This window comes from Streptomyces virginiae (assembly GCF_040638905.1).
GTDB lineage: Bacteria > Actinomycetota > Actinomycetes > Streptomycetales > Streptomycetaceae > Streptomyces > Streptomyces virginiae_B.
Genome location: NZ_JBEZYV010000011.1, coordinates 136,421 through 250,950, shown reverse-complemented (window position 1 = coordinate 250,950; position 114,530 = coordinate 136,421). Strand labels below are relative to the sequence as shown.

104 protein-coding genes, 2 tRNA genes and 1 pseudogene (2 of these 107 running past the window's edge) are annotated in these 114,530 nt (G+C 70.1%); 44 read left to right on the top strand and 63 right to left on the bottom strand.

Translation table 11 applies throughout. The features are described 5' to 3' along the window. Positions 1-378 carry the 3' portion of an FAD-dependent monooxygenase gene (locus tag AB0F82_RS18665; RefSeq protein WP_362628800.1) on the top strand. Its footprint begins 1,134 nt before the window's first position, so the window shows 378 of its 1,512 coding nt (coding positions 1,135-1,512); its start codon lies off the left edge, out of view; it ends in the stop codon at positions 376-378. A gap of 76 nt (positions 379-454) precedes the next feature. Here the strand turns inward: AB0F82_RS18665 and AB0F82_RS18660 are convergent, their stop codons facing one another. From AB0F82_RS18660 to AB0F82_RS18645, 4 genes are all read right to left on the bottom strand, one after another. Beyond that, positions 455-1,663, bottom strand: coding sequence for a cytochrome P450 (locus AB0F82_RS18660; protein WP_362628797.1), 1,209 nt, complete (start codon positions 1,661-1,663; stop codon positions 455-457). Positions 1,664-1,690: 27 nt separating this feature from the next. Continuing rightward, positions 1,691-2,347, bottom strand: a complete 657-nt coding sequence (locus tag AB0F82_RS18655; RefSeq protein ID WP_362628794.1) for an HAD family hydrolase — start codon at positions 2,345-2,347, stop codon at positions 1,691-1,693. A 49-nt stretch (positions 2,348-2,396) separates the two neighbouring features. Beyond that, entirely contained in the window at positions 2,397-3,410 is a 1,014-nt protein-coding gene (locus tag AB0F82_RS18650; protein ID WP_362628791.1) for a ScbA/BarX family gamma-butyrolactone biosynthesis protein, read from the bottom strand. A 425-nt stretch (positions 3,411-3,835) separates the two neighbouring features. Beyond that, positions 3,836-3,908: transfer RNA gene (locus AB0F82_RS18645), tRNA-Ala, on the bottom strand. A gap of 162 nt (positions 3,909-4,070) precedes the next feature. Here AB0F82_RS18645 and AB0F82_RS18640 point away from each other — a divergent pair. After that, complete coding sequence (locus tag AB0F82_RS18640; protein WP_030028004.1) at positions 4,071-4,619, top strand: helix-turn-helix domain-containing protein; 549 nt, start codon at positions 4,071-4,073, stop codon at positions 4,617-4,619. A 44-nt stretch (positions 4,620-4,663) separates the two neighbouring features. After that, positions 4,664-5,986, top strand: coding sequence for a serine/threonine-protein kinase (locus tag AB0F82_RS18635; RefSeq protein ID WP_362628788.1), 1,323 nt, complete (start codon positions 4,664-4,666; stop codon positions 5,984-5,986). Here the strand turns inward: AB0F82_RS18635 and AB0F82_RS18630 are convergent. The 11 genes from AB0F82_RS18630 to dnaA form a co-directional block, all read right to left on the bottom strand. Continuing rightward, positions 5,973-7,283, bottom strand: a complete 1,311-nt coding sequence (locus AB0F82_RS18630; protein ID WP_362628785.1) for a hypothetical protein — start codon at positions 7,281-7,283, stop codon at positions 5,973-5,975. The genes AB0F82_RS18635 and AB0F82_RS18630 overlap by 14 nt on opposite strands. A gap of 120 nt (positions 7,284-7,403) precedes the next feature. Then, on the bottom strand, positions 7,404-7,538 hold the full coding sequence (locus AB0F82_RS18625) for a DLW-39 family protein (protein ID WP_208809277.1): 135 nt from the start codon (positions 7,536-7,538) through the stop codon (positions 7,404-7,406). A gap of 144 nt (positions 7,539-7,682) precedes the next feature. After that, positions 7,683-7,756: transfer RNA gene (locus AB0F82_RS18620), tRNA-Ile, on the bottom strand. Positions 7,757-7,874: 118 nt separating this feature from the next. Further along, positions 7,875-8,429, bottom strand: coding sequence for a DUF3566 domain-containing protein (locus AB0F82_RS18615; protein WP_436842109.1), 555 nt, complete (start codon positions 8,427-8,429; stop codon positions 7,875-7,877). Between the two features lie 87 nt (positions 8,430-8,516). Next, a complete protein-coding gene (gene gyrA / locus AB0F82_RS18610; protein ID WP_362628779.1) occupies positions 8,517-11,123 on the bottom strand; it encodes a DNA gyrase subunit A in 2,607 nt (868 codons plus the stop codon). 43 nt (positions 11,124-11,166) lie between these two features. Further along, positions 11,167-13,188 carry a DNA topoisomerase (ATP-hydrolyzing) subunit B gene (gene gyrB, locus AB0F82_RS18605; RefSeq protein ID WP_356811327.1) on the bottom strand — a complete coding sequence of 674 codons (2,022 nt, stop codon included), beginning with the start codon at positions 13,186-13,188 and terminating at the stop codon, positions 11,167-11,169. A gap of 305 nt (positions 13,189-13,493) precedes the next feature. Continuing rightward, the gene (locus AB0F82_RS18600) at positions 13,494-14,030 is read right to left on the bottom strand and encodes a DUF721 domain-containing protein (RefSeq protein ID WP_356811274.1); all 537 of its coding nucleotides are present in this window, start codon (positions 14,028-14,030) and stop codon (positions 13,494-13,496) included. Further along, positions 14,027-15,163 carry a DNA replication/repair protein RecF gene (gene recF / locus AB0F82_RS18595; RefSeq protein WP_362628776.1) on the bottom strand — a complete coding sequence of 379 codons (1,137 nt, stop codon included), beginning with the start codon at positions 15,161-15,163 and terminating at the stop codon, positions 14,027-14,029. Before recF ends, AB0F82_RS18600 begins: the two co-directional genes overlap by 4 nt. A gap of 56 nt (positions 15,164-15,219) precedes the next feature. After that, positions 15,220-16,095: a phosphogluconate dehydrogenase (NAD(+)-dependent, decarboxylating) gene (gene gnd / locus AB0F82_RS18590; RefSeq protein ID WP_436842108.1), complete on the bottom strand. Its 876-nt coding sequence runs from the start codon at positions 16,093-16,095 to the stop codon at positions 15,220-15,222. Between the two features lie 243 nt (positions 16,096-16,338). After that, positions 16,339-17,469, bottom strand: coding sequence for a DNA polymerase III subunit beta (gene dnaN / locus AB0F82_RS18585; protein ID WP_053611653.1), 1,131 nt, complete (start codon positions 17,467-17,469; stop codon positions 16,339-16,341). An 841-nt stretch (positions 17,470-18,310) separates the two neighbouring features. Next, a complete protein-coding gene (dnaA, locus tag AB0F82_RS18580) occupies positions 18,311-20,353 on the bottom strand; it encodes a chromosomal replication initiator protein DnaA (RefSeq protein ID WP_436842107.1) in 2,043 nt (680 codons plus the stop codon). Positions 20,354-20,453: 100 nt separating this feature from the next. Between dnaA and rpmH the strand changes: the two genes are divergently transcribed. The 9 genes from rpmH (at position 20,454) to AB0F82_RS18535 (ending at position 26,921) form a co-directional block, all read left to right on the top strand. Continuing rightward, positions 20,454-20,591 (top strand): 50S ribosomal protein L34, encoded by a 138-nt coding sequence (rpmH, locus tag AB0F82_RS18575; protein ID WP_018547628.1) that lies wholly within the window; start codon positions 20,454-20,456, stop codon positions 20,589-20,591. A 21-nt stretch (positions 20,592-20,612) separates the two neighbouring features. Then, positions 20,613-20,987 (top strand): ribonuclease P protein component, encoded by a 375-nt coding sequence (rnpA, locus tag AB0F82_RS18570; RefSeq protein ID WP_356811278.1) that lies wholly within the window; start codon positions 20,613-20,615, stop codon positions 20,985-20,987. Then, a complete protein-coding gene (gene yidD, locus AB0F82_RS18565) occupies positions 20,984-21,265 on the top strand; it encodes a membrane protein insertion efficiency factor YidD (protein ID WP_076043740.1) in 282 nt (93 codons plus the stop codon). Before rnpA ends, yidD begins: the two co-directional genes overlap by 4 nt. A 3-nt stretch (positions 21,266-21,268) precedes the next feature. Further along, entirely contained in the window at positions 21,269-22,372 is a 1,104-nt protein-coding gene (gene yidC / locus AB0F82_RS18560) for a membrane protein insertase YidC (RefSeq protein WP_356811279.1), read from the top strand. Positions 22,373-22,387: 15 nt separating this feature from the next. Continuing rightward, positions 22,388-22,900, top strand: coding sequence for a protein jag (locus tag AB0F82_RS18555; protein WP_030025736.1), 513 nt, complete (start codon positions 22,388-22,390; stop codon positions 22,898-22,900). 128 nt (positions 22,901-23,028) lie between these two features. Beyond that, on the top strand, positions 23,029-23,745 hold the full coding sequence (rsmG, locus tag AB0F82_RS18550) for a 16S rRNA (guanine(527)-N(7))-methyltransferase RsmG (RefSeq protein WP_030817076.1): 717 nt from the start codon (positions 23,029-23,031) through the stop codon (positions 23,743-23,745). Between the two features lie 265 nt (positions 23,746-24,010). Then, on the top strand, positions 24,011-25,099 hold the full coding sequence (locus AB0F82_RS18545) for a ParA family protein (RefSeq protein ID WP_362628764.1): 1,089 nt from the start codon (positions 24,011-24,013) through the stop codon (positions 25,097-25,099). Next, positions 25,096-26,202 (top strand): ParB/RepB/Spo0J family partition protein, encoded by a 1,107-nt coding sequence (locus AB0F82_RS18540; RefSeq protein WP_362628761.1) that lies wholly within the window; start codon positions 25,096-25,098, stop codon positions 26,200-26,202. The genes AB0F82_RS18545 and AB0F82_RS18540 overlap by 4 nt, the downstream gene beginning before the upstream one ends. 101 nt (positions 26,203-26,303) lie before the next feature. Next, positions 26,304-26,921 carry a GNAT family N-acetyltransferase gene (locus tag AB0F82_RS18535; RefSeq protein WP_356811282.1) on the top strand — a complete coding sequence of 206 codons (618 nt, stop codon included), beginning with the start codon at positions 26,304-26,306 and terminating at the stop codon, positions 26,919-26,921. Between the two features lie 69 nt (positions 26,922-26,990). Here AB0F82_RS18535 and trxA read toward each other — a convergent pair whose 3' ends face one another. The 7 genes from trxA to AB0F82_RS18500 form a co-directional block, all read right to left on the bottom strand. After that, entirely contained in the window at positions 26,991-27,332 is a 342-nt protein-coding gene (gene trxA / locus AB0F82_RS18530) for a thioredoxin (protein ID WP_356811283.1), read from the bottom strand. A gap of 57 nt (positions 27,333-27,389) precedes the next feature. Continuing rightward, positions 27,390-28,352, bottom strand: a complete 963-nt coding sequence (gene trxB, locus AB0F82_RS18525; RefSeq protein ID WP_356811284.1) for a thioredoxin-disulfide reductase — start codon at positions 28,350-28,352, stop codon at positions 27,390-27,392. A gap of 124 nt (positions 28,353-28,476) precedes the next feature. Further along, positions 28,477-29,400, bottom strand: a complete 924-nt coding sequence (locus AB0F82_RS18520) for a hypothetical protein (protein ID WP_362628756.1) — start codon at positions 29,398-29,400, stop codon at positions 28,477-28,479. Further along, positions 29,397-30,092: an RNA polymerase sigma factor SigM gene (gene sigM, locus AB0F82_RS18515; RefSeq protein ID WP_362628753.1), complete on the bottom strand. Its 696-nt coding sequence runs from the start codon at positions 30,090-30,092 to the stop codon at positions 29,397-29,399. Before sigM ends, AB0F82_RS18520 begins: the two co-directional genes overlap by 4 nt. Before the next feature lie 25 nt (positions 30,093-30,117). After that, complete coding sequence (locus AB0F82_RS18510; RefSeq protein WP_362628750.1) at positions 30,118-31,842, bottom strand: protein kinase family protein; 1,725 nt, start codon at positions 31,840-31,842, stop codon at positions 30,118-30,120. A 117-nt stretch (positions 31,843-31,959) separates the two neighbouring features. Beyond that, positions 31,960-34,134 (bottom strand): murein biosynthesis integral membrane protein MurJ, encoded by a 2,175-nt coding sequence (gene murJ, locus AB0F82_RS18505; RefSeq protein ID WP_362628748.1) that lies wholly within the window; start codon positions 34,132-34,134, stop codon positions 31,960-31,962. Positions 34,135-34,180: 46 nt separating this feature from the next. Then, positions 34,181-36,445: a DUF6049 family protein gene (locus AB0F82_RS18500; protein WP_356811289.1), complete on the bottom strand. Its 2,265-nt coding sequence runs from the start codon at positions 36,443-36,445 to the stop codon at positions 34,181-34,183. A gap of 186 nt (positions 36,446-36,631) precedes the next feature. Here AB0F82_RS18500 and AB0F82_RS18495 point away from each other — a divergent pair, with 186 nt between their 5' ends. Then, positions 36,632-38,098: a CCA tRNA nucleotidyltransferase gene (locus AB0F82_RS18495; RefSeq protein WP_362628744.1), complete on the top strand. Its 1,467-nt coding sequence runs from the start codon at positions 36,632-36,634 to the stop codon at positions 38,096-38,098. Positions 38,099-38,166: 68 nt separating this feature from the next. Here AB0F82_RS18495 and AB0F82_RS18490 read toward each other — a convergent pair whose 3' ends face one another. From AB0F82_RS18490 to AB0F82_RS18480, 3 genes are all read right to left on the bottom strand, one after another. Further along, positions 38,167-39,435, bottom strand: coding sequence for an MFS transporter (locus AB0F82_RS18490; protein WP_362628741.1), 1,269 nt, complete (start codon positions 39,433-39,435; stop codon positions 38,167-38,169). Between the two features lie 105 nt (positions 39,436-39,540). Next, positions 39,541-40,623, bottom strand: coding sequence for an inositol-3-phosphate synthase (locus tag AB0F82_RS18485; protein WP_356811292.1), 1,083 nt, complete (start codon positions 40,621-40,623; stop codon positions 39,541-39,543). 49 nt (positions 40,624-40,672) lie between these two features. Continuing rightward, complete coding sequence (locus AB0F82_RS18480) at positions 40,673-41,275, bottom strand: PadR family transcriptional regulator (protein ID WP_030025751.1); 603 nt, start codon at positions 41,273-41,275, stop codon at positions 40,673-40,675. Between the two features lie 276 nt (positions 41,276-41,551). On the opposite strand from AB0F82_RS18480, the gene AB0F82_RS18475 reads away from it, so the two are divergent. Together AB0F82_RS18475 and AB0F82_RS18470 are read left to right on the top strand one after the other, a co-directional pair. Next, positions 41,552-44,143, top strand: a complete 2,592-nt coding sequence (locus AB0F82_RS18475) for a transglycosylase domain-containing protein (protein ID WP_362628737.1) — start codon at positions 41,552-41,554, stop codon at positions 44,141-44,143. Between the two features lie 94 nt (positions 44,144-44,237). Continuing rightward, the gene (locus tag AB0F82_RS18470; RefSeq protein ID WP_362628734.1) at positions 44,238-45,698 is read left to right on the top strand and encodes a glycosyltransferase family 87 protein; all 1,461 of its coding nucleotides are present in this window, start codon (positions 44,238-44,240) and stop codon (positions 45,696-45,698) included. 10 nt (positions 45,699-45,708) lie between these two features. Here AB0F82_RS18470 and AB0F82_RS18465 read toward each other — a convergent pair whose 3' ends face one another. The 3 genes from AB0F82_RS18465 to AB0F82_RS18455 form a co-directional block, all read right to left on the bottom strand. Continuing rightward, positions 45,709-46,740, bottom strand: a complete 1,032-nt coding sequence (locus AB0F82_RS18465) for an alanine racemase (RefSeq protein WP_362628731.1) — start codon at positions 46,738-46,740, stop codon at positions 45,709-45,711. Positions 46,741-46,813: 73 nt separating this feature from the next. After that, complete coding sequence (locus AB0F82_RS18460; protein ID WP_030025757.1) at positions 46,814-47,932, bottom strand: lipid II:glycine glycyltransferase FemX; 1,119 nt, start codon at positions 47,930-47,932, stop codon at positions 46,814-46,816. A 141-nt stretch (positions 47,933-48,073) separates the two neighbouring features. After that, on the bottom strand, positions 48,074-48,376 hold the full coding sequence (locus AB0F82_RS18455; protein WP_356811296.1) for a hypothetical protein: 303 nt from the start codon (positions 48,374-48,376) through the stop codon (positions 48,074-48,076). A gap of 249 nt (positions 48,377-48,625) precedes the next feature. Between AB0F82_RS18455 and rpsF the strand changes: the two genes are divergently transcribed. The 4 genes from rpsF to rplI all read left to right on the top strand — a co-directional run bounded on the left by rpsF (position 48,626) and on the right by rplI (position 50,329). After that, positions 48,626-48,916 carry a 30S ribosomal protein S6 gene (gene rpsF / locus AB0F82_RS18450; RefSeq protein WP_004950685.1) on the top strand — a complete coding sequence of 97 codons (291 nt, stop codon included), beginning with the start codon at positions 48,626-48,628 and terminating at the stop codon, positions 48,914-48,916. Between the two features lie 72 nt (positions 48,917-48,988). After that, complete coding sequence (locus AB0F82_RS18445; RefSeq protein ID WP_362628726.1) at positions 48,989-49,585, top strand: single-stranded DNA-binding protein; 597 nt, start codon at positions 48,989-48,991, stop codon at positions 49,583-49,585. 42 nt (positions 49,586-49,627) lie between these two features. Further along, positions 49,628-49,864: a 30S ribosomal protein S18 gene (gene rpsR / locus AB0F82_RS18440; protein ID WP_005315025.1), complete on the top strand. Its 237-nt coding sequence runs from the start codon at positions 49,628-49,630 to the stop codon at positions 49,862-49,864. A gap of 18 nt (positions 49,865-49,882) precedes the next feature. Beyond that, positions 49,883-50,329 carry a 50S ribosomal protein L9 gene (rplI, locus tag AB0F82_RS18435; protein ID WP_356811298.1) on the top strand — a complete coding sequence of 149 codons (447 nt, stop codon included), beginning with the start codon at positions 49,883-49,885 and terminating at the stop codon, positions 50,327-50,329. A 128-nt stretch (positions 50,330-50,457) separates the two neighbouring features. On the opposite strand, the gene AB0F82_RS18430 is transcribed toward rplI, so the two are convergent. Next, entirely contained in the window at positions 50,458-51,795 is a 1,338-nt protein-coding gene (locus tag AB0F82_RS18430; RefSeq protein ID WP_362628722.1) for an MATE family efflux transporter, read from the bottom strand. 452 nt (positions 51,796-52,247) lie between these two features. Here AB0F82_RS18430 and dnaB point away from each other — a divergent pair, with 452 nt between their 5' ends. Together dnaB and AB0F82_RS18420 are read left to right on the top strand one after the other, a co-directional pair. Next, complete coding sequence (dnaB, locus tag AB0F82_RS18425) at positions 52,248-53,711, top strand: replicative DNA helicase (RefSeq protein WP_362628847.1); 1,464 nt, start codon at positions 52,248-52,250, stop codon at positions 53,709-53,711. A gap of 9 nt (positions 53,712-53,720) precedes the next feature. Continuing rightward, the gene (locus tag AB0F82_RS18420; RefSeq protein ID WP_362628719.1) at positions 53,721-55,106 is read left to right on the top strand and encodes a serine hydrolase domain-containing protein; all 1,386 of its coding nucleotides are present in this window, start codon (positions 53,721-53,723) and stop codon (positions 55,104-55,106) included. A 15-nt stretch (positions 55,107-55,121) separates the two neighbouring features. Here AB0F82_RS18420 and AB0F82_RS18415 read toward each other — a convergent pair whose 3' ends face one another. Genes AB0F82_RS18415 through AB0F82_RS18405 form a run of 3 tightly spaced genes read right to left on the bottom strand, consistent with a single transcriptional unit; the run spans position 55,122 to position 57,725 of the window. Continuing rightward, positions 55,122-56,297 carry a winged helix DNA-binding domain-containing protein gene (locus AB0F82_RS18415; protein ID WP_362628716.1) on the bottom strand — a complete coding sequence of 392 codons (1,176 nt, stop codon included), beginning with the start codon at positions 56,295-56,297 and terminating at the stop codon, positions 55,122-55,124. A gap of 58 nt (positions 56,298-56,355) precedes the next feature. Further along, a complete protein-coding gene (locus tag AB0F82_RS18410; protein ID WP_362628713.1) occupies positions 56,356-56,817 on the bottom strand; it encodes a GNAT family N-acetyltransferase in 462 nt (153 codons plus the stop codon). Between the two features lie 14 nt (positions 56,818-56,831). Then, positions 56,832-57,725 (bottom strand): GNAT family N-acetyltransferase, encoded by an 894-nt coding sequence (locus tag AB0F82_RS18405; protein WP_362628711.1) that lies wholly within the window; start codon positions 57,723-57,725, stop codon positions 56,832-56,834. A 175-nt stretch (positions 57,726-57,900) separates the two neighbouring features. On the opposite strand from AB0F82_RS18405, the gene AB0F82_RS18400 reads away from it, so the two are divergent. Together AB0F82_RS18400 and AB0F82_RS18395 are read left to right on the top strand one after the other, a co-directional pair. Continuing rightward, positions 57,901-58,551 (top strand): HAD family hydrolase, encoded by a 651-nt coding sequence (locus AB0F82_RS18400; protein WP_362628708.1) that lies wholly within the window; start codon positions 57,901-57,903, stop codon positions 58,549-58,551. 121 nt (positions 58,552-58,672) lie between these two features. Beyond that, on the top strand, positions 58,673-59,881 hold the full coding sequence (locus tag AB0F82_RS18395; protein ID WP_436842106.1) for a globin domain-containing protein: 1,209 nt from the start codon (positions 58,673-58,675) through the stop codon (positions 59,879-59,881). A 57-nt stretch (positions 59,882-59,938) separates the two neighbouring features. Here AB0F82_RS18395 and AB0F82_RS18390 read toward each other — a convergent pair whose 3' ends face one another. The 5 genes from AB0F82_RS18390 to AB0F82_RS18370 form a co-directional block, all read right to left on the bottom strand. Further along, complete coding sequence (locus tag AB0F82_RS18390; RefSeq protein WP_362628702.1) at positions 59,939-60,418, bottom strand: NUDIX hydrolase; 480 nt, start codon at positions 60,416-60,418, stop codon at positions 59,939-59,941. Between the two features lie 60 nt (positions 60,419-60,478). After that, positions 60,479-61,384 carry a LysR family transcriptional regulator gene (locus tag AB0F82_RS18385; protein ID WP_362628699.1) on the bottom strand — a complete coding sequence of 302 codons (906 nt, stop codon included), beginning with the start codon at positions 61,382-61,384 and terminating at the stop codon, positions 60,479-60,481. Positions 61,385-61,560: 176 nt separating this feature from the next. Next, a complete protein-coding gene (locus tag AB0F82_RS18380) occupies positions 61,561-62,730 on the bottom strand; it encodes a cystathionine gamma-lyase (RefSeq protein WP_362628696.1) in 1,170 nt (389 codons plus the stop codon). Beyond that, complete coding sequence (locus AB0F82_RS18375) at positions 62,727-63,218, bottom strand: low molecular weight protein-tyrosine-phosphatase (RefSeq protein WP_362628693.1); 492 nt, start codon at positions 63,216-63,218, stop codon at positions 62,727-62,729. Before AB0F82_RS18375 ends, AB0F82_RS18380 begins: the two co-directional genes overlap by 4 nt. 11 nt (positions 63,219-63,229) lie before the next feature. Continuing rightward, entirely contained in the window at positions 63,230-63,610 is a 381-nt protein-coding gene (locus AB0F82_RS18370) for a phage holin family protein (RefSeq protein ID WP_030025779.1), read from the bottom strand. An 89-nt stretch (positions 63,611-63,699) separates the two neighbouring features. Here AB0F82_RS18370 and AB0F82_RS18365 point away from each other — a divergent pair, with 89 nt between their 5' ends. From AB0F82_RS18365 to AB0F82_RS18350, 4 genes are all read left to right on the top strand, one after another. Next, positions 63,700-64,017 (top strand): cupin domain-containing protein, encoded by a 318-nt coding sequence (locus AB0F82_RS18365; RefSeq protein ID WP_362628690.1) that lies wholly within the window; start codon positions 63,700-63,702, stop codon positions 64,015-64,017. Between the two features lie 150 nt (positions 64,018-64,167). Then, positions 64,168-64,395, top strand: coding sequence for a DUF5326 family protein (locus tag AB0F82_RS18360; protein ID WP_356811311.1), 228 nt, complete (start codon positions 64,168-64,170; stop codon positions 64,393-64,395). 285 nt (positions 64,396-64,680) lie between these two features. Next, positions 64,681-65,418, top strand: coding sequence for an IclR family transcriptional regulator (locus AB0F82_RS18355; RefSeq protein WP_436842113.1), 738 nt, complete (start codon positions 64,681-64,683; stop codon positions 65,416-65,418). Between the two features lie 97 nt (positions 65,419-65,515). Further along, positions 65,516-65,965 carry an SsgA family sporulation/cell division regulator gene (locus tag AB0F82_RS18350; protein WP_362628685.1) on the top strand — a complete coding sequence of 150 codons (450 nt, stop codon included), beginning with the start codon at positions 65,516-65,518 and terminating at the stop codon, positions 65,963-65,965. Positions 65,966-66,041: 76 nt separating this feature from the next. On the opposite strand, the gene AB0F82_RS18345 is transcribed toward AB0F82_RS18350, so the two are convergent. After that, a complete protein-coding gene (locus AB0F82_RS18345) occupies positions 66,042-67,421 on the bottom strand; it encodes a YibE/F family protein (RefSeq protein ID WP_362628682.1) in 1,380 nt (459 codons plus the stop codon). 211 nt (positions 67,422-67,632) lie between these two features. Between AB0F82_RS18345 and thiC the strand changes: the two genes are divergently transcribed. After that, entirely contained in the window at positions 67,633-69,420 is a 1,788-nt protein-coding gene (gene thiC / locus AB0F82_RS18340) for a phosphomethylpyrimidine synthase ThiC (protein ID WP_356811315.1), read from the top strand. A 253-nt stretch (positions 69,421-69,673) separates the two neighbouring features. Continuing rightward, positions 69,674-70,849: a hypothetical protein gene (locus tag AB0F82_RS18335; RefSeq protein ID WP_362628678.1), complete on the top strand. Its 1,176-nt coding sequence runs from the start codon at positions 69,674-69,676 to the stop codon at positions 70,847-70,849. 83 nt (positions 70,850-70,932) lie between these two features. On the opposite strand, the gene AB0F82_RS18330 is transcribed toward AB0F82_RS18335, so the two are convergent. Beyond that, on the bottom strand, positions 70,933-72,021 hold the full coding sequence (locus AB0F82_RS18330) for a glycosyltransferase (protein ID WP_362628675.1): 1,089 nt from the start codon (positions 72,019-72,021) through the stop codon (positions 70,933-70,935). 322 nt (positions 72,022-72,343) lie between these two features. On the opposite strand from AB0F82_RS18330, the gene AB0F82_RS18325 reads away from it, so the two are divergent. Beyond that, positions 72,344-73,111 carry a hypothetical protein gene (locus tag AB0F82_RS18325; protein ID WP_362628672.1) on the top strand — a complete coding sequence of 256 codons (768 nt, stop codon included), beginning with the start codon at positions 72,344-72,346 and terminating at the stop codon, positions 73,109-73,111. Positions 73,112-73,133: 22 nt separating this feature from the next. Here the strand turns inward: AB0F82_RS18325 and AB0F82_RS18320 are convergent, their stop codons facing one another. From AB0F82_RS18320 to AB0F82_RS18310, 3 genes are all read right to left on the bottom strand, one after another. Then, the gene (locus AB0F82_RS18320) at positions 73,134-73,952 is read right to left on the bottom strand and encodes a hypothetical protein (protein ID WP_356811319.1); all 819 of its coding nucleotides are present in this window, start codon (positions 73,950-73,952) and stop codon (positions 73,134-73,136) included. 149 nt (positions 73,953-74,101) lie between these two features. Continuing rightward, positions 74,102-75,406: a metallophosphoesterase gene (locus AB0F82_RS18315; protein WP_436842105.1), complete on the bottom strand. Its 1,305-nt coding sequence runs from the start codon at positions 75,404-75,406 to the stop codon at positions 74,102-74,104. 260 nt (positions 75,407-75,666) lie between these two features. Next, positions 75,667-76,782: a LacI family DNA-binding transcriptional regulator gene (locus AB0F82_RS18310; protein WP_362628669.1), complete on the bottom strand. Its 1,116-nt coding sequence runs from the start codon at positions 76,780-76,782 to the stop codon at positions 75,667-75,669. Positions 76,783-77,143: 361 nt separating this feature from the next. On the opposite strand from AB0F82_RS18310, the gene hisC reads away from it, so the two are divergent. Continuing rightward, positions 77,144-78,223 carry a histidinol-phosphate transaminase gene (gene hisC / locus AB0F82_RS18305; RefSeq protein ID WP_356811321.1) on the top strand — a complete coding sequence of 360 codons (1,080 nt, stop codon included), beginning with the start codon at positions 77,144-77,146 and terminating at the stop codon, positions 78,221-78,223. A gap of 89 nt (positions 78,224-78,312) precedes the next feature. Here the strand turns inward: hisC and AB0F82_RS18300 are convergent, their stop codons facing one another. Then, entirely contained in the window at positions 78,313-78,681 is a 369-nt protein-coding gene (locus AB0F82_RS18300) for a cyclophilin-like fold protein (RefSeq protein WP_362628666.1), read from the bottom strand. A gap of 187 nt (positions 78,682-78,868) precedes the next feature. Between AB0F82_RS18300 and AB0F82_RS18295 the strand changes: the two genes are divergently transcribed. From AB0F82_RS18295 to AB0F82_RS18280, 4 genes are read left to right on the top strand one after another with little or no spacing between them, the layout of a single operon-like run. Next, positions 78,869-80,374 (top strand): cytochrome ubiquinol oxidase subunit I, encoded by a 1,506-nt coding sequence (locus AB0F82_RS18295; protein WP_362628663.1) that lies wholly within the window; start codon positions 78,869-78,871, stop codon positions 80,372-80,374. An 18-nt stretch (positions 80,375-80,392) separates the two neighbouring features. Further along, positions 80,393-81,394, top strand: coding sequence for a cytochrome d ubiquinol oxidase subunit II (gene cydB, locus AB0F82_RS18290; RefSeq protein ID WP_362628660.1), 1,002 nt, complete (start codon positions 80,393-80,395; stop codon positions 81,392-81,394). 19 nt (positions 81,395-81,413) lie between these two features. After that, positions 81,414-85,007, top strand: a complete 3,594-nt coding sequence (cydD, locus tag AB0F82_RS18285; RefSeq protein ID WP_362628841.1) for a thiol reductant ABC exporter subunit CydD — start codon at positions 81,414-81,416, stop codon at positions 85,005-85,007. A gap of 10 nt (positions 85,008-85,017) precedes the next feature. Further along, a complete protein-coding gene (locus AB0F82_RS18280; protein ID WP_362628658.1) occupies positions 85,018-86,769 on the top strand; it encodes a GAF domain-containing sensor histidine kinase in 1,752 nt (583 codons plus the stop codon). 9 nt (positions 86,770-86,778) lie between these two features. Here the strand turns inward: AB0F82_RS18280 and AB0F82_RS18275 are convergent, their stop codons facing one another. Continuing rightward, positions 86,779-87,666: a Cof-type HAD-IIB family hydrolase gene (locus AB0F82_RS18275; protein WP_362628655.1), complete on the bottom strand. Its 888-nt coding sequence runs from the start codon at positions 87,664-87,666 to the stop codon at positions 86,779-86,781. A gap of 105 nt (positions 87,667-87,771) precedes the next feature. Between AB0F82_RS18275 and AB0F82_RS18270 the strand changes: the two genes are divergently transcribed. Then, positions 87,772-88,677 (top strand): LLM class flavin-dependent oxidoreductase, encoded by a 906-nt coding sequence (locus AB0F82_RS18270; protein ID WP_356815333.1) that lies wholly within the window; start codon positions 87,772-87,774, stop codon positions 88,675-88,677. A gap of 332 nt (positions 88,678-89,009) precedes the next feature. Here AB0F82_RS18270 and AB0F82_RS18265 read toward each other — a convergent pair whose 3' ends face one another. Continuing rightward, the gene (locus tag AB0F82_RS18265; protein WP_362628652.1) at positions 89,010-89,339 is read right to left on the bottom strand and encodes a hypothetical protein; all 330 of its coding nucleotides are present in this window, start codon (positions 89,337-89,339) and stop codon (positions 89,010-89,012) included. A 94-nt stretch (positions 89,340-89,433) separates the two neighbouring features. After that, positions 89,434-89,973: an RNA 2'-phosphotransferase gene (locus AB0F82_RS18260; RefSeq protein ID WP_356815335.1), complete on the bottom strand. Its 540-nt coding sequence runs from the start codon at positions 89,971-89,973 to the stop codon at positions 89,434-89,436. Between the two features lie 132 nt (positions 89,974-90,105). On the opposite strand from AB0F82_RS18260, the gene AB0F82_RS18255 reads away from it, so the two are divergent. After that, a complete protein-coding gene (locus AB0F82_RS18255; RefSeq protein WP_362628648.1) occupies positions 90,106-90,939 on the top strand; it encodes an aquaporin in 834 nt (277 codons plus the stop codon). A 116-nt stretch (positions 90,940-91,055) separates the two neighbouring features. Here AB0F82_RS18255 and AB0F82_RS18250 read toward each other — a convergent pair whose 3' ends face one another. The 4 genes and pseudogenes from AB0F82_RS18250 to AB0F82_RS18235 form a co-directional block, all read right to left on the bottom strand. Next, entirely contained in the window at positions 91,056-91,970 is a 915-nt protein-coding gene (locus tag AB0F82_RS18250) for a MerR family transcriptional regulator (protein ID WP_356815337.1), read from the bottom strand. Positions 91,971-91,980: 10 nt separating this feature from the next. Beyond that, positions 91,981-92,139: pseudogene (locus tag AB0F82_RS18245) on the bottom strand (metal-dependent hydrolase); the annotation flags it as partial. Between the two features lie 23 nt (positions 92,140-92,162). Further along, on the bottom strand, positions 92,163-93,953 hold the full coding sequence (locus AB0F82_RS18240) for an SDR family oxidoreductase (protein ID WP_362628646.1): 1,791 nt from the start codon (positions 93,951-93,953) through the stop codon (positions 92,163-92,165). Further along, a complete protein-coding gene (locus AB0F82_RS18235; RefSeq protein ID WP_362628643.1) occupies positions 93,950-94,834 on the bottom strand; it encodes a M24 family metallopeptidase in 885 nt (294 codons plus the stop codon). Before AB0F82_RS18235 ends, AB0F82_RS18240 begins: the two co-directional genes overlap by 4 nt. Positions 94,835-95,050: 216 nt before the next feature. Here AB0F82_RS18235 and AB0F82_RS18230 point away from each other — a divergent pair, with 216 nt between their 5' ends. The 5 genes from AB0F82_RS18230 to AB0F82_RS18210 all read left to right on the top strand — a co-directional run bounded on the left by AB0F82_RS18230 (position 95,051) and on the right by AB0F82_RS18210 (position 99,321). Next, positions 95,051-96,040 (top strand): ABC transporter ATP-binding protein, encoded by a 990-nt coding sequence (locus AB0F82_RS18230; protein WP_362628640.1) that lies wholly within the window; start codon positions 95,051-95,053, stop codon positions 96,038-96,040. Further along, the gene (locus AB0F82_RS18225) at positions 96,030-96,917 is read left to right on the top strand and encodes an ABC transporter permease subunit (RefSeq protein WP_356815341.1); all 888 of its coding nucleotides are present in this window, start codon (positions 96,030-96,032) and stop codon (positions 96,915-96,917) included. Before AB0F82_RS18230 ends, AB0F82_RS18225 begins: the two co-directional genes overlap by 11 nt. Beyond that, positions 96,914-97,825 (top strand): ABC transporter ATP-binding protein, encoded by a 912-nt coding sequence (locus tag AB0F82_RS18220; RefSeq protein ID WP_362628637.1) that lies wholly within the window; start codon positions 96,914-96,916, stop codon positions 97,823-97,825. The genes AB0F82_RS18225 and AB0F82_RS18220 overlap by 4 nt, the downstream gene beginning before the upstream one ends. A 15-nt stretch (positions 97,826-97,840) precedes the next feature. Further along, on the top strand, positions 97,841-98,560 hold the full coding sequence (locus AB0F82_RS18215; protein WP_356815343.1) for an ABC transporter permease: 720 nt from the start codon (positions 97,841-97,843) through the stop codon (positions 98,558-98,560). 83 nt (positions 98,561-98,643) lie between these two features. Next, complete coding sequence (locus AB0F82_RS18210) at positions 98,644-99,321, top strand: rhomboid-like protein (RefSeq protein WP_362628634.1); 678 nt, start codon at positions 98,644-98,646, stop codon at positions 99,319-99,321. Here AB0F82_RS18210 and AB0F82_RS18205 read toward each other — a convergent pair whose 3' ends face one another. Continuing rightward, positions 99,322-99,966, bottom strand: coding sequence for a response regulator transcription factor (locus AB0F82_RS18205; RefSeq protein WP_362628631.1), 645 nt, complete (start codon positions 99,964-99,966; stop codon positions 99,322-99,324). It abuts the gene before it with no gap. Positions 99,967-99,976: 10 nt separating this feature from the next. Next, complete coding sequence (locus tag AB0F82_RS18200) at positions 99,977-100,966, bottom strand: sensor histidine kinase (protein WP_356815346.1); 990 nt, start codon at positions 100,964-100,966, stop codon at positions 99,977-99,979. 163 nt (positions 100,967-101,129) lie between these two features. On the opposite strand from AB0F82_RS18200, the gene AB0F82_RS18195 reads away from it, so the two are divergent. Beyond that, entirely contained in the window at positions 101,130-101,678 is a 549-nt protein-coding gene (locus AB0F82_RS18195; protein ID WP_362628628.1) for a hypothetical protein, read from the top strand. A gap of 138 nt (positions 101,679-101,816) precedes the next feature. On the opposite strand, the gene AB0F82_RS18190 is transcribed toward AB0F82_RS18195, so the two are convergent. From AB0F82_RS18190 to AB0F82_RS18150, 9 genes are all read right to left on the bottom strand, one after another. Then, the gene (locus tag AB0F82_RS18190) at positions 101,817-102,629 is read right to left on the bottom strand and encodes an HAD family hydrolase (protein WP_362628625.1); all 813 of its coding nucleotides are present in this window, start codon (positions 102,627-102,629) and stop codon (positions 101,817-101,819) included. Further along, positions 102,626-103,903 (bottom strand): serine--tRNA ligase, encoded by a 1,278-nt coding sequence (gene serS / locus AB0F82_RS18185; protein ID WP_362628622.1) that lies wholly within the window; start codon positions 103,901-103,903, stop codon positions 102,626-102,628. The genes AB0F82_RS18190 and serS overlap by 4 nt, the downstream gene beginning before the upstream one ends. Positions 103,904-104,425: 522 nt before the next feature. Next, entirely contained in the window at positions 104,426-105,361 is a 936-nt protein-coding gene (gene pheA / locus AB0F82_RS18180; protein ID WP_030026448.1) for a prephenate dehydratase, read from the bottom strand. 42 nt (positions 105,362-105,403) lie between these two features. Beyond that, the gene (efeB, locus tag AB0F82_RS18175; RefSeq protein WP_436842112.1) at positions 105,404-106,690 is read right to left on the bottom strand and encodes an iron uptake transporter deferrochelatase/peroxidase subunit; all 1,287 of its coding nucleotides are present in this window, start codon (positions 106,688-106,690) and stop codon (positions 105,404-105,406) included. After that, positions 106,687-108,648, bottom strand: coding sequence for a copper resistance CopC/CopD family protein (locus AB0F82_RS18170; protein WP_362628616.1), 1,962 nt, complete (start codon positions 108,646-108,648; stop codon positions 106,687-106,689). The genes efeB and AB0F82_RS18170 overlap by 4 nt, the downstream gene beginning before the upstream one ends. A gap of 21 nt (positions 108,649-108,669) precedes the next feature. Further along, positions 108,670-109,149 carry a copper chaperone PCu(A)C gene (locus tag AB0F82_RS18165; protein WP_362628613.1) on the bottom strand — a complete coding sequence of 160 codons (480 nt, stop codon included), beginning with the start codon at positions 109,147-109,149 and terminating at the stop codon, positions 108,670-108,672. Continuing rightward, the gene (locus AB0F82_RS18160) at positions 109,146-109,802 is read right to left on the bottom strand and encodes an SCO family protein (RefSeq protein ID WP_362628610.1); all 657 of its coding nucleotides are present in this window, start codon (positions 109,800-109,802) and stop codon (positions 109,146-109,148) included. The genes AB0F82_RS18165 and AB0F82_RS18160 overlap by 4 nt, the downstream gene beginning before the upstream one ends. A gap of 74 nt (positions 109,803-109,876) precedes the next feature. Then, positions 109,877-110,617: a YcnI family copper-binding membrane protein gene (locus tag AB0F82_RS18155; protein WP_362628608.1), complete on the bottom strand. Its 741-nt coding sequence runs from the start codon at positions 110,615-110,617 to the stop codon at positions 109,877-109,879. A 110-nt stretch (positions 110,618-110,727) separates the two neighbouring features. Further along, positions 110,728-111,552, bottom strand: a complete 825-nt coding sequence (locus AB0F82_RS18150; protein WP_362628605.1) for a hypothetical protein — start codon at positions 111,550-111,552, stop codon at positions 110,728-110,730. 260 nt (positions 111,553-111,812) lie between these two features. Between AB0F82_RS18150 and AB0F82_RS18145 the strand changes: the two genes are divergently transcribed. Continuing rightward, positions 111,813-112,256 (top strand): ATP-binding protein, encoded by a 444-nt coding sequence (locus AB0F82_RS18145; RefSeq protein ID WP_356811092.1) that lies wholly within the window; start codon positions 111,813-111,815, stop codon positions 112,254-112,256. A gap of 92 nt (positions 112,257-112,348) precedes the next feature. On the opposite strand, the gene AB0F82_RS18140 is transcribed toward AB0F82_RS18145, so the two are convergent. Both AB0F82_RS18140 and AB0F82_RS18135 read right to left on the bottom strand, forming a co-directional pair. Beyond that, positions 112,349-113,815, bottom strand: coding sequence for an aminopeptidase P family protein (locus tag AB0F82_RS18140; protein WP_356811091.1), 1,467 nt, complete (start codon positions 113,813-113,815; stop codon positions 112,349-112,351). A gap of 118 nt (positions 113,816-113,933) precedes the next feature. After that, positions 113,934-114,530, bottom strand: partial view of a PP2C family protein-serine/threonine phosphatase gene (locus tag AB0F82_RS18135; RefSeq protein ID WP_362628601.1) — the 3' portion only. It continues 957 nt past the right edge of the window; 597 of the gene's 1,554 nt are visible here — the last part of the coding sequence; its start codon lies beyond the right edge, outside the window; its stop codon occupies positions 113,934-113,936.

Genomic DNA, 114,530 nt, shown 5'->3' with positions numbered 1-114,530 from the left:
CTCGACGAGGTGAAGGACCGCCTCGGACACATGATCAGTGCCCAGGAGACGGCGTACCCCCCGTCGGGCGGGCTCGGCTCCCGCTGGGAGGGCCGCTTCCTGCCGAACCTGCCCCTCACCACGGACGACGGCCCCACCGACCTGACCCGGCTGCTGCTGCCCGGCCGCCCCGTGCTGATCCTGCTCGGCGAGGACGGCCGGGTCCACCTCGAACAGGCCGGGCGCTGGGCCCACGTACTGCGCACGGTCCCCGCGACAACCGCCGTCCCGATGCCCTGGGACGCCGTCCTCGTCCGGCCCGACGGCTACGTCGCCTGGGCCCCGGACGGCGGCCCGCTGGCCGACACCCTGCGCCAGTGGTTCGGCGAACCCCGCTGACGGGCGCGCCGAAGGGCGGGCACGAAACCCGTGCCCGCCCCCGTCCCGGTGCCGCGGCGTCAGCCGCTACCCCGGCTCACCACCGCACCGGCAGCGATGTCGGCCGACGCAGCACCGTTCCGTTGTCCCAGGGCACCTCTGCCGGGTCGACGGCCAGGGCCAGGTCCGGGAACTCCTGGGCCAGACGCGTCAGTACGGTCACGATCTCCATGCGGGCGAGCGCGGCGCCCATGCAGTGGTGCATTCCGTAGCCGAACTGCAGGTGCCGCTTGGCCGGCACGCGGTCGGGGTCGATCGTCAGCGGGTCCGGGAACGCCTCGGGGTCCCGGTTGGCGGCGAAGGCGTCCGGGTAGACCACGGTGCCCTGCGCCACGACCCCCGAGCCGGTCTCCAGGTCGCGGCCGGCGATGCGCGGGAACGCGGAGATGGCCCCCAGCGGGATCAGACGGATCAGCTCCTCCGCGAGGCGCGGGGCGATCGCGGGATCGTCGGCGAGCCGGCGCCACAGCGCGGGCGCCGCGAGCAGCGCGTACAGCGACTTGGTCAGCACGGACACCACGTTCTGGTCGCCGCCCAGCAGCGAGCCGAAGAAGATGCCGGTGAGCTCGGCGTCGTCCAGCGGCGGCTCGGCCCGGTCCCGGTCGGCGCGGAAGCGGTCGATCAGGCCGCCGGGCACCACCGGCCGGACCCCGGTCACCAGATCCTCGACGTAGCCGTACACCCGGTAGAAGTGCTGCACCAGGTCCGGCACGTCCTCGTGCGAGGCGATCTGCACGATCCGCGACGACGGCCGGAAGTAGGGCACGTCCTCGATCGGGAAACCGAGGAAGTGGGCGTTGACGGTGACCGGGACCCTGTCGAGGAGGTCGGTGAAGAGGTCGGGGGACGCGGCCGAGCGCAGTCGCCGGATGCCCTCGTCCACCACCTCGCCGATCACCGGGCGCAGGCGCTCGGTGCCCGCGGCGCTGTAGTCGGCGGCGACGAACCCGCGGATCCGGGCGTGGTGCGGGGCGTCCAGGTTGAGCAGCAGCTCCTTGGGCATCACGGTCGGCAGGAAGCTCGGCCCGTCCTCGACGTTGGTCTCGGTGCGACCGGACGCCGGGTCGGTGAGCACCTTGTGCACGTCGGCGTAACGGGTCAGGTGGGCGACCTTGTGGCCGCTCGGCAGCTGGATCAGCGGGACGCCGCCCGGGCCGCGCTCGTCGAGCACGGTGAACGCCGGGACGGGGTCGAGGTGGGGTATGTCCGTGACGGTGACGGCCGCGGACGTGACGGTACTGGTCATGTGTGCTCCGTGGGGAAGAGTGGTGCGTCAGACGAGCGCGGGCAGGCCGGTGAGGCCCGCCAGCTCGCGTACGGTCCGGGCGTTGTTGCGGAAGTGCACCGCGCGCCAGCCGACCGAGCGGGCCGCGGCGCAGTTCTCGGCGAGGTCGTCGATCAGCACGCACTCCGCGGCCGGCACGCCCGCCTCCTTCTCGGCCCGCCGGAAGATCTCCGGGTCGGGCTTGCGGACGCCCACCGCGCAGGAGTCGACGATGCAGTCGACCTCGCCGACGGGTGCGACGATCGCGCGCCAGTAGGGCTCCCACTCGACGACGTTGTTGCTGAGGATCCCGACCCGGTAGCCGTGCTCCTTGGCGTGCCGGGCCGTGGCCACCATCACCGGGTTGGCGCGGACCCCCTCGAACCACTGCCGGCCGAACTCCTCGAAGCGCGCACGCGACAGGTCGATGCCGGGGTCGGCCTCCTGGAGGACGCGGACCATCGACCGTCCCCATTCGGCCTCGGTGAGCAGGCCCAGTTCGAGGGGGGCCAGGGGCTCGACGCCCAGCTCGGCCGCGACCGCGGCCAGCGCGGTCTTCACCTGACGTGGCGTGATGCCCGTACGCGCGTGGTACGAGTCGAAGAGCTCCTCCAGCGGTGGCGAGAGCACGCCGCCGAAGTCGAACCAGATCATGGGCTGGGGCACTGCTGTGTCTCCTAGTGTCGCCCGGATACGGGATACGGGATACGGGCTCTCAGGCGCCGGCGGTGGCGTCGGAGAACCGGTTCAGCAGCGCCCCGCCGATGGGGCTGGTCAGGGCGAGGTGCACCCGGGCCCGGGCGATCTGGTCCTCCTGGGTCATGGTGATCTCGAAGGCCACCGTGTCCGGGGTCGGTGATTCCACCACCCGCACCAGGCAGTCCGTGGGCAGCTCGAACTCGCCGAAGCGGGTGAAGTCCGTCTCCACCCGCGTGAGCAGCAGCCCCTGCGGCGAGAGGCCGAACAGCTCGTGCGCGGCGTGCACCGCGGACTGGCGGAAGCCCTCGAAGATCAGCGCACCCGGGATGTGGTCGAGCGGGTGGTCGAAGAGGGCCGGGTTGGCCTGGTCGACGATGACCTGGGTGAGCACCTCGTGCTCGCGGACCTCGGTCTCGGACAGCACGACGTTGTGCGGGGAGACACGGCCCACGGCCGCCGGAGGTACGCGGCGTCCGGTGTGGTGCGGCCGGGCGGTGGTGAGCGGGAGCGAGGCCCGGCCCTTCTCCCGCATCCGGTCCCAGGCCCGGCCCGGCATCCACTGGCAGGTGGTGCGCATCGTCGCGGCCTCACGCCCGTCCACCGTGAGGACCATGTCGAGCGTGCTGCCGGTGACGACGCCGTCGCGGTGCTTCAGCCCCGCCTGCCGGGCGTGGATCCGCGCGTGACCGGGCCGCGTGCCGATGTGCAGGGCGGTGAGGTCGGTGACGACCATCTCGCCGCCGTTGAAGATGAACTTCTCGTCGATCGCGGCGTCGAGGAAGGTGTGGGCCGCGTAGATCGACGCCTGGCGGAAGACCTCGACGAGGAGCAGCGGGTCGTAGACGGCGGGCGAGGTGAGCTGGTCGCTGTAGTAGCTGTGCACGCGCGGAAGTTGCGCGGCGATGAGGTATTCGTCCTCGGCCACCCGGACCGAGTCCGTGAGGAACACCTCGCAGACGGCCGCTCGGTGCACAAGGGCCCGCGTCACGGTGCTCGCGTAACTGAGTTCGGTGGCCAGGGTCGTGGACATGGCTGAGTTCCCCCTCTTGCGTGCAGGTACGTCTCCAAACGGAGGTACGTGTGCGACCGTACCTCGATCGACGGCCCGCCCACCGTGGCGTACGCCACTCCGACGCCTGTGCGGCCCACCGCTTTAGCGAGACTTCAGCCGCCCCAACACCTCCGGGTCGCGGTCGAGTTGCCCGCGCGCGCGATCCCGGCCGATAGATGTACCCACCATACTTTCGGACGGCCGCCGACCCGGCAACGACATATGTCCCCCTGCACCGCGGGCCCGCGCCCGGCCCTGCGGGGGCAGCGAGGGGAGGTACGGCCGGGCAGACCTTCGCGCCCCGGGAGCCACCGCACACCGCACGGCCGGGAACGCGGCCGCTGACCGGCATGAAAAAAATGCCCACCGACCCACGTTTCCGCAGGTCGGAGAGCATTTGAATGTGGAGCCTAGGAGATTCGAACTCCTGACATCTGCCTTGCAAAGGCAGCGCTCTACCAACTGAGCTAAGGCCCCATGGAACTGGACGCACCGGTCCCGCGTGCGGGATGTGGTCGTTCCGCAGAACAGAGTACCGGGTCTACCCCCTCATCTCGCAAAATGATAGGGACTCCCGCCCTGCGACCACTCTCCGTAAGATGCTCGCGAGGTTCGCACCAGCGAAGGGGAGTAGTAAGAGTGGACGCAGTGCAGCAAGAGGCCACGGCCAGAGCCAGAGAGCTTCAGCGCAGTTGGTACGGAGAGCCGCTGGGAGCGCTCTTCCGCCGCCTCATAGACGACCTCGGCCTGAACCAGGCCCGTCTCGCTGCCGTACTCGGGCTGTCGGCTCCCATGCTGTCCCAGCTGATGAGCGGCCAGCGCGCCAAGATCGGCAATCCTGCCGTGGTCCAGCGTGTCCAGGCCCTCCAGGACCTCGCCGGACAGGTGGCCGACGGCAGCGTCAGCGCGGCGGAGGCGACCGACCGGATGGACGAGATCAAGAAGACCCAGGGGGGATCCGTCCTCAGCAGCAGCGGCCAGACCGCCACCGGCTCCGGCGCACCCACCGTCAAGCGCGTGGTCCGCGAGATCCAGTCGCTGCTGCGCTCGGTCTCCGCGGCCGGCGACATCATCGACGCGGCGAACAGCCTCGCCCCCAGCCACCCGGAACTGGCAGAGTTCCTCCGGGTGTACGGAGCGGGCCGCACCGCCGACGCGGTCGCCCACTACGAGGCGCACCAGAACTGACACGCACGACGGCGGACAACGGGTGACGGGGGACGGGCGCAGCGATGGGTGAGGTCTTCGCCGGCCGGTACGAGCTGATCGATCCGATCGGGCGCGGTGGCGCGGGTGCCGTGTGGCGGGCCTGGGACCACCGCCGCCGCCGCTACGTCGCCGCGAAGGTGCTCCTGCAGAGCGACGCCCACACGCTGCTGCGGTTCGTCCGGGAGCAGGCGCTGCGGATCGACCACCCGCACGTACTGGCTCCCGCCAGCTGGGCGGCCGACGACGACAAGGTCCTCTTCACCATGGACCTGGTCGGCGGCGGCTCCCTCGGCCACGTGATCGGGGACTACGGCGCCCTCCCGCCCCGCTTCGTGTGCACGCTGCTCGACCAGCTCCTGTCTGGCTTGGCGGCGGTGCACGCGGAAGGCGTGGTGCACCGCGACATCAAACCGGCCAACATCCTGCTGGAGGCCACCGGAAGCGGGCGGCCGCACCTGCGGCTGTCCGACTTCGGCATCTCCATGCGCAAGGGCGAGCCCCGCCTGACCGAGACGAACTACGTGGTCGGCACGCCGGGCTATTTCGCACCCGAGCAACTGATGGGCGCGGAGCCCGACTTCGCCGCGGACCTCTTCGCCGTGGGACTGGTCGCCCTCTACCTCCTCCAGGGGAGCAAACCCGACTCCCAGGCCCTGGTGGACCACTTCCTCGCCCACGGGACCCCGGACGCCCCGCGAGGCGTCCCCACCGCGCTCTGGGCCGTCATCGCGAACCTCCTGCAGCCCGACCCCCAGAACCGCTTCAGGACGGCCACAGGGGCACGCAAAGCCCTTGCCGAGGCCGTGGAACTGCTGCCCCCGCCCGCCCCGGACGATGATCCGGTGGAGGTGTTCGACCAACTCGGCCCGCTCCCGCCCGGTTTCGGCCCCGACGGCCCGACGGGCACGGGCCCCTCCTCGCCCGCCACCGGGTCCGCGTCCGCGGCGGCGCCACCCCCGCAGGCCCCCACCGCCGGCGCTTCCGCGCCGGGCGGATCCGCCGCCGTGACGGTGGCCCCGGAGCCCACCGGTACCGACCCCCGCGGTGCTTCCGCCACGGCGCCCACCGTTCCGCGGCAGGCCGCCACCGAGGTCCACTCGCCCTCGTACGGGCCCTCGTACGGGCCTTCGTACGGGCCTTCGGAGACGGGCAGCTTCCACCTGCCCCCGCCGACCGCCCCCGGCACCCCGGGCATGCCCACCGCGGCGGTCCCGGCCGTCCCCGCGTCCGCGCCGGTCCGTACGCACGGGGGCATCGCCCCGCCCCCGCCGAGGGCGGTGGCCTCGCTGCTCGCCGCGGCGCTGCTGTGCTTCGCGGTCGGCGTCTGGGCCCTCATCCAGATGTAGCGCCGCGCCCCCGCCGGCCGAGCCAGACCCATCCGCCCAGCACCGCCAGCAGCAGCGCACCGGTGCCGAAGCCGGCGCTCGCCACGACGCGCATCAGCGACCGGGTCCCGGCCGCCTCGGCGGCCTCAGGGGCCGTGAGCCCGTCCTGCGCCGCCGCACGGTCGTCCGCCCCGACCGCGAAGCCGCCCGCGGCCGGATCCCCCTGGTACGCGGGCGCCTTGGCCGGCGTCCCGGTGACCTCCAGCCGCAGCGTCAGCGGGACGGGTACCGCGTCCTCGGTGAAGTCGGCGACCTTCCCTCCCATCGTCACGGCGACGTAGTACCAGCCCGCGACGCTCACCGGCTGGACCTCGCGGTCACTGGAGAAGCGGTTCGCGTAGCCGACGGGCGGGGTCTTCGCCAGGGTGACCCCGGCCTGCACCCCGTCGTAGGAGGTGTTCTTGTCCGCGACCTGGCCCCGGTAGGGGTTGTAGAGGGTGACGGCCAGTCCGCCCGAGGCGGAGGTGAACTTCTTGGTGACCTGGGCCGCGGACAGCTCGGCCCCCAGGCCCAGCCGCTGCCCCCAGTCCAGCGGGACGCGGTACCAGCGGGTCTGCCCGGGCCGCATCTCGTCGCGCCACACACCCGCGCCCAGGGCCCGCGCGTCGTTGAAGCCGGTGCCGCCGGTACGGGCCACCGCCTCGGTGCCGGGCAGCGACGGGGCTCCGGTGGGCAGGGGGCTCGGCGCGGTGGTGGGAACGCCCGCTCCGCGCCCGGGTTCGCGCTGGACCTTGAGCTCCAGCGGCCAGGGGCTCTGGTCGGAGTCCTTGGCCGCAGTCCGGGTGACCTTCGCGTAGTACACGCCGCCGGGCGCGCAGTCGGCGTCCTCGGCCCCCCAGCGGACCCCGGCGGCGGCCAGGGGCACCGCGTCGTAGTTGAAGGTCGCCCGGCCCGTGCTCGCCGGGCAGGAGCGCCCGGCGGTGGTCATGATCTCCACCTCGATGCCGTCGCTGCCGGAGACCTTGGCCCCCGCCGGCGGCCGGACCACGGCGGAGACGTAGGCGTTGGAGCCGTCCTGCTCCAGGACGAGCCGGTAGACGCGATCCCCGGGACCGATGGTGTCCTCGTAGGTCTTCCCCGCCTCGATGAGCGGGGCGTCCGCCGTGGAGGGCCTGCCCTCGACCTGCCGGGCGCCGTCGGCGGCGCGGTAGGCGGGCAGGGGCCGGGGTGCGCTCCCCTCGGCGTACGCGGTCACGGGCACACCGGCCGCCGCCATGCCGAGGGCCGCCGCCCACACCGCCGTCCGTACCCGACCCATCACGCCCACCCCGAATTGCTACCGCAAGCCAAATCTTTGCAAAACGCAAGTTTTCGTCACAGAACAGCACAAAGCCCCGGCCGCAGCGGCAGCCGGGGCTTCATGACTCAGCCTTCGGACTCACACACCGGAACCAGAGGGCACGGAGTCGGTTGCCTCCGTCCACAGGTCCTGCTCGGCGCGGTCCGCCTGGATCTGGCGGTACACGAGGAGCCCGCCGATGGCGGCCAGTGCGACCAGGAGCAGCTTCTTCACCGCGCGACCTCGTCTTTCGTTGACGTAGGGGACTTCTGGCGCCCAACAATACACACCGACCGATACCGATCGGTGACCTGGCGGTCCACCAACTGGCCCAAAGACGAAGACCCCCAGGCCGTGGCCTGGGGGTCTTCGACACTGTGGGGCTAACAGGATTTGAACCTGTGGCCTCATCCTTATCAGGGATGCGCTCTAACCAACTGAGCTATAGCCCCATCCGCGCTGCGCGCTGACTCCTGAAGATTAGCGCACAGACCCGGTCAGGCCAAAATCCGTTCCCGGGGGGCGTCTGCGCAGGTCATCCGACCCCTCGCAGGCGCTCCGCCGGGAGGCCTACTCGTCCTCGGCGAGGGTGAGCTCGACACCGCCGACGAAGCCCGCCGACAGGTTGTAGATGAACGCGCCCAGCGTCGCCAGCGCCGTCGCCAGCACCACGTCGATCACCGCGATCACCGACGTGAAGATCAGCACGCGCGGCAGCGACATGAACGCCTGCAGGTCGAAGCCGTTGCCCTCGTTCGATCCGGTCGCCTCGCTGATGGTGCCGCCGACGGTCGAGAAGACGCCCATGGCGTCCATGACCATCCACAGCACCGCCGCCGCCACGATCGTGCAGATGCCCAGCGCGATCGACAGCAGGAAGCTGACCTTCATCACCGACCACGGGTCGGCCTTGGCCACCCGCAGCCGCGCCTTGCGCGTCCTGGGGGTCGTACGGACCGGCGTACGCGGCTTGCGCTGGGTGGCGGGCGCACCGCCGCCGCGCGGCGCACCCGGGCCCGCGGGCGCCGTGTAGGCCTGCGGCGGCTGGTACGGCTGCGCGGGCTTGTCCGCGCCGGCAGCGGCCCCGGTCTCCTCCGGCGCCGTCGGTCCTCGGGTGTCCGTCACGGTTCCCCCCTGGGAGTCCGCGGCCGGGCCACGGGCACCGTTCGCTCCAGTCTTGGCCGGTCCGGCGCCCGTGGCTCCACTCACGACTTACTCCTCGTGCTCCCCGGCCGAAGGCTGCGTGCCCTCGGCGGCCTCGGCGGCCGGTGCGTCGGCCGCCTCGGTCTCGTTCTCGTCGACCTCGACCTCGTCAGCTTCCTGACCGGCCTCGGCGTTACGGGCGATGCCCACCACGGCATCGCGCTTGCCCAGGTTGATCAGCTGGACGCCCATGGTGTCACGGCCGGTCTCCCTGACTTCATTGACGCGCGTACGAATCACACCACCGCTGAGCGTGATGGCGAGAATCTCGTCCGTTTCGTCCACCACGAGCGCTCCGACGAGCGACCCGCGGTCCTCCACGATCTTCGCGGCCTTGATGCCCAGACCGCCACGGCCCTGGACGCGGTACTCGTCGACCGGCGTCCGCTTGGCGTAGCCGCCGTCGGTCGCGGTGAAGACGAACGTACCGGGCCGGACCACGCTCATCGAGAGCAGTTCGTCTCCTTCTCGGAAACTCATGCCCTTCACGCCCGACGTCGCACGGCCCATCGGGCGCAGCGCGTCGTCGGTCGCCGTGAAGCGGATCGACTGCGCCTTCTTGCTGATCAGCAGCAGGTCGTCCTCGGCGGACACCAGCTCGGCGCCGATCAGCTCGTCGTCGCTGCCGTCCGCGGTCTCCCGGAGGTTGATCGCGATCACGCCACCCGAACGGGGGGAGTCGTAGTCCTTCAGCGCCGTCTTCTTCACCAGGCCGCCCTTGGTGGCCAGGATCAGGTAGGGCGCCGCCTCGTAGTCGCGGATCGCAAGGATCTGGGCGATCTTCTCGTCCGGCTGGAAGGCCAGCAGGTTCGCCACGTGCTGCCCGCGGGCGTCGCGGCCGGCGTCCGGCAGCTCGTACGCCTTGGACCGGTAGACACGGCCCTTGTTCGTGAAGAAGAGAAGCCAGTGGTGCGTGGTGGAGACGAAGAAGTGGTCGACCAGGTCGTCCTGCTTCAGCTTCGTGCCGCGCACGCCCTTGCCGCCGCGCTTCTGCGAGCGGTAGTCCTCGGTCTTGGTGCGCTTGACGTAGCCGCCGTGGGTGATCGTGACGACGATGTCCTCTTCGGCGATCAGGTCCTCGATGGACATGTCACCGTCGAAGGGCACCAGCTTCGAGCGCCGGTCGTCGCCGAACTTCTCGACGATCGCCGCCAGTTCCTCGCTGACGATGGAGCGCTGGCGCTCCTCCGAGGCCAGGATCGCGTTGTACTCGTTGATCTTGGCCTGGAGTTCGTCGTGCTCGGCGACGATCTTCTGGCGCTCCAGGGCCGCGAGGCGGCGGAGCTGCATCTCCAGGATCGCGTTCGCCTGGATCTCGTCGATCTCCAGCAGGCCCATCAGGCCCTCGCGCGCGATCTCGACGGTGTTGCTGCGCCGGATCAGCGCGATGACCTCGTCGATCGCGTCCAGCGCCTTGAGCAGACCGCGCAGGATGTGGGCGCGCTCCTCCGCCTTGCGCAGGCGGAACTTCGTGCGCCGGACGATGACCTCGATCTGGTGCGTCACCCAGTGGCGGATGAAGGCGTCGATCGACAGCGTGCGCGGCACGCCGTCCACCAGCGCCAGCATGTTCGCGCCGAAGTTCGTCTGCAGATCGGTGTGCTTGTAGAGGTTGTTGAGAACGACCTTCGCGACGGCGTCGCGCTTGAGGACGATCACCAGGCGCTGGCCGGTCCGCGAGGAGGTCTCGTCGCGGACGTCGGCGATGCCGCCGACCTTGCCGTCCTTGACCAGGTCCGCGATCTTCTGCGCGAGGTTGTCGGGGTTGGTCTGGTACGGGAGCTCCGTGACCACCAGGCACTGGCGGTTCTGGATCTCCTCGACCTCCACCACCGCGCGCATCGTGATGGAGCCGCGACCGGTCCGGTACGCCTCCTCGATGCCCTTGCGGCCCACGACCAGGGCGCCCGACGGGAAGTCCGGGCCCTTGATCCGCTCGATCAGCGCGTCCTGGAGCTCCTCGTGCGTGGCCTCCGGGTGCTCCAGCGCCCACTGCGCACCGGCCGCGACCTCGCGGAGGTTGTGCGGCGGGATGTTGGTCGCCATGCCGACCGCGATGCCGGCGCTGCCGTTGACCAGGAGGTTCGGGAAGCGCGCCGGCAGGACCGTCGGCTCCTGGTTGCGGCCGTCGTAGTTGTCCTGGAAGTCGACGGTCTCCTCGTCGATGTCCCGGAGCATCTCCATGGCTTGCGGCATGAGCTTGCACTCGGTGTAGCGCATCGCGGCCGCCGGGTCGTTGCCCGGGGAGCCGAAGTTGCCGTTGCTGTCCACCAGCGGCATGCGCATCGACCACGGCTGGGCCAGGCGGACCAGGGCGTCGTAGATCGAGCTGTCACCGTGCGGGTGGTACGTGCCCATGACGTCGCCGACGACGCGGGCGCACTTGTAGAAGCCCTTCTCGGGCCGGTAGCCGCCGTCGTACATCGCGTACAGCACGCGGCGGTGCACCGGCTTGAGACCGTCGCGCACGTCCGGCAGGGCGCGCGAGACGATGACGGACATCGCGTAGTCGAGGTAGGAGCGCTGCATCTCCGTCTCGAGCCCGACGGGCTCGATGCGCAGCACGGGCTGCTCCTCCGCGGCGTTCTCTGCGGTGGGGGTGGTTTCGTCGGCCATTGCTGGTCAGAAGTCCTTTCAGGCGGCGGTCAGCGGAGCCGACTCAGATGTCGAGGAAGCGGACGTCCTTGGCGTTGCGCTGGATGAAGGAGCGCCGCGCCTCGACGTCCTCACCCATCAGCACCGAGAACAGGTCGTCGGCCTGCGCCGCGTCGTCGAGGGTGACCTGGCCGAGGACACGGTGGTCCACGTCCATGGTGGTGACGCGCAGTTCCTCGGCGTTCATCTCGCCCAGACCCTTGAAGCGCTGGATCGAGTCTTCCTTGATCCGCTTGCCGTTCTGCTTGCCGAGCTCCACCAGCGCGTCGCGCTCGCGGTCCGAGTACGCGTACTCGAAGTCGTCGCGGCCCCACTTGATCTTGTAGAGCGGCGGACGGGACAGGTACACGTGACCTGCCTCGACCAGCGGCCGCATGAAGCGGAAGAGGAAGGTCAGCAGCAGGGTGTTGATGTGCTGGCCGTCGACGTCGGCGTCCGCCATCAGGATGATCTTGTGATAGCGGAGCTTCTCGATGTCGAAGTCCTCGTGCACACCGGTGCCGAAAGCGCTGATCAGCGCCTGGACCTCGGTGTTCTGCAGGATCTTGTCGATGCGCGCCTTCTCGACGTTCAGGATCTTGCCGCGGATCGGCAGGATGGCCTGGTACATCGGGTTGCGGCCGGACTTCGCCGAACCGCCGGCGGAGTCGCCCTCGACGATGAAGATCTCGCACTTGGTGGGGTCGTTCGACTGGCAGTCGGACAGCTTGCCCGGCAGCGAGGCGCTTTCCAGCAGACCCTTGCGGCGGGTCAGGTCACGGGCCTTGCGGGCCGCGACGCGCGCCGTGGCCGCCTGGATCGACTTGCGGACGATGTCCGCGGCCTCGACCGGGTTGCGGTCGAACCAGTCGTTCAGGTGCTCGTGGACGACCTTCTGCACGAAGGTCTTGGCCTCCGTGTTGCCCAGCTTGGTCTTCGTCTGGCCCTCGAACTGCGGCTCGCCCAGCTTGACCGAGATGATCGCCGTCAGACCCTCGCGGATGTCCTCACCGGCGAGGTTGTCGTCCTTCTCCCGGAGCAGCTTCTTGTCGCGCGCGTAGCGGTTGACCAGACCGGTCAGCGCCGCGCGGAAGCCCTCCTCGTGGGTGCCGCCCTCGTGCGTGTGGATCGTGTTCGCGAAGGAGTAGACACCCTCGGTGTACTGCGAGTTCCACTGCATCGCGATCTCGACCGAGAGCATGCGCTCCTTGTCCTCGGCCTCGACGTCGATGACGGTGGGGTGGATCAGCTCGCCCTTGCGCGAGTTGAGGTACTTCACGAAGTCGACGATGCCGCCCTCGTAGTAGTACTTCACCGTGCGCGCCGGGGGCTCCGTCGCGTCCGCGTCCGGGTCGTCCGCGCCGACGGTCGCCTTCGCCGACTCGCGCTCGTCCGTCAGCGACAGGGTCAGGCCCTTGTTGAGGAAGGCCATCTCCTGGAAGCGCCGTGACAGCGTCTCGAAGGAGTACTCGGTCGTCTCGAAGATGTCGCCGTCGGCCCAGAAGGTGACCGAGGTGCCGGTCTCCGCCGTCTCCTCGTTCTTGGCCAGCGGGGCCGTCGGGACGCCCAGCTTGTAGTCCTGGGTCCAGCGGTGGCCGTCCGTCTTGACCTCGACCGCGACCTTGGTCGACAGGGCGTTCACGACGGACACGCCGACGCCGTGCAGACCGCCGGACACGGCGTAGCCGCCGCCGCCGAACTTGCCGCCCGCGTGCAGGACGGTCAGGACGACCTCCAGGGCCGGCTTCCCCTCGGACGGCACGATGCCGACCGGGATACCGCGGCCGTTGTCCACCACGCGCACCCCGCCGTCGGCGAGGATCGTCACGTCGATGGTGTCCGCGTGCCCGGCCAGCGCCTCGTCGACCGAGTTGTCGACGACCTCGTAGACGAGGTGGTGCAGACCACGCTCACCCGTCGAGCCGATGTACATACCCGGCCGCTTGCGGACCGCGTCCAGGCCCTCGAGGACCTGGATCGCACTGGCGTCGTAATTCTTCTCGTTGGAGTCGCCGGAATCGGCCACGAAGCGCCCTTTCTGGCACAGCGCAGCCCCTACTCCGGACCCAGCGAGTGCGCCAGCGGAGCGGCCGCGTCGATCTGCGTTGTCTGCGTGATCCCGCAAATGGGCGGGATTTCGTTCAGTCTACCGGTACCACGGACATGAATGGGGGTTTGCCGGTACCTGAGTCCGCATGTGCCGCCCTGAACCTCCTCTCTCCGACTCCCCACATCCGGGGAGGGGCTCAAAGAGGCTCACGCGGGCACCCAGCGCTTCGGCCTGTCAACCTCCGGCTACCGTGAGGGACGCCACCCGCCGACGCGGTCACGACAGCGTCCCGCAGGGGCTACTCACCCGTAGGTGTCGCCGGGTCCGGTGCTCCCCGGAGCCCTCCAGGGCCCGTACCCCTTCGGGCGTCCGCCCGGCCCCTGCACCTTGATCAGGCGGACCGTGCCCTGGCCCAGATCCGCGTTCAGCCGTGCCACCAGCTGCGGGGCCAGCAGCTTCAGCTGCGCCGCCCACGCCGAGGAGTCGCACCTCACGACCAGCTCACGGTTCTCGTACCGCTGCGGTTCACAGTGCGCCGCGATGTCCGGGCCGACGATCTCCGGCCACCGCTCCATGACCCCCGCCACCGCCATCGGCATCTCCCAGCCGCGTTCGGTGCGCAGCCGGTCCAGCGCCGCCATCAGCGGCATGGGGTCCCGGCCGTCCGCGCGTGCGCCCGAGCGCAGTCCCGGCTGCTGCTGGCGCTTCCTGCCGCCCGCCGCGTTGCCCCGGGCCCGCGCCTGCTCGCGCGCCGCCGCGAGGGCCTGGCGGGCCAGGTCCACCCCGGAGGCCTCCGGAGCCTTGCGGCCCTGCTGCGGATCTTTGCCGTGCTCGTTCACAACCGGGTCACCTCACCGCCGGACACCCCGAACCGGGCTCCCACCAGCACCCCCGGGACGTCGTCGTCCACGGCCGCCGTCACCAGCACCTGCTCGCCCGGCGCCACCAGCTCCGCCAGCCGCTCCCGGCGCCGCGCGTCCAGTTCCGCGAAGACGTCGTCCAGGATCAGCACCGGCTCGCTGCCCTCCGAGCGCAGCAGCTCGTAGGAGGCCAGCCGCAGCGCGAGCGCGTACGACCAGGACTCGCCGTGGCTGGCGTAGCCCTTGGCGGGCAGCTCCCCCAGCCGCAGGGCCATGTCGTCGCGGTGCGGGCCGACCAGGGTCACGCCGCGCTCGATCTCCTGCTTGCGCACCTCGCCGAGAGCGGCCAGGAGCACCTCGTACAGGGCTTCGCGGGTGCGGGCGGCACCGCTGTCGACGGGCTCGCCGGCCGAGCACTTGTACGCCAGCCCCAGCGGGCCGCCGCCGGGCGCGAGCTGCTCGTACGCCTTGTCCGCCAGCGGCAGCAGCGTGGCGATCAGGTCGAGGCGCTGCGCCAGCAGCTCCGCGCCCGCGCGCGCGAGGTGCTGGTCCCACACGTCGAGGGTGGACATGTCCATGGAGCGGCCGCCGTGCCGGCGGGCCATCGCCGCCGACTTCAGCAGGGTGTTGCGCTGCTTGAGCACACGCTCGTAGTCCGAGCGGACCCCGGCCATGCGCGGCGAGCGCGCCGTGACCAGCTCGTCGAGGAACTTGCGCCGCTCGCCCGGGTCGCCCTTGACCAGGGCCAGGTCCTCCGGAGCGAACAGCACCGTCCGGACGATCCCCAGCACGTCCCGCGGCCTGACCTGCGAGGACCGGTTGATCCGGGCCCGGTTGGCGCGGCCCGGGTTCAGCTCCAGCTCGACCAGCTGCCGGCGCTCCCCCTGGGTGACGGCCGCGCGGATCACGGCCCGTTCCGCGCCCATCCGTACGAGCGGGGCGTCCGAAGAGACGCGGTGGCTGCCCAGGGTCGCCAGGTAGCCGACCGCCTCGACGAGGTTGGTCTTGCCCTGGCCGTTGGGGCCCACGAAAGCGGTGACGCCCGGGTCGAGGGGAACCTCGGCCCGGGCGTACGAGCGGAAGTCGGCCAACGAGAGATGCGAGACATGCATACGGCGCCGACCTCCCCCGGCTTTCCACTGCTCTTTGGTGCTGTGCTGCTGAGCTGCTACTTCTTCTCGACCGCGTGGCCGCCGAACTGGTTGCGCAGGGCGGCGATCATCTTCATCTGCGGGGAGTCGTCCTGCCGCGAGGCAAAACGCGCGAACAGCGACGCCGTGATCGCGGGCAGCGGTACGGCGTTGTCGATCGCCGCCTCCACCGTCCAGCGGCCCTCGCCCGAGTCCTGCGCGAAGCCGCGCAGCTGCTCCAGGTGCTCGTCCTCGTCGAGGGCGTTCACGGCCAGGTCCAGCAGCCAGGAGCGGATGACGGTGCCTTCCTGCCAGGAGCGGAAGACCTCGCGTACGTCGGTGACCGAGTCCACCTTCTCCAGGAGCTCCCAGCCCTCGGCGTAGGCCTGCATCATGGCGTACTCGATGCCGTTGTGGACCATCTTCGCGAAGTGGCCCGCACCGACCTTGCCGGCGTGCACGGCGCCGAAGTCACCGTCCGGCTTGAGGGCGTCGAAGATCGGCTGGACCCGTGCGACGTGGTCCTTGGCGCCGCCGTACATCAGGGCGTAGCCGTTCTCCAGGCCCCATACGCCGCCGGAGACACCGCAGTCGACGAAGCCGATGCCCTTGGCCGCCAGCTCCTCGGCGTGCTTCTCGTCGTCCGTCCAGCGGGAGTTGCCGCCGTCGACGACGATGTCGCCGATCGAGAGCAGCTCGGACAGCTCGTCGACGGTGGACTGCGTCGCCGCACCGGCGGGGACCATCACCCACACGACGCGGGGGGCCTGCAGGCTGTCCACAAGTTCCCGGAGGCTGTGGACATCCGCGAGGTCCGGGTTGCGGTCGTATCCGATGACGGTGTGGCCTGCGCGGCGGATGCGCTCGCGCATGTTGCCGCCCATCTTGCCGAGACCGACGAGACCAAGCTCCATCAGGTGGTTCCTTAAGCGTTGTGGCCGTCTTTGCCGGGGCTGCCCGGGCCGTGTCCGCGCGGGACGGGCGGGGCCGCCCACCGGATCCGAGCCTACGCCGGGCCGTGGCGACGGGCCCCGCGGGCGCTCCATGGCGGCCGGTCGGGCGTCCGGTTTTCCCGGCGCCGTCCCCAGCCTGTGGACGACGCCGGGCCCGGTCCGCAGCAGCGTGCGGTACCGGGCCCGGCGTCGACGGGCGGAGCGTCAGCCGGACAGGCGCACCGGCATGATCAGGTACTTGTAGGCCTCGTCGGCCTCCGCGTCGACCGCCGGGCGGCCGCTGAGCAGCGCGGGCTTGGTGGAGGTGGTGAAGCTGAGCTGGGCCACCGGGGACGCGATCGCGCTGAGGCCGTCCAGCAGGAAGGTCGGGTTGAAGGCGATCGAGATGTCGTCGCCGTCCAGCTGGGCGTCGACCCTTTCCACAGCCTGTGCGTCGTCGGAGGACCCGGCCTCCAGGATCAGCACGCCCTGCTCGAAGCTCAGGCGGACCGGGGTGTTGCGCTCGGCCACCAGGGCCACGCGCTTGACGGCCTCGACGAAGGGCGCGGTCTCGATCACTGCGACGGAGTTGAACTCGGTCGGGAAGAGCGTCCGGTACTTGGGCAGGTCGCCCTCGAGGAGCCGGGTCGTGGTGCGGCGGCCGGCGCCCTCGAAACCGATCAGGCCTTCGCCCGCACCGGAGCCGGAAAGCGCCAGAGTGACGGTGTCACCGCTGGTCAGCGAGTTGGCAATCTCCTGGAGCGTCTTGGCGGGCACCAGGGCCACGGCCGACGCGTCCGGGTTCTCCGGCTTCCACAGGAACTCGCGGACCGCGAAGCGGTAGCGGTCGGTGGAGGCCAGGGTGACGCGGTCGCCCTCGATCTCGATGCGGACACCGGTCAGCACCGGCAGCGTGTCGTCGCGGCCCGCGGCCGTGGCGACCTGCTTGGCGGCGGCGGCGAAGACCTCGCCGGGCACGGTGCCGGTCGCGGTCGGCATCTGCGGCAGTGCCGGGTACTCCTCCACAGGCAGGGTGTGGAGTGTGAACCGCGAGGAGCCGCAGACCACGGTCGCCCGTACACCGTCTGTGGAAATCTCCACCGGGCGGTTGGGGAGGGCGCGGCAGATGTCGGCGAGCAGGCGGCCGGAGACCAGGACGGTGCCGTCCTCCTCCACGTCCGCCTCGACCGAGACCCGGGCCGAGACCTCGTAGTCGAAGCCGGAGAGGCTCAGGGTGCCTTCTTCGGCCTTGAGCAGCAGGCCCGCGAGGACGGGCACCGGCGGCCGGGCCGGGAGGCTGCGGGCCGCCCAGGCCACCGCCTCCGCGAGTACGTCGCGCTCCACCCGGATCTTCACCGGAACCGCCTCCTGCTGTTGCTCGCTCGTCTGCCGGCCTTCGTCGTCGGCTCGTCGATGCCTCGACCGATGCCGGGGACCAGTCTGACGTACGGCGCCGACACTCGGTGCGGCCGGCGGTCAAGTCGGGAGCGAGGCGTCGGGACGGGCGACCGACGAGTTGTGCACAGGACCTGCTTGAAAACCGAAACCGGGCTAACTCTCTATGGGGGTAGTAGTAGGGCCTGTGGAAACGGTGGATAAGCCCGTCTGTGCAGGTCAGAGTGCGTTTTTTATCCACCGGCCCTGTGGGCGACACCGGTGGAAAACCCGGTGTCCCTGTGGAGAACGAAAAGTTCTGCACAGGCTGTCCCCAGGTACCCCCTGTTACTCCACAGGTGTGTCCCCAGCTTTCCCCCGGTACTCCACAAGCCAAACGTCTACATCCGTGTGACGGCTTTCACTCCGGGCGGTGAGAAGGGGTGGCGGGTTGCCGAACAGTGGACAAGGGTGTGGAGAACCCTGCAGAACCTGTGCACAGCATGGGGGAACCTGTGGGGTGGCGGTGGACAACGGCGTGGACAGACCTGTGGACGAGATTTTCGTCCACAGCCTGTGGATGACGCTTGCGCACAAATCCACAGGGATCTGACCAGGGCTGATGGATCCTCAAGGGCCAGCCCTGTGGACAGATTGTGGGTGACGCGGGCGGTCCCCAGGCTGTGGACGGAAGAAAGTCGCCGAATCTGTGGATGAGTTGCCCCGCGGGGGGCGTATTCGAACAGGTCAGGGGCGCACGCACGAAGAAGGGCGCCCCCGTTGTGGACCGGGAGCGCCCTCTGAATGCGTTTGAAGGGGGCTGTCAGGCGTTCTTGATGCGGTTGGTGAGCTCGGTGACCTGGTTGTAGATGGAGCGCCGCTCGGCCATCAGAGCGCGGATCTTGCGGTCCGCGTGCATGACCGTGGTGTGGTCGCGCCCGCCGAACTGCGCCCCGATCTTGGGCAGCGACAGGTCGGTGAGCTCCCGGCACAGGTACATGGCGATCTGCCGGGCGGTGACCAGGACCCGGCTGCGCGAGGAGCCGCACAGGTCGTCCACGGTCAGGCCGAAGTAGTCCGCGGTGGCCGCCATGATGTCGGTGGCCGTGATCTCCGGCGCGCTGTCCTCGCCGCCGGGGATCAGGTTCTTGAGGACGTCCTCGGTGAGGCCCAGGTCGACGGGCTGGCGGTTGAGGCTCGCGAAGGCCGTGACCCGGATCAGCGCCCCCTCCAGCTCGCGGATGTTGCGCGAGATCCGGGAGGCGATGAACTCCAGTACCTCCGGCGGGGCGTTGAGCTGCTCCTGGACCGCCTTCTTGCGCAGGATCGCGATGCGGGTCTCCAGCTCGGGGGGCTGGACGTCCGTGATCAGGCCCCACTCGAAGCGGTTGCGGAGCCGGTCCTCGAGGGTGACGAGCTGCTTGGGCGGCCGGTCGGAGGACAGGACGATCTGCTTGTTGGCGTTGTGGAGCGTGTTGAAGGTGTGGAAGAACTCCTCCTGCGTCGACTCCTTGCTCGCGAGGAACTGGATGTCGTCGACGAGCAGGATGTCCATCTCGCGGTAGCGCTTGCGGAACGCGTCGCCCTTGCCGTCGCGGATCGAGTTGATGAACTCGTTCGTGAACTCCTCGGAGCTCACGTACCGCACGCGGGTGCCGGGGTAGAGGCTGCGCGCGTAGTGCCCGATGGCGTGCAGCAGGTGCGTCTTGCCGAGGCCCGACTCCCCGTAGATGAAGAGGGGGTTGTAGGCCTTCGCCGGCGCTTCGGCCACGGCCACCGCGGCGGCGTGCGCGAAGCGGTTGGACGCGCCGATGACGAAGGTGTCGAAGAGGTACTTGGGGTTCAGCCGGGCGGTCGGCTCCAGCGGGCCCGAGGTGGAGCCGCCGGACGGCGCGGGCGGAGCTGCGGGCCGTCCGGGAGCCTGGCGGGGCGCCGGCTGGTCGTAGGACTGCTGCTCGTACTGATGGGACTGATGGGGCTGGTGCGACTGCTGCTGCTCGTACGGCGACTGCTCGTACTTCTGCTGGTCGAAGGAGCCCTGGTCGTACTGCTGCTGGTCGTAGCCCGAGGGCTCGGACTGCTGGAGGTAGCCAGGCTGGGGAGAGGCGTAGGGGTCGCGCTCGGGGAAGCCGCCCAGGCGCGGCTGCTGCCAGCCGTAGTCGTCCTGCTGGCCGCCGCGGGGCCACGCACCGGGCTCGGAGCGCGGCTGCTGGTAGTCCGGGTAGGCCGGGCGGGCCGTGGGGAGCTGGTCGTCCGAGGGGCCGCCGCCGCCCGGGCGCTGGCCGCCGTACGGCTCGTAGCCGCCGGGCTGCTGCACGGGCGGGGCGGCGGGCTCGCCGGCGGAGTCGTCCACGGTGATGGCGATCCGGATGGGGCGGCCGCACTCGCGGCTGAGCACGTCGCTGATCAGCGGCGCGAGGCGGCCTTCGAGGACGCGCTTGCCCCATTCGTTGGGGACGGCCAGGAGGGCGGTGTCGGCGACGAGTGCCAGGGGCTGGCACCGCTCGACCCACTGCTTGTCCTTGGGCTCGATGCCCGGCTGTCCCTCCCCGAGGAGCTTTTCGAGCACCCTTGGCCACACTGCGGCAAGATCGGCAGGTACGTCAGCCACAGAGCACGCTCTCTCACAGGGGTCCCACGAATGTGTGGTTCTTTGGGACGGTCGGGACAAAAAATCCGGGGTCAGGCAACGGTAGTCAGGCCGGAGGCTGCGGTTCAAGTCGTTGTCCACAGCCTGTGCACAGTGTGCGGCCGGGCGGGCTCGGTTTGACCGGATGGCGTAGCCGCGCGTACCGTAACGAGGTCGAGTTGTCGATGGCTGCTGCCGCCTGCCTACCGATGGGCGAAGGTCACTGATAGTGATCATTTAGCGGTGCCACTCGGGCGAACACGCGAGTTTCCTCGTGGGCGCACGGTGACAGCCAGGCGATGTCCCGCCACAACGATTCATTCTCTGGAGCCCCCGAGTGAGCAAGCGCACCTTCCAGCCGAACAACCGCCGTCGTGCCAAGACCCACGGCTTCCGCCTGCGGATGCGTACCCGCGCCGGTCGCGCGATCCTCGCGAACCGCCGTTCCAAGGGCCGCGCCGCCCTTTCCGCGTAACAACACGCAGGTCGTGACGTCGTGCTGTCTCCCGAGAATCGGCTGAGGCGGCGCGAGGACTTCGCGAGCGCGGTACGCCGAGGACGCCGGGCCGGTCGCCCACTCCTCGTCGTCCACCTACGTACAAGCGGTGCAACGGACCCGCACGAGTCGGGGGAGATCGATCCCTCGTCGCGTGCGGGTTTCGTCGTCAGCAAGGCCGTCGGCAACGCCGTCGTACGGAACCGGGTCAAGCGCCGCCTTCGCCATCTGGTCCGCGAGCGGCTCTCACAGCTGCCCGCCGGTAGCCTGGTGGTGGTACGAGCGTTGCCCGGAGCGGGCGATGCCGGCCCCGACGAACTGGCCCGGGACCTGGATGCCGCTCTGGTGCGGCTCCTGGGAGGCCTGGCTCGATGAAGTACCCGCTGCTCGCTTTGATCAAGCTGTACCAGTGGACGATCAGTCCGCTGCTCGGGCCGGTGTGCCGGTATTACCCGTCGTGTTCGCACTACGGGTACACGGCCATCGACCGGCATGGTGCGGTGAAGGGGACAGCGCTGACCGCCTGGCGGATCCTGCGGTGCAATCCGTGGTCCCCGGGTGGTGTGGACCATGTCCCACCCCGTAAACGCCCGCGTTGGCACGAGCAGCTGCGCAGTGCGTTGCGTAGATCTCGCAATGCTCAAGGAGCCTGATTAGTGGACACGATTGCCAGTCTGTTCAGCTTTATCACTTACCCCGTCTCGTGGATCATCGTCCAGTTCCACTCGATGTACGGGGCGATCTTCGGTGAGTCCAGTGGGTGGGCCTGGGGCCTGTCCATCGTGTCCCTGGTGATCTTGATCCGTATCTGCCTGATCCCGCTCTTCGTGAAGCAGATCAAGGCCACGCGTGGCATGCAGGCGCTCCAGCCGAAGATGAAGGCGATCCAGGAGCGCTACAAGAACGACAAGCAGCGTCAGTCCGAAGAGATGATGAAGCTGTACAAGGAGACGGGTACCAACCCGCTCTCCTCGTGCCTGCCCATCCTGGCGCAGTCCCCGTTCTTCTTCGCGCTCTACCACGTGCTGTCGAACATCGCCGATGGCAAGGCAGTCGGCGCGATGGACCAGCAGCTGGTCGACAGTGCCCGTGCGGCCAAGATCTTCGGTGCGCCGATCGCCGCGAAGTTCATGGACAGCCCGGAGAAGGTCGCGGCCCTGGGGGCCACGCTGACGGACGTCCGGATCGTGACCGCGGTCATGATCATCATGATGTCGCTGTCGCAGTTCTACACCCAGCGTCAGCTGATGCAGAAGAACGTCGACCTCTCGGTCAAGACGCCCTTCATGCAGCAGCAGAAGATGCTGATGTACATCTTCCCGGTGATCTTCGCGGTCATGGGTATCAACTTCCCCGTCGGTGTCCTCGTCTACTGGCTGACCACCAACGTCTGGACCATGGGTCAGCAGATGTACGTGATCAACCAGAACCCGACGCCGGGCAGCAAGGCGCAGGACCAGTACCTGACGCGGCTGCTCAAGCACGCCACCTCGCACGGTGAGGTCAAGGGCCGGGGCAAGAAGAAGATCGTCGCTGCCATCGTGGCCAAGGGTCCGGACCGCAACGACATCGAGCGGAAGTTCATCACGGCTCTGTCGAAGCAGGGCCTGGCCGCTCAGGCGGACGGTTCCGTGATCAAGAGTTCCGAGACCACGGCGGACTCGGATGCGGCCAGCGGCGGTGCCGCGAAGCGACAGCAGCCGAAGCGACAGACGAAGTCGCAGCGCCAGACGCCCAGCAAGCCCTCTCCCAAGAAGTAAGAAGGAGTCCCTCCCGTGACGGAAGGCACCACCACCGCCGCCGCTGAGAGTGGCGACACCCTGACCCGCCTCGAGCAGGAGGGTGAGATCGCGGCCGACTACCTCGAGGGTCTGCTGGACATCGCAGACCTTGACGGTGACATCGACATGGACGTCGAGGCCGACCGTGCCGCGGTGTCGATCGTCAGTGACTCCGCCAGCCGCGACCTGCAGAAGCTCGTGGGCCGCGACGGTGAGGTCCTGGAGGCCCTGCAGGAGCTGACCCGCCTGGCCGTTCACCGCGAGACCGGGGACCGCAGCCGACTGATGCTCGACATCGCCGGGTTCCGGGCGAAGAAGCGTGAGGAGCTCGCGGCCCTGGGCGCGAAGGCGGCGGCGGACGTGAAGGCGTCGGGTGAGCCGCTGAAGCTGGCTCCGATGACCCCGTTCGAGCGGAAGGTCGTCCACGACGCCGTGGCGGCCGCCGGCCTGCGGAGCGAGTCCGAGGGCGAGGAGCCGCAGCGCTTCGTCGTTGTGCTCCCGGCCTGATCGCCGGCATGAGTGTTCGGCCCCGTCTGTGTCGCAGGCGGGGCCGATGTTTGTCAGCCTGGCATGTGAACGAGGCGGCATCTTGAATACGTGGTACTCAGGACCACGAGGTAGGAAGGACGGTCCCCGTGACGGAGGCAGCTGAGCTTCCCGAGGCGCCCGAAGAGGCGCGCGCGGTGTTCGGTGAGTTTTTCCCGGAAGCTGTGCGGTATGCGGAGCTGCTCGCGGACGCGGGAGTCAAGCGCGGCCTGATCGGCCCGCGTGAGGTGCCGCGGCTGTGGGAGCGGCACCTGCTGAACTGCGCAGTGCTGTCGGAGGTGGTGCCCCAGGGCGTCACCGTGTGCGACGTGGGCTCCGGTGCGGGCCTGCCCGGCATTCCGCTGGCGCTGGTGCGTCGTGATCTCAAGATCACACTGCTTGAACCGCTCTTGCGGCGGACGACCTTCCTCCAGGAGGCCGTGGAGCTGCTGGGGCTCGACCACGTCACGGTGGTGCGCGGGCGGGCCGAGGAGGTCCTCGGCAAGCTCCAGCCGGTGCATGTCGTGACGGCGCGCGCAGTGGCTCCGTTGGACCGGCTGGCCGGCTGGGGCGTTCCCCTGCTGCGTCCGTACGGGGAGATGCTGGCGCTCAAGGGCGACACCGCCGAGGAGGAGCTGGTGTCGGCCAAGACGGCGCTGACGAAGCTCGGTGTGGTGAAGACCTCGGTGCTGCAGGTGGGCGAGGGCCTGGTGGACCCGCTGTCGACGGTGGTCCGAGTCGAGGTCGGAGAAAGCCCCGGTGGGGTGAGGTTCGCGGCCAAGCGGGCCAAGGCTGCCCGGGTCGGCCGGTCTCGTCGGCGTCGTTGATTTTCTGGCCGATGGGGGCCCATGCGGAGATTTCGTCTGTGTTGGGCCCTATAGGTATGCATTTCGGAGTGTCGTAGAGGCCTGAAGACTCCGTCCGGGCATCGTGTTTCACGTGAAACGTCGCTCTCTGCTGCACGGAATCATCAGCCGCGGTCGTGTGGCTGCGTCCCCCCTCCAGCGCAAGGACGCAAGGGGGACGGAGTTGTCCACATCGGTGGATTCATCCACAGGAGTAAGGGCCCCGCTGGTTCGCGACCCCGGTGACATGGCAGGCTCTGTTCATCGCGAGCCTGATGTCGAGGAGAGTGACACCGTGCGGTCCGACGCCAACCTCGCGGGGCCGATGGCCGACCCGGTCCCCGGTCCCCGCTCAGAACCGGTGGGTGAGGATGTTTCACGTGAAACATCGCCCCCGCCCCTTGTAGACAACGAGACCCCCATCGGTCGAGCCGCCCAGCTGGCGGTCGAGGCCATGGGGCGCTCCGGTGCGGCCATGCCGCGCCCGGATCAGACCCGCGTCATCGTGGTCGCCAACCAGAAGGGCGGCGTGGGCAAGACCACGACGACCGTTAATCTGGCGGCCTCGCTGGCTCTGAACGGGGCGCGGGTTCTCGTGGTCGACCTCGACCCGCAGGGGAACGCGTCCACCGCTCTGGGAATCGACCACCACGCCGACGTGCCGTCCATCTACCACGTGCTCGTGGACAGCCGGCCTCTCCTGGAGGTCGTCCAGCCGGTCGTGGACGTCGAGGGGCTCTTCTGCGCTCCCGCCACGATCGATCTGGCAGGCGCCGAGATCGAGCTGGTGTCGTTGGTGGCGAGGGAAAGCCGGCTCCAGCGGGCTATCCAGGCGTACGACCAGCCTCTCGACTACATCCTGATCGACTGCCCGCCCTCCCTCGGACTGCTGACGGTGAACGCCCTGGTGGCGGGTGCCGAGGTGCTGATCCCCATCCAGTGCGAGTACTACGCGCTGGAGGGCCTGGGCCAGCTCCTGCGCAACGTTGATCTGGTGCGGGCTCACCTGAATCCGACCCTGCATGTGTCGACGATCCTGCTGACGATGTACGACGGCAGGACCCGGCTGGCATCGCAGGTGGCGGAGGAGGTGCGCAGCCACTTCGGCAAGGAGGTGCTGCGGACGAGCATCCCCCGGTCGGTGCGCATTTCCGAGGCGCCGAGCTATGGGCAGACGGTGCTCACGTATGACCCGGGTTCCAGCGGTTCGCTCTCCTATCTGGAGGCGGCGCGAGAGATCGCGTATCGCGGGGTCGGTATGCAGTACGAGTCCCAGCACGCCCATCCGGGCGCGGGAATGAACAGCACGCAGAGTGTGTCGGAGGGGATCCAGTGAGTGAGCGACGTAGAGGGCTGGGACGGGGGCTCGCTGCACTGATCCCGCAGGCTCCGCAGGAGAAGACGCTGCCGACGAGCAGTGCCGGTTCCGCCTCGCCGACGGCGGTACCGGAGCTGACGTCCGAGCGCGGGATTGCGGCGGCGAAGCTCGCGGCGCTGGCGCAGGCCGATGTTTCACGTGAAACATCGCTGGCGGTCGTCCCGGTGGACGAGCCGACGGCGGCGGCTGAGCTGAAGCCGGAGCCTGAGGCGAACGTGGTGGCGGGAGCGATGTTCGCGGAGCTTCCGATGGACACGATCACGCCGAACCCGCGGCAGCCGCGCGAGGTGTTCGACGAGGACGCTCTCGCCGAGCTGGTTACCTCCATCCAGGAGGTGGGTCTGCTCCAGCCGGTGGTGGTGCGCCAGTCGGCACCCGGCCGCTATGAGCTGATCATGGGTGAGCGGCGCTGGCGTGCCTGCCGGGAAGCCGGGCTGGATGCCATTCCGGCGATCATCCGTGCGACGGATGACGAGAAGCTCCTGCTGGACGCGCTGCTGGAGAACCTGCACCGGGCACAGCTCAACCCGCTGGAAGAGGCAGCGGCCTACGACCAGCTGCTCCAGGACTTCAACTGCACGCATGACCAGCTGGCTGACCGGATCGGTCGTTCCCGCCCCCAGGTGTCGAACACCCTGCGCCTGCTGAAGCTGTCGCCGCCGGTGCAGCGCCGGGTGGCCGCCGGGGTGCTGTCCGCGGGGCACGCCCGGGCGCTGCTCTCTGTGGAGGACTCCGCTGAGCAGGACCGGCTGGCCCATCGCATCGTGGCCGAGGGCCTGTCGGTGCGTGCGGTGGAGGAGATCGTGACGCTGATGGCCTCGGAGCCGTCGAGTGCGGTCAAGCCGAAGGGTCCGCGTGCCGGAGCCCGGGTGTCGCCGGCGCTCAGCGAGCTGGCGACGCGGCTGTCGGACCGGTTCGAGACCCGGGTGAAGGTGGATCTGGGCCAGAAGAAGGGGAAGATCACCGTCGAGTTCGCCTCGATGGAGGATCTGGAGCGGATTCTGGGGACGTTGGCGCCGGGCGAGGGCCGGGTGCTGGATCAGGGTCTCGCCGAGAAGTGATCTCCCGGTTGGCCGAGGGGCGGATCGTGTCGGTGTGAACCGGTGGTCCGCCCCTTCGCTTTGCTGTCGAAGAACGATGGACCAGTGGATACGATGCCGTCATGGGTCGTCGGCTGGTACCGCTCACGCTGGACAACCTCCAGGATCTGCCCCGACGTTGCCGGTCCTGCGTCTTCTGGGAACTGGATCCGGTCAGCGGTGAGGCCGCCGTGAAGGCGGGCACTTCGGCGACGGAGAAGGAGTCGTGGATCTCCGCTGTCCTGCTGGAGTGGGGGTCCTGCGGCCGCGTGGTCTATGTGGACGACGTTCCGGTGGGTTTCGTTCTGTACGCACCGCCGGCCTACGTACCTCGATCCACTGCCTTCCCGACGAGTCCGGTCTCGCCCGACGCCGTCCAGTTGATCACCGCGTGGATCATGCCCGGATACCAGGGGCAGGGGCTGGGCCGGGTCATGGTGCAGACAGTGGCCAAGGACCTCCTGCGCAGGGGGTTCCGGGCGATCGAGGCGTTCGGGGACGCACGGTGGGAGGGGCCGGCCTGCCTGCTGCCCGCGGACCATCTCCTGGCGGTGGGCTTCAAGACCGTACGTCCACATCCGGCCCATCCCCGGCTGCGACTGGAACTGCGCTCCACGCTGTCTTGGAAGGAAGACGTCGAGCTGGCACTGGACCGGCTGCTGGGCGCGGCGCGCAAAGAGCCGGCCCTGCGACCGCTCTGAGCGCCGAACGGAAAACGGGCCCGCCCCCTCCAAGGGGCGGGCCCGTTTCACGTGAAACAACGGCCGCCGTCAGGCGGTCTTGACCTCGACGAAGTCAGAGAGGTCGCGGAGGATGGCAGCCTTCGGCTTCGCACCGACGATCGTCTTGGCGACCTCGCCGCCCTGGTAGACGTTCAGCGTCGGGATGGACATGACGCCGTACTTGGCGGCGGTGGCCGGGTTCTCGTCGATGTTCAGCTTGACGATCTCGATCTGGTCGCCGTACTCGGCGGCGATGGCCTCGAGGGACGGCGCGATCTGGCGGCACGGTCCGCACCAGGCGGCCCAGAAATCCACCAGTACGGGCTTGTCGCTCCTGAGGACCTCGGCGTCGAAGTCTTCGTCGGTCACGTTCTTGAGGGTGCCGGCCACAGCGGCCTCCTTGTTCTTCCTGCGGGGTGGGGTGTGGGGCGTGCGATGTCAGACCGTTCAGACCGCCGCGTGGGCCGCCTTCTCGGCGTCCGCGAGGGCGGCGAGGAAGCGCTCGGCGTCAAGGGCGGCCGAGCAGCCGGTGCCGGCGGCGGTGATGGCCTGACGGTAGGTGTGGTCCACGACGTCGCCGGCACCGAAGACACCGGTGACGCTGGTCCGGGTCGAGGGAGCGTCGACCTTGAGGTAGCCCTCCTCGTCGAGGTCCAACTGGTCCTTGAACAGCTCGGTGCGCGGGTCGTGGCCGACGGCGATGAAGAGGCCGGTCACGGGCAGCTCGGAGGTCTCACCAGTCTTGGTGTTGCGCAGGGTGAGGCCGGAGAGCTTCTGCTCACCGTGGATCTCGGCGACCTCGCTGTCCCAGGCGAACTTGATCTTCGGGTCGGCGAAGGCGCGGTCCTGCATGGCCTTCGAAGCACGCAGGCTGTCACGGCGGTGGACGATCGTGACGGACTTGGCGAACCGGGAGAGGAAGGTGGCCTCCTCGATCGCGGTGTCGCCGCCGCCGACGACGGCGATGTCGTGGTCCTTGAAGAAGAACCCGTCGCAGGTGGCGCACCAGGAGACGCCGCGGCCGGAGAGTGCGTCCTCGTTGGGCAGGCCGAGCTTGCGGTGCTGCGAGCCCGTGGTCACGATGACGGCCTTGGCGCGGTGCACGGTGCCGGCGGTGTCGGTCACGGTCTTGATCTCACCGGTGAGGTCCACGGAGACGATGTCGTCCGGAACCAGCTCGGCGCCGAAACGCTCGGCCTGGGCACGCATGTTGTCCATGAGGTCCGGGCCCATGATGCCGTCCTGGAAGCCCGGGAAGTTCTCCACGTCGGTGGTGTTCATCAGGGCGCCACCGGCAGTGACGGCGCCTTCGAAGACCAGCGGCTTGAGCGAAGCGCGTGCGGTGTACAGGGCGGCGGTGTAACCGGCCGGCCCGGAGCCGATGATGATCACGTTTCGAACGTCGCTCACGGGTTTCTTCCTCGTCTCTGCGGACTGCGTGCTGCCTACCGGGGGCCGGTGCGGACTCTCACCCCACCCAACGGATCCTACGGCGCCCGCATTCCCCACCCGTCGCAGTGCCGACTTGAACGTGTCAGCTTCGGGGATAGCTGTTCTTCAGCAGGACCTTTCCCGCGGTGGCCGAGCCGGTGCTCTCGCACGTGGTGTCGACGAGGTAGGCGTCCACGCGTGAGGCGTCCTCGGGGTGCGGCAGGACGAGGAGGTAGACGGCGGAGCCCTGGTAGGTGCCCCGTTCGGCGGCGAGCGGAGCATCGGATCGGCCGGTCGCGTCCTGAACGCAGGAGGGGACCGCCGGCGCCGCCCGCTTGCCCTCGGGAGCGATACCGGGAGCGCTGGTGGTCTCGTCCACCCCCAAGGTGTTGTTCTGCTCGCCGGGGGCGGTCTTGGCAGCCGCTCCGGGAGAGACGAGCCGCTGGACGCTGTCCTGGAGGCCCTTCGCGGTGTAGGTGCCGCCGGCGGCCGCGCTGACGGGCGGGTGGGCGGCTGAGTCCGAAGCCGCGGTGTTGGGGTGCGGGGTTCCCGAGGAGTCGACGAAGAGGAAGAGGCCGAGAGCACAGACGGCTGCGCCGGCCAGGCCGCCGAGGACGGCGATCCGACGGCGTGCGCGGCGTCGCCCGGGACCGGTTGGGCCGCTCGGGTGACCGGCCGGCGAAGTTTCACGTGAAACGTCGCGGACCGTCGGGCGGGGGTGGGGCGCCGGTGCGGCCTGGTCCCGGGGCTGGGTCGCGTCGAGGAGGGCCTCGGCGGCGAGTGCCGCATCGATCCGCCCGGCGATGTCGCCGGGCATACGGGCAGGCCCGGGGAGGGTGCCGAGGAGGCTGCGGATCTCCTCCAGGGAGGATTGGACGTCGGCGCACAAGGCGCAGTCGTCGAGGTGACGGCGGATCTCCGCGGTTCGGGACGGGGAGAGTAGTCCTTCTGTCAGGTCGGAGATCTCCGAGACGTCCGGGTGCCGGATCGTGCCGGTCGTGCCGGGCGTGCCAGTCGCAGGGCTCACGGTCGTCCACCTCCGCCCTTCACAGCATCTGGGTCTGGTTGCCTGGGTCCTGCCGCTGGTGGGACGGGCGTGCCCGGCGTCCGGTTCCTTCCCCGCTCGGCGGTGGTGTTATCCCCGGCATTCGTGCGCAGATGAGTGAGGAGCGGCAGGAGTTTCGCCCGGCCGCGGGCGCACCGGCTCTTCACCGTGCCGGTGGGCACGTCGAGGATGTCGGCGGCTTCGGCGACGGGGTATCCCTGCATGTCGACGAGGACGAGCGCGGCCCGCTGCTCGTCCGGGAGGGTCCTGAGAGCGGCCAGGAGCTGGCGGTGGAGGTCCTGGCGTTCCGCGGGCGCCTCGGCGGACTCGTGGGGCTCCAGAAGGCGCTCCAGGCGCTCCGTGTCGTCCAGGGGCGCCGTCCTGCGCGAGGCGGCCTTGCGGGCGCGGTCGAGGCAGGCGTTGACGGTGATCCGGTGCAGCCAGGTGGTGACGGCGGATTCCCCGCGGAAGGTGTGGGCGGCCCGGTAGGCGGAGACCAGGGCGTCCTGCACGGCGTCCGCGGCCTCCTCCCGGTCCGCTAGCGTCCGCAGCGCCACGGCCCACAACCGGTCCCGATGCCGCCGCACGAGCTCCCCGAAGGCATCGGGATCACCGGCCACGTGCAGCGCCAGAAGCTCCTGGTCGCCGCGCGCGCCGGGTGTCGTGTCGTTCAACGGTGAGCCCCTCCCGGTTGTGCGGTCAGCCCGAGAACTTCACGTCCGTGATCGCCTGTTTGTAGCCGGAACCGCTGAAGTCGTCGGCCGGTGCTTGCGGCATGGCGGTGATCCACACGAGCACGTACCGCGTCTTGACCGGTTTCTCGGCGGTCAGCTGGAGGCTGGTCTCCGAGGTGGTGGTTCCTGCGATCTTCACCATGGAGTCGACGGAGCCCTTGGGGGACTTGGCGTCGGTGGCGTACAGCGTGAGGGTGGTGTGCGGGCCGCCGTACTTCAGTCCTATCGAGGCTGCGCTGACCTCCTGCTCGGACCCGAGGTCGTAGACGATGCCGAGGCCGTCCTTGATCTTCACTTCGGGCCCGTCGATGTAGCTCTTGGTCCGCCAGTAGGAGGCGGGGTCCTCGTCGTACGTCTTCGCGACGTCCTCGGCGTTCTGCGGCTTGCCGTCCGGGGCGTACTCCAGGGCACCCGTGACCGGGAGAGGGGTCGGCTCCTTCTTCTCCCCGTTGTCGTCGGTGCCGGGCTTGGTGTTGTTGCTGGTGCCGCTGTTGCCCTTCTGGGTTCCGCGTTCCAGGAGGGTGTCGGCCAGCTGCCAGCTGCCGAGGCCGAGCGCGGCGATGAGCAGGGCGGCGACACCCCACTTGAGCGCGCGGCCGGTGCGGCTCTGCAGGGGCGGCGGCGGAGGGGCGACGGGCAGGCTCTGGACGGTGGTCACACCGGGAGGCGTGCTGCGGCCGTAGCTGCCCTGCTGGTAGGTGGTGTGCTGATACTCCGGCGGAGCCGTGAAGGCGGGCTCCGGCGGCCGGATGCGGGGCATCGCGGCCACGGCCTTGGACAGCTCCTCCGGGGTGGTGCAGGCCGGTTCCTGACGGGAGGCGGTGGCCCCGTCGTTGGCGAGCGCACGCATGGCGAGCTCCCCCAGGCCCCGGTGGACGCCGGCCCGGACCTGGTCGGGGGCGATCAGGCCGACCCCCTTGGGCAGGCCGGCGAGACCGTACGCGTCGCTCTCGTACGGCCAGCGCTGCGTCAGGGCGGCGTACAGCAGGGCGCCGATGGCTTCGGTGTCGGCGCGCTGCGGGGTCTCGCTCGTGATGCCTCGCAGTGCGGCGTTCACTGCGAGGCCGCGGATGCGCCACTGGCCCGTGGACGTGCGCAGTATCGCGCTGGGCGTAAGTCGCAGGTGAGCGAGCCCCTCGCGGTGTGCGGCGGCCATCGCCTGGGAGACCTGGCTGACGAGCTGGTACGCCTCATGGGCCTCCAGCGGGCCCACAGCGAGCAAGGCGGTGAGTTCGGTGGCGTCGGGCAGCCACTCATGGACGACGTAGACGAGGTCGTTCTCCTCCACGGCATCGAGCACCTGGACGAACCGCGGGTCGCCGAGGAGGGCGGACGAGCGGGCGGCGGCCAGGACGGAGCGCGCCCGTGAGTGGTCGGCGGGCATCAGGTGCACGCCCACGGCACGGCGCAGCTTCTCGTCCATCGCGCGCCAACTGCTGAATCCGTCCACACGGGTGACGCACTCTTCCAGCCGATAGCGTCTGGCGAGCTTGTGACCGCTGTGGAGTTCGGGTGCGGCCGTGGAGGCCGTGTGCGTGCGTTCGCCGTCCTTTTCGGGCATGGGTCCGTCCGCGGCTCGTCCGTTCTGGGTGTCCACCCCGTCGGACGTGGCCCTTGCCGCCTGAGCGGCAGACGGCTCGTCGCCGTCGTTGTCGGCCACGTCGACGGCAGCCGTGCTACGTTCCGCCACCGTCGTTCCTGCCTCCCCATCCGTTGCGCGCTGTAGGCCAGTCTGCGAAGCCATGCCAATTGTGCCCACAGTCCGACGCTATGCACGACACACGAAAGGGGGCGACGGTTGTGCGCATCAGCGCCCCAAACGTCCTCGGACCATCCCGACCATCGCGTTGAGCTCTTCGATCCGCATCCGCTTGGCGGCGATGAGGAACACCGCTGCGAGGGCGATGCCGCCGGCGATCAGGGCGGTGGCGGAACCGAGGACTCCGCTGCCAAGCCACTGAGTGACTCCGAACGCGGCCACACCGGCCACGGCGGCGGCCGGGACGCAGGCCCCGGTGAGGCGGGCGTAGGTGCGCATCACGTGGGCGCCGTCGAGGTCGCCACCGAGCCGGGTGCGCAGGCGGCGCCAGGCCACGCCGACGCCCACGGCGTAGCCGAGACCGTAGGAGGCCGCCATGCCGACGACCGCCCAGCGGGCGGGGAGTACGAAGAAGGAGATCGCCGAGCCCGCCGCGTTGACGGCGGCGACGATGACGGTGTTGTAGAAGGGCGTGCGGGTGTCCTCGTACGCGTAGAAGCCGCGCAGGACGACGTACTGGACGGAGTACGGGATCAGCCCGAGGCCGAAGGCCATCAGGACGTAGCCGATGTTCTGGGCGCCGGAGCCGGAGCCCGCGTAGAGCAGGGTGGCCATCGGGACGCCGAGCGCGAGGAACGCGAAGGCGCAGGGCACGATCGCGACGGCCGACGTGCGCAGGCCGTACGAGATGTCGTCGCGGACCGCGGCGGCGTCCCCGTCGTGGGCGGAGCGGGAGATGCGGGGCAGGACGGCGGTCATGACGGAGACGGTGATGATCGCCTGCGGCATCTGCCACAGCAGCAGCGCGTAGTTGTAGGCGGTGATGCCGGTGCCGGGGTGGCCCTGCTTCTCGGCGACCGAACCGGCCCAGGTGGCGAGCTGGGTGACGATGACGAGGCCGACCTGGTTGGCGAGGACGAAGAAGAACGTCCACTTGGCCAGGCGGGCCGCCTTGCCGAGGCCGTGGCCCTTCCAGTCGAAGCGCAGGCGCGGCTTGAAGCCGGCGTCGCGCAGGTACGGCAGCATCGCGAGGGCCTGGACGGTCAGGCCGAGCAGGGTGCCCAGACCCAGCAGGCGGACGCCTTCCGGGGTGACGGTGGTGGCGTTGACCCCGGAGGTGGTGAAGCCGCCGAACGCCCAGATGAAGGCGCCGAAGGTGGCGATGACCACGATGTTGTTGAGGACCGGGGTCCACATCATCGCGCCGAAGCGGCCGCGGGCGTTCAGGATCTGACCGAGCACCACGTGGACGCCCATGAAGAACATGGTGGGCAGGCAGTACCGCGCGAAGGCGACGGCCACGTCCATCTGCTGAGGGTCGGAGGCGATCTTCGGCGACATCATCGTGATGAACACCGGTGCGGCCAGGACGCAGATGGTGGTGATGCCGGCCAGCAGGACGACAACGAGGGTCAGCAGCCGGTTGGCGTACGCCTCGCCCCCGTCGTCGTCGTTCTTCATCGCCCGGACCAGCTGCGGGATGAAGACGGCGTTGAGGGCGCCACCGCCGACCAGCACGTAGATCATCGTGGGCAGCGTGTTGGCGATCTGGTACGTGTCGTTGAAGGTGCCGACGCCGATCGCCGCGGCGATGACGAGGGTTCTCAGGAAGCCGGTGATGCGGGAGACGATCGTTCCCGCGGCCATGAGCGCACTGGACTTGAGCAGGCTCGCGGCACGCCCGGCGGGCTTGGCCGGTGCCGGGACGGCGACGGGGGTGTCCTCGACGGGCGTGCGGGGGGCCGCCTCCTGGTCCCGGTAGAGGTGCGCGAAGGCGTCCGGCGCGGGCTGTTCCTCCGCGGCGCGCGTGACGAGGGAGTCCACGCCCACGAATTCGGTGGTGGTGGCGCGGTCGCCGTACGGCAGGTGTCGGGAGGGGCCGTCCGGCTCGGGCGGCGGGGTCTGGGCCCAGACGCGCGGGTCGGGGGAGTACATGGGCGCGGCCGGCGCCGCGTACAGCGGACCGGGCTCCTGGAAGGTACCGGGGGGCGGCGGCGGGTGCGCGGCACGGTCGTACAGGACCTCACCGACGGGGTCCTGGGCGGACAGGTCCTGGGACCGGTACGGGTCGTAGTCGTAGGCATCCTGGACATACGGGTCGTGGTCCGGCGCGGGCGCAGGCGCGGGAACCTGCCCGGGCACCGGGGTGCCGGGGGCAGTGCCCTGGGAGGGCGCAGGCCCGCCAGTGCCCTGCGCGCGGTCACCGTCGTACGGCGCGTTCATCGAAACCCCACCTCATCGTCCCCAGGCCGACCGGCCACGGCGTCGCTCAACGGTCCACTGTCTCACTCGTGCCGGACCCCTCGGTGCTTTGCGGTTCGGTGTCCGGGGACTCGTCACTCGGCTGCGTGCTCTCCTCGGCGGCAGCACGGGCCGCGACACGCTTGCGGCTGGCGTACATCTTGATGCCTGCCAGGACCAGGAGGAGCACACCGCCGGCGATCACGAGCATCACGGTGGGAGTGATCTCGGTGGCCTCGACGGTGAACCGGCGTTCCTTGCCGTAGGGGATGCCGTCCTTGGTGAAGAGCTGGGCGGTGACTTCGACGGGCCCGCTCGCGGTGGCGTTGGCGGGGAACTTCACCGTCTGGGTGTGGTCGCCCTGGACGGTGACCTGCTGCTCCGCCTGACCGCTGCCGTTGAACATCAGGCGGGACGGGTTGGCGGACTTCACCCGCAGGACCAGGTCGTGCACGTCCTGCACGAGGCTGTTCTGGACGCTGACCGGGATGGTGGCGCTGTGTCCGGACAGGGTGGCGTCGGACTTGGGGATGACCTTGACCTTCTCGGTGAGACCGATCAGGTACTCCTGCACCTGGTCCCGGTAGAGGCGGGCCTCGTCGGGACGCCCTCGCCAGGAAGTCGACATCTCCCGGTTGACGGTGTTGCCGAAGGGGATCTCCACGCGGTCGGGCGCGGCGAGGATCACCTTGAAATGGTCCAGCGTGTTCTGCGTCGTGCGGATCTTTTCGAAGGCCGACACCGGCAGCTCCTGCTTGCGCAGGTCCTCGGGGTACTGGCCGGCGCCCGGCACCTGGGTGGTGGCGCCCGGGTCGGGCTTGGCGGCGGCCGCCGCTTCCAGGTCCGCGGGCTGCGTCCAGCGGCCCCCCTGGAGGCCGCGTATGGCAGCGGCCATCGTCTGGGCCTGGCTGACCGTGGGCGTCCGCTGCGGAGCCACGACGAAGCTGCGCGGTTCGTCGCTCTTCTGCAGGTTCAGGGCGAGGCTGTGGGCGAGGAACCGCTGCACGGCGAGCGTGGAGCTCCCGGCGTTCAGCATGTCGCCCTCGAACGCGGTGGACAGCTCGGCGTCCGCAACGACAGCAGTGGTGCCGGCGCCGATGGGCCGGGCGGCCGACGGCGTGTAACCGAGGGCGCCGCTCTCGACGAGGCTGTCGCTGCGGGTGAGGACGTTGTGGGCACCGGCCGAGGTGGCGACGTTCACGATCGAAGGATCGATGGCACCGTTCACGGGCCAGGAGAAGTCGGTGGACGCGGGGACGTGCAGGACCGTCTCGACGGCCTGCTTCGCCTTGTCGGTGGCCGGGCGCAGCTGCCCCAGGGTGCCCGAGACGTCCTTGCCGTGGTGGGCGAGGGAGGCGAGGTCGGGGTCGGCGAAGGGCAGGGCGACGACCTTCTTGCCCTGTACGGCCGCTTCCAGGGAGCTCAGCCACTGCTCGGCGACGGCCTTGTTCTTGCCCTGGACGGCCTTCCCGTTGGCGCCGCGGACCCGGTATCCCTTGGTCATCGCGTCGACCGTGTAGAGCAGGTCGGGATCGATGACCCAGGTGATCGGCAGGTCCTTGCCGAGGGTGACCATCTGTTCCAGGCGGCCGCCCGACCGGAGTTCTTCGGCGAGGGAGTCGTCGAGGAAGACCGGCGTCTGGAGCTCGTCGGAGCCGGTCTCCGCCGTGACACGGGTGGTGGAGATCAGCGGCCAGGCGTAGGTGAGCTGGGAGCGCTTGGCGGCGGCCTCCGGCTGCCAGGGCAGGAAGGTCCGCTTGATGCCCAGCACCTGCTCGGAGGGCCGGCTGTCGGTGACCCCGGACAGCGAGACACCGAGCTGGTAGACGCCGTCCTTGTCGAGTTCGAGCTTGTTGACCGGGACGGTGAGGGTGAAGTTGTGGGTGACCTTCGACGGCAGCGAGGCGATCTTCACCGCGTACGCCGGGTCGATCTCGCCGGGATCGGTGCCGGCGCGGAAACCGTTGCGGTCGGCCGTCTCGTCGATGGACGACCGGTCCGTGAGCGCCGGCCCGACCCGCAGGCCGACGTGGGCGTCGGTGATCGTCTCGGATCCGGTGTTGATCACGGTGCCCTGGATGGTGAGGGTGTCACCCTTCACCGGGGCGCTGGGCGCCATGGAGACCAGCTGGACATCGACTGAGGAGGCCTGGACGGCCTCGGCCTGGGGGGCGGGGCCATAGACGAGACCGGCCAGCACGGGGGTCCCGGCGAGCAGGACGATCGCGCGCCGCAGCCATCGGCGCCGGACAGGGGCGGGGGACGCCCCTTGGATGTCTGCCGCCTCGGCCACGCGCTAGCCCGTCCCTAGAAGTGTCAGTGGTCGTCTTTTGTGCGTCCACGAATGGTAACGAGGTGCGCTGTGTGCGAGTGCCGCACCTTGCTCCACATGATCGGTTCAGCCCCGCGGTGGCCGCGTACCGGGGTCGCCGATAAACGGGGCGGTGCCTGGTGGGCCGGGCACGTACCCTTTTCAGTTGTGCCGAACGCCAACGAAGACAACCCCAGTGCCCTGAGTCAGGTGCAGCGCCGCGCGGTCAGTGAACTGCTGGAGGTCGCTCCTGTCGCCGACGAGCTCGGCCGCCGGTTCCAGGAGGCGGGCTTCCGTCTCGCCCTGGTCGGCGGGTCCGTCCGTGATGCGCTGCTCGGGCGTCTCGGTAACGATCTCGACTTCACCACCGACGCCCGCCCCGAGGACGTTCTGAAGATCGTCCGGCCGTGGGCCGACTCGGTCTGGGACGTCGGCATCGCCTTCGGCACCGTCGGGGCCCATAAGAACGCGCGCGTCGGAGACGCTGTCCGGAACTTCCAGATCGAGGTGACGACCTACCGCTCGGAGGCCTACGACCGCACGTCGCGCAAGCCGGAGGTCTCCTACGGCGACTCGATCGCCGAGGACCTCGTGCGCCGTGATTTCACGGTCAACGCCATGGCGCTGGCCCTGCCCGAGCAGGAGTTCATCGACCCGCACGGTGGCCTGGAAGATCTGGCCGCCGGCGTCCTGCGGACCCCCGGAACCCCCGAGGACTCCTTCTCCGACGATCCCCTGCGGATGCTGCGGGCGGCGCGCTTCTCGGCGCAGCTGGACTTCGAGGTCGCCCCGGAGGTCGTGGCGGCGATGAAGGCGATGTCCGAGCGGATCGAGATCGTTTCCGCGGAGCGGGTCCAGGGCGAGCTGAACAAGCTGATCCTTTCCACCAACCCGCGCCGGGGTCTGGGACTGCTGGTGGACACCGGCCTGGCCGACCAGGTGCTGCCCGAGCTGCCCGCGCTGCGACTGGAGAGTGACGAGCACCACCGGCACAAGGACGTCTACGACCACTCGCTGATCGTGCTGGAGCAGGCGATCGCGCTGGAGGAGGACGGCCCGGACCTCGTGCTGCGGCTCGCCGCCCTGCTGCACGACATCGGCAAGCCCCGCACCCGCCGTTTCGAGAGCGACGGCCGGGTCTCCTTCCACCACCACGAGGTGGTCGGCGCGAAGATGACCAAGAAGCGGCTGACCGCGCTGAAGTACTCCAACGACATGATCAAGGACGTGTCCCGGCTGGTCGAGCTGCACCTGCGCTTCCACGGCTACGGGGACGGGGAATGGACGGACTCCGCGGTGCGGCGCTACGTGCGTGACGCCGGGCCGTTGCTGGACCGTCTGCACAAGCTGACCCGGTCCGACTGCACCACCCGCAACAAGCGGAAGGCCAACGCGCTCTCCCGCACCTACGACGGGCTCGAGCAGCGCATCGCACAGCTGCAGGAGCAGGAGGAGCTGGACGCGATCCGGCCCGACCTGGACGGCAACGAGATCATGCGCGTCCTGGACGTGGGCCCGGGGCCGGTGATCGGGAAGGCCTACGCCTTCCTGCTGGAGATGCGGCTCGAGAACGGCCCGATGGGGCATGACGCCGCCGTGATGGCCCTCAAGGAGTGGTGGGCGGCCCAGGCCTGATCTGCGGGTGCGGGCGCCGATGTTTCACGTGAAACATCGGCGCCCGTGGACCGGGGATGGGTGATGTTTCACGTGAAACATCGGCTGCGTCGGGCGAGCAGCACTGCGGTCAGGACGTAGAGGACGCACACGCAGACGAGCAGGACCACGGACTGCCCGTCGGCGGGGAGCATGAGGGCGGCCACCGCTGCCGCCCCGACGAAAGCGACGTTGAACAGCACGTCGTAGACCGAGAACACCCGGCCGCGGTAGTCGTCGTCCACCTGGGACTGCACTTCGGTATCGGTGGAGATCTTGGCGCCCTGGGTGGCCAGGCCGAGGACGAACGCGGCGGCCAGCATCGGCCCCGGGGCGAAGAACAGGCCCAGGGCCGGCACCAGGACGGCGGAGCCCGCGGCGCAGGCGGTGATCCAGCCGAGGGTGCCCAGGCGGCCCACCATCCACGGGGTCACGACGGCGGCCGCGAAGAATCCGGCCCCCGAGGCGCCGACCGCGATGCCCAGGAGCGCGAGTCCCTCGGCTTCGCTGCCGGACCAGGCGTAGCGGCAGAGCATCAGCAGCATGACGAACAGGGCTCCGTAGCAGAACCTCATCATGGTCATCGCGGTGAGCGCCCGGGCCGCCCGGCGCCGGGCGGCGAGGTGCCGGAGGCCTTCGGCCATGCCCCGCACCGTGAGGGCGATGCCTTCGGCCAGCGAGGGATGGGCCTGCCCGGCGGAATGGTCGGGGCCGAGGAGTCCGATGGCCAGGCGCAGGGCAACCAGGGCAGCACAGAGATAGAGACAGGCTCCGAGCAGCACGACGAGGGCATTGGAGCCGGAGGCGAGCAGCCGGACGAGGAAGGCCAGCCCTCCGCCGGCCACGGCCGCGAGGGTTCCCGCGGTGGGGGAGAGCGCGTTCGCCGTGACCAGCTGGTCGGCTCCGACGACGCGGGGCAGTGCGGCGGCCAGGCCGGCCAGTACGAAGCGGTTGACCGCGGTCACGGACAGCGCCGAGGCGTAGAACAGCCAGTCGGGCACGTGCGCGACGATCAGCACGGCGGTGATGCAGGCGAGGAAGGCCCGCAGCAGGTTGCCGTAGAGGAAGACCTGGCGGCGGCGCCAGCGGTCGAGCAGTACCCCGGCGAAGGGGCCGATCACCGAGTAGGGCAGCAGCAGTACCGCCATGGCCGAGGCGATGGCCGCCGGGGAGGTCTGTTTCTCGGGGGAGAAGACGACGTAGGTGGCGAGCGCGACCTGGTACACGCCGTCCGCCGCCTGGGAGAGCAGCCGTACGGCGAGCAGGTTGCGGAAGTCCCTCAGGCGCAGGAGTACGCGCAGATCACGTACGACAGGCATGAGGGAAAGGGTCACATACGCGGAGGGTCCCCGGGCACTTTGCCCGGGGACCCTCCGCGGAAGAACAGCCGAAGCCCAGGTGTCGACCGGACCGGCAGGCTTCGACTAGCGCTCGACCTCGCCCTTGATGAACTTCTCGACGTTGGCCAGGGCCTCGTCGTCGAAGTACTGGACCGGCGGGGACTTCATGAAGTAGCTGGACGCCGACAGGATCGGGCCGCCGATACCGCGGTCCTTGGCGATCTTCGCAGCGCGCAGGGCGTCGATGATGACACCGGCGGAGTTCGGGGAGTCCCACACCTCGAGCTTGTACTCGAGGTTCAGCGGGACGTCGCCGAAGGCGCGGCCCTCAAGACGGACGTAGGCCCACTTGCGGTCGTCGAGCCACGCGACGTAGTCGGACGGGCCGATGTGGACGTTCTTCTCGCCCATCTCACGGTCCGGGATCTGCGAGGTGACGGCCTGCGTCTTGGAGATCTTCTTCGACTCGAGGCGGTCGCGCTCGAGCATGTTCTTGAAGTCCATGTTGCCGCCGACGTTGAGCTGCATGGTGCGCTCAAGACGGACACCGCGGTCCTCGAACAGCTTCGCCATCACGCGGTGCGTGATGGTGGCGCCGACCTGCGACTTGATGTCGTCGCCGACGATCGGGACACCGGCCTCGGTGAACTTGTCGGCCCACTCCTTGGTGCCGGCGATGAAGACCGGGAGGGCGTTGACGAAGGCGACCTTGGCGTCGATGGCGCACTGCGCGTAGAACTTCGCCGCGTCCTCGGAGCCGACGGGCAGGTAGCAGATCAGGACGTCGACCTGGCGGTCCTTGAGGATCTGGACCACGTCGACCGGAGCCTCGGCGGACTCCTCGATCGTCAGGCGGTAGTACTTGCCCAGGCCGTCCAGGGTGTGACCGCGCTGAACGGTGACACCGGTGTTCGGGACGTCGCAGATCTTGATGGTGTTGTTCTCGCTGGCGCCGATGGCGTCCGAAAGGTCGAGGCCGACCTTCTTCGCGTCGACGTCGAACGCGGCGACGAACTCGATGTCACGCACGTGGTAGTCGCCGAACTGGACGTGCATCAGCCCGGGGACCTTGGACGCCGGGTCGGCGTCCTTGTAGTACTCGACGCCCTGCACCAGCGAGGCGGCGCAGTTGCCCACGCCGACGATGGCTACGCGAACCGAACCCATTCCGGTTGCTCCCTGTTTGTTCTCGGACAAGGCCTGCAAGATGCAGTCCTCATTTTTCGGTTTCGTCGGACGGACCTGATCGTCTCCGATCCCGTCCCGCCCGCTCACTCTCGATGAGCTCGTTCAGCCAGCGCACTTCGCGCTCCACGGACTCCATGCCATGCCGCTGCAGCTCAAGCGTGTAGTCGTCGAGGCGCTCCCGCGTTCGGGCGAGTGAGGCGCGCATCTTCTCGAGGCGCTCCTCCAGCCGACTGCGACGGCCCTCCAGTACCCGCATCCGCACGTCTCGTTCGGTCTGGCCGAAGAAGGCGAAGCGGGCGGCGAAGGACTCGTCCTCCCAGGTCTCGGGGCCCGTGTGGGAGAGGAGCTCCTCGAAGTGCTCCTTACCCGCGGCCGTCAACCGGTAGACGATCTTGGCGCGGCGCCCTGCGAGTGAAGCGGCGAGAGCGTCCTCCGGGGCGTTGCCCGGTTCTTCGATCAACCAGCCGTTGGCGACGAGTGTCTTGAGGCAGGGGTAGAGCGTCCCGTAGCTGAAGGCTCTGAACACTCCCAGCGAGGTGTTGAGCCGCTTGCGCAGCTCATAGCCGTGCATGGGGGATTCGCGGAGCAGGCCGAGGACGGCGAACTCGAGGATGCCGGAGCGTCTGCTCATCCGCCTGCCCCCTCCTCCACCCCTGAGTCATTATGTCGAGCTGATGTATCGACTCGATACATCCAGACGATAGAACGGCCCGCCTCCATCGACAAGGGGAGGCATGGTGACCGGCATCACATCACCGTTTCGCACCAGGCAGGTTGCCTGATTTGGGGTGAACTTCGGCACTGGTCGGGTTTTGACCGTGCGTAGTCTGTGCGCCATGACACCGGGGGGAACCGGAATTCACCTGCCGCTTCCAGGCCACTCGCCTGCCCGAGGAGTAGTCGTTCGATGAGCGAGCACCGCCGCAAACCGCCGCAGCCCCAGGGCGGGGGGCGGGCCTCTGCCCGCCGCGCCGCCCAGCAGCGCCCCGGCAGGGGTGCCCCGGCCGGACGTGACGTCCCCACGGCGTCACACAGCGGCCCGTACGCACAGCAGCCCGCCCAGGGCAGTCGCGCCGACGCCCGCCGGGCGGCGCCGAGAGGGTCCTCGGGCCGTGGCAGAGGCGCTGCGGGAAGCGGACGCGGCGCCGGCCGCCCGGACAAGCGGCTCATCAACTACCCGCGGTCCGACCGGGACGGCTGGAAGCGCTTCCTGCCTTCATGGAAGCTGGTCTCCGGTACCGCCCTCGGCTTCTTCGCGGTCATCATCGCCGGTGCCGGCATCGGCATCGCCATGGTGAGCACCCCGGACCCGAACAAGGCGGCCAAGGCGCAGAACAACGTCTTCTACTGGGCCGACGGCACCCAGATGGTGGCGACGGGCGGTTCGATGAACCGGCAGATCGTCCCCATCTCGAGCATCCCCCGGTCCATGAGGGACGCCGTGATCGCGGCGGAGAACGAGTCCTTCGAGACGGACAAGGGCGTGGACCCGATGGGTATCGCCCGCGCCGTCTGGAACATGGGCACGGGCGGCTCCACCCAGGGCGGCTCGACCATCACCCAGCAGTACGTGAAGAACACCTACCTGGACTCCGACCAGACGCTCAAGCGAAAGGTCACCGAGCTCTTCATCGCGATAAGGCTCGGTGTCTCCGAGGAGAAGGACACCGTCCTCGCCGGGTACCTGAACACCGCCTACTACGGCCGGGACGCCTACGGCATCCAGGCCGCGGCCCGCGCCTACTTCGGCAAGGACAGCCAGGACCTGAACCCCTCCGAGTGCGCGTTCCTGGCCGCCGTGCTGAAGGGCCCCAACCTCTACAACCCGGACGGCGGCATCGGCGCCGCCGCCACCCCCGCCCTCAACGAGGACCGCGCGAGGAAGCGCTGGGCCTGGGTGCTGGACCGCGAGGTCGAGGTGGGCCGCATGGAGGCGGCGGAGCGGGCGAAGTACACGGAATTCCCCGCGCGCGTCGAGTCCGAGCAGGCCCGCGGCATGACCGGCCAGATCGGCTATCTGGTCGACACGGCCAAGGCGTACGTGATGAAGACCAAGAGCATCACCGCCGAGCAGATGGCCCTGGGCGGCTACCGGATCAAGACCACCTTCGAGAAGCCCAAGGTGGACGCCATGGTCAAGGCGGTCGAGGACATCCGCGCCGGCCTGATCGACGAGAAGAAGCGCCCCGAGACCGACACCTTCGTACAGTTCGGCGCCGCCTCCGTCGACGTCAAGACCGGCGCGCTCGTCGCCCTGTACGGCGGCCCGGGCTGGGACCAGAAGTACTTCAGCAACAACGCCAACACCAGCGGCGTCCCCGTCGGTTCGACCTGGAAGCCGTACGTGCTGGCGGCGGCCATGGAGTACGGCACCCAGAACTCCAACGGCAAGGGCATCTCGGTCAACAGCAAGTACCAGGCCAACGACCTCACCGTGATCAACAACCGTGAGGGCAGGCCCCTGCGCGACGCGTCGGGCAACCCGTTCCGGCAGAAGAACGAGAGCCCCACCGCCTTCGGGTACGTGACCCTCAACGAGGCGATGGAGAAGTCCATCAACGTCCCGTTCGCCCAGCTCGTCTTCGACGTCGGCCACGACAAGGTCAAGAACGTGGCGAAGGCCACGGGCATCCTCGAGGAGTCGATCAACCCGAACACCGACGCCTCCTTCGCCCTGGGCACCTCGACCCCCAGCGCCATCCGCATGGCCGACTCGTACGCGACCTTCGCCGCCTCCGGCATGCACCGCGAGCCGTACTCCGTGATCGCGGTCGAGAAGAACGGCGAGAAGCTGACCGGCTTCGAGGCCCCCAAGGACCAGCGGGCCATGGACAACGCGGTCGCGGACAACGTCACCAAGGTGCTGGAGAACGTCGTCGAGAACGGCACCGGCAAGAAGGCCAAGAAGCTGGGCCGGCCCGCCGCGGGCAAGACCGGTACCACGGACGAGAACAAGTCGGCGTGGTTCGTCGGCTACACCCCGGAGCTGTCCACCTCCGTGGTCCTCTTCCGCACCGATCCCAACTCGGCGGAGAAGAAGCTCATCTCCATGAAGGGCGTGGGCGACATCCCCTCCCTCCACGGCGGTGACATCCCGGCCGAGATCTGGACCGAGTACATGAGCGAGGCCCTCAAGGGCAAGCCCGTCACAAAGTTCCCCGAGGCCGAGGACATCGGCGTCACGGCCGACTCCGCCGGCGCCCCCTCCCCCACCCCCGTGGCACCCGCGACGCCGTCCACGCCGCCGTCGTCGATCCCGCCGAGCTCCCCGCCGCCGTCCCCGAAGCCTTCCAAGGGCAGCGCCCGGCCGTGCAAGCCGTGGGAGCTGTACTGCGACCCGGACACCACGCGGGGCGGCACCAACGAGGGCACGTCCACCGGCACCGACTCCGGCGTCATCGGCGGGCCCAGCACATCGCCGTCCCCGTCGCCCAGCGGCAGGCCGGGCCGCCCGGGCGGCCTGACCGGATCGACCACCGGTACCACCGTGCCTGACTGATCCGCCCACCGCCCCCGTGAGCCCGGGAAGGCCGTCGCACACACCGTGCGGCGGCCTTCCCCGGTGCCCGGCCCCGTACGGCAGGATGAGCCCCATGACGAAGGTGCACGAGGACCACCCCGTACTGCCCACGCAGCAGGACGAGGTCGCCGCAGCCGGCAGTGAGCTCATCGGCGGCCCGCTCGGCCGCTACGCCCGGCTCGGCGGACACTGGCTGGGACCGGTGCGCGTCGTGGCCCTCATCGCCATCGGAATGTTCGCCCTCGGCATGGTGCAGAAGCTGCCCTGCTACGACTGGGCGTGGTTCCGCGGGGCCACCTCGCAGTACACCCACGCCTGCTACTCCGACATCCCGCACCTGTACGCGGTCCGCGGCTTCGCCGACAACCTGACGCCCTACTTCGACCGGCTGCCCGGCGACATGGAGTACCTGGAGTACCCGGTGCTCACCGGGCTCTTCATGGAGATCGCCTCCTGGCTGACCCCCGGCAGCGGCTCCATGCAGCACCGCGAGCAGATGTACTGGATGGTCAACGCGGGCATGCTGATGGCCTGCGCGGCGGTCATCGCCGTCTGCGTCGCCCGGACACACCGCCGCCGGCCCTGGGACGCCCTGCTCTTCGCCCTCGCGCCCGCCTTCGCGCTGACGGCGACGATCAACTGGGACCTACTGGCCATCGCCCTGACCGCGGCCGGGATGCTGATGTGGTCCCGGGGGCGAACGGTCCTCTTCGGCGTCCTCATCGGCCTGGCCACCGCCGCCAAGCTGTATCCCGTACTGCTGCTCGGCGTCCTGTTCGTGCTGTGCTGGCGGGCCGGCAAGTGGCGCGAGTTCGGCCTGGCCGCCCTGGGAGCGGCCCTGGCCTGGATCACGGTGAACCTCCCCGTCATGCTCCTCGCCTGGGAGGGCTGGACGAAGTTCTACACCTTCAGCCAGGAGCGGCCCATCGACTTCGGCTCCGTATGGCTGCTGATCTCCCAGCGCTCGGGCAACCCCCTGCACGACGCCAACACCTACGCGACCGGGCTGACGCTCCTGCTCTGCGGGGCCATCGGACTGCTCACCCTGACCGCCCCCCGCCGCCCCCGCTTCGCCCAGCTGGCCTTCCTCGTCGTCGCCGCCTTCATCCTCTGCAACAAGGTCTACTCACCGCAGTACGTGCTGTGGCTCATCCCGCTCGCCGCGCTGGCCCGGCCGCGCTGGAGGGACTTCCTGATCTGGCAGGCCGGCGAGGTCGCCTACTTCCTCGGGATCTGGTCCTACCTCGCGTACATCAACAGCGGGGACAAGCACCAGGGCCTGCCCGTGGAGGGCTACCAGCTGGCGATCGCCGCCCACCTGCTGACCACGCTCTACCTGTGCGCCGTCATCGTCCGCGACATCCTCCTCCCGGAGCGCGACGCCGTCCGCCAGGGCGGCTCGGACGACCCCTCCGGGGGTGTACTGGACGGGGCCGAGGACGTGTTCGTGCTGTCGGACGCAGCGAGGGCGCCGCGGTACGCGACGCCCTCGGAGGGACAGCGGGTCGACTGGGGCACCGGCCCCAGGGACTGAGCGGGACGGCTCAGGCGTCGAGCACCCGGTCGAACTGCGTGGTGGTGTGGCGCAGGTGCGCCACCAGCTCGTCGCCGACCTTCGGCTCGGTCGCGTCGGCGGGCACGAACAGGATCGACACCTGCATGTGCGGCGGCTCGGCGAACCAGCGCTGCTTGCCCGCCCACACGAATGGCGACAGGTTCCTGTTGACCGTGGCCAGACCCGCCCGGGCGACCCCCTTGGCGCGCGGCATCACACCGTGCAGCGCCTTCGGGGCCTCCAGACCCACACCGTGCGAGGTACCGCCGGCGACCACGACCAGCCAGCCGTCGGACGCGGCCTTCTGCTGGCGGTACCCGAAGCGGTCTCCCTTGGCCACGCGGGTCACGTCGAGCACCGAGCCGCGGTACTGGGTCGCCTCGTGGTCGCCCAGCCACAGCCGGGTGCCGATCCGGGCGCGGAAGCGGGTCTGCGGGAACTGCTGCTGGAGCCGTGCCAGCTCCTCGGCCCGCAGGTGGCTGACGAACATGGTGTGCAGCGGCAGCCGGGCAGCGCGCAGCCGGTCCATCCAGCCGATGACCTCCTCCACGGCGTCCGAGCCGTCGGGGCGGTCCAGGGGCAGGTGCAGGGCGAAGCCCTCCAGCCGTACGTCCTCGATCGCGCCGTGCAGCTGGCCCAGGTCCTGCTCGGAGATTCCGTGGCGGCGCATCGAGCTCATGCACTCGATGACCACACGGGCGCCGACCAGGCTGCGGACCCCGTCCAGCGAGGACACCGAGCGGATGACCCGGTCCGGCAGCGGTACAGGCTCCTCGCCCCGGCGGAACGGGGTGAGGACGAGAAGGTCGCCGCCGAACAGGTCCTTGATGCCGGCGGCCTCGTACGTCGTTCCGACGGCGAGTACGTCGGCGCCCATCCGGGTCGCCTCCTCGCACAACCGCTCGTGGCCGAAGCCGTAACCGTTGCCCTTGCAGACCGGGACCATCCCGGGGAACTGGTCCTGGACCTGCTTCTGGTGCGCACGCCAGCGCGCGGTGTCGACGTAGAGCGTGAGCGCCATGCCCGTCCGGGACCTCTCCTGGGAAGCTGCGCGGTGCAGCGGGACTGTGTGGGGGAAAGCGGGTGGATCCGGGTCAGCGCCGCGACATGTAGATGTCGAGCGCCTTGTGCAGCACCTTGTTCAGCGGGAAGTCCCATTCGCCGACGTACTCGACGGCTTCGCCGCCCGTACCGACCTTGAACTGGATCAAACCGAACAGGTGGTCGTTCTCGTCCAGCGTGTCAGAAATTCCGCGCAGGTCGTAGACGCTCGCACCGAGTGCGTACGCGTCGCGCAGCATGCGCCACTGCATCGCGTTCGAAGGCCGGACCTCGCGCTTGTGGTTGGCGGAGGCGCCGTAGGAGTACCAGACGTGCTGGCCGACGGTGAGCATCGTCGCGGCGGCCAGCGGCTCGCCCTCGTGCGTGGCGATGTACAGGCGCATCCGGTTGGGGTCCTCGGAGTTGAGGGCCGTCCACTGGCGCTGGAAGTAGCTGAGGGGGCGCGGGCGGAACTTGTCGCGCTCGGCGGTGATCTCGTAGAGGTGCTGCCAGGTCGGCAGGTCGTCGTAGCCGCCCTGGACGACCTCGACGCCGGCCTTCTCCGCCTTCTTGATATTGCGGCGCCACAGCTGGTTGAAGCCCTTGAGGACATCGTCCAGCGAGCGGTTGGCGAGCGGGACCTGGAAGACGTAGCGGGGCTGGACGTCGCCGAAGCCGGCGCCGCCGTCCTCCGCCTGCTGCCAGCCCATGCGGCGCAGCTTGTCGGAGACCTCGAAGGCGCGCGGCTCGATGACCGAAGCCTCCACGTCGCGCAGACGCTTCACGTTCGGGTCCTGGATGCCGGCCTTGATGGCGGCCGAGTTCCAGCGGCGGATGACGACGGGCGGGCCCATCTTCACGGTGAAGGCGCCCTGCTGCTTGAGGTGGGCCAGCATCGGCTGGAGCCACTCCTCCAGGTTCGGGGCGTACCAGTTGATGACCGGCCCCTCGGGGAGGTACGCGAGGTAGCGCTTCACCTTGGGCAGCTGCCGGTACAACACGAGTGCCGCTCCGACGAGTTCCTCGGACTCGTTGAACCAACCGAGGTTCTCGGAACGCCACTCGTTCTTGACGTCGGCCCACGCCGGGACCTGGCAGTGGCTCGCCGAGGGCAGGCTCTGGAGGTAACCCAGATGCTGCTCTCGGCTGATGGTCCTCAGGGACAGGCTCATGCGGGGCGTCTCCTCGGCGGCTTCGCTGGCTATGGCGCGAAGCCTACTGCGACAGGGGCGCCACCCTTCTGGGGGACGGGCCGTGGGTCCGGGCCGGAGTGTGGCCGGCGCCCTGCCGAGGAGGTGTCCCGGGCAGCCCCGTCAGCCCCCGAAGAGGCCGCCGTGGAACATGCCGAGGTAGAAGCCGATGGCAGACGCGCCAAGGCCGATGATCAGCGCGAAGCGCTCGCGTGTCGTGACGGAGACGAACTGTCCGTACGCGCCCGTCAGGATTCCGATCAGCCCGGCCCACGAGCTGATCAGGTGGAGGCTGTGGAAGAAGGCCGTGATGAACGCCACGGCGCCGAGGGTCAGAGTGACCGCCATCAGGGCGTCCTGCAGCGGGTGGGGCTTTCCGTCGGTGGAGAGCAGGGAGATCTGAGGGGGCCGCATTGCCTGTGCCATCGGAAGGCACCTCCTGGCTGAAGCTGGCGGTGCTGCGGGCTGCCTCCGGCAGGGGGCCGGGGCATAGCACCGAGCACACCCGATGGATACAGATTGTGGCCCTCTCCTGCCGGATTTCAACCGGAAGGACGCGAGCAGGTAGTCTGTACAGCTGCGCGGTGTCTGCTCTTGGGACGCCGTGCTCACGCATCACGACCCTCCTGCCACGGAACGACCGTGGCCGCTGAGTCCAAAGGAGGTGGGTTCCACATGCGTCACTACGAAGTGATGGTCATCCTCGACCCCGATCTCGAGGAGCGCGCTGTCTCCCCGCTGATCGAGAACTTCCTCTCCGTCGTCCGTGAGGGCAATGGAAAGGTCGAGAAGGTCGACACCTGGGGCCGTCGTCGTCTCGCTTACGAGATCAAGAAGAAGCCCGAGGGCATCTACTCGGTCATCGACCTCCAGGCCGAGCCTGCGGTCGTCAAGGAGCTTGACCGACAGATGAACCTGAACGAGTCGGTTCTCCGGACCAAGGTCCTTCGCCCCGAGACCCACTGAACTTCGGTTCAGCGGTAATCGGGATCGAGTAGCACAGCAGCCCAGCAGCAATCCCCGCCGAGAGGTTCATCCATGGCAGGCGAGACCGTCATCACGGTCGTCGGCAATCTCGTCGACGACCCCGAGCTGCGCTTCACCCCCTCGGGTGCGGCGGTCGCGAAGTTCCGTGTCGCGTCCACCCCCCGCACCTTCGACCGTCAGACCAATGAGTGGAAGGACGGCGAAAGCCTGTTCCTGACCTGCTCGGTGTGGCGGCAGGCGGCGGAGAACGTCGCCGAGTCCCTCCAGCGAGGCATGCGCGTCATCGTGCAGGGCCGGCTGAGGCAGCGGTCGTACGAGGACCGTGAGGGTGTCAAGCGCACGGTCTACGAGCTGGACGTCGAGGAAGTCGGCCCCAGCCTGAAGAACGCCACGGCCAAGGTCACCAAGACCACCGGTCGCGGTGGCCAGGGCGGATACGGCGGCGGCGGCGGTCAGCAGCAGGGTGGCGGCGGTGGCTGGGGCGGAGCCCCCAGCGGCGGCGGCCAGCAGGGCGGCGGAGCTCCCTCCGACGACCCGTGGGCGTCCAGCGCGCCGGCCGGTGGCCAGCAGCAGGGCGGCGGCGGGGGCGGTTGGGGCGGAAGCTCCAGCGGCTCCGGCGGTGGCTACTCGGACGAGCCGCCCTTCTAGGGCAGCTCCATCCAAACTTCTTGATCACACAGGAGAGACACAATGGCGAAGCCGCCTGTGCGCAAGCCTAAGAAGAAGGTCTGCGCGTTCTGCAAGGACAAGACCGCGTACGTGGACTACAAGGACACGAACATGCTGCGGAAGTTCATTTCCGACCGTGGCAAGATCCGTGCCCGCCGCGTAACCGGCAACTGCACGCAGCACCAGCGTGACGTCGCCACGGCCGTGAAGAACAGCCGTGAGATGGCGCTGCTGCCCTACACGTCCACCGCGCGATAAGGAAAGGGTGACCGACTAATGAAGATCATCCTGACCCACGAGGTCTCTGGCCTCGGTGCCGCCGGCGATGTCGTCGACGTCAAGGACGGTTACGCTCGCAACTACCTGGTCCCGCGTGGTTTCGCGATCCGCTGGACCAAGGGTGGCGAGAAGGACGTGGCGCAGATCCGCCGCGCCCGCAAGATCCACGAGATTGCGACCATCGAGCAGGCCAACGAGGTCAAGGCCAAGCTCGAGGGTGTGAAGGTCCGTCTGGCCACCCGCGCGGGTGACGCCGGTCGTCTCTTCGGCTCCGTGACCCCGGCCGACATCGCCACGGCGATCGAGGCTTCCGGTGGCCCGAAGGTCGACAAGCGCCGCGTTGAGCTGGGCTCCCCGATCAAGACCCTCGGTTCGTACCAGGTCTCCGTGCGTCTGCACGCCGACGTGGCCGCGAACGTGGGCGTCGAGGTCGTCGCCGCCTAAGGGCTGCACGTGAAGGGCCGCACCCGATGGGGTGCGGCCCTTCGCCGTTTCCCGGGCTTTCCGGGCAGGGGCGCCGGGGTGTTTCACGTGAAACACCCCGGCGCCGAGGCATGTTTCACGTGAAACACCTACCGGGTGGCTCCCGCGATCGCCCATCGGCCGGAACGGGCACGCAGCTGAAGGGTGACCATCCGGACCAGCATCATCAGGGTCATGGCCCACCAGAGCATCGTCAGCCCGCCGCCCAGGGCCGGGACGAGCAGGGCGACCGGGCTGAAGGCGGCAAGCGTCACGAGCATGGCCCTGGCGAGGTAGCGGCCGTCGCCCGCGCCCATGAGGACCCCGTCCAGTACGAAGACGATGCCGGACACGGGCTGGGAGAGGGCCACCACGAGCAGGGCGGGCAGCAGGGCGTTCTCGACAGCCGGGTCGCTCGTGAACAGCGGGATGAAGACCGGGCGGGCCAGGACCACCAACAGGCCGAGCACGATGCCCGTCGTGATGCCCCACTGCACCATCCTGCGGCAGACGGCCTTCGCGCCGTCCGTGTCGCCCGAGCCCAGGTAGCGGCCGATGATCGCCTGCCCGGCGATCGCGATGGCGTCCAGAGCGAAGGCGAGCAGGCTCCACAGGGAGAGCAGGATCTGGTGGGCCGCGATGTCGGCGTCGCCGAGCCGGGCGGCCACGGCGGTCGCGATCATCAGAATGGCGCGCAGGGACAGGGTGCGGACCAGCAACGGAGCCCCGGCCCGGGCACAGGCGCGTATCCCGGCGGTATCGGGACGCAGGGAGGCGCCATGCCGTCGGGCCCCGCGTACGACCACGGAGAGGTAGGCGGCGGCCATGGCGCACTGCGCGAGGACCGTGCCCCAGGCGGAGCCGGCGATGCCCAGGCCCGCACCGTAGACGAGCGCGACGTTCAGGCCCGCGTTGAGGGCGAAGCCGCCGATCGCGACGTAGAGCGGTGTACGGGTGTCCTGGAGGCCCCGGATTACGCCGGTGGCCGCCAAGACCACGAGCATCGCGGGGATGCCGAGGGCGGAGATGCGCAGATAGGTGATCGCGTGCGGGGCGACGCTGTCGGAGGCGCCGAAGAGGGAGATCAGCGAGGGTGCGGCGGGCAGCACCACGGCGATGACGGCCACGCCGAGCAGCAGGGCCAGCCAGATTCCGTCCATGCCCTGCCGGATGGCGGCCGGCAGGTCTCCTGCGCCGACCCGGCGGGCGACAGCCGCGGTAGTGGCGTAGGCGAGGAAGACGAAGACGCTCACAGCAGTGGTGAGCAGGGCGGCGGCGATGCCGAGGCCGGCCAGCTGCGGGGTCCCGAGGTGTCCCACGATGGCGCTGTCGGCCATCACGAAGAGGGGCTCGGCGACGAGGGCGCCGAAGGCGGGAACAGCGAGAGTGAAGATCTCTCGGTCGTGCCGTCTCGGCCCCGCCGCGGGTGCTGTGAGGGCCTGTGTCATGCGCCCCGTCCAATCTTCCACAGGTAATGGATGCAACCATACCTGGCGCCTTACCGACGCGCTGACTTGCGGGTTCTCCACGCCTCGTTGGAGGCGTTCTCGAGAGCGCGCCGAACAATTTTCGCGCCCACCGTCGGTGGGCGAGGAAACCGCAGGTCAGATGGGGTGGCGGGGGGTCTCGGGTGATTTTGTCCACAGCGTCGTCCCCCGGTCCGTGCACAGCTTCCGGGGAGTTACCCACAGCATTGGCGCCGTCATCCACATCTCATCCACAGGGCCTGTGGATAACAAGATTGGCTGACGCCGCTCCCGGCCCTACCGTGGGGCGTTGCCCGACTCGCCGAGAGCCGATTCGGGTGCCCCAAATGTCAGAGCCGTGTCGTAGAAAGAGCCGCACGGCGAGGTCCGCGTTGCGGACGGGAGGAGGCGGCCCGGTGAGCATGCCCGAGCCCATGGACGACCCCTGGGCCGACAGCGGTCCGAGTGACCGTCTGCCCGCCCGTCCGCGCCGTAACGGCGAGGGCCGGGGCCGTGGCGACGAGCAGCACGACCGGGGTCGCGAGGGCGGCTCCTGGGACGGCGGCGGCGGCGGCTTCGAGCGCGTTCCTCCGCAGGACCTCGACGCCGAGCAGTCGGTGCTCGGCGGCATGCTGCTCTCCAAGGACGCCATCGCCGATGTCGTCGAGGTCATCAAGGGCCACGACTTCTACCGGCCGTCGCACGAGACGATCTACCAGGCAATCCTCGATCTGTACGCCAAGGGCGAGCCGGCCGACCCGATCACCGTCGGCGCCGAGCTGACGCGACGCGGCGAGATCAGCAAGGTCGGCGGGGCCTCGTACCTGCACACGCTGGTCCAGTCCGTGCCGACCGCGGCGAACGCGGAGTACTACGCGGAGATCGTCCACGAGAGGGCCGTCCTGCGCCGCCTGGTCGCCGCAGGTACGAAGATCACGCAGATGGGATACGCGGCCGACGGCGACGTCGACGAGATCGTCAACAGCGCCCAGGCCGAGATCTACGCCGTCACGGAGCAGCGGACCTCCGAGGACTACCTGCCGCTGGGCGACATCATGGAGGGCGCCCTCGACGAGATCGAGGCCATCGGCTCGCGCAGCGGGCAGATGTCGGGTGTCCCCACCGGCTTCACCGACCTGGACTCCCTGACCAACGGCCTGCACCCGGGGCAGATGATCGTCATCGCCGCCCGTCCGGCCATGGGTAAGTCCACGCTCGCGCTGGACTTCGCCCGAGCCTGTTCCATCAAGAGCAACCTGCCCAGCGTGATCTTCTCCCTCGAAATGGGTCGCAACGAGATCGCCATGCGCCTGTTGTCGGCGGAGGCCAGGGTGGCGCTGCACCACATGCGTTCGGGCACGATGACTGACGACGACTGGACCCGGCTGGCCCGTCGGATGCCGGACGTCTCCGCCGCCCCCCTCTACATCGACGATTCCCCCAACCTGTCGATGATGGAGATCCGGGCCAAGTGCCGCCGGCTCAAGCAGCGCAACGACCTCTCGCTCGTGGTCATCGACTACCTCCAGCTGATGCAGTCGGGCGGCTCGCGCCGTCCCGAGAGCCGTCAGCAGGAGGTCTCGGACATGTCCCGAAACCTCAAGCTGCTGGCGAAGGAGCTCGAAGTCCCGGTGATCGCGCTCTCGCAGCTGAACCGTGGTCCGGAGCAGCGGACCGACAAGAAGCCGATGGTCTCCGACCTGCGTGAGTCCGGCTCGATCGAGCAGGACGCCGACATGGTGATCCTGCTGCACCGCGAGGACGCCTATGAGAAGGAGTCCCCTCGCGCCGGTGAGGCCGACCTGATCGTGGCCAAGCACCGTAACGGCCCCACCGCGACGATCACCGTGGCCTTCCAGGGCCACTATTCGCGCTTCGTGGACATGGCCAACACATAGCATCCGATCATGGATGAGCTTGCCGAGGACTTCGAACTGCTGCCCGCCACCCGGCGCGTGCTGAGACACCGGATCGCCGTCGCGCAGAGCACGGGCCGAGCGCCGTCGATCGTGGCCGCCGTACTCCGCGGCGGGGAGGTGGTCTGGGAGGGATCCCGGACCTCCGTCGCGGGGCACGGCCCGGACGGGAACGTCCAGTACCGGATCGGGTCGATCAGCAAGACCTTCACCGCCGTCCTCGTCATGCGCCTGCGGGACGAAGGGCTGCTGAGGCTCGAGGACCCGCTGGAGAAGCACCTCCCGGGTACCGCCGCCGGCCAGGTGACCATCGCCCAACTGCTCGCCCACACCGGCGGGCTGGCCGCGGAGACCCCCGGCGAGTGGTGGGAGCGCACCCCCGGCGCGCAGCGGCCCGAACTCTCCGACGTGCTGGGTGAGGAGCCCTTCAGGTTCACGCCGGGCAGTAGGCACCACTACTCCAACCCCGGGTACACCCTGCTGGGTTCGCTGGTGGAGGCGCTGCGCGGACGGCCCTGGGAGGAGGCCCTGCGGGCCGAGGTGCTGGATCCCCTGGGCCTGGACCGTACGAGCGGACTGCCGCAGGCCCCGCACGCGGGCGGCTGGGCGGTCCATCCGTGGGCCGACGTGATGATGCCCGAGCCGCTGGAAGACCTGGGGCTGATGGCCGCGGCCGGTCAGCTGTGGTCCACCACCCGGGACCTCGCACGGTTCGCCGACTTCCTGCTGCGCGGTGACGAGCGGGTCCTGAGTGCGGAGTCCGTACGGGAGATGCGGCGGCCGACCGCGCCGCCCGAGCCCGGATCTGCCGACCTCGGCTACGGCCTGGGGATGCAGTCGATGGCCCACGGCGGGCGCCGGTTGGTGGGCCACAGCGGCTCGCTGCCCGGGTTCGTCGCGGGGTTGTGGTTGAGCGAGACGGACGACGTGGCAGCGGTGGTCCTGGCCAATTGCACCTCGGGTCTGCCGGCGGCGGGCGTCGCCGCCGATCTCATCGGAATCGTTGCGGATGCCGAGCCCCCGTTCCCGCGGCCGTGGCGGCCGTTCCAGGAAGCGGATCAGGTGCCTCTCGACGTGTGCGGCCCTTGGTACTGGGGGACTTCGGCCCAGGTGGTTCGGCTGATCGCGGACGGCTCGCTCGAGCTGGCGCCGGTCGGCGGGACCGGCCGTGCGGCCCGGTTCCGGGCCGAGGCCGACGGCAGCTGGACCGGGCTGTCCGGGTACTACGCCGGCGAGACGCTCCGGGCGGTGCGCCGTGAGGACGGCTCGGTGAGCCACCTCGATCTGGCGTCCTTCGTGTTCACGAGGGAGCCGTACGACGCCGGCGCCCCGATCCCAGGCGGGGTCGACCCGCAGGGCTGGCGGGGCATCGGCTGACGGCCAGGGCCGGCCTCAGGCGACTAGCTCACGCTCCAGCGGCGTGCGGAAGCGCGGGGTGACGCGGGCGTCGCCCACCCAGGCGGACAGGCGGGAGGCCTCGGCGGTGATCGCCTTCTCGGCGGTGCGGCCGGGGGCGCACAGCAGCCGCCAGACGATCTCGCCGTCCGGACGCTGGGCCCAGCCGCCGACGATCTCGCCGTTCCACCACACGGTGGGCCCGATGTTGCCCGCGTAGTCGAAGAGGGCGGACCGGTGGGCGGCATCGAGGTGGAACCCCCGGTCGGCCCAGCCCATACCGGTGGGGTCGAGCGCGGGCAGTAGCGCCGCCCAGGGCTCGGGGGCCGGCTCGGGCGCGGTGTCTCCGGGGCTGACGAGGGCCGTGCTGCCGTCGTCGAGGCGTACCCGGTCGGGGCCGACGGCTGTCAGGGCCTTGCGGACGTCCGTGAGGGTCCAGCCGGTCCACCACTTGAGATCGGCCTCGGTGGCCGGGCCGTACGCGTGCAGCCACAGGCGGGCGATCTCCGCGCGGGCCTCGGCGGCCGGTACGGCGGGCCAGGGCGCGGTGTGTACCCAGCGGAACTGGCTGGAGGTCCACGATCCCCGCGGCCGGTCCCGGCGGATCCTGCCGTCGGCGGCCAGCAGGCGGATGACCCGGGTGGCGACCCCCTGCTCCGTCTCGTACATCTTGCCCCGGCTGAGGGTGATCTTCTGGCGCAGGGCGGGTACGGCGGCGGACAACTGACTGCCGGTGAGGGGACCGCGGGTGTCGAGGGTGTCCAGCGCGGCCGCCTCTGCCCGGGCCAGCCACGCGGCGTCGAGTCCCTGCCCGTCCTCGTCCAGGTGCTTGAGGAAGGTACGGCGCTCCTTGACGGCGATGGCACGGGCGGTCGACGCGTCGACGTAGGGGGCGAGTTGCGTTGACACCGCGAAGAGGGTGTTGCGCATGCTGAGCAGCCGCACGACCCGGACGTCGTCGTAGAGCGCCTGCTCGACCATCTCGGGGCCGCCCTCGGCGAGCCGGGCCCGCGCGGAGAGGAAGACGGTCGCGGCGTCGGTGGCGTGCAGGGCGACGACGGAGTCCGCCGCCTCCGCGACCGTCGTGGCGCGGGCTGATGGAGCGAGCCGGTGGCGTCGGCCGAGCCGGCTGCGGCGCTCGGTGGTGCTGATGAGGGGGAGACTGGCGCTCATCCTCCCGATCGTAGGCCGGGCCGCCGACACAGCGGCCAGGCCCGGCCCACGCGGCAGGTCAGAGCTGGAGCTTGAATCCGACGTGCGACGCGGTGAACCCGAGCCGTTCGTAGAAGCGGTGGGCGTCGGTCCGGGTCACGTCCGACGTCAGCTGGACGAGCGTGCAGTTCTCGGCACGGGACTTCTCGATCGCCCACTCGATGAACCGGGTGCCCAGTCCGCTGCCGCGCTCGTCCGCGTGGACGCGGACGCCCTCGATGATGGAGCGTGTGGCGCCCTTGCGGGAGAGGCCGGGGATGATCGTCAGCTGGAGGGTGCCCACGACCCGGCCGGACCGCACCGCGACGACCACGTGCTGGTTCGGATCACCGACGAGACGCTCCAGCGCCGTGCGGTACGGGGTCAGGTCCATCGGGGATTCGCGGGTGGCGCCGAGCGGGTCATCGGCCAGCATGGCGACAATGGCGGGCAGATCGGCCTCGGTGGCGGGCCGGATCGCCAGTTCGGAAGTGTCGGTCACGACGGGAGCTCCTCTCAGCCCGCGGCCACGGTCAACGGCGCCCAGCGGCGGGTCCAGTCACCGGGAAGGTCGGGGATGTCCCGGGCCATCACGGCGTTGAAGGCCACGGACTCCAGGCCTCGTTCCTTGAGCCACGCCAGCAGTCCGTCGTGCCGTACGTCGACATCGGTGCGCAGGACACGGTCCGTGCCCCTGGCAAGAGCGGTGATCAAGGACTTGGCGGTGTCGGTGTCGCGCGCGATGAGTGGGCCGATGACCTGGGTGTGCATATTGGGCCAGGTTGCGGCGTATCCCGTGAGCGTGCCGTCTCCGCCGTGCTCCTCGGAGACGAGCAGCTGGTCGGCAAAGGCCGGCAGCCGCGTGATCATGTGCGTCCGGTCGGCTCCGAAGACCTCGACGTCCAGGCGCAGGATGCGGGGGAGGTCATCGGCGACCGCCGGCCGCACTCGAGTGGTGCCGTGAGCGTTGTAGGTGCCGTCCTCGTGGAAGGCGCCCACCAGCATCTCGGCGCGGCCCGTGGTCTTGAACCCGAGCTCCTCGTAGAGCGGGCGCCCATAGGGCGTGGCGTGCAGGGTGAGGGGAATGCCCTTGAGCACGTCATTGCAGACGTGTGTCATCAAGGCGCGTCCCACGCCCCGTCGGGCGTAGCGGTCGGCCACGAGAACCATGCCGATGGCGGCGAGTCCGGGGCCGGCGGAGGTGCTGCCGTACCGGGTGACGATGCAGGCGGCGGCGAGACCCCGGCCGTCCGGGGCGTCCACGCCGAAGCCGTTTCCGGCGGCGAGCAGCAGTCCCCACTTGTGGTCCTCGCGGAGCCAGCCACGATCTTCGGACAGGTCGGCGCAGCGGTGGAGATCGTCCACGGTCAGCGCTCGGATCGGCAGATCGGTGATGTGTGGTGGTGTCACCGGCCCAGACTGGATCATGGATCAGGAGTCGTCCAGAGGATTTGGCACGCATGTTTCACGTGAAACACGAGTGAGCGGACGGTCGCACCGAACGACGTGCCAGTTGAAACGCCGGGCGATGTTTCACGTGAAACACGGTGTTTCACGTGAAACCAACCCACTAGCCTCGGGGGCTATGACGCGCCTGCACCTCTTCGACCTCGACGGAACGCTGATGTACGGCTCGGCGGCTCCGGTGGAGATCTCCCGCCAGCTCGGGGTGAGTGCCGAAATCGCAAAGTTGGAGAGGTCCTTCGCCGCGCGGGAGATCGGGCCGCACCAGTTCTCGGTCGCGGCACACGCTCTGTGGGCCGGGTTGACGCCGGAGCATGTCAGGGCCGCTTTCGACGGGGCGCCGTGGCTCGCAGGAATCCGGGACGTCTGGCACGAGATCAGGCAGCGCGGGGAGTACTGCGCGGTGGTCTCCCTGTCCCCGTCGTTCTTCGTGGAACTGCTGCTGGAGTGGGGCGCTCATGCCGCCCACGGGTCGGTCTTCCCGGAAGTGCCGTTCACCCGACCCGTGGAAGCGGCCGGGATCCTGACCCCCGAGGCCAAGGTCATGGTGGCCGACCGCCTGTGCGAGCAGTTCGGCGTGACCCGCGCCGACTGTGTGGCGTACGGGGATTCGGCGACCGACATCCACCTCTTCGAGGTGGTATCCGTTTCGGTGGCGGTCAACGCGAGACCGCATCTGGCCGCGCGTGCGAGCCACGTCTACGAGGGGCGGGATCTGCGGGAGGTATACCAGCTCGTGGCGGTGGCGCGCCCGGGAGTTGACGCATCTTAGGAGGAAAGTGGGTTCGAAACGCGGATTTTCCGCGTTTCCCCGCAGGCCTCTGGGACGGCTGGCACGCTGTGAAACCCGGAACCACGGATTCGTAGACCGTGGCGTGTGCAGACCGACCGAGATGCTCGAAGCGAGGCACCGCATGGACGCTCCGCCCACCAGATCGGCCAGACGCGAAGCGGCCCGGATACCCGCCGAGGGCGGTGCGGCCGAGCCCTCACCGGATGCCGTCCTCATCCGCCGGACCCTCGCGGAGATCGCCCCGGTCGCCGACAAGGTGACCTCGTACTTCTACGCCCTGGTCTTCACCGGGCACCCGGAAGTGCGGAACATGTTCCCGGCGGCCATGGACACGCAGCGGGACCGACTGCTGAAGGCACTGCTGACCGCCGCCGAGCACATCGACGATCCCGCAGTACTCGCCCCCTACCTCTGCCGCCTGGGCACTGCGCACCGCAAGTACGGCACCATGGCCGGCCACTACCCCGTGATCGGGGAGGCCCTCGTCGGGGCGCTGGCCCGCTTCGCGACACAGAGCTGGGGGTCGGAGACCCAGGCCGCGTGGGTTCGGGCGTACACCGCGATCTCCCAGATCATGATCGACGCGGCGGCCGCGGACGAGATGAAGGCCCCCGCATGGTGGCACGCGGAGGTGGTCTCCCACGACCTGCGCACCCCGGACATCGCGGTGTTGACCGTCCGCCCCGACCAGCCCTACGCCTTCCTGGCCGGCCAGTACGCCAGTGTGGAGACCCCGTGGTGGCCGCGGGTCTGGCGGCACTACTCCTTCGCCTCGGCGCCCCGGGCGGACGGCCTGCTCTCCTTCCACGTCAAGGCCGTCCCCGCGGGCTGGGTCTCCAACGCGCTGGTGCGCCATGCCCGCCCCGGGGACGTGCTGCGTCTGGGGCCGCCGGCCGGGTCGATGGTGGTGGACCACACCACGGACAACGGGATGCTGTGCCTGGGCGGCGGGACCGGCATCGCCCCGATCAAGGCGCTGATCGAGGACGTGGCCGGACACGGGGAGCGGCGGCCGGTGGAGGTGTTCTTCGGGGCGCGCAGCGACAGCGACCTGTACGACAAGGACACGCTGCTGGGGCTCCAGCGCTCGCACCCGTGGCTGTCGGTGCGGCCGGTGGTCGGCGACGGGTTGGCGGGACAGCTGCCGCACGCCGTGGGGGAGCACGGGCCGTGGAGCTCGTACGACGCATTCGTCTCGGGACCGCCCGCGATGATCCGCAGCGGGGTGGACGAGCTCCTGCGGATCGGCATTCCCGGCGAGCGGATCAGGCACGACGCGGTCGAGGAGCTGGTGGGCATCGCCGGGTGAGACCGGCGGGTACGGCCGGTCCGGGACCGGCGGCAGCCCGCCGGCCCCGGAACGGCCTCAGCCCAGGTCGGGCGCGTGCATGGCGCGCACGCCCTCGATGTTGCCGTCCAGATAGTGACGTAGGGACAACGGGACGAGATGGACCGCTGCGATGCCCACCCGGCTGAAGGGCACGTGGACGATCTCGTACTCGCCCGCGGGCTCGTCGACCTCGGGGCCGTGCCGCAGGCTCGGGTCCATCGATTCGAGGCGGCAGACGAAGAAGTGCTGCACCTTCACGCCGGTCACCCCGCCATCGGCGATGTGCTCGACGGTGTCGACGAAACAGGGCACGACATCGGTGATCTTCGCGCCGAGTTCTTCATGGACCTCTCGGTGGAGGGCATCGACGACGGTGGCGTCCGAGGACTCCACTCCCCCGCCGGGGGTGACCCAGTACGGGTCGACGCCGGGCTTGGTGCGTTTGATGAGGATCAGGTCGTCACCGTCGAGCAGGATCGCGCGGGCGGTGCGTTTGACCACGGGACGTTCGGTCATGGGAGAAGAGTGGCCCACCACTCCGCTTCTGAAACGCGCCACGGGCCGGAAACAGGGGGCTCACCAGTGCACGGCGGCATCCAGCAGTCGCTCGCGTGCCCGCGCGAGGTGGGCGAGAGCGGGGCTCCCTGCCCGTAGGACCAGGAACCAGGTGCGCAGCGGTGGTACGGGAGGCTCCGCGACGGTCGTGATCCGGCCGCTGTCGAGCGCGTCCTGGCACAGGTACCGGGGCAGCACCGCGAGCCCCGCGCCGGCGAGGACGCATTCCAGGACGGCGCGCAGGTCGGGTACGACCACGGTGGCGGCCAGGGACTTGGCGGCCGGCAGGACGTCGAAGACGGCACTCCAGTACCGGGTGACGAGCGGCAGGGTTTCGTGGACCTCGACGAGCGGGATGCCTTCCAGAGCCCCGGGACCGTCGTCCCGCAGCCGGTCCGTGTCGACGAGTGCGGCCCAGTAGGGGGCGGCGACCAGGACGTGCTCCTCGTCGCACAGTGCGGTGGCGGTGAAGGGTCCGCCGCGCGGGTGGGCGGTGGTGACGACGAGGTCGTGGTGGCCGGCTGCGAGCCCGTCGAGGACGGTTCCGGAGTCGCTCTGCAGGGTGGCGCGCAAGGTGTGGCCCTGGCCGACCAGGGGTGCCAGGGCGGGGAGCACGCGCAGGGAGAGGAACTCGGGTGGCCCGGCGACGTGGAGGGCGCGCAGCCCGCCCGCGTCCTCCCGCTCGGCCTCGGTGATCCGGAGCAGGGCGTCGAGGTGCGGAGCGGCCTTGTGGGCGAGTTCGTCGCCGACGGCGGTGGGGGTGACACCGCGGGCCCGGCGGTGGAAGAGCGGTCGTCCCAACTGCCGCTCCAGGGTACGGATCTGGGAGGTCACGGCGGGCTGGGACAGTCCGAGGAGGGCTGCGGCCCGCGTGAACGAGCCCGCCCGGTGGACCGCGACGAAGGTGCGCAGCAGGGCCAGATCCATCGCGACACCTCTCGGTGGGGGTCTACAACTATAAATATGCAGATAGGCCCCTGTCGCTACCGTGATTGGACTCTGACGCAGAGTCAATTAGCCTTGACGCGTGGTTCTTCGCGCGCGGAACCCGGGGCGGTCCGAGCCACTAGGGGGGAGGCTCGGACCGCCCTTTCCACTGCTGTTCAGCGATCGTGACCGGCCGGGTCGAGGGCCCGGTCGAGGGCCCGCAGGACGTCCGCGACCAGGTCATCGGGGTCCTCGGCTCCGGCGGAGAAACGGATGAAGCCCTCGGACACGGCGTCGCCGCCCCACCGTCCGCGCCGCTCGGCGGTGGACCGCACGCCGCCGAAACTCGTGGCGTCCTCGACCAGGTGCAGGGCGGCCATGAACCGTTCCGCGTGCGCCCGGTCGGGCAGAGTGAAGGAGACCACCGAGCCGAAGCCCCGCATCTGGCGGGCGGCCGTCTTGTGCGAGGGGTCCGTGGTCAGCCCCGGGTAGCGCACGCCGTTCACGTCGCGGCGCTCGCTCAGCGCCTCCGCGACGGCCAGTGCGTTGGTCCACTGGCGCTGCGCGCGCAGCTGCATCGTGGCCAGCGAGCGGTGGGCGAGCCAGGCCTCCATGGGGCCGGGGATCGCGCCGATGATCTTGCGCCACCCCCGGACACGGGCCGCGAGTTCCGGGTCGCGGCACACGACGTACCCGAGCAGCAGGTCCCCGTGGCCGGTCAGGCCCTTGGTGCCGCTCGCCACGGAGAAGTCGGCGCCGAGCTCCAGTGGGCGCTGCCCCAAAGGGGTGGCGAGGGTGTTGTCGACGGCGACCAGGGTCCCGCCGGCGTGCGCGGCTCCCGCGAGGCGTCGTACGTCGCACACGTCGAGCCCGGGATTGGACGGCGTCTCCATCCACAGCATCCGTGCGCCGTCGAGGACCTCGAGCTGGGCGTCCGAGCCGGTGGGGGCGGTACGCACGTGGATCCCGTACGCCTCCAACTGCTCCCGCAGCAGCGGCAGCGCCTGGTATCCGTCATCGGGCAGGACGACGGTGTCGCCCGTGCGCGTCTGGGAGAGGAGAACGGCGGAGACCGCCGCCATGCCGGAGGCGAAGACGACGGTGTGCACGTCCTGGCCGGGGGCTTCCAGCTCCCCGATCGCCCGTTCCAGCAGGGTCCAGGTCGGGTTGGTGTCGCGCCCGTAGGCGTAGGGGCCTTCGACGTCCCCGGGGAGGTGGAAGTGGGCGGCGAAGACCGGCCCCGGCAGGGGCGGTGCGTTCTTGACGGCCTCGGGCAGACCGGCGCGCACGGCGCGGGTGCCGTCACCGATCGTCTCGCCGGCTCGTTCGGGGAAGTACTCGTTCACGCGGTGTGCTCCTTCATCGCCTCGCGTACGGCCTCCAGCAGACCGGGGCCGGCGGCCTCGATGAGATCCAGGCAATCCTCGAACCCGCCGATCGGCCCGTAGTAGGGGTCCGGTACGTCGTACGGTCCGGACGTGGCCGCTGGATCGTAGGACCGCAGCAGCCGGACCTTGGCGGCGTCCCGTGCAGTGGGTGCGAGTGCCCGCAGGTCCCGCAGGTGTCCGGCGTCGAGCGCGATGACGAGGTCGAGGCGGGAGAACCAGGACGGGTGGAACTGCCGGGCGCGGTGGTCCTGTGCGTAGCCTGCGGTCTCCAGGACGGAGATCGTGCGCGGGTCCGCGCCGTCGCCCTCGTGCCAGCCGCCGGTCCCGGCGCTGTCCACCTCGACGAGGGCGTGGAGTCCGGCCCGTTCGACATGGGCGCGGAAGACGGATTCGGCCATGGGGGAGCGGCATATGTTGCCCGTGCAGACGAAGCAGACCCGGTACATGTGCGGCCCGCTCAGTCCTTGTCGGGAAGGACCATGTTCACGGCCCAGGAGACGACCGAGATGATCAGGCCGCCCAGGAGTGCGGTCCAGAACCCGTCGACATGGAAGCTGAGGTCGAGCTGCGTGGCCAGCCATGAGGTCAGGAGCAGCATCAGGGCGTTCACGACCAGTGTGAACAGCCCCAGGGTGAGGACGAAGAGCGGCAGCGAAAGCAGCTTCACGAGCGGCTTGACGATCAAGTTGACCAGACCGAAGACCAGGGCGACCAGGATCAGGGTGAGTGTCCGGCGGCCGAGACTGCTGCCGTCGTCGAGGGTGATGCCGGCAAGCAGCCACACGGCGACGGCCAGGGCCGCGGCGTTGGCGAGCGTCTTGACTACGAAATTCGTCATGTGTCTGATCGTGGCAGAGAAGATCCCGGTGGGACATCCGCAGATCAGCGGATGCGAGGGAACGATCGAGTACAAGGGGCACAACCACGATGAAAGCCTTCCGGCTTGACGAGCTCGAAGCGGAACGGGCCGCCAACGACGGCGCCTATCTGCAGTTCCTGCGCGAGCGGAACATGTCGGTCGGGCTGTACGCGCTCGACGCCGGCCAGACCGATTCGCAGCGGCCGCACGGTCAGGACGAGCTGTACTTCGTCGTCAGCGGGCGGGCCTCGATCACGGTCGGGGAGGAGACCACCACCGTGGCGCGCGGCAGCGTCGTCTACGTCCCGGCGGGCGTCCCGCACAAGTTCCACCACATCACCGAGGACCTGAAGGTGATGGTGGTGTTCTCCCCGCCCGAGGGCTGAGCGGTCCCGCCGGTGAGGGTCGCCGCCCTGATCCCCCTAAGGGGCGGATCAGGGGACTCCGGGGGCTCGCGGGCCCCGATCGGCGCCCGCGGGCTCCTAGCATCGAGAGCAGGAAGTCACAGACGGGAAGACCAGGAAGAGGTCGAGGACATGAACGGCATCCGAGAGATATTCGCAGGCATGCCCTGGTGGGTTAAGTGGGTCGCCGTCCCGCTGCTGGCCCTGTTCGTCTTCGGCGGTGTCATCACCAGCATCCTGGGCGCACTGATCTCGTTCGCCTTCAAGCTGCTCCTCTTCGTCGGCCTCGTCGGCGGTCTGATCTTCGTCGTGAAGAAGGTCGGCGGCGGCACTTCGAAGTCCTCGTCCGGCGAGTGGTAGTGACGGGCGGGGGCGGCTGCGGGATTAACCCAGCTGAGGGAACGGGACGCCGTGAACCGCTCGCGGCCCCGGAACCGGTCGATAGAGTCGCGATCTGTGCCGTTCCCTGGGCACCGAGAGCCGACACCGCCCCCTGACCTGTGGTGGTGCCGACGACCCGCCGAGCGCGACCCCAGGATCCGGCATGCGCGGGGGTGGCCCCCGCCGAGCGGGTCACCCCTGAAGGCCCGCCGCCACGCCTGGGGGTGAGCTGTGTCTCCGGTCCACAATGCAGGGGTGCCGACACTGATCGGTTCGGTGCAGAGGGCGCTGAGACTGCTGGAAGCCGCGGGATCCCACAGCGGGGGAGCCCCGGCGAAGCAGCTGGCGCGTGAGGCCGGGCTCCCGCTTCCCACCGCTTACCACCTGCTGCGCACCCTGACGCACGAGGGCTATCTGCGCAGAGAGTGCGGAGTCTTCGTACTCGGCGACGCGGCCGGCAGGCTGGCCCGCGCGGGACTCCAGCAGAAACGTCGCAGCATGATCCTCGACTCGCTCGCCCACTTCCGCGACGTGGTCGGGGCTCCCGTCTACTTCGCGGTCTACCGCGAGGGTGAAATCGAAGTCGTGGGCGTCTCGGACACCCCCGGCAGCCCGGCGTGCGAGGAGTGGGCCGACTTCCGTGAGACGGGATACGCGCACGCCATCGGGCAGTGCCTGCTCGGCCAGCTCGACGAGGGCGCGCGCAAGGACTATTACGACCGTCATCCGGTAGAGGCCATCACCCCTTATACCGTGCGCGATCTGCACTCCTTGGAGAAGCGGATCGAAGCCCTCGGGCGAATGCAGCCTGTAATCGAGCGCCAGGAATATGCCCTCGGCACTGTCTGTGCCGCCATCCCCATCACTGCCGGGGATGCGGCCGCAACTATGGCCATTTCTCTGCCCCTGCACCAGGAGGATCGATTGCTGTATGTAGTCGATCGACTACGGAGTGAAGTAGGCGCGCTGTTGAGCACCCTCTCCTTCTCTATCAGTATCTGAAAACTCACTCCTTGTGATCTGCTAGCGCTTCCACCACTCTTGTCAAGAGGGCCTTGGGGGATCATTCCTGGCCACTTCCACTACAGCGGGGTAGTCAATGCGCGAGTCGGTACAGGCAGAGGTCATGATGAGCTTCCTCGTTTCCGAGGAGCTCTCGTTCCGGATCCCGGTGGAACTCCGGTACGACGCCCGTGATCCCTACGCAGTCCGCCTGACCTTTCACCTTCCCGGAGACGCGCCCGTGACCTGGGCGTTCGGCCGGGAGCTCCTCCTCGACGGCATCAACAAGCCGTGCGGTGACGGCGATGTGCACATCGCCCCCACCGGCCCCGAGGAGTTGTCCGACGTTCACATCCGGCTCCAGGTCGGCGGTGACCGGGCCCTGTTCCGTGCCGGCGCGGCGCCGCTCGTCGCGTTCCTCGACCGCACCGACCGGCTCGTTCCGCTCGGACAGGAGCGGAACACGGGCGACTTCGAGGAACACCTGGACGAGGCCCTCGTCAGAATCCTGGCCGAGGCGAAGCAGAACGAGCAGAACGCCGGCTGAACCGCGGTTCGGACTCGATCGCCGCTCACGCAGAACCGCCGTTCAGGCCGAACCACCGCTCACGCTGAACCGCCGTTCAGCGCTTGCGCCGCCGGCCCCGGCCGCCGCGTACCGGTCCCGAGCCCGGTGCGACGGCCGGGGATTCCGGCCGGTCGGCCGAAACCACCAGTGCGGCCAGTGCCGTCGTCACGGGTACCGAGGCCACCAGCCCGATCGAGCCCACGAGGGTCCGGACGATCTCCACCGCGACCAGCTCGCTGTTCGCCACCGACCCCATGCTGCTGTTGGCGATCGAGAACAGCAGGAGCAGCGGGAGCGCGGCGCCCGCGTAGGCCAGGACCAGGGTGTTGACCACCGACGCGATGTGGTCGCGGCCGATCCTGATGGCGGCCCGGTACAGCGACCGCGGCCCCATCGACGGGTCGGCCTGGTGGAGTTCCCAGACCGCCGAGGTCTGGGTGACCGTCACGTCGTCGAGCACACCCAGCGATCCGATGATGATGCCGGCGAGCAGCAGGCCGCTCATGTCGATGTCCGGGTAGAGCCCGTGGATCAGCCCGGTGTTGTCGTCGGTGTTGCCGCTGAGGAACGCCCAGTCGATGAACACCGAGCCCAACAGGCCGATCAGCAGCAGCGACACGAGCGTGCCGAGGACGGCCACCGACGTACGGGCGGTCAGGCCGTGGCACATGTAGAGCGCGATCAGCATGATCGCGCTCGCGCCCACCACCGCGACCACCAGAGGGTTCGACCCCTGGAGGATGGCGGGGAGGATGAAGAACGTCAGCACGCCGAAGCTGACGATCAGCGCGATCAGCGCGAACAGCCCGCGCATCCGCCCGACGAGCACGACCGACAGCGCGAAGATGCCGGCCAGCACCGCAAGCGGCAGCTTGCGGTTCACGTCGATCACCGAGTACTGCAGGTCGCGGGGCGCGTCCGGGGCGTACGCCACCACCACCTCCTGGCCGTCCGCCAACTGTCGTGGAGCGCCCGGCTGGACGATCTCCACGAAGGTGCGTCCCTTGTCCGGGCCGCTCCCGATCTCGACGGTGGCCTTCTTGCAATCGCCGGTCTGCGCGCCCCGGGCCCCGCCGCCCGACGGGGTGGAGGCCCCGCCGGCCGCCGGAACCTGCGCGGCGTTCACGGATTTGCAGTCGACGAGCTCCAGTGACACGACCTTGGCCTGCTGGGTCTGCCGGTCGAAGCCCACCCCGGTCCGCTCGTGGTCCGGCGTGCCGCCCGGCCAGAGGACCGCCATGCCGACGAAGACGGCGACGGCGAAGGGGATCAGTACCGCCGCGATGACCTTGCGCAGGTGCTTCGAGACGGGGGCCGCTGGTCCGTGACTGTGGCTGTGGGAGTGGCCGGAGGAGGGCCCGTGTCCGGCGTGCGTGTGGCCGGAGTGGCCATGGGGCTCAGTGGGCTCGGTGGGGGGCTGCGGCGAGGACGTCACCAGCAGATCATCGCAAGAGATGAGGGGGCCCACTGTTCAGCACGCCATGGATGACGCTAGCGTGGGGGCTACTTTGCACAACGCGGGAGCTCGGAGCACCGGGCTGAGAGGACGCTGATCACCGTACGCGCATCACAGATGCGTACGGGAGGAGGCTGCGTCGACCGCCGAACCTGTTACCGGGTAATGCCGGCGTAGGGAGATAGGTCTCATGACCATTCAGGACGCACGCACGCCTGCCGTCAGCCAGGACGCCGACGGCTCGACCGAGCGCAAGCCGGGCTGGCACAAGGGCTACGTGGCGGGCTCCCGCCCCGACATCCGGGTGCCGGTCCGCCAGGTCCACCTCACCAACGGCAAGGACGTGACGCTGTACGACACGTCCGGTCCGTACACCGACCCGCAGGTCGAGACCGATGTGCGACGGGGCCTCGCGCCGCTGCGCGAGAACTGGATCATCGGCCGCGGTGACACCGAGGAGTACGCCGGCCGCCCGGTCCGGCCCGAGGACGACGGCATCAAGCACACCTCGCCGCGCGGTGGCCTCAAGAACCTCGACGCGGTCTTCCCGGGCCGCCCCCGCCAGCCCCGCCGGGGCCGTGACGGAGCCGCCGTCACACAGCTCGCGTACGCCCGCCGGGGCGAGATCACCCCGGAGATGGAGTACGTCGCGATCCGCGAGAACGTCTCCCCCGAGGTCGTCCGCGAGGAGATCGCCGCAGGTCGCGCGGTGCTCCCGGCGAACGTGAACCACCCCGAGATCGAGCCGATGATCATCGGCAAGAAGTTCCTGGTGAAGGTCAACGCCAACATCGGCAACTCCGCCGTCACCTCCTCCATCGAGGAGGAGGTGGAGAAGATGACCTGGGCGACGCGCTGGGGCGCGGACACGGTCATGGACCTCTCGACGGGCCGCAACATCCACACCACCCGCGAGTGGGTGCTGCGCAACTCGCCCGTGCCGATCGGCACCGTGCCGCTCTACCAGGCGCTGGAGAAGGTCGACGGCCGCGCCGAGGACCTGACCTGGGAGATCTACAAGGACACGGTCATCGAGCAGGCCGAGCAGGGCGTCGACTACATGACGGTCCACGCCGGTGTGCTGCTGCCGTACGTGCCGCTGACCGCCCGCCGCAAGACCGGCATCGTCTCGCGCGGCGGCTCGATCATGGCCGCTTGGTGCCTCGCGCACCACAAGGAGAACTTCCTCTACACGAACTTCGAGGAGCTCTGCGAGATCCTGGCGACGTACGACGTCACGTACTCGCTGGGTGACGGTCTGCGGCCCGGTTCCATCGCGGACGCCAACGACGCGGCCCAGTTCGCCGAGCTGAAGACGCTGGGCGAGCTCAACACCATCGCCAAGCGCCACAACGTCCAGACGATGATCGAGGGCCCGGGCCACGTCCCGATGCACAAGATCAAGGAGAACATCGACCTCCAGCAGGAGATCTGCGAGGAGGCGCCGTTCTACACGCTCGGCCCGCTGACCACGGACGTCGCGCCCGCGTACGACCACATCACCTCGGGCATCGGCGCGGCGATGATCGCCTGGTGGGGCACGGCGATGCTCTGCTACGTCACGCCCAAGGAGCACCTGGGGCTGCCCAACCGGGACGACGTCAAGACCGGCGTCATCACGTACAAGATCTCGGCGCACGCGGCGGACCTGGCCAAGGGACACCCCGGCGCTCAGGAGTGGGACGACGCACTGTCCGACGCGCGGTTCGAGTTCCGCTGGGAGGACCAGTTCAACCTGGCCCTCGACCCGGACACGGCGCGTGAGTTCCACGACGAGACCCTTCCCGCCGAGCCGGCCAAGACCGCGCACTTCTGCTCCATGTGCGGTCCGAAGTTCTGCTCGATGAAGATCTCGCAGGACATCCGCCGTGAACACGGTGGCGACCTGAAGGCGGACGAGATCCAGGCCGGCATGGCGGAGAAGTCCGCCGAGTTCGCTGCTTCGGGCAACCGCGTCTACCTGCCGCTGGCCGACTGACGCCGACCGGCAGGGCAGGACCCGGCTGACGGGCGGACCCGCGACCCATGGGGGGAGTCGCGGGCCCGCCCGTTTTTCGTGCCGTCGGGAGATGGGGCCGTTCCGTGTGGTCACGGCGCCCATTGGTGGCGGATCGATAGTCCGATAAGTGGACTTGCCTGCGAGGTGTCCCGCTGTTGAAGGCTGCGATCACCACGCTACCGATGTGGCCGGAGAGGCCACCACCGTTCGATCGGTTTCGAGAAGGAGTGGTATGCGTCCCGAGAACAGGACCAGGTCGACCCTTGGCCCGCTGCCGAGGAGCAGCTGGCGCAAGGGCGGCACGCTCGCATCGCTCGCCCTGGTGATGCTGGGCGTGGCCAGCCCCGCCGTCGCCGTGGCTCAGAGCGTTCAGGCAGCCGAGCAGGTCAGCGCGGCCAGCCCCCACTGCCCGCCCGATGGGCATCAGCACCGTCCGGACGACCGTTCCGACCAGGGTCCGGACTTCAACCCGGACCACGGCCCGGACGACGGCCCGTGGGCGGCGGACCTCATGGCCGGCCCCGACGGCGACGACAGGTGCGAGCCGGGGAGGCCCGGCCCGACAGGACCGACGGGCGCGACAGGCGCCACCGGCGCGACAGGCGCGACAGGCGCCACCGGCGCGACGGGTGCGGACGGCACCGATGGCGTGGACGGTGCCACGGGTGCCACAGGTGCCACGGGTGCTGACGGTGCTACGGGTGCCACAGGTGCCACAGGTGCCACGGGTGCTGACGGTGCTACGGGTGCCACCGGCGCCACAGGAGCGACGGGTGCGGACGGTGCGACCGGTGCCACCGGCGCGACGGGTGCGACCGGCGCTGACGGTGCTACGGGTGCGACCGGCGCGACCGGCGCGACCGGTGCTACGGGTGCGACCGGTGCGACCGGTGCCACCGGCGCCACGGGCAGCACCGGTGCCTCCGGGGTGAACGGCGAGGACGGTGCGACCGGTGCGACCGGTGCGACCGGGACGGACGGTGTGACCGGTGCTACGGGTGCGACCGGTGCCACGGGTGCCACCGGTCCCTGCAGCGACATCGACAGCTTCGCGCCTTCGAGCACCGAGTCGTTCAGTGCCGCCCTCACGAACGGCATCGCCTACGCCGGTCGCGCGACCACGACCGGAGGTGTGCCGGTCTGGCAGAACCTCACGGACGAGGACAACCCGGGATTCCCGTTCGGCCGGGCCTGCGGAATCTCGATCATCGACCAGGGCAACAATGCCTACATCCAGGTCCTGACCACGGACAACCGGGTCTACCAGACACACGGTGACACCAACCTGGACAACTTCGTATGGGACGAGGGGTGGTTCGAACTGACCCCCGGCCCGACCGGAGTCCTCCGCGGCAAGTCCTTCAAGGGGGACACGCTGCGTGGAGCTCCCTTGAACCGCCTGAGCTAGGAAGGCTCGCGCAGAGGGGCCGGACGCATCCCGGATCGTCGTGGATGCGTCCGGCCCCTCGGCCGTTCGACGGCGGCGGGGCCTCAGGCCACCACTTGGTACTCCGGCCCCAGCTTGGACAGCGCAAAGGTGCGGTTCTCACCGACCCGTTCGCGCTGGCTCTCCGGAAGCCCGCCCTCCCGAAGGAGGCGGTCGCAGCACTCCAGCGACTCCTCGTACGCGCCGACCCAGTAGGCGGCCACCGCGAGCTCGTCGAGCGCGCGCCACTCGTACCAGTCGAACTCGACGAACAGGATGTCGTCGGGGCGCGGGATCCGCGCCGCCTGGCGGGCGAACAGGTACGCCAGCTGGAAGCGGCCTTCGAGCCGGCACAGGCGCGCCAGATCGCCCAGCGCCTCCGCCCGCCCGGGGCGGTTCTCGTGGGCGCGGAGGTAGCGGTCCATCACCTCGGCCGGCGGGCGCTTGAGTCCCGCCGCGAGTCGCGCCGCGTAGAGCTGGGCGCAGAAGGCCTCCTCGGCGAAGCCGCCCATGGTGGCCCGGTGGTCGTAGGCGGCCAGGGACTTCTCCGGCTCGCCCGCGTCGCGCCAGCTCTGGGCGAGGTAAAAGGCGTAGCGCGCATTGCCGGGTTCGTCGCGCAGGCCTTTTTCGAGGATCGCGGCATCCCGGAGGTACTTCTCCCGGTTGCCCCCTTCGCCCTGGCGGGCTCCGCCGCCGACGATGCGGATGTGGAAGCCTTCGACGACCCCCCGGGTGAACGGCGCGTCGCAATCGAGGTACTCGTGCAGAACGCCGACGTATTTCCAGGGCAATCGGGTGGAGACGAGCGCGGGCCGCCAGTGGATGACGGGCCGGTGGTGCACCGCGACGCCGTACGAATCGAAAGTGAGGTCCGGCATCCGGAATCCGGGGTCCACCTCGATCACGTCGTCCGCGTCGAGGAACAGCAGGTAGTCGGCGCTGGAGCGGGCCAGGTCGATCGCCTCGCTGCGGCTGCCGTCGAATCCCTTCCAGGGGCGTTCGTGCAGGACACCGGGGAGATCGTCGAAGAATTCCCGGATGATCTCCTGGGTGCCGTCCGTCGACCCGGTGTCCACGATCACCCAGGTGTCGATCAGAGGACGTACGGATTCGAGACAGCGCCTGATCACCGCGGCCTCGTTCTTCACGATCATGTTCAGACAGATTTTTGCTTTCAAGGATCCCGTCCACGGTGGTGGTGAAGACGATCGTGAGGCGACCGTAGGGATCCGGCCAATGGGGTGCAAGGAAGCCACGGTGAGAGCCGCCATTGGGGCCCTGTTGCTGGGCCGATGAGATGACTGCCGAGCGAGGCGTCCGGTGTTTCCAACCCGATTTCCCGACTATTGCCGAGGCGGCCCGCCCGGGCCGATCGCACATCGTTCGATCCGGTTTCGAGAAGGAGCGGCGTACATGAGCCCCGTGAACAGGACCAGGTCACCCCTTGGCCCGGTAACCCGCCGGCGGAGTGCTGTGGTGAAGGGAGGTGCGCTGGCCTCCCTCGCCCTGGTGGTGGTGGGAATCGCCAGCCCGGCGTTCGCCACCGCGCAGAGCATCCAGGCGACCGGGACGGTCCGGTCGGCGAGCCCGACCGGTGGCGACTGCGAGTCGAAGGAGGATTCGAGCTGGAACCCGCGAGCTGTGGGCGCCCAGGCGGGCCCCCGCGGCGGAGACGAGTGTAAGGGCCAGCGGGGTCCGACGGGCCCCACGGGTCCGCGTGGCCCGCAGGGCGAGCCGGGTGAGGACGGCCAGGACGGCCAGGACGGCGCGACGGGTGCGACGGGCGCCACGGGTGCGACCGGTGCCACGGGTGCCACCGGCGCGGGCGCCTGCGTGGACGTCGACGCCGTCCGGGACAACAACGACCGTGAGTTCAAGGCGGCACTCACCCCTGACGGCATCACCTACGCCGGCGTTCGCGAGATCCAGAACACCACGGTGGGCCCCTGGACCTGGTACGACCTCACCACCAACGAGGATGGCGACTATCCGGCCGGCGCCTGTGGGGTTTCCATCGACCACCAGGCCAACCGGCTCGCCATCGAAGTGATCACCACGGGCGGCGAGATCTGGGAGACGTTCTGCGACGTGAACCCGGGCACTCCCGACACGCTCACCTGTAACGGGGTGTGGAACGAAACGGTACCCCAGCCCAACCCGGGCGACCCGCCGGCGCCGCTGCGTACCCACACCCAGCCGATCCGCCCCATGGACCCCAACCACCTGCCCAAGACGCTGAAGTAGGTCCCGTCGCCGGCCGGAGCCCCTACTCCGGCCGGTGGTCCGGGCCGCCGAAGTCCGGGCTGGTGAAGTCCGGTGGTGTGTAGCCGGGAGGGGAGCCCTGCGCAGGGGCTCCCGGACTGGTGAAGTCGGGCCGGGTGTACCCCAGACTGGGGATGCGCCCGGCCCCTGGCGTGCGGGGGGTCGGAAAGCCCGGGCCCGCACTCGGATCGGCCAGCGCGTCCCGCAGGAACGGGATGATGCCGCGCTCCAGCAGGGCGTGGCGCCAGGCCTCGCGGGCCCGCGCCACCTCGTCGGGTACCGCCTCGGTCTCGTCCGCCACCACCTCGGTCGCGCTGTTGCGGACGGCCGTGACCAGCAGCCCGATCACGGCGAAGAGCAGGGCGGCCGCGGTGAGCGCCCCGAACAGCCAACCCGTCGTCAGCATGGTCTGCGCGAAGGCGGGTTCGGGCTCGATCATCTTCAGGATGTACCCGACAAGCAGGAAGATCAGCATGGCGGTGCCGGCCAGGACCGGTGCGAGGACCGCGACCACGGCGCTGACGCCCGCGCCGCCGCCGCTGCCCCGGTCGCCGTCCTCGTCCCCCGTCGCAGCGGGAGCGGAGAGGACCTCGTCGCGTCGTTCCTCGCGGACCTTCACGTAGTGGACGTACTCGGCGGCGGCCGCGGCCGCCAGCAGGGCGCTGGCGCCCTGGGCCATCGTGCGCAGCTGTTCGGCGTTCAGCCGTTCGCCCAGAGTGGCGAGTTCGGGCCGTTCGCTCGCGGCGCGCAGTGCCTCGTCGATGAGCCGCTCGAACTCCGGTCGGTCTTCGGTCAGCAGGTGCGGAGCGCTGGTCATGTGCATCCCCCGATGCTCCGTAGAAGCCGGTTTGCCGCGCGTAGACCCGGGTGCCGGCTGAAACGGAGGAGAGCCTGCTACGGATAGAGCGATGGTAGAGCGCCCACACCATGCCGTGACAGGGGCTTTCTGGAAATACCCCTCTGCGTGAGCTCTCAGTCGCTCAGTGGAAGTCGAACGACGAGCAGTTTGCCCGCCATCGTCACGCCGCCGTCCATCGCGATGGCGAGACCGTCCGCGTAGACGTGCGGGCCGTCCACGGCCTCCGGTCCGCGCGAGTCGTCCCCGTCCTCGGTGCCCACTTCGCCGAGCAGGTACGGGATGGGGCTGTGGCCGTGCACGACGCGGCTGCCGCCGTAGGTGTCGAGGAGTTCGCGGACGGCCTGGGGGCCGGTCTCCTCGTCGCGGAAGGCGAACCGCTTGGTGAACTTGCGGAAGAGGTCCCAGGTGATGTCGACGTCGCCCCGGTTGAGGAGCTCGTGGATGGTGTCGTTGACGTCCTCGATGGAGTCGCCGTAGTCGAGGTAGGCCGTCGTGTCGGAGTGCAGCAGCAGGTGGCCCTCCTCCAGGACGGCCGCGTCCAGCCGCGACATCCACTGGAGGTGCACGTCCTGCAGGCGCTCCATGTCGGTGCGCTGTCCGCCGTTGAGCAGCCAGGCGGCCTGGAAGGTGGCGGTGCCGGCACCGGAGACGACGGGGGTGTCGCCGAACCGCTTTGCGCCGATGAGCAGCAGTTCGTGGTTACCCATCAGGGCCTTGCAGTAGCCGCCGGCGGCTGCCGCCTCGGCGGACAGCCGCATGACGAGGTCGATGACGCCGATGCCGTCGGGGCCGCGGTCGGTGAAGTCGCCGAGGAACCAGAGCCGGGCGTTGCCCGCGGACCAGCGGCCCTCCGAGTCGATCAGACCCTGGGCGTGCAGTTCGGTGACGAGCTCGTCGAGGTAGCCGTGGACGTCGCCGACGACGTACAGCGGGCCGGGCCCGGCGACGTCCTGCGGGACGTACTGGACCTGGACGGTGTCGCCGGGACCGCCGAGCGCGCCGGAGCCGATGACGGGGAGGTCCCGGTAGGTCGGGGTGTAGCCGTCGGGTTCGTCCTCGTCGGGGCCCTGGCTCATCCGGCTCATCGCGTGCACCGGCTCGGCGTCGGCGTCGGTGTCGGCGTGCGTCTGGGGGTGCGGGTGGCCCTGGGAAGGCGCCTGCAGGTGCTCTTCCCGGCGCGGGTCGTGCCGGGGGGCCTGACGCGGATCCTGGCGCGGATCGTGGTGCGGGACCGGCGGCGCGGGCGGCTGCGGCGCGTAGCCGGGCTGCCGCGGCACGGCGGCCGGTGCGCCGTCCTCGTAGTACGCGGGGTACTCGCCGTACACGGGGGCCTCGTCGGGCATACCGGTGGATACGGCGTACGGCGCGGCGGGTTCGGTGACTGGCACCCGGAAGTCCCGCAGCGTTTCCGTCCGCATCGCGGGTCCCTGACCGGCCCCCTGAGTCATCGACCCCTCCACCACCGTCGCGCTGCCGTACACCTGCGGACCCTCCTGACCTCCGGGGAGGAGGGTCCGTGATGTCGTGCGCCCATCATAGGAATGTGGCTCGCGCTCTGTGACGCACCAGGGGTGGTGAATCCTATGCGGAGCGTATCGTTCCTACCGTTTTTGCCCGATATTGGCGTTGCTGAAATCCTGGACCGACCGCCGATCAGGCCGACCGGACGGTCTGGCGGTCAGTCCTGGGCCGGAGATCGGGGCGAGCTGACGGTCGTGCGGGGCTGCCTGCGCTGCGACGAGGTACGGACGATCAGCTCGGTCGGGACGACCTGTTCGACCGGGCGTCCCGTGTCCACGCCCTCGATCGCGTCGATGAGCAGCTGCACGACGGCGGTGCCGATGCGGCGTGGTTTGAGGGACAGGGTGGTGATGGGCGGCTCGGTGGTGGCGTAGACGGTGGACTCGCTGCAGCAGACGAGCAGCAGGTCCTCGGGGACGCGCAGGCCGTAACGGCGGGCGGCGGCGAGCAGGTCGGTACCGTTGGGGTCGAAGAGCCCGTAGACGGCGTCGGGGCGGTCGGGGCGGGCGAGGAGCCGGTCGGCGGCCACGGCGCCCGCGCACGGGTCGTGGGCGGGGTAGGACTCGTAGACGGGGTCCTGGCCGACGCGTTCGCACCAGTTGAGGTACGCGGTCGTGGACAGGCGGGTGTAGGTGTCGGTGGTGGTGCCGGTCAGCAGCCCGATCCGGCGGGCGCCGGCGGCGGCGAGGTGGTCGAGGAGGCCGAGCACGGCGGCCTCGTGGTCGTTGTCGACCCAGGCGGTGACGGGGAGGGAGCCGGCGGGCCGGCCGTCGGAGACCACGGGCAGGCCCTGGCGGACCAGCTCGGTGACGACGGGATCGTGGTCGGAGGGGTCGATCACGACGGTGCCGTCGAGGGCGACGTTGGACCACACGTCGTGGCGTGAGGTGGCGGGGAGGATGACGAGGGCGTAGCCGCGGGCGAGCGCGGCGGAGGTGGCGGCCCTGGCCATCTCGGCGAAGTAGGCGAATTCGGTGAAGGTGAAAGGTTCATCCCCGTACGTGGTCACGGTCAGGCCGATGAGGCCGGACTTGCCGGTACGGAGCGTGCGGGCGGCGGCCGACGGGCGGTAGCCGAGCCGGTCGGCGACCTCGCGAACGTGGCGGCGGGTGGCGTCGGGCAGCCGTCCCTTGCCATTGAGCGCGTCGGAGACGGTCGTGATGGAGACGCCCGCCGCGGCGGCCACGTCCCTGATGCCGGCCCGGCCCTGTCGGCCGGCGGCCCGCCGGGTGGTCTCGGTCCGGCTCACCTGATGCTTCCCTGCTGCTGTCATGGCGAGCCGATAGTAGGGCTCGGCGGGGTGGGCGGTCCGAGTGCATATGCACGCGTTGACAGGCACGTTTCTGCATGGTTCGCCACCCTCAATGACCTTGGAAATAAAGGCTTTTAAGCGCGCAGGCTGAGGGTGGCGCTTGTCGACGGGACCGGGCATGCCAAAACGGCGCGGTCTCGGGTCGGTCGCAACTCACCTGCACGAGGGATGCGCGCCACGGCGCAGGCCACCGGCGCACGCATATATGCGTGCGCTCCCCCGCATTCCAGGCGCCCCCATTCTCGGAAGGGCGGAATCCTCATAAGGTGAGCAGTATTGAGTCGACGGCGACGTCGTACGGGACGGTCGAGGAGGACCTGCGGTGAGCGAGAACAGCCCGAAGCTGCGCGCCGAGCTGGACGGCATTCCGACATACAAGCCTGGCAAACCGGCTGCCGCGGGCGGGCCCGTCGCGTACAAGCTGTCCTCCAACGAAAACCCGTACCCGCCGCTGCCGGGGGTGCTGGAGAGCGCCGTCACGGCGGCGGGGACCTTCAACCGCTACCCCGACATGGCCTGCACCGGCCTGGTGAACGAGATCGCCGAGCGGTTCGGCGTGCCGGTCGAGCACGTGGCCACGGGCACCGGCTCGGTGGGCGTGGCCCAGTCGCTGATCCAGTCCACGGCCGGGCCGGGCGACGAGGTCATGTACGCCTGGCGCTCCTTCGAGGCGTACCCGATCATCACGCAGATCTCGGGCGCGACCTCGGTGCAGGTCCCGCTGACCGAGGGGGACGTGCACGACCTGGACGCCATGGCCGAGGCGATCACCGAGCGGACCCGGCTGATCTTCGTCTGCAACCCGAACAACCCGACCGGCACCGCCGTGCGCCGGGCCGAGCTGGAGCGCTTCCTGGACCGGGTGCCCTCGGACGTCCTGGTGGTCCTGGACGAGGCGTACCGCGAGTTCGTACGCGACACGGACATCCCGGACGGCATAGAGCTGTACCGCGACCGCCCCAACGTCGCCGTGCTGCGTACGTTCTCCAAGGCGTACGGGCTCGCCGGCCTGCGGGTCGGCTTCGCGGTCGCGCACGAGCGGGTGGCGGCGGCGCTGCGCAAGACGGCGGTGCCCTTCGGTGTCAGCCAGCTCGCGCAGGACGCGGCGGTGGCCTCGCTGCGGGCCGAGGACGAGCTGATGGGCCGGGTCGGGGCGCTGGTGGGCGAGCGCGCGCGGGTCCACGAGACGCTGCTGGCGCAGGGCTGGACCGTGCCGGACACGCAGGCGAACTTCGTGTGGCTGCGCCTCGGCGAGCGGACCGTGGAGTTCGCGGCCGCCTGCGAGAAGGCCGGTGTGGTGGTCCGGCCCTTCGCGGGCGAGGGCCTTCGGGTCACGATCGGTGAGCCCGAGGCGAACGACCTCTTCCTGCACACGGCGGAGGCGTTCTTCAAGGAGCTCTAGGGTCCGCGGGCGCGGAGGGCAGCTCTACGGCCGCGGGCGCGGACGGCAGCTCTGGGGTCCGCGGGCGCGGACGGCCGGGCCGGGGAGGCTCAGGCCAGTTCCACGCGGACGGGATCGCCGTCGCGAACGGTGGAAAGCAGGCGGGGGTCGCCGTCGAACGAGCCGAGCACGTTGCACGGGCTCGCCAGGCGGCTCTCGCCTCCGCGCGAGATGGGCGTCGGGCCGTAGGGCAGCGCGAGTGCGTCGCCCTCGGTCCAGAACGCGACGGTGCCGGGCTCGACGACCTGGCGGGCGTCGTCCTCCAGGGCAACGGAGACGCCGGTGTCGAAGTAGACCTCCTCGCCCCAGGTATGGGCGGAGGCGGAGATCGGAAGGGCCTCGGCCAGCGCCTTGCTGGTCGGGGTCTCGTCCAGGGTTGCGGTGAGCTGGCCCGAAGGCCAGGAGATTCGAATCTGCATGAGCCGCATTCAACAATCTGTTGAATGGATTGGCTAGAGGGGTACCCCGCGTGAAGGTCGCAAAAAGCTGTGCGCCATAATGCTTGTGAATGTGAACGCGTTCACAAGCGCGTCTGCTTCCTCCTGGCTTGAGTGCGTTTGGGAGGCGGACTTCCTTGTGATCGCGGCGACACGAAGGAGACGAGACGTGGACCTGGCTCTGGCGCCAGAAACCCTGGCGCGATGGCAGTTCGGCATCACCACCGTCTATCACTTCCTCTTCGTGCCCCTCACGATCTCGCTCGCCGCGCTCACGGCCGGCCTGCAGACCGCTTGGGTGCGCACAGAGAAGGAGAAGTACCTCAGGGCCACCAAGTTCTGGGGCAAGCTTTTCTTGATCAATATCGCGATGGGTGTCGTCACCGGCATCGTCCAGGAGTTCCAGTTCGGCATGAACTGGTCCGACTACTCGCGGTTCGTGGGTGACATCTTCGGCGCCCCCCTCGCCTTCGAAGCGCTGATCGCCTTCTTCTTCGAGTCCACCTTCATCGGGCTGTGGATCTTCGGCTGGGACAAGCTGCCCAAGAAGATCCACCTGGCCTGCATATGGATGGTGTCCATGGGCACCGTCCTGTCCGCCTACTTCATCCTGGCGGCCAACTCCTGGATGCAGCACCCGGTCGGGTACCGGATCAACGAGGAGCGCGGCCGGGCGGAGCTCACCGACTTCTGGCTGGTGCTCACCCAGAACACCGCGCTCACCCAGTTCTTCCACACCATCACGGCCGCCTTCCTCGTCGGCGGTGCGTTCATGGCCGGCGTTTCCGCCTACCACCTGGCGCGCAAGAAGCACGTCCCCGTGATGCGCAGCTCGCTGCGCCTGGGCCTCGTCGTCCTGATCATCGCCGGCATGGGCACGGCGATCAGCGGTGACCTCCTCGGCAAGGTCATGTTCAAGCAGCAGCCCATGAAGATGGCCGCCGCCGAGGCCCTCTGGGACGGCGAGGCGCCCGCGCCCTTCTCCGTCTTCGCCTACGGAGACGTCGAGAAGGGCCACAACAAGGTGGCCATCGAGATCCCTGGCCTGCTGTCCTTCCTCGCCAACGACGACTTCACCTCCTTCGTCCCGGGCATCAACGACGTCAACAAGGCCGAGCAGGAGAGGTTCGGGCCGGGCGACTACCGGCCCAACATCCCGGTCGCCTACTGGGGCTTCCGCTGGATGATCGGCTTCGGCATGGCCTCGCTCGGTGTGGGCATGTTGGGGCTCTGGCTCACCCGCAGGAAGTTCCTGCTCCCGCCGGGGCTGCGCACAGGGGAGGACGAGGTCCCGAACCTGGTGCTCTTCAAGAAGGCGCTGAGCCCCAAGTTCGGCAACCTCTATTGGATCGTCGCCCTCTGGACCATGGGCTTCCCGCTCATCGCCAACTCCTGGGGCTGGATCTTCACCGAGATGGGCCGCCAGCCGTGGGTGGTCTACGGAGTCCTGCGCACCCGGGACGCGGTCTCGCCGCAGGTCTCCCAGGGTGAGGTGCTCACCTCGATGATCGGCTTCACCCTGCTCTACGCCGTGCTGGCCGTGATCGAGGTCAGGCTCCTGGTCAAGTACGTCAAGCTCGGCCCGCCGGAGCTCACCGAGGCCGACCTCAACCCGCCCACCAAGATCGGCGGGGACGACAAGAACCCCGACCGGCCGATGGCCTTCTCGTACTGAGGCTGAGGAGAACGCACCATGGAGCTCCACGACGTCTGGTTCGTGCTGATCGCCGTCCTGTGGATCGGCTACTTCTTCCTGGAGGGCTTCGACTTCGGCATCGGGGTACTGACCAAGCTGCTCGCCCGCGACCGTGTGGAGAAGCGCGTCCTGATCAACACGATCGGGCCCGTGTGGGACGGCAACGAAGTGTGGCTGCTCACGGCCGGCGGTGCGACCTTCGCCGCCTTCCCCGAGTGGTACGCCACCCTCTTCTCAGGCTTCTACCTGCCGCTGCTGCTCATCCTGATCTGCCTGATCATCCGCGGCGTGGCCTTCGAGTACCGCCACAAGCGCCCCGAGGACAGCTGGCAGGCCAACTGGGAACACGCGATCTTCTGGACCTCGCTGGTCCCCGCCTTCCTGTGGGGCGTGGTCTTCGCCAACATCGTGCGCGGAGTGAAGATCGACCAGAACAAGGAATACGTCGGCAGTCTCCTCGACCTGCTCAACGTCTACTCGCTCCTCGGCGGGCTGGTCACCCTCACCCTGTTCACCTTCCACGGCGCGGTCTTCGCCTCGCTCAAGACCGTCGGTGACATCCGGGACCGCGCGCGGGGGACGGCGACCGTGCTGGGCCTCGTCGCCGCCGTGCTGGCACTGGTCTTCCTGATCTGGACCCAGGTCTCGCGCGGCGACGGCAAGAGCCTGGTCGCGATGGCCGTGGCGGTGCTGGCCCTGCTCGGGGCGCTCGGCTTCAACCTGGCGGGCCGCGAGGGCTGGTCGTTCGCACTGTCCGGGATCACCATCGCGGCGGCCGTGGCAATGCTCTTCCTGACGCTCTTCCCGAATGTGATGCCCTCCTCGCTCGACGCGGCCTGGAACCTCACGGTCACCAACGCCTCGTCCAGCCCGTACACCCTGAAGATCATGACCTGGCTGGCCGCGGTGGCCACCCCGCTCGTGCTGCTCTACCAGGGCTGGACGTACTGGGTGTTCCGCAAGCGGATCGGAACGCAGCACATCGTCGACGCCCACTGACCCTGGAGGGATGTTTCACGTGAAACCGATCGACCCGCGCCTGCTCCGGTACGCCCGTTCCACCCGCCTCTTCCTGGGGGCGGTGGTGGCCCTGGGGCTTGCCGGGGCGGGGCTGGTCGTCGGGCAGGCGATGCTCGTCGCCGAGATCGTCGTCGGCGCCTTCGAGGCGGGTCTCGACGGCGCGGCGCTCCGTACGCCGTTGTTGCTCCTCGCGGCGGTGGCGCTCGGCCGGGCGCTGATCGCGTGGCTGACGGAGCTGGCCGCGCACCGTGCCGGCGCGGCGGTCAAGTCGGAGCTGCGGCGGCGGCTGCTGGACCGGGCCGCGGAGCTCGGGCCGGGGCGTCCGGGCGGACAGCGGACCGGGTCGCTGGTGTCGCTGGCCACCCGGGGCGTGGACGCGCTCGACGACTACTTCTCCCGCTACCTGCCCCAGTTGGGGCTCGCGGTCGTGGTGCCGGTGGCCGTGCTCGCCCGCATCGTCACCGAGGACTGGGTGTCGGCGGCCATCATCGTGGTCACGCTCCCCCTGATCCCGGCGTTCATGGTCCTCATCGGGATGGCCACCCAGTCCCGGATGGACCGCCAATGGCGGCTCCTCTCGCGGCTGTCGGGGCACTTCCTCGACGTGGTGGCCGGTCTTCCCACGCTGAAGGTCTTCGGCCGGGCGAAGGCGCAGGCCGAGTCGATCCGCAAGATCACCGACGACTATCGGCGGGCGACGATGCGGACGCTGCGCATTGCGTTCCTGTCGTCCTTCGCCCTGGAACTGCTGGCGACCCTGTCGGTCGCACTGGTGGCCGTGACCATCGGCATGCGGCTGGTCCACGGCGAACTGGACCTGTACACCGGCCTGGTCATCCTGATCCTCGCCCCCGAGGCCTATCTGCCGCTGCGGCAGGTGGGAGCGCAGTACCACGCGGCCGCGGAAGGGCTGGCGGCCGCCGAGGAGATCTTCGAGGTCCTGGAGGCCCCCACGGCCGGCCCGGCCGGTACGGCGCACCTGCCGGGCGGCGCCCCCCTGCGGATCGAGATCGACGGCGTCGCCGTGCGCTACGAGGGCCGCGACGAGGACTCGCCCCGTCCCGTCTCGCTGACCGTCGGACCGGGGGAGTGCGTGGCCCTCACCGGCCCGAGCGGAGCCGGCAAGTCCACCTTGCTCCAGGTGCTGCTGGGATTCGTGCGGCCGACCGCCGGGCGGGTACGGATCGCGGGTACGGACCTGGACGAACTGTCTCCGGAGCACTGGCGGGAGCAGATCGCGTGGGTGCCGCAGCGGCCGCACCTCTTCGCCGGGACCGTCGCCGAGAACGTACGGCTGGCCCGCCCGGAAGCCCGTGACGGCGAGGTGGCCACCGCGCTGAAGGACGCCGGGGCCTGGGACTTCGTGTCCGCGCTGCCGCGCGGGGCCGAGACCCTGCTGGGCGAAGGCGGTGTGGGACTCTCCGCCGGGCAGCGGCAGCGCCTGGCGCTGGCCCGGGCCTTCCTGGCGGACCGGCCGGTGCTGCTGCTGGACGAGCCGACGGCGGCGCTGGACGGCGAGACCGAGGCGGGGATCGTGGACGCGGTCCGGCGGCTCTCCTCAGGGCGGACGGTGCTCCTGGTCGTGCACCGGCCGGCCCTGCTCGCCGTCGCGGATCGGGTGGTCCGGATGACGGCCGGTCCCGTCCCCGAGGTTGCCCGCCCCGGAACCGCCCTGCCCGCCGGGCCGCTCCCCCGCCCCGGAGTGTCCGGGGCCGTGGCCGAGGAGCCCTCCCCCGGTGGTCTCGACGCGGACGCCGGAGAGTGGATCCTCGGGGCCGCCCCCGAGCGGGTGAGGCCCGGCGGCACCTCCGACGCGGGCGGGGCCGATCCGCTGCGCCGGGTGCGGGCGGTGGCCAGCGCATGGCAGGGACGGTTCAGGCTGGGCCTGCTGCTCGGGGCACTGGCCGTCGGCTGCAGCGTCGGCCTGATGGCCGTGTCGGGCTGGCTGATCTCCAGGGCCTCCGAACAGCCCCCCGTCCTCTATCTGATGGTGGCCGTCACCGCGACCCGGGCCTTCGGACTGGGCCGCGCCGTCTTCCGGTACGCGGAGCGGCTCGTCTCGCACGACGCCGTCCTGCGGATGCTCGCCGACCTGCGCGTGTCGGTGTACCGGCGGCTGGAGCGCATCGCGCCCGCCGGGCTGCGCGAGCACCGCCGCGGGGACCTGCTGGCCCGCCTGGTCGCCGACGCCGATGCCCTGCAGGACTACTGGCTGCGCTGGCTGTTGCCCGTCGGCACCGCGGTGCTCGTCGGAACGGGCTCCGTGGCCTTCACCACCTGGCTGCTGCCCGAGGCCGGAGCGGTGCTCGCCGTCGGCCTCCTCGCCGCGGGTGTCGGGGTGCCGCTGGTCAGCGGTGCCTGCGCCCGCCGTGCGGAGCGCCGGCTCGCGCCCGCCCGGGGCGAGCTCGCCACGCGGGTGGCCGACCTGCTGACCGGCACCGCGGAGCTGACCGTGGCCGGCGCGCTGGAGGACCGCAAGGGCCGGGCCCGGGAGAGCGACGGCGTCCTGACGCGCATCGCCGCCCGGGGCGCCGCCGCGGGAGGGCTGGGCGGCGGGCTGTCCGCCCTCGTCTGCGGGCTCACGGTCGTGGCCGCCGCGGCCGTCGCCGCGAACGCGGTCCACGACGGACGGCTGTCCGGGGTCGCCATGGCCGTCGCGGTCCTGACGCCCCTCGCCGCCTTCGAAGCGGTGAGCGGACTCCCCCTCGCCGTCCAGTACCGCCAGCGGGTACGCCGTAGCGCCGAACGGGTCTACGAGGTCATCGACGCCCCGGTGCCCGTCGCCGAGCCGGAGGAGCCCGCCGCCGCTCCCGCCTCCCCCTTCCCGCTCCGGCTGATCGGGCTCACTGCCCGCCACGCGGGCCAGGAGCGGGACGCGTTGCGCGGGCTGGACCTCACCCTGGAAGCGGGCCGCCGTATCGCCGTCGTCGGCCCCTCGGGCTCCGGCAAGACCACGCTGGCCCAGGTCATGCTCCGCTTCCTGGACCCGGCCGAAGGCTCCTACGGTCTGGGCGGCGCCGACGCGCGCACGCTCGATGGTGACGACGTACGCGCGCTCGTGGGCCTGTGCGCCCAGGACGCGCACCTCTTCGACAGTTCGGTCCGGGAGAACCTCCGGCTGGCCCGGACCGGGGCGAGCGAGGAGCAGCTGCGGGACGCCCTGGCCGCGGCCCGGCTGTTGGACTGGGCGGACGGCCTGCCGGACGGGCTGGACACGCTCGTCGGTGAGCACGGCGAGCGGATCTCGGGCGGCCAGCGCCAGCGCCTGGCCCTGGCCCGGGCGCTGCTGGCGGACTTCCCCGTACTGGTCCTGGACGAGCCGGCCGAACATCTGGACCTGGCCACGGCGGACGCCCTGACCGCGGACCTGCTGGCCGCGACGGAGGGCCGGACCACCGTGCTGATCACGCACCGGCTGGCGGGCCTGGAGGCGGTCGACGAGGTGCTCGTGCTGGACCGCGGCGAGGTCGTGCAGCGCGGCGGGTACGCGGAGTTGGCCGCCGTCGAGGGGCCGCTGCGCCGGATGCTGGAGCGCGAACGGGAAACTGACGGGAGGTTTGGCCAATTTTCCCCTCTAATGGGGACTAACTAGGCTCAAGACCATGTCAGCGCAGCCACCGCACGAATCACCGGATCCGCTGTCGGATCCATCGCAGGGAACACCGGACCCCTTGGTGGCAGCCACCCAGGCAACCAAGAGCCTGCACGGCCTGTCCACCGAGCTCACGGCCCGGGTGCCGCAGCTGCTGGAGGCCATGCGGTCGGTCGGTACCGGCCTTGAGCTCCATTCCACGCTCGACCGCATCTGCGAGACTGCGGCCGAGCTGGCGGACGCCCACTACGCGGCGATCGGTGTCGTCGACACGGAGGGCCGCGGGCTCTCAAACTTCGTCACCCACGGGATCAGCCCCGAACTGGCCCGGAAGATCGGACACCGTCCGGACGGGAAGCGGGGCCTGCTCGGAGCGTTGATCTCGCACTCCGACACCGTGCGGCTCGCCGACCTGACGAAGGATCCGCGCTCGGCGGGCTTCCCGGCGCACCATCCGCCCATGAAGACGTTCCTCGGCGTCCCGATCCGGGTGCAGGGGGAGATCTTCGGCAATCTGTACCTGGCCGAAAAGAACGGCGGCGTCGAGTTCAACGACTATGACCTCCACATGGTCCGGGTCCTGGCCACCGAGGCGGGTATCGCCATCGGCAACGCCCGCCTGTACGAGGCCGCCACCCAGCGCGAGCGCTGGATCGACGGCTCGGTCGCCGTCACCACCGCCCTGCTGTCCGGCGGGGACGCCGACGACGCCCTCTCGGTGGTGGCCGAGCAGGCCCGCCGACTGGCCGACTCCGCCGCCGGGATCGTCCTGCTGCCCGCCGAAGAGGGCGGGATGGAGATCGTCGCGGTATCGGCGGAGAACCCCGCCACGTCGCTCGGCGTGGTGATACCGGCCGAGAGCCCGGTGGTCGACCACCTGCTGCGGGGGGAGCCGGTCTTCACCGACGACGCCTCGTCGGACCCCCGCATGATCAGCCGGCTCACCAGCCCGTACGGCCCCTGCATGATGCTGCCCCTGCACAGCGGGGGGCGGGTGCTGGGAGCGCTGGTCACCCCGCGCGCCCGCGACAAGCGGCCCTTCACCGAAGCCGAGCGGACCCTGGCCACCCAGTTCGCCTCACAGGCGGCGCTCGCGCTGATGATGGCCGAAGCGCAGCGCGACCGGGAGCGGCTGGCGGTCTTCGAGGACCGTGACCGGATCGCCCGTGACCTGCACGACCTCGTCATCCAGCGACTGTTCGCCACCGGAATGATGCTGGAGGGCGCCCAGCGCCGGTCGATCGTCCCCGAGGTGCGCGACGGCGTGGGCAAGGCCGTGGACGAACTGGACGTGACGATCCAGGAGATCCGCACGGCGATCTTCGCCCTCCAGCAGGGGCCCGCGGAAGCCCCGTCCGGGCTGCGTACCCGTGTCCTGCGGGAGATCAACATGGCAGCGGTCCCGCTGGGCTTCAAACCCGCCCACCGCTTCCTCGGACCGATTGACACGGTCGTCGGAGAGCTGGCGGGCAAGAACCTGATCGCCGCGCTGCGCGAGGCGCTGTCCAACGCCTTCCGGCACGCCGAGGCGTCCCGGATCGAGGTGGTGCTGGACTGCACCGTCACGCTGCCCGACGGCAGGGCCGGAGTCCGGCTGGAAGTCGCCGACGACGGAGTGGGCATCCCCGAGAGCGGTCGGCGCAGCGGCCTGCGCAACCTGCGGCGGAGGGCGGAGTCGCTCGGCGGCACCAGTTCCTACGGTCCCGGCATCGGGGACGACGGCGGCGGGACCACCCTGGTGTGGGAGGCCCCACTCCAGTAGGGCTGCGGCCTACGCCTGGTGGCGTGCGAGGCGTTCGGCCAGGATGCGCTCGATGACGAGGGCGACCCCGTCCTCGTTGTTGGCGACGGTCCGGCCGGACGCGGCCGTGATCACATCGGGGTGGGCATTGCCCATCGCGTAAGAGGTGCCGGCCCAGCTGAGCATCTCCACATCGTTCGGCATGTCCCCGAACGCGACGACCTCCTCGGGGACGATGCCCCGTTCGGCGCAGCACAGCGCCAGAGTGCTCGCCTTCGACACGCCGTGTCCACTGATCTCCAGCAGGGAGGTGGGGCTGGACCGGGTGATCGATGCGTACTCGCCCGCGGCGGTGCGGGCCAGTGCGAGGAACTCGTCCGGGATGATCTCCGAGTGGTGCGCCAGCAGCTTGAGCACGGGCGCGGCGCTCTCGTTCGCCTCCTCGTGGAGCAGCTCCTCGGCGGTCGCGAGCTTGGCGCCCGGGTCCTTGAAGAAGGGCGGGTACTCCGGCTCGTAGTTGATGCCGGTGGTCAGCTCGACTGCGAAGGACGTGCCGGGCGCCGCCGCGCGCAGGGCTTCGACGACGGAGAGTGCGGCCTCCCTGGGGAGGGCCCTGACCTGTACGAACTCCCGCCCGGCGTGCAGGTCGACCACCGCCGCGCCATTGGCGCAGATCGCGAGGCCGTGTCCGTGGACATGGTCGGCGACCACATCCATCCACCGGGCGGGGCGGCCGGTGACGAAGAAGACCTCGATCCCGGCCTCCTCGGCAGCGGCCAGTGCGGCGACGGTACGCGGCGAGACGGACATGTCGTCATGCAGCAGGGTGCCGTCGAGGTCGGTGGCGATGAGCCGGGGCATGGGGATTGGCCCGTCCGGGCGCTGAGGAGCCGAGGTCACGGCTCCATCTTCGCCCATGTGAGCGGAGGACCGGACCATGATCAAGCCAGGGGGGGTCGGGCCGATGTTTCACGTGAAACGCAATGTTTCACGTGAAACATCGGCCCGCCGTAGGCTCGACGCATGAGTCTGCGTCTAAGCACGGTGATCCTTCCGGTACGTCGATGGCACGAGGGGGGGCGAGACCAGTGGCTGCGAGCCGAGCAGCTCGGGTTCCACACGGCCTACACCTACGATCACTTGTCGTGGCGGACCTTCCGCGACGGCCCCTGGTTCGGTGCGGTGCCCACCCTCACCGCGGCGGCCGCCGCCACCGAGCGGCTGCGCCTGGGCACGCTCGTCACCTCGCCGAACTTCCGTCATCCGGTGACCTTGGCCAAGGAGCTCATGACCTTGGACGACATCTCGGGCGGCCGTATCACCCTCGGCATCGGCGCCGGCGGCAACGGGTTCGACGCGACGGCGCTGGGCCAGGAGGCCTGGTCCCCGCGTGAGCGCGCCGACCGCTTCGCCGAGTTCGTGCCGTTGCTGGACCGGCTGCTGACCGAAGGTTCCGTGAGCCACGAAGGCACCTTCTACTCGGCGGAGGAGGCCCGCAACATCCCCGGCTGCGTGCAGGGGCCGCGGCTGCCGTTCGCGGTGGCCGCGACCGGCCCGCGCGGTCTGCGGCTCGCCGCCCGGTACGGGCAGGCGTGGGTGACCACGGGTGACCCCAAGCTCTTCGAGAGCGGCACGCCCGAGCAGTCGCTGGAGGCCCTGCGAGGGCAGCTCGAACGGCTCGACAAGGCCTTCGTGGAGATCGGCCGGGCTCCCGAGCCCATGGAGAAGATCCTGCTGACCGGCTTCACGCCCGAGGCCAACACCGTGCTGGAGTCCGTGGACGCGTTCGTCGACTTCGCGGGCCGGCACCGCGACCTGGGCTTCACGGAGCTGGTCATCCACGCACCGATCCCGGACTCCGACTTCGCCGCCGACGAGGCCGTCTTCGAGAAGATCGCCACCGAGGCCCTGGCACAGCTCGACAGCTGATCCACCGGTCGTCGCCGCCGTACAGCGAGCGGCGACGACCGGTGCGGGCCACCGGACGGTTACCCGGCCCCCCGGCCCTTCAACTGCTCCAGCAGCCGCTCGGCGGAGGACAGGAGCCAGTCCGCGCCCCCGGCGCAGCGCGCCCGTCGGGCTGGGATGGCTCAGGTCCGAGTGCTCCCGGCCCGGAGGCGGCGTCGGCGGTGCCGGAGGCCGGCCGGGGCAGCCCGGCACCGCGCAGCCCAGCGGCAGGTCCGCCGCCGGCGGCGCACGGCCGCCCCAGCAGGAACCGCTGCGAGACCCGGGCGGTGTCGAGGCAGCCGGGGTGGAGCACCTCATACAGCTCGGAGGCGGCCGGGAGGTCCCCGTGGGCCAGTTCCCGCAGGCGGTGCAGCAGGACGAGGATGTCGCCCGTGGAAGGACGGCCGGTCGTCGAGGTTCGCGAGCGGCGCCACGTGGGCGACGTGTTCGGCCAGGATCCCCAAGCCGCGCGAGGTGTTGCCGGTGAGCACGCAGAACCCGATGCGCTTGCCGACCCAGGGCAGCAGGCTCTCGTTGCCGCAGGCCATGCGGTAGCCGCGCAGGTGGTGCGACCGCGCCTCGTCGGTCCGGCCGGGCCGCAGCAGCAGCGGCAGTGGCAGTGGCAGCAGCGAGGAGGCGGGCATGCGGTGCGGCTACCCGGCGCACATCAGATTCGCCCCGCCAGAATGTCGTCGCGCTCGGCCGCCAGGCCAGTCAGGGGAAGGGTCGCCGTCCGGGCTACTGGAAGCGCAGGAACTGCGGGGGCACGGTGTCCACCAGCCACACCCCGTTGGCGCTGATCCGGAAGACGTGCCCGGCCGCACGCATCGCCCCGGCGTCCACGCTGAGCACGACGGGCCGGCCGCGGCGCGCGCCGACCCGGGTCGCGGTCTCCCGGTCGGGGGACAGGTGCACGTGGTGGCGGGCCATCGGGCGCAGGCCCTCGGCGCGGATCGAGTCGAGGGCGGCGGCCACGGTGCCGTGGTAGAGGTACGCCGGGGGTTCGGCCTCCGGCAGGTCCAGGTCCACGGCCACGGTGTGCCCCTGGCTGGCGCGGATGCGCGTGCCGTCGACGGCGAACCGCTGCTTGTCGTTGGCGGCAACGACATGGTCGAGTTCGGCGCGGCTGAAGTGGAAACCGTGCGCGGCGGCGGCGCGCAGCAGGTCGTCGATCTCCACCCAGCCGTGGGGATCGAGCACCAGTCCGATCCGTTCCGGCTGGTGCCGCAGGTGTTTCGAGACGTACTTCGACACCTTTACGGTGCGTCTTTCATCCATGAACCCCAGCGTGCCCGCTCTGCAGGCCCCGCGGCAGCGATTTTCGACGGCCGCGCAGCACTGGACACCCGCTGTCGACATTCCAAGATGCGGAATGTATTTTCCATTATCACTCAACCAGGGGGAGAACCCATGACAGCCCATACCTCTCTGCCACGCCGTGCGGCTGCCGAGCTGATCGGGACGGCCGGCCTGCTCGTGGTCGTCATCGGCTCCGGGCTCAAGGCCGCGGAGCTCAGCCCCGACACCGGTGTCGCCCTCATCGCCAACTCGTTTGTGTCGGCGATCGGCCTCGGGCTGATCATCACTCTTTTCGGGCCGCTGTCCGGCGCCCACCTCAACCCGGTGGTGACCCTCACCTCCTGGTGGGCCCGCCGCACCGGCGGTACGGGACTCGGCGGCCGTGAGGTGTCCGTCTACGTCGTCGCCCAGACGGCCGGTGCCATCGGCGGCGCCGTCCTCGCGGAAGCCATGTTCGGCCGGACCCCCGGAACCTTCGCCACCCAGGTGCGCGACGGGGGCCACCTGCTCGTCGGTGAGGTGATCGCCACCGCCGGTCTCGTCCTCGTGATCCAGGGGCTGGGGCGCATCGGGCGCGGCGGGCTGATACCGGCGGCGGTGGCGGCCTACATCGCGGCCGCGATCTGGTTCACCTCCTCGGGTTCCTTCGCCAACCCGGCCGGCACCATCGGGCGCAGCTTCAGCGACTCCTTCACCGGCATAGCGCCCGGGTCGCTGCCCGACTTCGTCGCCGCCCAGCTGGCCGGCGGGATCCTCGGTCTGGCCCTGGCCGCCCTCCTCTACGGGACCGGGGTGAAGGACGGCGCGGGCGGCCGGGGGGACGGCGGCGAAGGCCCTGAGGCCGAGCCGAAGCCGGGCGCAGCGGCCGTGCCGGCCGCGCTCCGCGGGGTCGCCGCGGCGGACGGCGAGGGTCCCGGCAGGGCCGCGTACCGGACCGTAGGCTGAGACGCCGTCTCAGTTACCCACAGGAAAAGGGCACTTGTCCACAGCCGTTTGGGCGGGTTTTGACGGCAAACGCGTGATCCGCCCTGTGGAACCTGTGGACCAATTCCGTTCAGGCGCTACCGGCCCGCCCGGCTCGCCAGGTCGTTCATCGTCCGGGCCTGGAGCTCCCGCTCCGTCGCGGCCCGTACGAACTCCGCCACGTGTTCGGCGCCGACCAGCTCCTGCACCGCCCGTACCGTCCCGGCCGGCAGCGCGACCGGCGAGGCCCCCGTCGGCTGCGGGGTGGCGGCCGCTCCGAGGTGCCGCTGGAGGTGCCGGGTGGCGAAGAGCCGCATCGCCCGCGCCAGCTCCGCGTCCACGGTCTGCTGCGCAAGCGGCCGCAGCCGCCGCACCATCGTCGCCGCCTCCGCTGCGTCCGCGTCCGTGGGCGGCACCTGCCCGAGGTAGCGCGCGAAGACGTGCTCGGTGGTGAACTCCAGGAACCGCGAGGCGATGTGCTCCACCTGGCCGCGCAGTTCCCGGAGGTGACCGGTGATCGCCGCGAGCGGCACCCCGGCCGCGTACAGCTCGGCGGCTACCGCCAGCTCCTGCGGGGACGGCACCAGGAACTGGTCCGGGCGCCCCGGGATCCGCTCCAGCACGCCCAGCTCGCAGGCTTCGCCCACCGCGTCGTCGTCCGGCAGGCCGCCGAACCGTTCGTTCAGCTCGTCCCGGCTGATCCGGGCCGCCTCCTCGTCGGTCCACGGCCCGTGCACCTCGGCGACCAGCCCCAGTACGCCGCCCAGGCCGCGCCCCGCGTCCCAGGCCTCCAGCAGCTCCTTGATGGAGGCCAGGGTGTAGCCCCGGTCCAGCAGGTCGGCGATCTGCCGCAGCCGCGCCAGATGCGTGTCCCGGTAGACGTTGGAGCGGCCCCGCCGCTCCGGCTTGGGCAGCAGCCCGCGGTCCTGGTACGCGCGGATCGTGCGCACCGTCGCTCCGCTGTGGTGCGCCAGATCCTCGATCCGGTACTCGGCTACCGCCTGATCGGACAATCCCGGCTCCCTACGACATGGCGGCTCGGCCGACCGCGCCGGCTGCGGCCCGGGCGGCAGGTGAAGCCGCAAGGTACTCGACCGCCCTGCGCAGCGAGCCCTCCTGCGAGGGATGGTACGACCGCCGGAAGTAGCGGGATATGGCCGTGCCGGGCTCTCTCCACGTGGGCGAGGCCGGATACGGGCCCCCGCTCACAACTTGGGCTCCACTCGTGCGATGCGCCGCAGGGCGTGCGGCGCGAAACGGGACATCCACAGGGCGCCCTTGGACTCGGGCGTGACCGGTACGACCGCCTCGTTGCGGACCACGGCGCGCAGGATCGCGTCGGCCACCTTCTCCGGCGGGAAGTTGCGCAGGCCGTAGAGCCGTGAGGAGCGTTCCTGGCGGCGCTTCTCCTCCGCCTCGTCCACACCGGCGAAGCGCGAGGTGGCGGTGATGTTGGTGTTGACGATGCCGGGGCAGATCGCGGAGACCCCGATGGACTTCGAGGCGAGCTCCGCGCGCAGGCACTCCGACAGCATCAGCACCGCGGCCTTCGAGGTGCTGTAGGCGGGCAGGGTGCGGGAGGGCAGATAGGCCGCGGCGGACGCCGTGTTGACGATGTGCCCGCCCTGGCCGCGCTCCGCCATCTGCTTCCCGAAGATCCGGCAGCCGTGGATGACACCCCACAGATTGACGTCCAAGACTTTCCTCCAGTCCTCGGCGGTGGTGTCGAGGAAGGCGCCGGACAGACCGATGCCGGCGTTGTTGACCAGGACGTCGACGATTCCGTACTCGGCGGCGACCTTCGCCGCCAGTTTCTCCATCGCCTGCTCGTCGCTGACGTCGACGCACTCGGCCCACGCCTCGGAGGCGCCGACGAGTCGGGCCATGTCGGCCGTGCGCGCCGCGCCCTCCGCGTCGCGGTCCCCGGCCACCACCCGTGCTCCCGCCTCGGCGAAGGCGAAGGCGGTGGCCCGGCCGATGCCGCTGGCCGCGCCGGTGACCAGGACCAGCTGGCCGCCGAAGCGGTCGGCATACTTGGCCGGGGCCTTCTGCTGAGGTGCCCGGGCGGCCGGCTCCTGACGGGACATGACGAATTCCGCGATCCAGGAGGCCAGCTGGTCGGGCCGGGTCCGGGGGATCCAGTGCTTGGCCGGCAGGGTCCGCCGCAGCAGGTCCGGGGCCCACCGCTCCAGACCGTCGTAGAGCCGCTCGGACAGGAACGCGTCCCCGGTCGGAGTGATCAGCTGCACCGGTACGTGGGCGTAGGCGTCGGAGCGCGGCCGGCGCAGCCGCGGCCGCACATTGTCGCGGTAGAGCCAGGCGCCGTGCGCCGCGTCCGAGGGAAGCGAGGCCGTCGGGTAGGAGCCGGCCGGCACCTTCTCGACGCGTTGCAGCACCTTGGGCCACCGCTTGCCGAGAGGCCCGCGCCAGGCGAGCTCCGGCAGCACGGGGGTGTGCAGCATGTAGACGTACCAGGACTTGGCGCCCTGGGCGAGGAGCTGCGCCGCCGCCCGCGGGGTCGGCCGCGACATTCGCTTCTTGATCCAGTGCCCGAGGTGGTCCAGGGAGGGCCCCGACATCGAGGTGAAGGACGCGATCCGCCCCTCCGTACGGCCGACCGTCGCGAACTCCCAACCCTGTACGGACCCCCAGTCGTGGCCCACCAGGTGCACCGGACGGTCCGGACTGACCGCGTCCGCCACCGCCAGGAAGTCGTCGGTCAGCTTCTCCAGGGTGAAGCCGCCGCGCAACGGCTGCGGCGCGGTGGAGCGCCCGTGGCCGCGCACGTCGTAGAGCACCACGTGGAAGCGCGACGCGAGCCGCTCGGCGACCTCCGTCCAGACTTCCTTGCTGTCGGGGTAGCCGTGCACCAGCAGTACGGTCGGGCGGCCCCTCTCGCCGAGCTCGACCACGCACAACTCGATCCCGCCGGTGCGCACCCAGTGCTCCCGCGCACCCGCGAGTTCCGCCGCTCCTGCTCCGCTCACGCCGCTCATGCTGCCTTCTCCTCCTCGGCCCAGCGCCGCACGTGCGGCAGATCGTCGTCCAGCCAGAAGGCGCTCTCCTCGGGGTCCCGGGAGTCGGTGACCACGAGGATCTCCTCGAACTTCGCGCCGGTGCCCCGGAAGCCCAGGTGTGGCTCCACCGCCCACAGGCCGGGCTGCGGCGGGTGGTCGGAGAACTGGTAGGGGCTCCACAGCGGGGACCAGCCCTCACGGTGCCCGTGCAGGGCGTCACTGGCCAGCCCCTTGAGGGACTGCGTGCCGAAACCGAACGCCGTCGGCGACCAGCGCCGCTCCTTGACCCGGTCGATCTTGTGGGCGATCACGCCGAAGGGGTAGGCGCGGTGCCGGTTGGCGTACCCCTGCCGGGTCATCAGCCGCTCGACGTCCTCGTAGATCTCGCGCAGGGAGCGGCGCTCCCGCACCTGCTCCAGGATCAGCGTCCGGTGCGCCCGAAGATCGGACATGAGCCGGTCCTGTACCGGATTCAGGCCCAGGCTGCCCGAGTAGCCGATGTCCGCCGAGAAGCCCTTGTAGACCGGCGCCATGTCCAGGATGAACGGCATCCCCGGCTCCAGCCGCCGGTTCGTCGGGAAGAACTGCAGCGGGATGCGGAAGTTCGCGAAGGCGGTGCGGTCCCCGAACCAGGCGAACGGCAGGTGGAACCAGTCCCGGACCCCGCGGTCGCGCAGCCACTCCCGCTGCATGCGCGCGGCCTCGCGCTCGGTCACCCCGGGCCGCAGCTGGGCCGCGACCGCCTCGGCGCACTCGTACGAGAGGCGCTGCACCTCTCTGAACCCGCTCAGCTCGGCGGAGGGCCGCCCGGAGTGCCGTCCCGGGTGTCGCGCGGTGCGTTGCCTGGTGTCCCCAGCCATGTCAGCCGTCCATCCGTAGAGCCGTACGCGCCCGTAAGTTGACACTGATGAATGTGACAATGAGCGGAGATCACGTCAAGGGTCGTGCACGGACCTGTGGACAAAGTTGTCCGGTCCACATCAGCCTCCAGTACGGGTATGTACGCCGGAAGGCGGAGACGGGATCCAGCTCCAGGTCTGACGCCTGGCAAGAGCCACGCCACTAACGTCGGAGCCGTGACTGTCATCGCGACTGAAAGCCTGAGCAAGCGGTACCCCCGAGTGACCGCCCTCGACCGGCTCTCCCTGGACATCGGACCCGGCGTGACCGGGCTCGTGGGCGCCAACGGAGCCGGCAAGTCCACGCTGATCAAGATTCTGCTGGGACTGTCCCCCGCCACCGAGGGCAGCGCCGCCGTGCTCGGCCTCGACGTCAAAACGCATGGCAGCGCCATCCGTGAACGCGTCGGGTACATGCCCGAGCACGACTGTCTGCCACCCGACGTCTCGGCCACCGAGTTCGTCGTCCACATGGCGCGCATGTCCGGGCTGCCGCCGACCGCGGCCCGCGAGCGCACCGCCGACACCCTGCGCCACGTCGGGCTGTACGAGGAGCGCTACCGCCCCATCGGCGGCTACTCCACGGGCATGAAGCAGCGCGTCAAGCTCGCCCAGGCACTCGTCCACGACCCCCAGCTGGTCCTCCTCGACGAGCCGACCAACGGCCTGGACCCGGTCGGGCGCGACGAGATGCTCGGCCTGATCCGCCGCGTCTACACCGACTTCGGCATCTCCGTCCTGGTCACCTCGCACCTCCTCGGCGAGCTCGAGCGGACCTGCGACCACGTCGTGGTCGTCGACGGCGGCAAGCTGCTGCGCTCCAGCTCCACCAGCGACTTCACCCAGACCACCACGACCCTCGCGGTCGAGGTCACCGACTCCGACGCCCACCCGGACGGCACCGCCGCCCTGCGCAAGGCACTCGCCGAGGCGGGCATCGCCCTGCACGTCGGCGCGGAGCAGGGCCTGCCCGGAGCCGGCCACATCCTCCTCGTCGAGGCCACCGGCGAGCACACCTACGACACCATCCGCGACACCGTCGCCGAGCTGGGCATCGGCCTGGTCCGCATGGAACAGCGCCGCCACCACATCGCGGAGGTCTTCCGCGACAACGACCAGCCCGCGTACACCGCTCAGCAGAAGGGAGCCGGTTCCGATGGCGCCTGAGACGTCGACACAGATCCACAACATCGGCTACCGGTCCTACGACGGACCGCGGCTCGGCCGTGCCTACGCCCGCAAGTCGCTGTTCTCGCAGTCTCTGCGCGGCGCCTACGGGCTCGGCCGGTCCGCCAAGTCCAAGGTCCTCCCGATGCTGCTCTTCGCGGTGATGTGCGTTCCGGCGCTGATCATCGTCGCGGTGGCCATCGCGGTGCCCGGCTCCACGGACCTGCCGATCAAGTACACGACGTACGCCCTGACCACCCAGGTGGTCATCGGCCTCTACCTCGCCTCCCAGGCCCCGCAGTCCGTCTCGCGTGACCTGCGCTTCAAGACGGTACCGCTCTACTTCTCGCGGCCCATCGAGCGCGTCGACTATGTCGTCGCCAAGTACGCGGCCATGGCCTCGGCCATGTTCATCCTCACCGCGACCCCGCTGCTGATCATGTGGATCGGCGCGCTCCTGGCGAAGTTCGACTTCGCCGACCAGACCAAGGGATTCGGGCAAGGACTGGTGTCGGTTGTGCTGCTGTCGCTGCTCTTCTCCGGGATCGGCCTGGTGATGGCCGCGCTGACCCCGCGGCGCGGGTTCGGCGTCGCGGCGATCATCGCGGTGCTCCTGATTCCCTACGGGGCGGTCACCGCGGTACAGGGCATCGCCTACAGCACCGGAAACACGGGAGCCATCGACTGGCTGGGCCTGTTCTCCCCGATCACCCTGATCGACGGTGTTCAGACCGCGTTCCTCGGCGCCACCTCCGCCTTCCCCGGCGGTGAGGGCCCCTCGGCCGGCATCGGCTTCGTCTACCTGCTCGTCGCCCTCGGCCTGATCGCCGGCTCCTACGCCGCCCTGATGGCCCGCTACCGGAAGGCCGGGCTGTGACCACCATCGACATCGACCACACCTCCCGCTGGTTCGGGAACGTCGTCGCCGTCAACGACGTGACCATGCGCATCGGCCCCGGCGTCACGGGACTGCTGGGCCCCAACGGCGCGGGCAAGTCCACGCTCATCAACATGATGGGCGGCTTCCTCGCCCCCTCCACGGGCACCGTCACCCTCGACGGCGCTCCGATCTGGCGCAACGAGCAGATCTACAAGCACGTGGGCGTCGTGCCCGAGCGCGAGGCGATGTACGACTTCCTCACCGGCCGTGAGTTCGTCGTCGCCAACGCCGAGCTCCACGGCCTCGACGACGCGGCCGCGCAGCGCGCACTGGCCACCGTCGAAATGGAGTACGCGCAGGACCGCAAGATCTCCACCTACTCCAAGGGCATGCGCCAGCGCGTGAAGATGGCGTCCGCCCTCGTCCACGACCCGTCCGTGCTGCTCCTGGACGAGCCGTTCAACGGAATGGACCCCCGGCAGCGGATGCAGCTGATGGACCTGCTGCGCCGCATGGGGGCCGAAGGACGCACCGTCCTGTTCTCCTCCCACATCCTGGAGGAGGTCGAGCAGCTCGCCTCGCACATCGAGGTGGTCGTGGCCGGACGGCACGCCGCCTCCGGTGACTTCCGCAAGATCCGCCGCCTGATGACGGACCGCCCGCACCGCTACCTCGTCCGCTCCTCCGACGACCGGGCCCTCGCAGCGGCCCTGATCGCCGACCCCTCCACGGCCGGCATCGAGGTCGACCTGAAGGAGGGCGCCCTGCGCATCCAGGCCGTCGACTTCGGCCGCTTCACCGAACTGCTGCCCGTGGTGGCCCGACAGCACGACATTCGGCTGCTGACGGTCTCGCCCTCCGACGAGTCCCTCGAGTCGGTCTTCTCCTACCTCGTCACGGCCTGAAAGGAGCTGGCACCCATGTACAACCCCACCGTCGCCCGGCTCACCTACCGGGCCCTGCTCGGCCGGCGCCGCGCACTGATCCTCTTCGCGCTCCCCGCCCTGCTGATCGTCATCGCCATCGCCGTCCGCGCCTTCACGGGTGTGGACGACAAGGTCGCGGCGGACCTGCTCGGAGGCTTCGCCCTCGCCACCATGGTCCCGCTGATCGGTGTAATCGCCGGCACCGGCGCCATCGGTCCCGAGATCGACGACGGCTCCATCGTCTACCTGCTGGCGAAGCCGGTGAAGCGGCCGACGATCATCATGACCAAGCTGATCGTGGCCATCGCCGTCACCATGGCCTTCTCCGCGATCCCCACCCTGATCGCCGGATTCATCCTGAACGGCAACGGCCAGCAGATCGCCGTCGCCTACACGATCGCCGCGCTCGTGGCCTCGATCGCCTACAGCGCGCTGTTCCTGCTGCTGGGCACGGTCAGCCGGCACGCGGTCGTCTTCGGCCTGGTCTACGCCCTGATCTGGGAGTCGCTCTTCGGCAGCCTCGTCTCGGGCGCCAAGACCCTCAGCGTTCAGCAGTGGGCCCTGGCCCTGGCCGAAAAGGTGGCCGGACAGGGCTACGTCGACGCCACGGTGGGCCTGCCCACCGCCTCGGTGCTGCTCGTCGTGGTCACCGTCGGAGCCACGGTCTACGCGGGCCAGAAGCTGCGCCGCCTCACGCTGGCCGGCGAGGAGTAGGCCCAGCCGCTTCACTCGCGCAACCGTGCCCCGCCCGGCCCATCGGCCAGGCGGGGCACCGCTTTGCGGGTCATCATCGGTGCATGAGCGAGAGAACCGACCCGGAGCCTTCCCGGCCCCTGCGGTCCTGGATACGTTCCTCGCCCGGAACGCACATCTGGCTTCTGATCATCGCCGTGACCAGCGTCATCGTGGCGATAGCCCCCGACCAGGTGGATCGCGTCCTGCTCCATCGCAACAGCAGCAACATCCACCAGCTCGTCCAGCATCCCGTCCGAGCACTCATCAGCAGCGCGTTCTGGATCGTGAACCCTGCCTCACTGGCTCTCTACGCCGTGCTCTTCGAGGTGTTCCACGCTTCCGTCGAACGCTGGATCGGAACCCTGCGCTGGTTCGTGATCGTGGTCACCGCCCATGTCGTCGCCACGCTGATCAGTCAGAAGGTCCTTCTGACGGCCATCCAGGACCACCGCGCCCCGCGCAGCATGACCCATGTCGTCGACATCGGCGTCAGCTATGGACTCGCGGCCTCCATCGGTGTCCTCACCTACCGGCTCCCCAGCCCCTGGAGATGGATCTACCTGGTCGGCGCGATCGCCTTCTTCGGGATTCCCCTCGCCACCGGCGGTACCTTCACCGACCTCGGCCACGCCATCGCGCTCGCCGTCGGACTGCTGTCCTGGCCTCTCACCCGCCACGTTGTTTCACGTGAAACAAGGCCCCGTTTCACGAAACAAAGCCCCGTTTCACGTGAAACGTGACTAGTGGGCCTCCGCTTTCACGACGCCGTGCTCCCATGCCCATGCGGCGATCCCCACCCGGTTCCGAGCCCCGGTCTTTGCCTGGACGTTCGCGATGTGGGTTTTGGCGGTGCCCGCGGTGATGAACAGTTCCGCGCCGATTTCGGCATTGGTGAGCCCCCGCGCCACCAGCCGTACGATGTCCAGCTCCCGCTCCGTCAGCGGATGGGCCCTCGGCCGTGCGGCCGGAGCGGGCTGCGTCAGCCGACTCAGCAGTCGCACCGTGATTTGTGGACTGATCAGGGTGTCCCCCGCCATAGCGGCCCGTACGCCCTCGATCAGCAGCGCCGGTCCGGACCGCTTCAGCAGGAAGCCGCAGGCCCCGTTGCGCAGCGCGGTGTGCACGTACTCGTCGAGGTCGAAGGTGGTCACGACCACCACCCGCGTCTCGGGCGTTAGCAGACGGGTCACCTCCAGCCCGTCGAGCCGCGGCATCCGGATGTCGGCGAGCACCACGTCGGGCCGCAGCTGGCGGGCCAGCGCCACCGCGCTCTCGCCGTCCGCCGCCTCCCCCACGACGGTCATGTCCGGCTGCGAGTCGAGGATCAGCCGGAAGCCGCTGCGGATGTCCTCTTGGTCGTCGGCTATCAGGATGCGTGTGGTCACGCCGCCATGATCACCCGGGGGTGTTCTCCTGCGCCGGGAAGACGGCGCAAACCCGCCACCCGCCGTTCTCGTCCGCTCCGGCCCTCAGGGTTCCGCCCGCCGCCTCCACCCGCGCGCGCAGACCGGCCAGGCCGGTACCGCCCCGCCGGCGGCGGGCCAGCAACACGACCCCGCCGCGGGCAGCCGCGGAGTTGGTCACGCTCAGCTCGGTGCCCGCGCCGGCCCGGCGTACGGCGACCCGGACCACGGCCGCTCCGGGCGCGTGCCGGCGTACGTTCGTCAGCGCCTCGACGGCCACCCGGTAGGCGGTGGTGTCCGCCTCCCTCGACAGCTCCCTCATCGCGACGGGGTCGGCGTCCAGGGCTCCGCCCTCGAACCGCGCCACCAGCTCCGGCAGCTGTGCCAGCCCCGGAACGGGAGCCGTCGGTCCGCCCGCGGCCTCCTGCAGCGCGTGCACGGTGCGGTCCATCGACGCCAGCGCGCTCAGCCCCGCCGCCTCGATCCGCTCCAGCGCGCGGACCGCCTGCCCGGGGTCCTGCTCGGCCACGAACCTCGCGGCCTGCGCCTGCACCACGATGGCGCTCACGTCATGCGCCACGAAGTCGTGCAGGTCCCGGGCCAGTTCCAGCTGCTGGTCGCGCCGGGCATCCCGTACGGCCTGCTCCATCCGGGTCGCCTGGCGGCGCAGGTAACCGCCGGCCAGTGCGGCTCCGAGCGCAGGGACGGCCCAGAAGCCGGCCACGCCGCAGAGATCCAGCCACGAACCGGTCTCCCACACCAGCGGCACCGGCCACACCGAGACCGCGACCACGCCCAGCCCACCGGCGATGGCCCCCGAACGCACCGGTGACCAGCGGGCCGCCAGGGCGAGCAGCAGGAGCAGCAAGCCCGCCCAGACGAGCAGCCACGTCGCGGGCACGCCAAGGACGGTGGCGGTGATGCCTGCGAGCGCGGCCGAAGCCAGCAACGGGGCCCATATGGCACGGAGGTTGACGCTCATGGACCGACCCTACGAGCGCACGCCGATGGCCGGCCATCCGCCGTTCGGCAGATCCGCCCCGCCCGGCGGCGCCGCCCGGCCTGCTGATCGGCGGATGGCTCGCGCAGCCGGGGCCGACGAGGCTGGAGCCGCCAAACCCACCCTCCCGGACAGGACTTGGACGATGACACCGACCACCACATCCGCCGCACGGGCACTGGACGCCGTACCCGGGGTCTCCCCGTGGCTGCGCCGGCTCGCCACGCTCGCCTCGCTGACCGTCCTCCCCAGCTGTGTGTGGCGGCTCGCGATCGCGGCCGGCGTCCCCATGGGCTGGGGTCCGGGCAGCGATCTGCACCACTCGTACTACCCGGGCCGGGAATCCCTGGTCCTCGTCCTCGTCACCGGCCTGCAGGAAGCCCTGGGCCTGTTGAGCCTCGGTCTGGTCCGGCGCTGGGGCGAGGAGCTGCCCCGCCGGCTCCCCCTGCTGGGCGGCCGTCGGATCCACCCGCTGGTGGCGGTGGTTCCCGCCGCGCTGGGCGCACTCGCGCTCACCGCCATCACCTGCCTCGGCGCCGTGACGTGGAACGAGGTCAATGCCGCGAACCCCGACGCGCCCACCGGACTCGCCCTGTGGATCTTCAACCTGAGCTACGCACCACTGCTGCTGTGGGGGCCGTTGCTGGGCGTGCTCGCCGTCGCCTACTGGAGGCGCCGCCGGGTTCACGGCTGATGCGCGGAAATTCGCTGGTAAGGGGCCATGCGGCCGGGGCAGAGTGAGTCGTGCGGGGAGCAACAAAAGGTCCGGGGCAGCCACTTCGAGCGCGCCTTCTGGCGCGGGCTGCCCCGGACCTCTCGTACGTCCTGCGCGCTATGCGGCGCCCATCAGACGCTCCAGCACGACCGCGATCCCGTCCTCCTCGTTGGAGGTCGTCACCTCGTCGGCCACCGCCTTGAGCTCCGGATGCGCATTGGCCATGGCCACTCCGCGAGCGGCCCAGCCGAACATCGGGATGTCGTTCGGCATGTCGCCGAAAGCGATCGTCTCCGCCGCCTTCACCCCGAGCCGGCGCGCGGCCAGGGACAGGCCTGTGGCCTTCGTCAGGCCCAGGGGCAGTATCTCGACTATGCCGGGACCCGCCATGACCACGTCGACCAGGCTGCCCACGGCCCCCCGGGCCACCTTGACGAGCTGGTCGTCGTCCAGCTCCGGGTGCTGGATGTAGAGCTTGTTGAGCGGAGCAGTCCACACCGCGGCGGTGTCCTCCAGGTGGAGGGCCGGAAGGCCCTCCTGCACCTGGTAGCCGGGCCCGAACAGGACTTCCCCGTCGACCCCGTCCCGGCTGGCGGCGAGGGCCAGCGGACCGACCTCTGCCTCCAGTTTCGAGAGCGCCAGCCCGGCCAGCTGCCGGTCCAGCGTCACCGAGGTCAGCAGCCGGTGCGCACCCGCGTCGTAGACCTGGGCCCCCTGTCCGCAGACGGCGATCCCCTTGTAGCCGAGATCGTCGAGTACGTGCCGGGTCCAGGGCACCGCGCGGCCGGTGACGATGATGTGGGCCGCGCCCGCCGCGGTGGCCGCGGCGAGCGCTTCACGGGTGCGTTCCGAGACGGTGTCGTCGCCACGCAGCAGCGTGCCGTCGAGGTCGGTAGCGACGAGTTTGTACGGGAACGGGGCCGGGCTCACTTGTTGATCGGCTCCAGGACCTCGCGACCGCCGAGGTACGGACGGAGTGCCTGGGGCACCCGCACGGAACCGTCGGCCAGCTGGTGGTTCTCGAGGATGGCGACGATCGTGCGCGGCACCGCGCACAGGGTGCCGTTCAGCGTGGACAGCGGCTGGGTCTTCTTGCCGTCGCGGTAGCGGATCGACAGGCGGCGGGCCTGGAAGCTGTCGCAGTTCGACGCGGAGGTCAGCTCGCGGTACTTGCCCTGGGTGGGGATCCACGCCTCGCAGTCGAACTTGCGCGAGGCGGAGGCGCCCAGGTCACCGGTGGCGACGTCGATCACCTGGAACGGCAGCTCCAGGCTGGTCAGCCACTGCTTCTCCCATTCCAGGAGCCGCTGGTGCTCGGCCTCGGCGTCCTCCGGCGCGACGTACGAGAACATCTCGACCTTGTCGAACTGGTGAACGCGGAAGATGCCGCGGGTGTCCTTGCCGTACGTCCCTGCCTCACGGCGGAAGCACGGGGAGAAGCCGGCGTACCGCAGCGGCAGCTTGTCGCCCTCGATGATCTCGTCCATGTGGTACGCGGCGAGCGGGACCTCGGAGGTGCCGACCAGGTAGTAGTCGTCCTTCTCCAGGTGGTAGACGTTCTCGGCGGCCTGGCCGAGGAAGCCGGTGCCCTCCATGGCCCGCGGGCGGACCAGCGCCGGGGTCAGCATCGGGATGAAACCGGCCTCGGTGGCCTGGGCGATGGCGGCGTTGACCAGCGCCAGCTCCAGCAGGGCGCCGACACCGGTCAGGTAGTAGAACCGCGAGCCCGAGACCTTGGCGCCGCGCTCGACGTCGATGGCGCCCAGCATTTCGCCGAGTTCCAGGTGGTCCTTGGGCTCGAAGCCCTCGGCGGCGAAATCGCGGATGGTGCCGTGCGTCTCCAGGACGGTGAAGTCCTCCTCGCCGCCGACCGGCACGTCCTCGTGGACGATGTTGCCGAGCTGGAGGAGAAGGCGCTTGGCGGCTTCGTCGGCCTCGTTCTGCTCGGCCTCGGCGGCCTTGACGTCCTGCTTGAGCTGCTCGGCCTTCTTCAGCAGTTCCGCCCGCTCCTCCGGGGAGGCCTTCGGGATGAGCTTGCCGAGCGACTTCTGCTCATTGCGCAGTTCGTCGAAGCGCATGCCGGAGGACCTGCGGCGCTCGTCCGCGGAGAGCAGGGCGTCGACGAGTTCGACGTCCTCTCCACGAGCGCGCTGCGAGGCGCGGACACGGTCAGGGTCTTCACGGAGCAGCCGGAGGTCAATCACCCCACCAGGCTACCGGGCTGGGCTTCCTGGGATCACACCGATATCACGCTGCGTGTCGCTATGTCCCAATTGCAACGAATAGATAAGTCTTGATCGCTGACCGGAAGTGACCCTTCTCGGGGTGTCAATAAAAGCGGGCCCATTCCCTGAAAAGGGGCACACTGCCGGCTCCGGGGCGGACCCTGAGCAGGACGGGAGAGGGTTCTTGTCCACAGGAATTGTGACCGTCCGGAGCTTATCCACAGGCTGTGGGTTGCCTCTGTGGACACAGGAATAGATCATTCCTGATCGGCGGATGTCCGAGGCGAATCAGGGTCCAAACCACCCTCACACACTCATTCGGGTGGGAATGACTCGCTCCAAAGAGTTGAACGGCTATGCGGAGGTGACGGCGTTCACCTACCGCTTCCCCGCGTGAAACCTGACTCCCGGACCGATATGTCGACCTGTCGCGCCGCTCTGTCGACTTGTCCCCAGGTCTGCATCTCCGCCTGTGGATAACTCTGTGGACAAGGGACGGTGCTACGCCCGGCCGTCGAGGCAGCGCGCCAACCAGTCGGAGGCAGCCGTGAAGTCGCCATCGGAGGTTCCGGCCCGCGGAGAGCGGACGTCACTCTGAGCGACACCGGCACGCGGGTAGGAGCCGAGGAAGCGGACCTGCGGACAGGTCCGCTTGAGACCCATGAGCGCCTCGCTGACCCGCCGGTCCGAGATGTGGCCCTCCGCGTCGACGGCGAAGCAGTAGTTGCCGATGCCCTGTCCGGTCGGACGGGACTGGATCAGCATCAGGTTCACCCCGCGGACCGCGAACTCCTGGAGGAGCTCCAGCAGCGCACCGGGATGGTCGTCGCCGAGCCACAGCACCACGGACGTCTTGTCCGCGCCCGTCGGTGCGGCCGGCCGCGCGGGGCGTCCCACCAGCACGAACCGCGTCTCGGCGTTCTCCGCGTCGTGGATCTCGGTGACCAGCGGGACCAGGCCGTAGGTGGCGGCGGCGAACTCGCCCGCGAAGGCGGCGTCGAAACGCCCCTCCTGGACCAGCCGGGCACCGTCGGCGTTCGACGCCGCCGACTCCCACACCGCATCGGGCAGGTTAGCCCGCAGCCAGTTCCGTACCTGGGGCTGGGCGACCGGGTGCCCGGTGACGGTCTTCACGTCCGACAGGGCGGTCCCCGGCCGTACGAGCAGCGCGAACGCGATGGGCAGCAGCACCTCGCGGTAGATCATCAGCGGCTCGCCCGAAGCCAGCTCGTCGAGGGTGGCCGTGACCCCGCCCTCCACCGAGTTCTCGATCGGGACGAGCGCGGCCGCTGCCTCGCCGCCCCGCACGGCGTCCAGGGCAGCCGGGACCGACACCATCGGGACGAGTTCCCGGGTCGCGGCTTCCGGCAGGGTGCGCAGGGCGGCCTCCGTGAAGGTGCCCTCGGGACCGAGATACGTGAAGCGGGTGGCTGACATGCGATCAGCCTAATGCCGGGGTGCCGGCCACCGCGGTGCTGTTCACCCTTCGAGCAGCCGCTGGCCCACGTACTCGCCGCTGCGCGGGCCGGGCGGAACCGCGTACAGCCCGCTCGACTCGTGCCGGATGAACGCCGACAGCGCGTCGCCGCGGTCGAGCTTGCGCTGTACGGGCACGAACCCGCGCAGCGGGTCGGCCTGCCAGCAGATGAACAGCAGCCCCGCGTCGGGAGCGCCGTCGGGGCCGATCCCGTCATGGAAGGAGAAGGGACGCCGCAGCATGGCCGCCCCGCCGTTCTGCTCAGGGGCCGAGATACGGGCGTGGGCGTTGGACGGGATGACGGGCTTGCCGTCGGCGCCGATCTTGTCGAGCGCCATCTCGGTGGTCTCCCCACCACCCGTCAGCGGGGCGCCGGTGGCCTTCGTCCGGCCGATGACCTGCTCCTGCTGCGCGAGGGACTGCTTGTCCCAGTCGTCGAGGAGCATCCGGATGCGCCGCACGACGGCGTACGAGCCCCCGCCCATCCAGGCGTGCTCCGCGGGCCCCGGACCCGCCGCGGGTACGAAGATCCGCTTGTCGAAGTCGGGCTCGGAGGGCTTGGGGTTGCCGGTGCCGTCGACCTGCCCCATGAGGTTGCGGGCGGTCATCGGCGTGCCGGTGGCTCCGGGGGACCGGTTGAAACCGTTCATCTGCCAGCGGACGCGCGCGGCGTCCCCGGCGTCCTTCTGGAGTGCGCGCAGGGCATGGAAGGCGACGAGTCCGTCGTTCGCGCCGATCTGGACCCACAGGTCGCCGTTGCTGCGCTGGGCGTCGAGCCGGTCGGACGAGAAGTCGGGCAGCGGATCGAGGGCGGTGGGCCGGCGGGTGCTGAGACCCGTGCGCTCGAAGAAGGAGTGCCCGAAACCGAAGGTGACGGTGAGGGAGGACGGCCCGGCGTCGAGGGCGATACCGCTGTCGGCGGTCGGGGCGGTCTCGCCCGCCATGAGCCGCCGTGCGGTGTCGGACCAGCGTCGCAGCAGCGCGGCAGCCTCGGTGCGGCCCGCTCCCGGGGCCAGATCGAAGGCGACGACGTGCCCCTTGGCCTGTAGGGGTGTGGTGATGCCGGCCTGATGGTCCCCGTGGAACGCCACCTGGGTGGCTCCGAGGGAGGAGAGGCTCCCGGCCGCTCCGGGGGCGGAGCCGCGCCCGGAGCTGGCGAGCGCGGAGTGCGCGAGGGCGCCGCTCGCGCCGCCGAGGGCCAGTCCGGCGGCGCCCGCGGCGCCGACGGTGCCCAGCAGCCGGCGCCGGGAGATCTCGATGTCGGGGTTGCTCTCGGTCACGCTGGTCAGCCGATCTTCACGGTCTTGTGGACGGTGGTCTGGTCGATGTCGGACGTACGGACGGTCACGTCGATGCGCCATTCGCCGGCGAGCGGCAGTTGCACGCCGGATGCGGTCCAGTGCCCGGGGGCGGCCTGGTCGGGCACGACGGGCAGGGGGCCGATGTCCTTGGCCGGCAGGGTGAACGCGACCTTGATCTCGGGGAGGTCGAAGGGCTGTCCGTCGTCCCTGTCCGCCCAGAGGTGCAGGGTGTTGGCGCCGACCCGGCCCGGATCGAGTTCGAGCCGGACCGACCCCTTGCCGTTCTGGCCGCCGGTGTCGAACGGCAGGGTGATCTTCACCGCGCGGTCGGGGACCACGGTGGAACTGGAGCCGCGGGCCACCTCCTGCTCGACGGCGCGCCCGGGCTCGGTGCTCGTCAGGACAGTGGTCACGACGAGCAGGACCACGGCGATCGCCGCCTCTACCAGGACCGAGCGCCGCAGACCGGCACGGCCCGGGTCCGCGTCACGCGCCCGCTTCTCGCGTGCGCTCTCCAGGGCGGCACGCTGCCGGGCGAGCTGGGCGGCACGCTCCGGGTCCGCGGGGACGGTCGCGGCGACGGGCGATGTTTCACGTGAAACATCGACGCCCGCGGCCGCCTGTCGGCCCGCTTCCGAGGCAGCCTCTTCGGGGGCCTCCGGAGCCTCCGCGAGCCGGGCGGTCCACTTGCGGGACAGGTGGGCGACGCCGAGGAGGACAGCGACCAGGGCGACCTTGAGGATCAGCAGCCGCCCGTACTCGGTACCCGTGAGGGCGGACCAGCTGCCGGTCTGACGCCAGGCCTGGTAGACGCCGGTGACGGCCAGGACCACGACGCTGACGAAGGCGACCCGGGAGAACCGCTGCACCGCCCGGCGCTCGATCCCGGGGACCTGGTGCAGGGCGACGAGCAGCGCGGAGAGCCCGCCGAGCCAGGTGGCGACGGCCAGCATGTGCAGGATGTCGGCCGGCATGGCGAGGCCGGGCTGGATACCGGTGGACGCGTGCTCGGAGAGGGCCCAGGTGGCAGCGATGCCGCCGGCGACCACGGCGCCGCCGATGGCGAGGCCGAAGGTGAGGTCGCCTGTGTCCTTGTCCTCTTCCGCGCCCCCGGGGTTCAGCTGGCGGCGTGCGTACACCCCGAAGAGGACCGCGACGAAGAGGGCGGCCGCGCCCAGCAGGAGCAGACGGGACACGAGCGACGCGCCCGTCTTGGTCTCCAGGACCGCCCTGAGCCCGTCCAGGTCGAAGGCGTCGGCGAACCGGCCGGACCCTGTGTACGGAGTCCGGAGCACCAGCATCGCCAGGGTGGCGGCGGTCAGGGTCACCCACGCCCGCACGACGAGCTTCTGGAGCGGCCGCTCCGCGGCGCCCCGGCGCCAGCACAGCAGGATGAAGGCCGCGCCGCCCACCAGAACGGTGAAGCCGGCGTAGGCGGCGTAGCGGGTGATGCCGTAGGCGATCCCGACCGGTCCGCCGCCCGCCGTCGTGGTGGGGAGGGAGACCTCGGTGGCCGAAGGCGCGCCGATGGAGAAGGTGAACGCGCCGGAGATCGGGTGGCTGTCGGCGGAGACGGCCTGCCAGGCGACGGTGTAAGTGCCGTTGGGCAGGCCGGAGTGCAGGGCGGTGCCGTAGCGGACGGTGTTCCCGCTGCACATGTCGCGGAGCTCACCGGTGTCCACCCGCCTGCCCTGGGGGTCGAGGACGCGGATCGAGTCGTCGCCCATGGCGACCTGCTCCGAGAAGGAGAGGGTGACCTGGGCGGGCGCCGTGGCGACCACCGCCCCGTCCGTGGGGTCGCTCGCGGTGAGTGCGGCGTGCGCCGTGGCCGGTGTGGCCGCGGTGAACAGGGTCGCCAGCAGGGCTGCGAGGACCAGCGCGAGCCGTGGCAGCAATGCCGTGGCACGGGCGCGGGCCGTGGAGGGGGCGGGGGCGGCGGCCGTCATGGCGTGTCAGTCCTCGGTCCGTCAGTGGCCGCTGTGGGCCGTGGATGTCGGGGCCTGCGCGTTGTACGTGCGTTCCTTCACGTCCAGCTCGACCTTGACGGAGCCGGCCTTCTCGAAGCGGAGCTCGACGGTGACCTTGTCGCCGACCTTGGGAGTGCTCTTGAGCCCCATGAACATGATGTGGTTGCCGCCGCGCTCCAGCCGGAGCTCGCCGTCCGCCGGCACGTCCATCGACTGGACCTGCTGCATCTTCTGGTCCATGGTCTCGTGGATCTGGAGGTCGTCGGAGAGCGGGGAGGTGGCACCGGTGAGCTTGTCGGGGGTCTCGGTGGGGTTGCTGATGACCATGAAGGCTCCGGCCATCTTGTCGTTGACCGGCTGCGGCATGAAGGCGCCGCTGACGGTCATCTGCGGCTCGCTGTCGCCGGAGCAGCCGGATATGGCGAGCGCTGACGTCAGGGAGAGGGCGGCGGCGAGGGTGCGGATGGTGCGGGTGTTCACGGGTTCTCCCCCTTGATGAGCTTCGGCAGGTCCTTGGCGTAGTTGTCGACGGTCGTGCCCTCGCCGTAGAGGACGTAGCCCTCGTCGGTCTTGGGCGAGAACGCGATGACCTGCGCGCCGTGCATGGAGACGACGCCGCCGTCGGCCTCCTTCTTGGCGGGATCGATGCCGATGCCGAGGGTTCGGGCGGCGGCCTGGATGGTCGCGAAGTCCCCGGTGAGTCCGATGAAGGACGGGTCCTGCGCCTTGAGCCAGGAGCCGAGGGACTCGGGGGTGTCCCGTTCGGGGTCCGTGGTGACGAAGACGACCCGGAGGTTGTCCTGGTCCTCCTTCGGGAGGTTCTTCTTGGCGACGGCGATGTTGCTCATCGTCAGCGGGCACACGTCGGGGCAGTTGGTGTAGCCGAAGTAAATGAGCGTCGGCTTGCCCTTGGTCTGCTCGCGGAGGTTCCACGGCTTGCCGGTGGTGTCCGTCAGGACGAGCTCCGGCTTGTTGAAGGGGCGGTCCAGAACGGTGGCGGCCTTGCCGCCGCTCTGACCGCCGGCGATCTGGGTGACCCCGCTGCTCTTGACGGGTTCAGCGTCGCCGCAGGCGGTCAGGGTCAGTACGGCCGCGGCGAGGAGCGCGGCAGCCGTCATACGTGTGGTGCGCATGGAGAGATGTCCCTGGGATCGGGGATGTAGGGATGCTGGGCGGTACGAGCGACAGCGCCCCGGGGCGTGGCAGGTCAGACGGAGCGTCGGCGCGATGCGACGCCGAAGGCGACACCGCCGAGTCCGATGACGATGCCCGCGATGCCGAGGGCGCGCGCAGTGGCGTCGGAGCCGTGGTCGTCGGCGGCCTTGTCGTGGCCGTGTCCGGCATCGACGCCCTTCTCCGCGTCCTTCTCCGCGTTCTTCGCCCCGTCGGTCTTGGCGCCGGCGTGGTGGTCGTCGCCCTTCGCGGCGGTCAGCTTCAGCACTGGTGCCGGGGTCTGCGGCTCCGCGGCGCCTTCCTTGGCCTCTTCGATCCAGCGCACGACCTCGTTGTTGTCGTAGGTCTGGATCGCCTTGAAGACCATCTGGTCGGCGTTCTCGGGGAGCTTGCCGACGGAGACCGGGAACTGCTGGAACATGCCCGGGCCGATCTTTCCGCCGGACCAGGTCACCTTGGTGACGACCTCGTTGACCTGCTTGCCGTGCACGGTCAGCGGCTTGTCGAGCTTCGTCTTCTCGACGTTCACGGTCCAGCCGGGGACGTCCTGCGGCATGACGGACGTGAGGGGCTGGTCGACCGGGAAGTTGACCTCGAGCTGAGTGGTCGAGGCGTTGTCGCGCTCGTTGGGGACCTTGAAGTTGAGCGTCGCGTACCCGCCCTTGGCGGCCTCGCCGACCGGCTGCACGCCGACGTGCGCGAAGGCGGTGCCGGAGAGGACGAGCACGGAGCCGGCGGCGAGGGCGGCGGCGAAGGAGACGCGAAAGGTCTTCATGGCAGAAACACTCCACGGAAGCAGTGGTGGCGGTTGCTCCGCGCACGGGCGCGCGCGGAGTGCGCGGCACCGGTGCCCCCGATGTGTGTCCCGGGGAGGCGGGTGCCGCGTCAGGCTGCGAGGGCGAACGCTGCGGGCGGCCCACGGCGGACCACCGTGTGCTGGAGTGCCTCCCGGCCCGTGAGGGCCGCGTGGTCGTCTTCGGTCCGGCGACCGGTCCGCGGGGTGCGGGCCGGCGCGCCGAGTCCGGTGCCGAGGGCCCGGACGAAGGCCAGTGCGGCGCGCAGCGGGCGGACCCGGGCCGCCTCGGTGGTGAGCCGGGACAGTTCGACGAGCCGGAAGAGCGCGGCGTCGCCGCGGCCGAGCAACCAGCCGGCGACGAGCGCGGCCAGCAGGTGCCCGAGCAGCATGGCCGGGCTGAACAGACCGGTCTCGGGTGCGGTGGTGACGGCCCGGGCCGCGTGGGCGTGCGCCCCGTGGCCCTGCTCCGCGACCTGCCCGGCCTGTGCTGCCAGGGCGGCCGGGTCCAGGCCTGCGGCCTCCAGGATCCGGCGGGCGTCGGCGGGGCTCAGCGGGACGGAGTTGCCCCCGCACACCAACCGGGCGGCGAGTTCCGCGAGCGAGCCGTCTGACGCGCCACCCGGGCCCTGAGCGGCTGCGGTGCTGTGCTGGCCGAGGCCGAACAGCACGTGCAGGGAGAGCTGCCCGGCGGCGAGCCCGGCGGCGAGCCCGGGCAGGGTCCGGCGGCGTCCCGCGAGCGGGGCAGCCACCGCGAAGACGGCGAGGAAGCCGATGCACAGGGACCACCAGGGCACGGTGGCGCAGGAGGCCAGGGCGTGCCCGGACGCGGACAGCACGACACAGACCGCGGTGAACACCGCGGCCCGGATCAGCCGGAGGCCGGCTCCGGCGTGCGTCGCGTGGGGGTCAGACATGGCCGGGTCATCATCGCACTGCGCTGATGTCCTCCATACGGCAGGTCCGGAAGGTCCGCATGAGCCCGCTCTGCGAAGGGGGTCCCGACAGGTCCGGTCCCGCTGCGGATGTGGTCCGGCCCTCCCGCCGGCGCGGTACGGGCCGCATGCCGGCGCATACACCGCCCTGTGGGCGAGCCGCATCCGCCGGACGGGCGCAATGAGGTCCCGTACGGCCCAAGGGCGCTTACGGGCCCTCGCGGGCGGCAATAGGTACCCGTATGAGCATCTGGTGGTCTCTCCACTTGAGGCGCGACGCCGCGAGCGTACCGCTCGCCAGGCGACTGCTGCTGGGGACGATGGAGACCGCGGGGGTGGACCCGGACATCTCCTTCGATCTCTCGGTGGCGCTGAGCGAGGCCTGTGCGAACGCGGTCGAGCACGGCGGGGGCGGCGACATCCCGGACGAGACCGAGGCGTACCACGTCACGGCCTATCTGGACGGGGACTGCTGCCGTATCGAGGTGACCGACTCCGGTCCGGGGTTCCCGCCCGCCACGGTGGCCCGTTGCAGACCCGCCCTGGCCGAGCACGGCCGGGGCCTGCACCTGATCGCCGAGCTGTCCGACCACGTCCGTTTCCGCAACCGGCCGGGCCGCGGCGCCGTGGTGAGCTTCGACAAGATGCTGAAGTGGCGCGACGACGCGCTGCAGAAGGTGTCGTAGAACGCCGGTGGGCGGGATCCCGTTCGGGATCCCGCCCACCGGCACCTCCGGCGCCGACGCCGGTCCTCGGGGCGATGCCGGTCGTGCGGACGTCAGCCCTTCAGGCGCGCCATCCAGGCCTCGACGTCGGTCGAGGTGCGGGGCAGCCCGGCCGACAGGTTCCGGTTGCCGTCCTCGGTGACGAGGATGTCGTCCTCGATCCGGACGCCGATGCCCCGGTACTCCTCGGGCACGGTCAGGTCGTCGGCCTGGAAATAGAGACCCGGCTCGACGGTGAGGCACATGCCCGGCTCCAGCGTCCCCTCCACGTACGCCTCGGTGCGCGCGGCGGCGCAGTCGTGGACGTCCATGCCGAGCATGTGGCCGGTGCCGTGCAGGGTCCAGCGGCGCTGCAGGCCGAGCTCCAGCACCCGCTCGACCGGACCCTCCAGCAGACCCCATTCGACGAGCTTCTCGGCCAGCACGTGCTGGGAGGCGTCGTGGAAGTCGCGGAACTTCGCACCCGGCTTCACCGCGGCGATACCGGCTTCCTGGGACTCGTAGACCGCGTCGTAGATCTTGCGCTGGATGTCGGTGTACGTGCCGCTGATCGGCAGCGTGCGCGTGACGTCGGCGGTGTAGAGGGAGTGGGTCTCCACACCGGCGTCGAGCAGCAGCAGGTCGCCGGAGCGGACGTCGCCGTCGTTGCGGACCCAGTGCAGGGTGCAGGCGTGCGGGCCGGCGGCGCAGATCGAGCCGTAGCCGACGTCGTTGCCCTCGACGCGGGCGCGCAGGAAGAAGGTGCCCTCGATGTAGCGCTCGGACGTGGCCTCGGCCTTGTCGAGGACCTTCACGACGTCCTCGAAACCGCGGACGGTGGAGTCGACGGCCTTCTGCAGCTCGCCGATCTCGAACTCGTCCTTCACGGCGCGGGCCTCGGAGAGGTAGACGCGCAGCTCCTCGTCGCGCTCCTTGGTCACCTTGTCGGTGAGGGCCGACTCGATGACCGAGTCGTGGCCGCGCACGTTGCGCACCGGGCCCTCGGCCTCGGTGAGGGCCTCGGCGAGTTCGCGGACGTCCTTGGCGGGGATGCCCAGGAGCTGCTCGGCCTCGGTGAGGGAATGGCGGCGGCCGACCCACAGCTCGCCCTGGCCGGACAGCCAGAACTCGCCGTTCTCCCGGTCGGATCGCGGCAGCAGGTAGATGGTCGCGGTGTGCCCGGTCGGGCCCGCCGGCTCCAGGACCAGCACGCCGTTCTCGGTCTGGTCACCGGTGAGGTACGCGTACTCGGTCGAGGCGCGGAAGGGGTACTCGGTGTCGTTCGAGCGGGTCTTCAGGCGGCCCGCGGGGACGACCAGGCGCTCACCGGGGAAGCGCTCGGACAGCGCCGCACGCCGGGCGGCGGTGTGCGCGGCCTGCGCGATCGGCTCCAGACCGTGCAGCTCGGTGTCCGCCCAGCCGGTGCGCATGTTCTCGGCGAGTTCGTCGCTGACGCCCGGGTACAGACCGTTCTTGCGCTGCTTGTGCGTCTTCTTGGGCTGCTCTTCTTCCGGGGTCTCCGGGGTGAGCTCGTCAGCCACGTCTTCTCCTCAGCTACGACGGTACGGACCTGGGTGTGGACCTCATCCATCGTATGCGTGTACGGGGAAGGCGTGGTCCGGATCGTGCGGGTTGTCACGGTCCGGGACCCACGGCGGATCACTCGAACCGGGCTGCGAGCAGCACGATGTCCTCAGGGGCGTCGGCCGGCCGCCCGTCGGGCAGCACGGTCCGCAGGATGTGGTCGCACAGGGCCTCCGGGTCCTCCCGCGCGGCGGGGGGCACCCCTGCGGCTGCCGCGTGGAGCCGCGCGTACGCCCGGTCCGTCGGGTCGCCGGTGTGGCGCAGCAGCCCGTCGGTGTACAGCAGCACCGTTTCTCCGGGCGCGGGTTCGATCTCCGTGCTCGGCGCCTCCCAGCAGGACAGCATGCCCAGGGGAGCGGACAGCGAGGTCTCGACGTACTCCGTGCGGTGCTCGCCGATGAGGAGCGGCGGGGTGTGTCCGGCCCCGGCCAGGATGATCTTGCTGCCCCGGCCGTCGGTCTGCGGTCCTCCGGCGGGCTCGCAGTGGGCGAAGAGCGCGGTGGCGCAGCGGGCGGGCTCGGTCAGCCGCAGCAGCAGTTCCAGGTCCGACAGGACGGCTACGGGGTCCTCGCCCTCCATGACGGCGTAGGCGCGCAGTGACGCGCGCAGGCGTCCCATGGCGGCGACGGCGCTCGGGCCTGCTCCGGTGACGGATCCCACGGCCAGTCCCAG

Coding starts and splice junctions, on each gene's coding strand:
- AB0F82_RS18470 (WP_362628734.1), top strand. CDS start 44,238: ATGACGAAGGTGCACGAGGACCACCCCGTACTGCCCACGCAGCAGGAC.
- yidD (WP_076043740.1), top strand. CDS start 20,984: ATGAAGTACCCGCTGCTCGCTTTGATCAAGCTGTACCAGTGGACGATC.
- AB0F82_RS18485 (WP_356811292.1), bottom strand. CDS start 40,623: ATGGGTTCGGTTCGCGTAGCCATCGTCGGCGTGGGCAACTGCGCCGCC.
- AB0F82_RS18490 (WP_362628741.1), bottom strand. CDS start 39,435: ATGCCTGTCGTACGTGATCTGCGCGTACTCCTGCGCCTGAGGGACTTC.
- AB0F82_RS18650 (WP_362628791.1), bottom strand. CDS start 3,410: ATGTCCACGACCCTGGCCACCGAACTCAGTTACGCGAGCACCGTGACG.
- AB0F82_RS18195 (WP_362628628.1), top strand. CDS start 101,130: ATGACACCGACCACCACATCCGCCGCACGGGCACTGGACGCCGTACCC.
- AB0F82_RS18210 (WP_362628634.1), top strand. CDS start 98,644: ATGAGCGAGAGAACCGACCCGGAGCCTTCCCGGCCCCTGCGGTCCTGG.
- rplI (WP_356811298.1), top strand. CDS start 49,883: ATGAAGATCATCCTGACCCACGAGGTCTCTGGCCTCGGTGCCGCCGGC.
- AB0F82_RS18335 (WP_362628678.1), top strand. CDS start 69,674: ATGCGTCCCGAGAACAGGACCAGGTCGACCCTTGGCCCGCTGCCGAGG.
- AB0F82_RS18215 (WP_356815343.1), top strand. CDS start 97,841: ATGTACAACCCCACCGTCGCCCGGCTCACCTACCGGGCCCTGCTCGGC.
- AB0F82_RS18310 (WP_362628669.1), bottom strand. CDS start 76,782: ATGACAGCAGCAGGGAAGCATCAGGTGAGCCGGACCGAGACCACCCGG.
- AB0F82_RS18545 (WP_362628764.1), top strand. CDS start 24,011: ATGGCAGGCTCTGTTCATCGCGAGCCTGATGTCGAGGAGAGTGACACC.
- AB0F82_RS18275 (WP_362628655.1), bottom strand. CDS start 87,666: ATGGGCGAAGATGGAGCCGTGACCTCGGCTCCTCAGCGCCCGGACGGG.
- AB0F82_RS18270 (WP_356815333.1), top strand. CDS start 87,772: ATGAGTCTGCGTCTAAGCACGGTGATCCTTCCGGTACGTCGATGGCAC.
- AB0F82_RS18660 (WP_362628797.1), bottom strand. CDS start 1,663: ATGACCAGTACCGTCACGTCCGCGGCCGTCACCGTCACGGACATACCC.
- AB0F82_RS18465 (WP_362628731.1), bottom strand. CDS start 46,740: ATGGCGCTCACGCTCTACGTCGACACCGCGCGCTGGCGTGCGCACCAG.
- AB0F82_RS18280 (WP_362628658.1), top strand. CDS start 85,018: ATGTCAGCGCAGCCACCGCACGAATCACCGGATCCGCTGTCGGATCCA.
- AB0F82_RS18320 (WP_356811319.1), bottom strand. CDS start 73,952: ATGCACATGACCAGCGCTCCGCACCTGCTGACCGAAGACCGACCGGAG.
- murJ (WP_362628748.1), bottom strand. CDS start 34,134: ATGAACGCGCCGTACGACGGTGACCGCGCGCAGGGCACTGGCGGGCCT.
- AB0F82_RS18455 (WP_356811296.1), bottom strand. CDS start 48,376: ATGGCACAGGCAATGCGGCCCCCTCAGATCTCCCTGCTCTCCACCGAC.
- AB0F82_RS18350 (WP_362628685.1), top strand. CDS start 65,516: ATGCGCGAGTCGGTACAGGCAGAGGTCATGATGAGCTTCCTCGTTTCC.
- AB0F82_RS18200 (WP_356815346.1), bottom strand. CDS start 100,966: ATGAGCGTCAACCTCCGTGCCATATGGGCCCCGTTGCTGGCTTCGGCC.
- gyrA (WP_362628779.1), bottom strand. CDS start 11,123: ATGGCCGACGAAACCACCCCCACCGCAGAGAACGCCGCGGAGGAGCAG.
- recF (WP_362628776.1), bottom strand. CDS start 15,163: ATGCATGTCTCGCATCTCTCGTTGGCCGACTTCCGCTCGTACGCCCGG.
- AB0F82_RS18360 (WP_356811311.1), top strand. CDS start 64,168: ATGAACGGCATCCGAGAGATATTCGCAGGCATGCCCTGGTGGGTTAAG.
- AB0F82_RS18430 (WP_362628722.1), bottom strand. CDS start 51,795: ATGACACAGGCCCTCACAGCACCCGCGGCGGGGCCGAGACGGCACGAC.
- gnd (WP_436842108.1), bottom strand. CDS start 16,095: ATGGAGCTTGGTCTCGTCGGTCTCGGCAAGATGGGCGGCAACATGCGC.
- AB0F82_RS18150 (WP_362628605.1), bottom strand. CDS start 111,552: ATGTCTGACCCCCACGCGACGCACGCCGGAGCCGGCCTCCGGCTGATC.
- dnaB (WP_362628847.1), top strand. CDS start 52,248: ATGGACGACCCCTGGGCCGACAGCGGTCCGAGTGACCGTCTGCCCGCC.
- AB0F82_RS18535 (WP_356811282.1), top strand. CDS start 26,304: ATGGGTCGTCGGCTGGTACCGCTCACGCTGGACAACCTCCAGGATCTG.
- AB0F82_RS18635 (WP_362628788.1), top strand. CDS start 4,664: ATGGGTGAGGTCTTCGCCGGCCGGTACGAGCTGATCGATCCGATCGGG.
- AB0F82_RS18315 (WP_436842105.1), bottom strand. CDS start 75,406: ATGCGGACGGAAACGCTGCGGGACTTCCGGGTGCCAGTCACCGAACCC.
- AB0F82_RS18400 (WP_362628708.1), top strand. CDS start 57,901: ATGACGCGCCTGCACCTCTTCGACCTCGACGGAACGCTGATGTACGGC.
- AB0F82_RS18330 (WP_362628675.1), bottom strand. CDS start 72,021: ATGATCGTGAAGAACGAGGCCGCGGTGATCAGGCGCTGTCTCGAATCC.
- AB0F82_RS18155 (WP_362628608.1), bottom strand. CDS start 110,617: ATGAAGACCTTTCGCGTCTCCTTCGCCGCCGCCCTCGCCGCCGGCTCC.
- AB0F82_RS18385 (WP_362628699.1), bottom strand. CDS start 61,384: ATGGATCTGGCCCTGCTGCGCACCTTCGTCGCGGTCCACCGGGCGGGC.
- thiC (WP_356811315.1), top strand. CDS start 67,633: ATGACCATTCAGGACGCACGCACGCCTGCCGTCAGCCAGGACGCCGAC.
- AB0F82_RS18480 (WP_030025751.1), bottom strand. CDS start 41,275: ATGAGCAGACGCTCCGGCATCCTCGAGTTCGCCGTCCTCGGCCTGCTC.
- AB0F82_RS18255 (WP_362628648.1), top strand. CDS start 90,106: ATGACAGCCCATACCTCTCTGCCACGCCGTGCGGCTGCCGAGCTGATC.
- AB0F82_RS18265 (WP_362628652.1), bottom strand. CDS start 89,339: ATGCCCGCCTCCTCGCTGCTGCCACTGCCACTGCCGCTGCTGCTGCGG.
- AB0F82_RS18420 (WP_362628719.1), top strand. CDS start 53,721: ATGGATGAGCTTGCCGAGGACTTCGAACTGCTGCCCGCCACCCGGCGC.
- AB0F82_RS18415 (WP_362628716.1), bottom strand. CDS start 56,297: ATGAGCGCCAGTCTCCCCCTCATCAGCACCACCGAGCGCCGCAGCCGG.
- AB0F82_RS18630 (WP_362628785.1), bottom strand. CDS start 7,283: ATGGGTCGGGTACGGACGGCGGTGTGGGCGGCGGCCCTCGGCATGGCG.
- pheA (WP_030026448.1), bottom strand. CDS start 105,361: ATGTCAGCCACCCGCTTCACGTATCTCGGTCCCGAGGGCACCTTCACG.
- AB0F82_RS18365 (WP_362628690.1), top strand. CDS start 63,700: ATGAAAGCCTTCCGGCTTGACGAGCTCGAAGCGGAACGGGCCGCCAAC.
- AB0F82_RS18160 (WP_362628610.1), bottom strand. CDS start 109,802: ATGCGCACCACACGTATGACGGCTGCCGCGCTCCTCGCCGCGGCCGTA.
- rpsF (WP_004950685.1), top strand. CDS start 48,626: ATGCGTCACTACGAAGTGATGGTCATCCTCGACCCCGATCTCGAGGAG.
- AB0F82_RS18395 (WP_436842106.1), top strand. CDS start 58,673: ATGCTCGAAGCGAGGCACCGCATGGACGCTCCGCCCACCAGATCGGCC.
- dnaA (WP_436842107.1), bottom strand. CDS start 20,353: ATGATCACTATCAGTGACCTTCGCCCATCGGTAGGCAGGCGGCAGCAG.
- AB0F82_RS18225 (WP_356815341.1), top strand. CDS start 96,030: ATGGCGCCTGAGACGTCGACACAGATCCACAACATCGGCTACCGGTCC.
- AB0F82_RS18460 (WP_030025757.1), bottom strand. CDS start 47,932: ATGAGCCTGTCCCTGAGGACCATCAGCCGAGAGCAGCATCTGGGTTAC.
- rpsR (WP_005315025.1), top strand. CDS start 49,628: ATGGCGAAGCCGCCTGTGCGCAAGCCTAAGAAGAAGGTCTGCGCGTTC.
- AB0F82_RS18260 (WP_356815335.1), bottom strand. CDS start 89,973: ATGGATGAAAGACGCACCGTAAAGGTGTCGAAGTACGTCTCGAAACAC.
- AB0F82_RS18170 (WP_362628616.1), bottom strand. CDS start 108,648: ATGACGGCCGCCGCCCCCGCCCCCTCCACGGCCCGCGCCCGTGCCACG.
- cydB (WP_362628660.1), top strand. CDS start 80,393: ATGGAGCTCCACGACGTCTGGTTCGTGCTGATCGCCGTCCTGTGGATC.
- AB0F82_RS18370 (WP_030025779.1), bottom strand. CDS start 63,610: ATGACGAATTTCGTAGTCAAGACGCTCGCCAACGCCGCGGCCCTGGCC.
- AB0F82_RS18240 (WP_362628646.1), bottom strand. CDS start 93,953: ATGAGCGGCGTGAGCGGAGCAGGAGCGGCGGAACTCGCGGGTGCGCGG.
- AB0F82_RS18375 (WP_362628693.1), bottom strand. CDS start 63,218: ATGTACCGGGTCTGCTTCGTCTGCACGGGCAACATATGCCGCTCCCCC.
- AB0F82_RS18235 (WP_362628643.1), bottom strand. CDS start 94,834: ATGGCTGGGGACACCAGGCAACGCACCGCGCGACACCCGGGACGGCAC.
- AB0F82_RS18145 (WP_356811092.1), top strand. CDS start 111,813: ATGAGCATCTGGTGGTCTCTCCACTTGAGGCGCGACGCCGCGAGCGTA.
- AB0F82_RS18300 (WP_362628666.1), bottom strand. CDS start 78,681: ATGCAGATTCGAATCTCCTGGCCTTCGGGCCAGCTCACCGCAACCCTG.
- AB0F82_RS18390 (WP_362628702.1), bottom strand. CDS start 60,418: ATGACCGAACGTCCCGTGGTCAAACGCACCGCCCGCGCGATCCTGCTC.
- AB0F82_RS18445 (WP_362628726.1), top strand. CDS start 48,989: ATGGCAGGCGAGACCGTCATCACGGTCGTCGGCAATCTCGTCGACGAC.
- AB0F82_RS18475 (WP_362628737.1), top strand. CDS start 41,552: ATGAGCGAGCACCGCCGCAAACCGCCGCAGCCCCAGGGCGGGGGGCGG.